112 protein-coding genes and 7 tRNA genes (1 of these 119 only partly in view) are annotated in these 115,343 nt (G+C 39.3%); 25 read left to right on the forward strand and 94 right to left on the reverse strand.

Annotation, left to right across the window (positions count from 1 at the left end; genetic code table 11):
- From prfA to TT13_RS00655, 4 genes are all read right to left on the reverse strand, one after another.
- Positions 1–660, reverse strand: partial view of a peptide chain release factor 1 gene (prfA, locus tag TT13_RS00640; protein WP_027698180.1) — the 5' portion only. It extends 426 nt beyond the left edge of the window; only the first 660 of its 1,086 coding nucleotides appear in the window; it begins with the start codon at positions 658–660; the stop codon falls past the left edge of the window.
- A 28-nt stretch (positions 661–688) separates the two neighbouring features.
- Complete coding sequence (locus TT13_RS00645) at positions 689–1,282, reverse strand: thymidine kinase (protein ID WP_027698181.1); 594 nt, start codon at positions 1,280–1,282, stop codon at positions 689–691.
- A 165-nt stretch (positions 1,283–1,447) separates the two neighbouring features.
- On the reverse strand, positions 1,448–2,155 hold the full coding sequence (locus TT13_RS00650; protein WP_027698182.1) for a type 1 glutamine amidotransferase: 708 nt from the start codon (positions 2,153–2,155) through the stop codon (positions 1,448–1,450).
- Between the two features lie 2 nt (positions 2,156–2,157).
- A complete protein-coding gene (locus TT13_RS00655; RefSeq protein ID WP_027698183.1) occupies positions 2,158–3,510 on the reverse strand; it encodes a Mur ligase family protein in 1,353 nt (450 codons plus the stop codon).
- A 177-nt stretch (positions 3,511–3,687) separates the two neighbouring features.
- Between TT13_RS00655 and TT13_RS00660 the strand changes: the two genes are divergently transcribed.
- Positions 3,688–4,104 carry a CopY/TcrY family copper transport repressor gene (locus tag TT13_RS00660; RefSeq protein ID WP_027698184.1) on the forward strand — a complete coding sequence of 139 codons (417 nt, stop codon included), beginning with the start codon at positions 3,688–3,690 and terminating at the stop codon, positions 4,102–4,104.
- A gap of 40 nt (positions 4,105–4,144) precedes the next feature.
- Here the strand turns inward: TT13_RS00660 and TT13_RS00665 are convergent, their stop codons facing one another.
- Positions 4,145–6,370 carry a BspA family leucine-rich repeat surface protein gene (locus TT13_RS00665; protein WP_027698185.1) on the reverse strand — a complete coding sequence of 742 codons (2,226 nt, stop codon included), beginning with the start codon at positions 6,368–6,370 and terminating at the stop codon, positions 4,145–4,147.
- Between the two features lie 258 nt (positions 6,371–6,628).
- Between TT13_RS00665 and TT13_RS00670 the strand changes: the two genes are divergently transcribed.
- Positions 6,629–7,228, forward strand: a complete 600-nt coding sequence (locus TT13_RS00670) for a TetR/AcrR family transcriptional regulator (RefSeq protein ID WP_145912318.1) — start codon at positions 6,629–6,631, stop codon at positions 7,226–7,228.
- Between the two features lie 116 nt (positions 7,229–7,344).
- Here the strand turns inward: TT13_RS00670 and TT13_RS00675 are convergent, their stop codons facing one another.
- From TT13_RS00675 to TT13_RS00715, 9 genes are all read right to left on the reverse strand, one after another.
- On the reverse strand, positions 7,345–9,402 hold the full coding sequence (locus TT13_RS00675) for a copper-translocating P-type ATPase (protein ID WP_027698187.1): 2,058 nt from the start codon (positions 9,400–9,402) through the stop codon (positions 7,345–7,347).
- A gap of 125 nt (positions 9,403–9,527) precedes the next feature.
- Positions 9,528–10,493: a mannose-6-phosphate isomerase, class I gene (manA, locus tag TT13_RS00680; RefSeq protein WP_027698188.1), complete on the reverse strand. Its 966-nt coding sequence runs from the start codon at positions 10,491–10,493 to the stop codon at positions 9,528–9,530.
- A gap of 153 nt (positions 10,494–10,646) precedes the next feature.
- Positions 10,647–11,366 (reverse strand): MucBP domain-containing protein, encoded by a 720-nt coding sequence (locus TT13_RS00685; protein WP_027698189.1) that lies wholly within the window; start codon positions 11,364–11,366, stop codon positions 10,647–10,649.
- 226 nt (positions 11,367–11,592) lie between these two features.
- Positions 11,593–13,377, reverse strand: a complete 1,785-nt coding sequence (locus TT13_RS00690; RefSeq protein WP_027698190.1) for an ABC transporter ATP-binding protein — start codon at positions 13,375–13,377, stop codon at positions 11,593–11,595.
- A 4-nt stretch (positions 13,378–13,381) separates the two neighbouring features.
- The gene (locus TT13_RS00695; protein WP_027698191.1) at positions 13,382–15,094 is read right to left on the reverse strand and encodes an ABC transporter ATP-binding protein; all 1,713 of its coding nucleotides are present in this window, start codon (positions 15,092–15,094) and stop codon (positions 13,382–13,384) included.
- A 67-nt stretch (positions 15,095–15,161) separates the two neighbouring features.
- A complete protein-coding gene (locus TT13_RS00700; protein WP_027698192.1) occupies positions 15,162–16,280 on the reverse strand; it encodes a DUF4097 family beta strand repeat-containing protein in 1,119 nt (372 codons plus the stop codon).
- A complete protein-coding gene (locus tag TT13_RS00705; RefSeq protein WP_027698193.1) occupies positions 16,277–16,621 on the reverse strand; it encodes a PadR family transcriptional regulator in 345 nt (114 codons plus the stop codon). The genes TT13_RS00700 and TT13_RS00705 overlap by 4 nt, the downstream gene beginning before the upstream one ends.
- 187 nt (positions 16,622–16,808) lie before the next feature.
- Entirely contained in the window at positions 16,809–18,092 is a 1,284-nt protein-coding gene (hflX, locus tag TT13_RS00710) for a GTPase HflX (protein WP_027698194.1), read from the reverse strand.
- A 9-nt stretch (positions 18,093–18,101) separates the two neighbouring features.
- The gene (locus tag TT13_RS00715) at positions 18,102–18,770 is read right to left on the reverse strand and encodes a histidine phosphatase family protein (protein ID WP_027698195.1); all 669 of its coding nucleotides are present in this window, start codon (positions 18,768–18,770) and stop codon (positions 18,102–18,104) included.
- Between the two features lie 201 nt (positions 18,771–18,971).
- Between TT13_RS00715 and TT13_RS00720 the strand changes: the two genes are divergently transcribed.
- The 3 genes from TT13_RS00720 (at position 18,972) to TT13_RS00730 (ending at position 20,095) form a co-directional block, all read left to right on the forward strand.
- Positions 18,972–19,043 (forward strand) — tRNA-Glu (locus tag TT13_RS00720).
- A gap of 27 nt (positions 19,044–19,070) precedes the next feature.
- A tRNA-Glu gene (locus TT13_RS00725) sits at positions 19,071–19,142 on the forward strand.
- A gap of 125 nt (positions 19,143–19,267) precedes the next feature.
- A complete protein-coding gene (locus TT13_RS00730; protein ID WP_027698196.1) occupies positions 19,268–20,095 on the forward strand; it encodes an exodeoxyribonuclease III in 828 nt (275 codons plus the stop codon).
- Between the two features lie 52 nt (positions 20,096–20,147).
- Here TT13_RS00730 and TT13_RS00735 read toward each other — a convergent pair whose 3' ends face one another.
- The 22 genes from TT13_RS00735 to TT13_RS00835 form a co-directional block, all read right to left on the reverse strand.
- Complete coding sequence (locus TT13_RS00735) at positions 20,148–20,906, reverse strand: DUF4811 domain-containing protein (RefSeq protein WP_082816151.1); 759 nt, start codon at positions 20,904–20,906, stop codon at positions 20,148–20,150.
- A gap of 165 nt (positions 20,907–21,071) precedes the next feature.
- The gene (locus TT13_RS00740; protein WP_027698198.1) at positions 21,072–23,531 is read right to left on the reverse strand and encodes a phosphoketolase family protein; all 2,460 of its coding nucleotides are present in this window, start codon (positions 23,529–23,531) and stop codon (positions 21,072–21,074) included.
- A gap of 140 nt (positions 23,532–23,671) precedes the next feature.
- The gene (locus TT13_RS00745) at positions 23,672–24,400 is read right to left on the reverse strand and encodes a GntR family transcriptional regulator (RefSeq protein ID WP_027698199.1); all 729 of its coding nucleotides are present in this window, start codon (positions 24,398–24,400) and stop codon (positions 23,672–23,674) included.
- A gap of 84 nt (positions 24,401–24,484) precedes the next feature.
- Positions 24,485–25,156, reverse strand: coding sequence for an HD domain-containing protein (locus tag TT13_RS00750; protein ID WP_027698200.1), 672 nt, complete (start codon positions 25,154–25,156; stop codon positions 24,485–24,487).
- Positions 25,157–25,167: 11 nt separating this feature from the next.
- Positions 25,168–25,887, reverse strand: coding sequence for a hypothetical protein (locus TT13_RS00755; RefSeq protein WP_027698201.1), 720 nt, complete (start codon positions 25,885–25,887; stop codon positions 25,168–25,170).
- Positions 25,874–26,395, reverse strand: a complete 522-nt coding sequence (locus tag TT13_RS00760) for an aminoacyl-tRNA deacylase (protein ID WP_027698202.1) — start codon at positions 26,393–26,395, stop codon at positions 25,874–25,876. Before TT13_RS00760 ends, TT13_RS00755 begins: the two co-directional genes overlap by 14 nt.
- Before the next feature lie 98 nt (positions 26,396–26,493).
- Positions 26,494–26,646 carry a hypothetical protein gene (locus TT13_RS11205; protein WP_190279595.1) on the reverse strand — a complete coding sequence of 51 codons (153 nt, stop codon included), beginning with the start codon at positions 26,644–26,646 and terminating at the stop codon, positions 26,494–26,496.
- Positions 26,647–26,965: 319 nt separating this feature from the next.
- Positions 26,966–27,988, reverse strand: a complete 1,023-nt coding sequence (locus TT13_RS00765; RefSeq protein ID WP_145912319.1) for an aldose epimerase family protein — start codon at positions 27,986–27,988, stop codon at positions 26,966–26,968.
- A gap of 161 nt (positions 27,989–28,149) precedes the next feature.
- Positions 28,150–29,493, reverse strand: coding sequence for an MATE family efflux transporter (locus tag TT13_RS00770; RefSeq protein ID WP_027698204.1), 1,344 nt, complete (start codon positions 29,491–29,493; stop codon positions 28,150–28,152).
- Between the two features lie 78 nt (positions 29,494–29,571).
- A complete protein-coding gene (locus TT13_RS00775; protein WP_027698205.1) occupies positions 29,572–31,203 on the reverse strand; it encodes an ABC-F family ATP-binding cassette domain-containing protein in 1,632 nt (543 codons plus the stop codon).
- Positions 31,204–31,307: 104 nt separating this feature from the next.
- Entirely contained in the window at positions 31,308–32,690 is a 1,383-nt protein-coding gene (locus tag TT13_RS00780) for an MFS transporter (RefSeq protein WP_027698206.1), read from the reverse strand.
- 279 nt (positions 32,691–32,969) lie between these two features.
- Positions 32,970–33,758: a metal ABC transporter permease gene (locus TT13_RS00785; protein ID WP_027698207.1), complete on the reverse strand. Its 789-nt coding sequence runs from the start codon at positions 33,756–33,758 to the stop codon at positions 32,970–32,972.
- Positions 33,751–34,449, reverse strand: coding sequence for a metal ABC transporter ATP-binding protein (locus TT13_RS00790; RefSeq protein WP_045476278.1), 699 nt, complete (start codon positions 34,447–34,449; stop codon positions 33,751–33,753). The genes TT13_RS00785 and TT13_RS00790 overlap by 8 nt, the downstream gene beginning before the upstream one ends.
- On the reverse strand, positions 34,446–35,351 hold the full coding sequence (locus TT13_RS00795) for a metal ABC transporter solute-binding protein, Zn/Mn family (RefSeq protein ID WP_027698209.1): 906 nt from the start codon (positions 35,349–35,351) through the stop codon (positions 34,446–34,448). Before TT13_RS00795 ends, TT13_RS00790 begins: the two co-directional genes overlap by 4 nt.
- A 2-nt stretch (positions 35,352–35,353) precedes the next feature.
- Positions 35,354–35,809, reverse strand: coding sequence for a MarR family transcriptional regulator (locus TT13_RS00800; RefSeq protein WP_027698210.1), 456 nt, complete (start codon positions 35,807–35,809; stop codon positions 35,354–35,356).
- 237 nt (positions 35,810–36,046) lie between these two features.
- On the reverse strand, positions 36,047–36,811 hold the full coding sequence (locus TT13_RS00805) for a DUF975 family protein (protein WP_027698211.1): 765 nt from the start codon (positions 36,809–36,811) through the stop codon (positions 36,047–36,049).
- Between the two features lie 174 nt (positions 36,812–36,985).
- Positions 36,986–37,057: transfer RNA gene (locus TT13_RS00810), tRNA-Gln, on the reverse strand.
- Positions 37,058–37,168: 111 nt separating this feature from the next.
- Positions 37,169–37,240 (reverse strand) — tRNA-Gln (locus TT13_RS00815).
- Between the two features lie 5 nt (positions 37,241–37,245).
- Positions 37,246–37,328, reverse strand: a tRNA-Tyr gene (locus TT13_RS00820).
- A 424-nt stretch (positions 37,329–37,752) separates the two neighbouring features.
- Positions 37,753–37,824, reverse strand: a tRNA-Gln gene (locus TT13_RS00825).
- Between the two features lie 5 nt (positions 37,825–37,829).
- Positions 37,830–37,912, reverse strand: a tRNA-Tyr gene (locus tag TT13_RS00830).
- Between the two features lie 65 nt (positions 37,913–37,977).
- Positions 37,978–38,799 carry a metallophosphoesterase gene (locus TT13_RS00835; RefSeq protein WP_027698212.1) on the reverse strand — a complete coding sequence of 274 codons (822 nt, stop codon included), beginning with the start codon at positions 38,797–38,799 and terminating at the stop codon, positions 37,978–37,980.
- A gap of 166 nt (positions 38,800–38,965) precedes the next feature.
- Here TT13_RS00835 and TT13_RS00840 point away from each other — a divergent pair, with 166 nt between their 5' ends.
- Positions 38,966–40,408: a peptide MFS transporter gene (locus TT13_RS00840; protein ID WP_027698213.1), complete on the forward strand. Its 1,443-nt coding sequence runs from the start codon at positions 38,966–38,968 to the stop codon at positions 40,406–40,408.
- 40 nt (positions 40,409–40,448) lie between these two features.
- On the opposite strand, the gene TT13_RS00845 is transcribed toward TT13_RS00840, so the two are convergent.
- From TT13_RS00845 to TT13_RS00930, 18 genes are all read right to left on the reverse strand, one after another.
- On the reverse strand, positions 40,449–40,949 hold the full coding sequence (locus TT13_RS00845) for a DUF1836 domain-containing protein (protein ID WP_027698214.1): 501 nt from the start codon (positions 40,947–40,949) through the stop codon (positions 40,449–40,451).
- A gap of 108 nt (positions 40,950–41,057) precedes the next feature.
- The gene (locus TT13_RS00850; RefSeq protein ID WP_027698215.1) at positions 41,058–41,495 is read right to left on the reverse strand and encodes an OsmC family protein; all 438 of its coding nucleotides are present in this window, start codon (positions 41,493–41,495) and stop codon (positions 41,058–41,060) included.
- A 202-nt stretch (positions 41,496–41,697) separates the two neighbouring features.
- On the reverse strand, positions 41,698–42,963 hold the full coding sequence (locus tag TT13_RS00855; protein ID WP_082816152.1) for an APC family permease: 1,266 nt from the start codon (positions 42,961–42,963) through the stop codon (positions 41,698–41,700).
- An 11-nt stretch (positions 42,964–42,974) separates the two neighbouring features.
- Positions 42,975–43,880 (reverse strand): acetamidase/formamidase family protein, encoded by a 906-nt coding sequence (locus tag TT13_RS00860; RefSeq protein WP_027698216.1) that lies wholly within the window; start codon positions 43,878–43,880, stop codon positions 42,975–42,977.
- Between the two features lie 180 nt (positions 43,881–44,060).
- Entirely contained in the window at positions 44,061–45,179 is a 1,119-nt protein-coding gene (locus TT13_RS00865) for a sensor histidine kinase (protein WP_027698217.1), read from the reverse strand.
- 22 nt (positions 45,180–45,201) lie between these two features.
- Positions 45,202–45,891: a response regulator transcription factor gene (locus tag TT13_RS00870; RefSeq protein ID WP_027698218.1), complete on the reverse strand. Its 690-nt coding sequence runs from the start codon at positions 45,889–45,891 to the stop codon at positions 45,202–45,204.
- Positions 45,892–45,908: 17 nt separating this feature from the next.
- Entirely contained in the window at positions 45,909–46,625 is a 717-nt protein-coding gene (locus tag TT13_RS00875) for a DUF1129 domain-containing protein (protein ID WP_027698219.1), read from the reverse strand.
- A 14-nt stretch (positions 46,626–46,639) separates the two neighbouring features.
- A complete protein-coding gene (gene ychF / locus TT13_RS00880) occupies positions 46,640–47,743 on the reverse strand; it encodes a redox-regulated ATPase YchF (protein WP_027698220.1) in 1,104 nt (367 codons plus the stop codon).
- Between the two features lie 24 nt (positions 47,744–47,767).
- Positions 47,768–47,953: a DUF951 domain-containing protein gene (locus TT13_RS00885; RefSeq protein ID WP_027698221.1), complete on the reverse strand. Its 186-nt coding sequence runs from the start codon at positions 47,951–47,953 to the stop codon at positions 47,768–47,770.
- A gap of 12 nt (positions 47,954–47,965) precedes the next feature.
- A complete protein-coding gene (locus tag TT13_RS00890; RefSeq protein WP_422821959.1) occupies positions 47,966–48,859 on the reverse strand; it encodes a ParB/RepB/Spo0J family partition protein in 894 nt (297 codons plus the stop codon).
- Positions 48,849–49,619: a ParA family protein gene (locus tag TT13_RS00895; protein WP_027698223.1), complete on the reverse strand. Its 771-nt coding sequence runs from the start codon at positions 49,617–49,619 to the stop codon at positions 48,849–48,851. The genes TT13_RS00890 and TT13_RS00895 overlap by 11 nt, the downstream gene beginning before the upstream one ends.
- Before the next feature lie 9 nt (positions 49,620–49,628).
- Complete coding sequence (gene rsmG, locus TT13_RS00900) at positions 49,629–50,348, reverse strand: 16S rRNA (guanine(527)-N(7))-methyltransferase RsmG (protein ID WP_027698224.1); 720 nt, start codon at positions 50,346–50,348, stop codon at positions 49,629–49,631.
- Positions 50,349–50,625: 277 nt separating this feature from the next.
- Positions 50,626–51,870, reverse strand: a complete 1,245-nt coding sequence (locus TT13_RS00905; RefSeq protein ID WP_242868502.1) for a sensor histidine kinase — start codon at positions 51,868–51,870, stop codon at positions 50,626–50,628.
- A 4-nt stretch (positions 51,871–51,874) separates the two neighbouring features.
- Positions 51,875–52,570 (reverse strand): response regulator transcription factor, encoded by a 696-nt coding sequence (locus tag TT13_RS00910; protein WP_027698226.1) that lies wholly within the window; start codon positions 52,568–52,570, stop codon positions 51,875–51,877.
- 403 nt (positions 52,571–52,973) lie between these two features.
- Positions 52,974–53,576, reverse strand: a complete 603-nt coding sequence (locus TT13_RS00915; RefSeq protein ID WP_027698227.1) for a hypothetical protein — start codon at positions 53,574–53,576, stop codon at positions 52,974–52,976.
- 124 nt (positions 53,577–53,700) lie between these two features.
- On the reverse strand, positions 53,701–54,033 hold the full coding sequence (locus tag TT13_RS00920; RefSeq protein ID WP_027698228.1) for a YdbC family protein: 333 nt from the start codon (positions 54,031–54,033) through the stop codon (positions 53,701–53,703).
- 57 nt (positions 54,034–54,090) lie between these two features.
- A complete protein-coding gene (locus TT13_RS00925; RefSeq protein WP_027698229.1) occupies positions 54,091–55,083 on the reverse strand; it encodes an asparaginase in 993 nt (330 codons plus the stop codon).
- Between the two features lie 169 nt (positions 55,084–55,252).
- Complete coding sequence (locus TT13_RS00930) at positions 55,253–56,680, reverse strand: APC family permease (protein ID WP_027698230.1); 1,428 nt, start codon at positions 56,678–56,680, stop codon at positions 55,253–55,255.
- A 637-nt stretch (positions 56,681–57,317) separates the two neighbouring features.
- Between TT13_RS00930 and TT13_RS00935 the strand changes: the two genes are divergently transcribed.
- Positions 57,318–58,652: an aspartate aminotransferase family protein gene (locus TT13_RS00935; protein ID WP_027698231.1), complete on the forward strand. Its 1,335-nt coding sequence runs from the start codon at positions 57,318–57,320 to the stop codon at positions 58,650–58,652.
- A gap of 23 nt (positions 58,653–58,675) precedes the next feature.
- Positions 58,676–60,082, forward strand: coding sequence for an APC family permease (locus tag TT13_RS00940; RefSeq protein WP_027698232.1), 1,407 nt, complete (start codon positions 58,676–58,678; stop codon positions 60,080–60,082).
- 336 nt (positions 60,083–60,418) lie between these two features.
- Here the strand turns inward: TT13_RS00940 and TT13_RS00945 are convergent, their stop codons facing one another.
- The 5 genes from TT13_RS00945 to TT13_RS00965 form a co-directional block, all read right to left on the reverse strand.
- Entirely contained in the window at positions 60,419–61,561 is a 1,143-nt protein-coding gene (locus TT13_RS00945; RefSeq protein WP_027698233.1) for a CHAP domain-containing protein, read from the reverse strand.
- 509 nt (positions 61,562–62,070) lie between these two features.
- Entirely contained in the window at positions 62,071–63,411 is a 1,341-nt protein-coding gene (locus tag TT13_RS00950; RefSeq protein ID WP_027698234.1) for an APC family permease, read from the reverse strand.
- Between the two features lie 384 nt (positions 63,412–63,795).
- A complete protein-coding gene (locus TT13_RS00955) occupies positions 63,796–64,710 on the reverse strand; it encodes an NADP-dependent oxidoreductase (protein ID WP_027698235.1) in 915 nt (304 codons plus the stop codon).
- Between the two features lie 77 nt (positions 64,711–64,787).
- Complete coding sequence (locus tag TT13_RS00960) at positions 64,788–65,561, reverse strand: MIP/aquaporin family protein (protein ID WP_340147917.1); 774 nt, start codon at positions 65,559–65,561, stop codon at positions 64,788–64,790.
- 48 nt (positions 65,562–65,609) lie between these two features.
- Positions 65,610–65,948, reverse strand: a complete 339-nt coding sequence (locus TT13_RS00965; RefSeq protein WP_027698237.1) for a hypothetical protein — start codon at positions 65,946–65,948, stop codon at positions 65,610–65,612.
- 167 nt (positions 65,949–66,115) lie between these two features.
- Here TT13_RS00965 and TT13_RS00970 point away from each other — a divergent pair, with 167 nt between their 5' ends.
- The 3 genes from TT13_RS00970 to TT13_RS00980 all read left to right on the forward strand — a co-directional run bounded on the left by TT13_RS00970 (position 66,116) and on the right by TT13_RS00980 (position 69,879).
- Positions 66,116–66,763 carry an NAD(P)H-hydrate epimerase gene (locus tag TT13_RS00970; protein WP_027698238.1) on the forward strand — a complete coding sequence of 216 codons (648 nt, stop codon included), beginning with the start codon at positions 66,116–66,118 and terminating at the stop codon, positions 66,761–66,763.
- A 3-nt stretch (positions 66,764–66,766) separates the two neighbouring features.
- Positions 66,767–68,617 (forward strand): FAD/NAD(P)-binding protein, encoded by a 1,851-nt coding sequence (locus tag TT13_RS00975; RefSeq protein ID WP_027698239.1) that lies wholly within the window; start codon positions 66,767–66,769, stop codon positions 68,615–68,617.
- 209 nt (positions 68,618–68,826) lie between these two features.
- A complete protein-coding gene (locus tag TT13_RS00980; RefSeq protein WP_027698240.1) occupies positions 68,827–69,879 on the forward strand; it encodes a tRNA dihydrouridine synthase in 1,053 nt (350 codons plus the stop codon).
- A gap of 69 nt (positions 69,880–69,948) precedes the next feature.
- Here the strand turns inward: TT13_RS00980 and TT13_RS00985 are convergent, their stop codons facing one another.
- The 4 genes from TT13_RS00985 to TT13_RS01000 all read right to left on the reverse strand — a co-directional run bounded on the left by TT13_RS00985 (position 69,949) and on the right by TT13_RS01000 (position 73,103).
- Positions 69,949–70,146 carry a hypothetical protein gene (locus TT13_RS00985; protein ID WP_045476282.1) on the reverse strand — a complete coding sequence of 66 codons (198 nt, stop codon included), beginning with the start codon at positions 70,144–70,146 and terminating at the stop codon, positions 69,949–69,951.
- 11 nt (positions 70,147–70,157) lie between these two features.
- Complete coding sequence (locus tag TT13_RS00990) at positions 70,158–71,063, reverse strand: alpha/beta hydrolase (RefSeq protein ID WP_027698242.1); 906 nt, start codon at positions 71,061–71,063, stop codon at positions 70,158–70,160.
- 70 nt (positions 71,064–71,133) lie between these two features.
- Positions 71,134–72,477 carry an amino acid permease gene (locus TT13_RS00995; protein ID WP_027698243.1) on the reverse strand — a complete coding sequence of 448 codons (1,344 nt, stop codon included), beginning with the start codon at positions 72,475–72,477 and terminating at the stop codon, positions 71,134–71,136.
- A 209-nt stretch (positions 72,478–72,686) separates the two neighbouring features.
- A complete protein-coding gene (locus tag TT13_RS01000) occupies positions 72,687–73,103 on the reverse strand; it encodes a DUF6508 domain-containing protein (protein ID WP_242868503.1) in 417 nt (138 codons plus the stop codon).
- Between the two features lie 145 nt (positions 73,104–73,248).
- Between TT13_RS01000 and TT13_RS01005 the strand changes: the two genes are divergently transcribed.
- Both TT13_RS01005 and mprF read left to right on the forward strand, forming a co-directional pair.
- A complete protein-coding gene (locus TT13_RS01005) occupies positions 73,249–73,971 on the forward strand; it encodes an alpha/beta fold hydrolase (RefSeq protein WP_027698245.1) in 723 nt (240 codons plus the stop codon).
- A complete protein-coding gene (gene mprF / locus TT13_RS01010) occupies positions 73,964–76,486 on the forward strand; it encodes a bifunctional lysylphosphatidylglycerol flippase/synthetase MprF (RefSeq protein ID WP_052348498.1) in 2,523 nt (840 codons plus the stop codon). The genes TT13_RS01005 and mprF overlap by 8 nt, the downstream gene beginning before the upstream one ends.
- 53 nt (positions 76,487–76,539) lie before the next feature.
- On the opposite strand, the gene TT13_RS01015 is transcribed toward mprF, so the two are convergent.
- The 3 genes from TT13_RS01015 to TT13_RS01025 all read right to left on the reverse strand — a co-directional run bounded on the left by TT13_RS01015 (position 76,540) and on the right by TT13_RS01025 (position 79,071).
- Positions 76,540–77,658: an AI-2E family transporter gene (locus TT13_RS01015; RefSeq protein ID WP_027698247.1), complete on the reverse strand. Its 1,119-nt coding sequence runs from the start codon at positions 77,656–77,658 to the stop codon at positions 76,540–76,542.
- A gap of 235 nt (positions 77,659–77,893) precedes the next feature.
- On the reverse strand, positions 77,894–78,175 hold the full coding sequence (locus tag TT13_RS01020; RefSeq protein WP_045476286.1) for an acylphosphatase: 282 nt from the start codon (positions 78,173–78,175) through the stop codon (positions 77,894–77,896).
- Between the two features lie 92 nt (positions 78,176–78,267).
- Positions 78,268–79,071: a transporter substrate-binding domain-containing protein gene (locus TT13_RS01025; protein WP_027698249.1), complete on the reverse strand. Its 804-nt coding sequence runs from the start codon at positions 79,069–79,071 to the stop codon at positions 78,268–78,270.
- Between the two features lie 436 nt (positions 79,072–79,507).
- Here TT13_RS01025 and TT13_RS01030 point away from each other — a divergent pair, with 436 nt between their 5' ends.
- Together TT13_RS01030 and TT13_RS01035 are read left to right on the forward strand one after the other, a co-directional pair.
- On the forward strand, positions 79,508–80,209 hold the full coding sequence (locus tag TT13_RS01030; protein ID WP_027698250.1) for an amino acid ABC transporter permease: 702 nt from the start codon (positions 79,508–79,510) through the stop codon (positions 80,207–80,209).
- 6 nt (positions 80,210–80,215) lie between these two features.
- Complete coding sequence (locus tag TT13_RS01035) at positions 80,216–80,956, forward strand: amino acid ABC transporter ATP-binding protein (protein ID WP_027698251.1); 741 nt, start codon at positions 80,216–80,218, stop codon at positions 80,954–80,956.
- A gap of 37 nt (positions 80,957–80,993) precedes the next feature.
- On the opposite strand, the gene TT13_RS01040 is transcribed toward TT13_RS01035, so the two are convergent.
- The 8 genes from TT13_RS01040 to TT13_RS01075 all read right to left on the reverse strand — a co-directional run bounded on the left by TT13_RS01040 (position 80,994) and on the right by TT13_RS01075 (position 87,821).
- On the reverse strand, positions 80,994–81,764 hold the full coding sequence (locus TT13_RS01040; RefSeq protein ID WP_027698252.1) for an ABC transporter permease: 771 nt from the start codon (positions 81,762–81,764) through the stop codon (positions 80,994–80,996).
- On the reverse strand, positions 81,754–82,404 hold the full coding sequence (locus tag TT13_RS01045; protein ID WP_027698253.1) for an ABC transporter ATP-binding protein: 651 nt from the start codon (positions 82,402–82,404) through the stop codon (positions 81,754–81,756). Before TT13_RS01045 ends, TT13_RS01040 begins: the two co-directional genes overlap by 11 nt.
- Positions 82,405–82,409: 5 nt before the next feature.
- The gene (locus TT13_RS01050; protein WP_027698254.1) at positions 82,410–82,988 is read right to left on the reverse strand and encodes a TetR/AcrR family transcriptional regulator; all 579 of its coding nucleotides are present in this window, start codon (positions 82,986–82,988) and stop codon (positions 82,410–82,412) included.
- A gap of 34 nt (positions 82,989–83,022) precedes the next feature.
- Positions 83,023–83,544 (reverse strand): GNAT family N-acetyltransferase, encoded by a 522-nt coding sequence (locus TT13_RS01055; protein ID WP_082816154.1) that lies wholly within the window; start codon positions 83,542–83,544, stop codon positions 83,023–83,025.
- Positions 83,545–83,823: 279 nt separating this feature from the next.
- Positions 83,824–85,008 (reverse strand): iron-containing alcohol dehydrogenase, encoded by a 1,185-nt coding sequence (locus TT13_RS01060; RefSeq protein ID WP_027698256.1) that lies wholly within the window; start codon positions 85,006–85,008, stop codon positions 83,824–83,826.
- Between the two features lie 234 nt (positions 85,009–85,242).
- Entirely contained in the window at positions 85,243–86,373 is a 1,131-nt protein-coding gene (locus tag TT13_RS01065) for an ABC transporter permease (RefSeq protein ID WP_027698257.1), read from the reverse strand.
- The gene (locus TT13_RS01070; RefSeq protein ID WP_027698258.1) at positions 86,373–87,095 is read right to left on the reverse strand and encodes an ABC transporter ATP-binding protein; all 723 of its coding nucleotides are present in this window, start codon (positions 87,093–87,095) and stop codon (positions 86,373–86,375) included. Before TT13_RS01070 ends, TT13_RS01065 begins: the two co-directional genes overlap by 1 nt.
- An 81-nt stretch (positions 87,096–87,176) precedes the next feature.
- The gene (locus TT13_RS01075) at positions 87,177–87,821 is read right to left on the reverse strand and encodes a TetR/AcrR family transcriptional regulator (protein ID WP_045476289.1); all 645 of its coding nucleotides are present in this window, start codon (positions 87,819–87,821) and stop codon (positions 87,177–87,179) included.
- A 172-nt stretch (positions 87,822–87,993) separates the two neighbouring features.
- Here TT13_RS01075 and rlmD point away from each other — a divergent pair, with 172 nt between their 5' ends.
- The gene (rlmD, locus tag TT13_RS01080; protein ID WP_045476292.1) at positions 87,994–89,442 is read left to right on the forward strand and encodes a 23S rRNA (uracil(1939)-C(5))-methyltransferase RlmD; all 1,449 of its coding nucleotides are present in this window, start codon (positions 87,994–87,996) and stop codon (positions 89,440–89,442) included.
- 55 nt (positions 89,443–89,497) lie between these two features.
- On the opposite strand, the gene TT13_RS01085 is transcribed toward rlmD, so the two are convergent.
- Positions 89,498–90,382, reverse strand: a complete 885-nt coding sequence (locus tag TT13_RS01085; protein WP_027698261.1) for a phosphate ABC transporter substrate-binding protein — start codon at positions 90,380–90,382, stop codon at positions 89,498–89,500.
- A 206-nt stretch (positions 90,383–90,588) separates the two neighbouring features.
- Positions 90,589–91,125: a GNAT family N-acetyltransferase gene (locus TT13_RS01090; RefSeq protein ID WP_027698262.1), complete on the reverse strand. Its 537-nt coding sequence runs from the start codon at positions 91,123–91,125 to the stop codon at positions 90,589–90,591.
- A gap of 164 nt (positions 91,126–91,289) precedes the next feature.
- On the opposite strand from TT13_RS01090, the gene guaA reads away from it, so the two are divergent.
- Positions 91,290–92,843: a glutamine-hydrolyzing GMP synthase gene (gene guaA / locus TT13_RS01095; protein ID WP_027698263.1), complete on the forward strand. Its 1,554-nt coding sequence runs from the start codon at positions 91,290–91,292 to the stop codon at positions 92,841–92,843.
- A 195-nt stretch (positions 92,844–93,038) separates the two neighbouring features.
- Here guaA and TT13_RS01100 read toward each other — a convergent pair whose 3' ends face one another.
- The 9 genes from TT13_RS01100 to TT13_RS01140 form a co-directional block, all read right to left on the reverse strand.
- Positions 93,039–93,668: a hypothetical protein gene (locus tag TT13_RS01100; RefSeq protein ID WP_027698264.1), complete on the reverse strand. Its 630-nt coding sequence runs from the start codon at positions 93,666–93,668 to the stop codon at positions 93,039–93,041.
- A 130-nt stretch (positions 93,669–93,798) separates the two neighbouring features.
- Positions 93,799–94,170 (reverse strand): DUF4176 domain-containing protein, encoded by a 372-nt coding sequence (locus TT13_RS01105; protein ID WP_045476295.1) that lies wholly within the window; start codon positions 94,168–94,170, stop codon positions 93,799–93,801.
- Entirely contained in the window at positions 94,160–94,843 is a 684-nt protein-coding gene (locus TT13_RS01110) for a hypothetical protein (RefSeq protein WP_027698265.1), read from the reverse strand. Before TT13_RS01110 ends, TT13_RS01105 begins: the two co-directional genes overlap by 11 nt.
- Positions 94,844–94,938: 95 nt before the next feature.
- The gene (locus tag TT13_RS01115) at positions 94,939–95,619 is read right to left on the reverse strand and encodes a hypothetical protein (RefSeq protein ID WP_027698266.1); all 681 of its coding nucleotides are present in this window, start codon (positions 95,617–95,619) and stop codon (positions 94,939–94,941) included.
- A gap of 1 nt (position 95,620) precedes the next feature.
- The gene (locus TT13_RS01120; RefSeq protein ID WP_082816155.1) at positions 95,621–96,904 is read right to left on the reverse strand and encodes a T7SS effector LXG polymorphic toxin; all 1,284 of its coding nucleotides are present in this window, start codon (positions 96,902–96,904) and stop codon (positions 95,621–95,623) included.
- Complete coding sequence (locus TT13_RS01125; RefSeq protein ID WP_027698268.1) at positions 96,895–97,260, reverse strand: hypothetical protein; 366 nt, start codon at positions 97,258–97,260, stop codon at positions 96,895–96,897. The genes TT13_RS01120 and TT13_RS01125 overlap by 10 nt, the downstream gene beginning before the upstream one ends.
- Before the next feature lie 6 nt (positions 97,261–97,266).
- Positions 97,267–97,530: a hypothetical protein gene (locus TT13_RS01130; RefSeq protein ID WP_027698269.1), complete on the reverse strand. Its 264-nt coding sequence runs from the start codon at positions 97,528–97,530 to the stop codon at positions 97,267–97,269.
- Positions 97,531–97,588: 58 nt separating this feature from the next.
- Positions 97,589–97,879, reverse strand: a complete 291-nt coding sequence (locus tag TT13_RS01135) for a WXG100 family type VII secretion target (protein ID WP_027698270.1) — start codon at positions 97,877–97,879, stop codon at positions 97,589–97,591.
- Between the two features lie 194 nt (positions 97,880–98,073).
- A complete protein-coding gene (locus TT13_RS01140) occupies positions 98,074–99,003 on the reverse strand; it encodes an NADP-dependent oxidoreductase (protein WP_027698271.1) in 930 nt (309 codons plus the stop codon).
- A gap of 245 nt (positions 99,004–99,248) precedes the next feature.
- Here TT13_RS01140 and TT13_RS01145 point away from each other — a divergent pair, with 245 nt between their 5' ends.
- From TT13_RS01145 to TT13_RS01165, 5 genes are all read left to right on the forward strand, one after another.
- A complete protein-coding gene (locus tag TT13_RS01145; RefSeq protein ID WP_190279596.1) occupies positions 99,249–100,349 on the forward strand; it encodes a M20/M25/M40 family metallo-hydrolase in 1,101 nt (366 codons plus the stop codon).
- Positions 100,350–100,505: 156 nt separating this feature from the next.
- Positions 100,506–101,258 carry an ABC transporter ATP-binding protein gene (locus tag TT13_RS01150; RefSeq protein ID WP_027698272.1) on the forward strand — a complete coding sequence of 251 codons (753 nt, stop codon included), beginning with the start codon at positions 100,506–100,508 and terminating at the stop codon, positions 101,256–101,258.
- A 1-nt stretch (position 101,259) separates the two neighbouring features.
- Entirely contained in the window at positions 101,260–103,254 is a 1,995-nt protein-coding gene (locus TT13_RS01155) for an ABC transporter permease (RefSeq protein WP_027698273.1), read from the forward strand.
- A 143-nt stretch (positions 103,255–103,397) separates the two neighbouring features.
- Positions 103,398–104,057: a response regulator transcription factor gene (locus tag TT13_RS01160; RefSeq protein WP_027698274.1), complete on the forward strand. Its 660-nt coding sequence runs from the start codon at positions 103,398–103,400 to the stop codon at positions 104,055–104,057.
- Complete coding sequence (locus tag TT13_RS01165) at positions 104,044–104,922, forward strand: sensor histidine kinase (RefSeq protein WP_027698275.1); 879 nt, start codon at positions 104,044–104,046, stop codon at positions 104,920–104,922. Before TT13_RS01160 ends, TT13_RS01165 begins: the two co-directional genes overlap by 14 nt.
- A 51-nt stretch (positions 104,923–104,973) precedes the next feature.
- On the opposite strand, the gene TT13_RS01170 is transcribed toward TT13_RS01165, so the two are convergent.
- A complete protein-coding gene (locus TT13_RS01170; RefSeq protein WP_045476298.1) occupies positions 104,974–105,156 on the reverse strand; it encodes a hypothetical protein in 183 nt (60 codons plus the stop codon).
- Between the two features lie 68 nt (positions 105,157–105,224).
- Entirely contained in the window at positions 105,225–105,833 is a 609-nt protein-coding gene (locus TT13_RS01175; RefSeq protein ID WP_027698276.1) for an isochorismatase family protein, read from the reverse strand.
- Positions 105,834–105,966: 133 nt separating this feature from the next.
- Here TT13_RS01175 and TT13_RS01180 point away from each other — a divergent pair, with 133 nt between their 5' ends.
- The gene (locus tag TT13_RS01180) at positions 105,967–106,533 is read left to right on the forward strand and encodes a TetR/AcrR family transcriptional regulator (RefSeq protein WP_027698277.1); all 567 of its coding nucleotides are present in this window, start codon (positions 105,967–105,969) and stop codon (positions 106,531–106,533) included.
- Positions 106,534–106,604: 71 nt separating this feature from the next.
- On the opposite strand, the gene phnE (TT13_RS01185) is transcribed toward TT13_RS01180, so the two are convergent.
- The 6 genes from phnE (TT13_RS01185) to TT13_RS01210 all read right to left on the reverse strand — a co-directional run bounded on the left by phnE (TT13_RS01185) (position 106,605) and on the right by TT13_RS01210 (position 112,421).
- On the reverse strand, positions 106,605–107,399 hold the full coding sequence (gene phnE / locus TT13_RS01185) for a phosphonate ABC transporter, permease protein PhnE (RefSeq protein WP_027698278.1): 795 nt from the start codon (positions 107,397–107,399) through the stop codon (positions 106,605–106,607).
- A complete protein-coding gene (gene phnE, locus TT13_RS01190) occupies positions 107,399–108,181 on the reverse strand; it encodes a phosphonate ABC transporter, permease protein PhnE (RefSeq protein ID WP_027698279.1) in 783 nt (260 codons plus the stop codon). The genes phnE (TT13_RS01185) and phnE (TT13_RS01190) overlap by 1 nt, the downstream gene beginning before the upstream one ends.
- Entirely contained in the window at positions 108,181–108,945 is a 765-nt protein-coding gene (gene phnC / locus TT13_RS01195) for a phosphonate ABC transporter ATP-binding protein (protein ID WP_027698280.1), read from the reverse strand. The genes phnE (TT13_RS01190) and phnC overlap by 1 nt, the downstream gene beginning before the upstream one ends.
- A gap of 89 nt (positions 108,946–109,034) precedes the next feature.
- Entirely contained in the window at positions 109,035–109,964 is a 930-nt protein-coding gene (locus tag TT13_RS01200) for a phosphate/phosphite/phosphonate ABC transporter substrate-binding protein (RefSeq protein WP_027698281.1), read from the reverse strand.
- A gap of 300 nt (positions 109,965–110,264) precedes the next feature.
- Positions 110,265–111,575 carry an NCS2 family permease gene (locus TT13_RS01205; protein WP_045476301.1) on the reverse strand — a complete coding sequence of 437 codons (1,311 nt, stop codon included), beginning with the start codon at positions 111,573–111,575 and terminating at the stop codon, positions 110,265–110,267.
- A 180-nt stretch (positions 111,576–111,755) separates the two neighbouring features.
- Positions 111,756–112,421, reverse strand: a complete 666-nt coding sequence (locus TT13_RS01210; protein WP_027698283.1) for a DedA family protein — start codon at positions 112,419–112,421, stop codon at positions 111,756–111,758.
- Positions 112,422–112,563: 142 nt separating this feature from the next.
- Here TT13_RS01210 and TT13_RS01215 point away from each other — a divergent pair, with 142 nt between their 5' ends.
- Together TT13_RS01215 and TT13_RS01220 are read left to right on the forward strand one after the other, a co-directional pair.
- Positions 112,564–113,241, forward strand: a complete 678-nt coding sequence (locus TT13_RS01215) for a DUF6198 family protein (RefSeq protein WP_027698284.1) — start codon at positions 112,564–112,566, stop codon at positions 113,239–113,241.
- A 131-nt stretch (positions 113,242–113,372) separates the two neighbouring features.
- Positions 113,373–114,068: a ribonuclease H family protein gene (locus TT13_RS01220; protein ID WP_027698285.1), complete on the forward strand. Its 696-nt coding sequence runs from the start codon at positions 113,373–113,375 to the stop codon at positions 114,066–114,068.
- Between the two features lie 166 nt (positions 114,069–114,234).
- On the opposite strand, the gene TT13_RS01225 is transcribed toward TT13_RS01220, so the two are convergent.
- On the reverse strand, positions 114,235–115,059 hold the full coding sequence (locus TT13_RS01225) for an HAD hydrolase family protein (RefSeq protein ID WP_027698286.1): 825 nt from the start codon (positions 115,057–115,059) through the stop codon (positions 114,235–114,237).
- Positions 115,060–115,343: the final 284 nt, after the last annotated feature.

Below are 115,343 nucleotides of genomic sequence, written 5' to 3' on the forward strand. Positions count from 1 at the left end.
TTCAAGCACAATATCAACATCTTCATACTCAGGCATAACCCCAACCGTTGCGGTTGAAGTGTGAACCCGGCCAGCCGACTCAGTCTCAGGTACTCGTTGTACACGATGAGCACCATTTTCAAACTTTAGCTTTGAATAAACTGACTCACCAGTAATCATAAGTACAATTTCTTTATACCCACCAATTTCAGTCCGGTTTTCGTCAATGATTTCAACATGCCAACCCTGCTTTTCTGCATAACGTTGATACATATCATATAGGTCAGCCGCAAAGAGCGCCCCTTCATCACCACCAGCAGCACCGTGAATTTCCATGATAATATTCTTATCATCGTTTGGGTCCTTTGGTAGCAACAAAATTTTCAATTGTTCTTCCAAAGTCTCTTTTTCAAGCTTTAATTCTTTTAATTCTTCCTTGGCTAGGTCCTCTAACTCATCGTCACCTAAACCTTCATTTAGCATTTCTTCATTATCCGCAATGCCATTCACTACATCACGGTAGTGTCTAAAAACTTCAACCGTTTCGCGTAAAGCACCTTCTTCTTTAGATAGAGCCATGAAACGCTGAGTATCTGAAATAATATCTGGATCAGAGATCATTTCAGAGATTTCATCATAACGGTCAACTACCGCTTGTACTTTTTCAAATATTTCATCCATCGGGACTTTTCCTCATTTTCTAGGTAAATTATTTATTGGTGCGTCGTGCTAGGGCCGCTAAATCTGGCTGGTTATAATGAATCCGGCAAACTGGCATATAAGATTCATCGCCACCAATTTGAATCTGCTCACCTTCATAAACTGGCACTCCATCAACTACACGTAAATTCATGATTGCTTTACGGTCACAAAATGAGCACAGGGTTTTCATCTCTTCAATTTTATCGGCATAAATCAACAAAGCCTCTGAACCAGGAAACAATTGATTAAAAGCATCGTTTTTCAAGCCAAACGCAAGGGTTGGTATTTGTAATTCATCAACGACTTGCGTTAATTGCAAGACTTGGGCTTTAGTTAAAAACTGAGCTTCGTCAATTAAAACTGCGGCAATTGCTGGTGAGTTCTTCACAAGTTCGAAAATGTTATCATCCGCTGCAACAGCCTGCGCAGGTCGCTGCATACCAATTCTAGATGCAACGACGCCCACACCAGAACGATTATCCAAAGCACTCGTCAATAACAATACTTTACGGCCTTGCGTTTCATAATTATGCGCTACTTTAATTATTTCAATACTTTTACCGCTGGCCATTGCACCATAACGAAAAAATAATTGTGCCATTACTTGCCTCCTTAAACCCCATCTTTTGCGACTGTCAGTTCTTATTTTACAATAAAACATAGGTGCATAACAGAGTAAAAACTAGTCTAGCAACCTAAGCGTTCCATCGAACTTAAGGTCATCAGACTAGCTTTCCATTAACTCATTTAAAATTGGGCTCGCTTTTTAAAAGCTCTCGGCTGGTACGCTTGCTAATTTAGCTTGCCAGTCAACCGTAGGGTATTTACGGTTAAGAATAATTGTAAGTACCTTTAAAGCTAAGTTACCATTCCGGGTAAAGATTGGGCCATGGAAGTAAGTTCCATAAACATTCTTATAAACCAAACCTTCACCACCATCTTCACCATTGTTGCCGTGGCCCTCTAAGGTCTTACCTAGTGGTCGTTCGCCAGCTCCTAGGAATGTTCGTCCTTGATGATTCTCAAAGCCACGATAAATTTCACCACTCACTTCATCTTGAATACGAATATTACCAGTAAAACGACTAGTTGGTTGGTTTAAAGTGTAGTGATCTAAAGCACCAATGCCCTCTACCCTGGTTCCATCCGCTAATAAGAAGTAATGTCCTAGTAATTGGAAGCCGCCACACACACCCAAAAAGGGACCACCATTTTCAATATAGCGTTTAATCGCATCGGCTTTCTTAGGTAAATCATATGATACTATCTGTTCCTCATAGTCCTGTCCGCCACCAAAAAGAGCAAAATCATACTGATTGTCTTTAAAATCTGTATCTAAAGAAACCAAATCAACATCAACCGTTACACCAACTTGTTTAGCATAATAACGTAAGGCAAGAATATTTCCATAATCACCATACGTATTCATTAAATCGCCATATAAATGAGCAATTTTAAAATTATAATCAGTCATGGTCATTCCCCCATTTGATTCTTGATATAACCTTCTTGTATTAATTGTGCCCGTAATTGTAACATTGCCGTATAGGTTGCTGCTATATAAACGCGCTTTGTAGGCATGGCTTTAATTGCAGAGGAAATCTTCTTTAAATCCTCATAGACTGGAATATCAGTAAAGTCAGCCATCTTTAAGCGAACATTGATGTCACGATAACGTTCGCCACCAACTGCAACTTTTTGCACACCAGTACCATGTAATGATTCAAAGTCAGCATCCCAAATCCATGAAGTATCAATTCCATCTGCATAGTTAGCATTAAGTAAGACTAAGAGAGAAAAAGGTTCTGAGTCAGTTTTCATCATGTCAATCACTTGATTAGTACCCACTGGGTTTTTAATTAAGACAATTGTAACTTCTTTATCTGCAACTTTAACAATTTCTTGGCGACCAAAAACCTGGGCATTTGATTCAAAAGCCTTTTTAATCTTAGCAATCTCTACACCCATAAAACGGCCTACAGCATATGCTGCTAGTGCATTATAAATGTTATACATACCGGCAATTTCAATTTGGAAAGTGTGACCATCAATATCGAAATTTGAAAACTTGGGTGTCATTTGATTTAGCTTAGTCACCGCATAATCAAGCTGTGGACGTTTAAACCCATCCGTTACTGAAAAATAATCGCCTTGATTGGCATAGGTCATAAAATGATAGTGCAAAATTGCATCATCAGTCGGTGATAAGATACCATCAGTGTTAATTGGTGCGCGTTGATCCTTATCAGCAGGTAAATGATTAAATCCATAGTAGATTTTCGGATTAGGTAAATTACCCCGCATGAAAATAGGTGAATCCGCATTTATAATCAATGTTGCATCTGGAACAAGTCGAATGCCTTTCAAAATCTTATCATAAGTAGTGTAAATTTCACCAAAGCGATCCATTTGATCACGAAAAATATTAGTTAAAACAAATGCTTTTGGCTTTAATTGACGAGCAATTTCTTCAACATTAGCCTCGTCAACTTCTAATACTGCAATTGGCCTCTCACCATGTTTAGCTGCTTTAGCAGTCAACATCGTACCGGTGATTCCTTGAATCATATTTGAACCTGAAGGATTAGTAATAATTGTTCCAAATTGCTCACGCAAAACACGGGCAATTAGAGTCGTTGTCAACGTTTTTCCATTAGTTCCAGTAATTACAATCACATCATACTTTTCAGCTAAATCAACCATTACATCAGGGTCAATCTTAACAGCCAATTTACCAGGCAAAGAAGTCCCCCCTCGATGCAAAACATCATGCAAAACAAAATAACTTGTCTTACCAACTAGCATTGCTAATGAACTTTTCAGACTCATGTCGAACTCCTTTTCAAAATACTAAGCTTTATTTTAGCATTCATTCATTAAATTAGCCTAGTCTATTTCTAGATTTGAAACTTTTAAATTACAGTTGTAAACTTTGTTCTGATGTTATACGCTACTTTGTATTCTGTCATTAATCTAGTCCTACACCAAGTCAGGAGCATTTATTTTATGAATGAAATTGAAATTACCGATGCTGAATGGGCTGTTATGCGAGTCATTTGGACCTTGGGTACCGCCACCAGCAAAGAGATTGCCTCAATATTAATGACACAAAAGGGTTGGCAGGTAACTACTGTTAAAACCTTTTTGGGTCGTTTAGTTAAAAAAGGGGCGCTTCAAGTTGAAAAAAAACAGCATGCCTTTGTATATGAAAGTACCATTACTGAACAAGATTCAATGGATAAAGCGCTCAACAATCTATTCGGTCAACTATGCACCATGAAAGTTGGTAACTCTTTAGCTAATGTCCTACCAGATTTATCGCTCAGCCAAGCTGATATAAAAAAGTTACAAGCTATCTTAACTCAAAAAGCTCAAACTGCCCCTAACACTTTGGCTTGCGATTGTATTGAATGTGCCAAATAGTAACCTTACTCGACCAAATTTAGTTCGTCTAGTCTACTACCTATCTGCTAGTTCTATTGGAACTAGCCTTTTTTGTATACTTAGCCAATGGCTTATAACCCAAAACAAATATAATTACGCTTCCTCCCACGTAAGTCCAAATATTATTTTTGCTTACCGCTAAGGCTGGTAAACTACTTTGTTGTTGGTTATGTGATTTTATGAAATAACCTTCGCCAAAACCATTCCCACTTATCTGTCGATTTAGAGCAATAGGGGTATTTTCTACATGCCTAGTTTTTGCACACTCTGGCTGAAACAACTCAGCTGCCAACTCAACTCGCCCAATTAATTGGGATGTCTCTGCCATTAAGGGTAATACGATTAACTTTATATCCCGGCTACTTTGTTTACCATTAGCCGCTATTAAAAGAATTGTTACTATGTATTCACCAGGCTTATCCACACTAGTTTGATTAAATTTCTCAGGTAACCTTACTACAACTCGGTTACTAGGTAGCGGTTTATGCCAGACAACTGATTTAGTCCAATCAAATTTGGCTCCCTGCGTTATATGTTGATCTTTTACTGCAACTAGGTTCAACTGAGCACTTTTTATAATTGGTTCACCAGTCCACTGGATTAATGTTGATTGTTTTCGGCTATATTTTTGACTCTGCCAATAGTGATGCTTAATTTGATAAAGCAATTGTTGTGTTTGACCAAATTTAGGATAGTTAGCCATTAACTGTATATCCACACCTGTCTTGGCAAGTTCCTCCCCGTTGGGTCCTACAACCCTAGATACTAAGCTCATAGGATTATAATTTTCAAAATCATCAATAAATTGCCAATCATCTTCAACCACTAAAGCTGATTTGTCTCTAACTAAATTGACGGTACCTATAAATGTATCAATTGGTTGTGCCATATCATTTGTGTAAATCTGCCAAATCACTTGATGTATACCCAAATCTACTGGCGCGTTATTTATCAACAAAGTTGGCTCAACCCGCCAGTTTGTTACCGCTGAAGCGTTTATCGTTGTTAGTTTAACTAATTCTGCTTGATTAAATTTTATCAAAGCATTAATTTTCTGCACAGGCATATTGGGACTGACATATAAAGTCTTAGGCTCTTTGGCTTTACCAAGCAGAGCCGGGGCCCAAACCCAAGTACCCGTAGAACCCTTTTTTCTACCTAAATTTTGCAACACTTGTTTTCCTAAAAGTCCAGGCCCGCGGTTTACCATTTGATTTTCTGTATTGAAATTATTTTGTATCCACTTGCCACCATAACGTGCATCAACTGGCACGTGCATTAACGATGACTCATGTGGTTCTAAATAATTAATCATATGTCCGTTTGCTGTTTTGGCTGATTGTCCAAATGTTCGATTCATAAAGGTAATTTCCCGTAAATTGTTACTACCCACAAACAATTCAGCTGTCCGATGCCGTTTTACTTTTGAAAAATCTAAATTGGATAAATCTAGCTTCTCTAGCTTGGGAATATTTGCAAACATCCGTCTTACATCGCTGACTTGAATTGTCTTGAATCCAGCTAAAGGAAGCTCGACTAAAGTTGGATTATCTGCAAACATTTCCCGCATATCGGTAACTGCTGCCAGTTCCAAATTAGATAATCCGGTAATTTTTTTCAGTGCCGGTATTTTTGAAAAAAGCGCACTGCTATTACTCGGTAATATTACCCTACCAATAATATCAATTTGTTTGATTTGTGGTATATATTCTTGTAATTTTGAATCTGCTAAAAAAGGGGCTGATAATTTGGCCGTTCTTTGTACAGATGGAGCAATACCATCACCAAAAGTTAAACAACCCGCCTGAAAATGCCATGGCACAGTCCCCCAAGTCCCAATTATTTGTTCATTAGCTTCAGCTGGAGCTTCAACCAATTCGTCTGGCTTTGTTTCAGATACCAAAGAATATGCATTATTAGATTTTTGAAATTCCGGCTCCCTGATACTAATTTGCGAATCAAATGGTACCAAAGAACTACCTACTAACTCTGCTTCATTTGTCTTTTCAGGCGTTTGCACCTGAGTATTACCTTCCCTATTTAGTTCAGTATCATTATCTACCTTATTAGTTTCGACTAATGTCGTCCCTATTTTGATACCTTCATCAGTGACTTGTGCGAACTCTTCTTGAGCATAACCCGGTCTAGTACTGATGAAAATAGCTAAGCTCACTACAAAAATAATAGTTAGTAACTTTTGTAAGCTTGATTTAAAGGGAAGCCGCTTTATAAATTTTTGGAACATATTCGATAACCCCATAACTTATTATAGAAATATCATAAATATGATATCTAGCAAATGACCACGAGGTCTATCATATTTGATAATCATTAATCAAGGGAAGCCTGATAATATTCACTCTGTAATGCTTTAAACCCATATAGAAGCTAACTTAGCTTAGAGGAATCAGCAATCAAGGATAATAATCTTTAAAAATAGCGAAAATAAGTGACAAGTTGTCATGTTTTTATATCTAGCTTTTCAAAAAAAAGTGTTTAAATATTGGAGAAGTCAATAAATTTAAAGGTAGGTAAGCTTATGCTGCTATTTAGTGAACGTCAGCTATTAATAATTGATGCTTATTTTGTCTGTATCCAAGAATGCGGCGTAAGCAAAACTATTACTATGCAAATGATTGCCGATAAAGTTGGTATCCGTCGACAAAACATCTATAAAAAACACTTTCCAAATCTTGCGGCCATCACACGTGCAAGCTACGAAATGGTCGATTTTTATATTAATCGCCAATTACAAGACTACCAGCCGAGAAAAGATGGTAGTTTAGTTGATTACTTTGCCCAGACTGTTTTACCTTTAATTTGGGCACAACGTTACTACTTAAAAATTTTATATACAAGTCCTAGCAACAATGATTGGATTAACTATCTAAGTAACCGCTATACCCCATTAATTCAAGCTCACTTAACTAACCAGAGTCAATCCCATGGTTTGTCTAGTCGGTTTTTAGCCGTGTTAATTGAAAAGCAAATTAATAGTGTTATTGCAACTTGGCTAACTGCCACCGAACCAGAGCCGGTTTCTCTGTTTGAAAAAAGGTTCCTTTTTTTAATGCACACACCAATTACTGCTCTAATTAAATAAGGTCAATGCTGAGTCACTTACCCTAATTGAAAAAGATACATGAAAAAATAAAATGTTTAATTGCTAATAAAAGAGGTGAAACTCATTTAGAATTTCACCTCTTTTATTAGCTTAACTTATTTATCATATCGTAAGGTCATTGCATTAATTGCAACAATCACTGTTGATATACTCATCAAAATTGCTGCAACGAGTGGAGCAATATATATATGGAATGTAGGATAAAGAACTCCTGCAGCCAAGGGAATTGCAATAATATTATATCCGGCTCCAAACCAGAGGTTCTCTTTCATCTTACGATTACTCTTATGTGCAATCAATAAGAGATCAAGTACATCACTAGGATTTGAATTAACCAAAACAACATCAGCTGAATTTATTGCCACCGAGGTACCTGCCCCAATTGCAATCCCTAAGTCAGCAGTCGCTAATGCAGGCGAATCATTAACTCCATCTCCGATAAATAGAACCGCACCTTGCTCTTGATACTTTTTTACAATTGTCGCTTTATCGGCTGGCTTTAATTCTGCTTGAAAGGCTTCAATCCCCAAACTAGCTGAAATTTTTGCTGCAGTTGCTTGATTGTCACCTGTCAGCATAACAGGCGTAATTCCTTGTGCAATCAAACCTTTCACAAAGGCAACTGCATCTGATCTAAGTGAATCACCCAAAATAACATAACCTAAAACTTGATTATCAAGTAGCAAAAAACTTACTGTTAAGCCCTGCTTAAGAGCAGCTGCTACTTTAGTTTGATCAAAAGCTAATTGATGGTCATATAAATACTTTGCATTGACAATTGAATATTTCTGTCCAGCAATCTGCCCAGTTAAACCAATACCTGGTATATTTTGCACTTCAGTTGCAGGTAAAATTTTACCATCAGCAGCCTTTAAAATGGCTTGTGCAATCGGATGGGTTGATTGTGTTTCTAACGCAGCCATCATTTGTAATACATCAACATCAGTTGCTGATAACTTTACGACATCTCTAACTACGAACTTTCCGTCTGTTAAGGTACCTGTTTTATCCATTAGTGCATACTTAATTGCATCGATTTTTTCAAGACTAGTTCGATTTTGAATTAATAAGCCATTTTTTGCCGAAATATTTGTTAGACGGGCCACAATTAATGGTACGGCCAATCCCAAAGCATGCGGACAAGCAATCACAAAGACAGACACTGCTAACAATAATGCGAAACTAAAGTTCGTCGTAACTGACCAAAAAATGAAAGCTAAAATTCCAACAATCAAAGCTGCATAAAACAAGTAACCGGCAACTCGATCAGCTAAATTTTCTGCGGCTGACTTTTGATTTTGCGCTTTAGCAACCAAGGCTGCTACCTGCGCCAAAAATGAATCTGCACCTACATTTTTTACTTTCATTGTAAATGGTGTATTTTGATTTAATGAGCCACCAAATACCTGGTCGCCAATTGCTTTTTTCACTGCTCGTGATTCACCAGTAATCATTGATTCATCGACTAGTGTAGCACTTAAAACACTTCCATCAGCTGGTATTCGTTCATTCTCTTTAACCACAACGACATCATCAATCTTTAACATGGCAATTGGTACATCTTGGCCATTCTCCAAGTGTGCCATTTTAGGTACCAAGGTTGCCAAATCACTAACTGCATCCCCAGCCCGCATAATTGCATTCATTTCAATGATATGACCAATTAACATGATTACAATCAATGTTGCCAGCTCAAACCAAAAACTCATTGCCTGACCACCAAAATAGACAATAAAAGTTGCGTAAACTGAATATACATAAGCAACTGTAATTCCCAATGTAATCAACATCATCATCGCAGGCTTACGACTCTTAAATTCACCACGAGCACCACTGAAAAATGGACTGCCTCCATAAAAAAATATTACTGTTCCAAGGGCTAAAGCCAGCCAACTACTACCTGTAAAATGTAGTAGTGTATAGCCACCAACTGGTGAAATCAACAATAATGGTATCATCAAGACAATACTAACCCATAATTTTTTCTTCATATCACCCATATTCATCATATGGCCACCATGGTTCATCATCTGCATATGGTTCATCTCACCATGTTGCATATCATTCATTCCCATATGGTTCATCTCACCATGTTGCATATCATTCATTCCCATATGGTTCATCTCACCATGTTGCATATCATTCTTAACCATAATCTCCCCTACTCGTCTACATTTGTAATCATTAACTAAAGTCTATGCCTAACTTTTTCATTGGTCAAGATACTCAATCAACCAAAATAACCGTCTCAAACCACTGGGACGGTTATTTAAATTAATTACTTTGCTGCAAAACCAGGGGTGGCAGCAATTAAAGTTGCCTGACCATTTAGTTGCCAGTCAGTCACATCTGCAGGTAATACAAAAGCAGTTCCACCAGTTAATTGATATTGCTTACCATCAATCACCAACTCTGCACTGCCATCTATTACCGTAACTAAAGTATATGGTGCTTCCTTTTGTAGGATTGCCTGGCCAGACAATTCCCATTTAAAAACATTAAAATATGGTGCAGTAACTAAAGTTGTAATCGTTATTCCGGTAATTTCTTTAATTGTTTGTTTTGGCTTTTCTGCTTGAAACGGAACCGTTGTCACAGCTTTGGCATCAGTTAAGTGCAATTCTCTTAACTGACCAGTTTTCACATCACGTCGGTCAAAGTCGTAAACTCGGTAGGTTACATCTGATGACTGCTGCGTTTCTAAGACAAAAGTTCCCGCCCCCAAGGCGTGCAATGTACCGGCTGGAACGTAGAAAAAATCACCGGCTTTAACTGGTACCTTTTGTAATAACTGCTCCCAATTACTGGTATCGACGAGCTGATCAAATTCAGCTTTAGTCTGTGCCTTATGTCCATAATAAATTTCAGCTCCCGGCGCAGCATCTACCACATACCAAGACTCTGTTTTTCCCAATTCATTCTGGTGCTCAGCTGCATATTCATCATCAGGATGAACCTGTACTGACAAATCTTGATGTGCGTCTAGCAACTTAACTAACAGCGGAAATGGACGATCAACATCCGCATTTTCAAACAATGCTGGTTCTTGTCGCCATAGTTGGGCTAAACTCATGCCAGCAAATCGCCCATTCTTAATTTTTTCAACCCCATTCTGATGTCCAGATACCATCCAAGCCTCACCGGTTTTTTCACTAGGTAAACTAAAATTATACCGGTCATGTAAAGTCGTACCACCCCATATTTTTTGATGAAAAACTGGCTCTAATATCAATGGTTCACTCATTTCTACCCTCCAAGTAAGCGTTTGCTTTAATTTTAACAAAATTTGTAAAACTTACAAAAGTTATTGACTATACCAAAATAGGTAGGCATTAAATCATCAATCAATGCCTACCTATTCTTTACATATTTAATTTTAAGCTAAACCAATTTAAAACTATTCTTCTTGGAATTTTAAATAAATTCCATTAATCCAACCAGCCGGCTTTAAGTGATACCAATTAACGCCTGACGGATCCTCCATTACCTCAGACACTTCAACTAAACGACCATTAGGCAACATTGCCATCTCACGCCCATAAGGTTGATAGTAAACTGAAACTGCACTATTTGCTACGTAATCGATATTTGCCATTGCCTTCAACGGTTTAGTTGGCCATTTGTTAAGAGCTACATCTCCTTGAGTACTCAACAATGCCTCATTTGGACTATCGACTAATTTAATATTATTTCGTGCATACATAATCCAACGTGAGTCTGCTAGCTGATACCAAAATTTACCATTTTTGGTTGCAACTCTAGTAGTTACCTTCCAAGTTGAGTTTTCCCGCATTACATCGACCGGTTCTTCACCAGTGATTGTTGCGTAGATGGGCGTATCCTTCATCACAATAATATATTTATTAGTCAAGACCTCAGTTTCAGCCCAATTAGCCTTACGATAATAGAAGGTAATTGTGTGCATCGTTTCATCGAAAATACCATTAACTTCGCCCTCAGTTCGTGTCAATTGATAGTTTTCAATCTGATCCGCCTTAATTGAAAAAATCGATCCTAATCCGCCTTCAACTATTTTTGGAGGTTGAATGGTTGCCTTTGTATCTGAATCCTTATAGTAGACCCAAATAGGTGTCCCCATAATATCATATTCAGCCATGTTTATACCGCCTTTATCTGAAACATCCTATTTATGATTTTACCATAGTAAATAAAATAAACCTGTATTAGAACCAGCCTTTACAAATTTGTTACTTAATTGTCTATTTTTACTCTACCGCACTTTTATGAATATTTTTATCCAAATCTATAAAAAAACTGAAAGTATTAGTCTAATCTAACACTTCCAGTCTTCTATATTATTAACAAGGTTTTATTTAGTTAGCTTATTCAAAAACCATTTGGTTATTGTATAGTTCTGCATAGAAACCATTTTCTGCTAACAATTCATGATGGCTACCTTGTTCGATAACCTTTCCGTCCCGTAACACAACAATCATGTCAGCATTCAAAATTGTCTTAAGTCGATGCGCAATCACAAAGCTTGTCCGACCTGCAATCACATTATCCATAGCCTTTTGAATTTTTGCCTCAGTGACTGTATCCACGTTTGAAGTTGCTTCATCCAAAATTAACAAATCTGGATTTGTTAGAATTGTCCGTGCAATTGAAATCAATTGTTTCTGCCCAGTTGAGAAGACTGAATTTTCATCAGACACCTTAGTATCATAACCATCTTCTAGACTCATAATAAAGTCATGAATATTGGCTTGCTTCGTTGCCGCAGTTACTTCTTCATCCGTTGCATCCGGCTTTCCATAAACTACATTATCTCGAATCGTTCCAGTAAAGAGCGTTGAGTCTTGCAAAACGATTCCAACATGGTCGCGTAGACTGGTCAACTTCATATCTCGAACATCAATTCCATCAAAAGTCACTGCGCCAGAATTTACATCATAGAAACGATTCAACAAATTCATCACAGTTGTTTTACCTGAACCAGTTGGCCCAACCAAAGCAACCATCTTGCCCTTATCAACCTCAATTGATACACCGTGTAAAATTTCACGACTATCATTGTAGCCGAAGTGAACGTCATCTAGCAAAATCTTATCTTTCAGTCCCGTAAACTCAACACCGTCAGCCGGACTAATTTCATCTGCCTGTTCATGAACTTCATTTAATCTCTTAGCACCTGTAATTGCTTGTTGTAGCATATTGTAGGTTGAAGTAATTTGGGTAATTGGTTGGTAGTACTGTTGTGAAAATGACACAAACATAACAATCAATCCCAAGGCCGTAGCACGTTGAGCTAGTGAACCGTCTAATGCTTGCGTTGCTCCATAGTAAATTACAATGGCAACATTTAACAATGACATTCCTTGCATAACGGGGAACAAAATTCCTGACCAAATTTGACCACGCGTGGTTGCTTGTCGAACCTTCTGATTATGATCTAAAAACTTATTAATTGATTGCTCTTGCAAACCATTAGTGATAATTACTTTCTGACCATTAATTTGCTCATTAATGTAACCATTTAAATGACCAACTTCAGCTTGTTGCAAGTCAACATACTTACGTGCTTGAACAATAAAGACAGCTGCCAAAATAACCGCAATTGGGGTCGAAGCCACCGTAACCCACGCCATTTTATAATCTTGATTGAACATTTGCCAAACAATTCCAATCATCAAAATTGCTTGGGTAAATAGTTGGAAAATTGCTTGATTCATTGCATTGAAAATATTATCCAAATCAGAAGTAAATCGAGCTAAAATTTCACCATCTTGATGGTTATCAAAATACTTGATTGTCATTCTTTGCATCTTAGCAAACAATCCTCTACGCATATCGTTGACCGCTTTAGGTGCAACAATTGACTGCAATAGTGACATTGCAAAGGTCGCAACTGTTGTCATCAATACAAATAAGAAGAACAACCATAGCGCTGAATGGAAGTGACTCAAACTTGCCTGACTACTTGTCATTGGATTGAGCTTAACCATTAAGTACTTAGAAAGCTCAGTAATTGACTTTCCCATATAGACTGGCGCTTTAACTTGTAGCCAAGTCGATGCAATTGTAAAAATCAAAATAAAGAGCAACGACATTTTATAACGTTTAAAATAGTGTGCGAAGAAGCGCACAGACTTACTTAAATCTTTCATCGTCTTATGCCTCCTGGGCCTTTTGTGTTTGGTAAATTTCCCGGTAAACATCAGATTGAGTGATTAGTTGTGCATGAGTTCCTTGCGCAACTAACTTACCTTCATCCATTACAAAAATTCGGTCAGCATTGACTACTGATGAGATTTTTTCAGCAATGACAAAAGTTGTTGTTCCCTTTAACTCGCGATCTAACGCTTCTTTGACCAACTTTTCGGAGCGAGCATCTAGCGCAGATGTTGAATCATCCAAAATCAAAATCTTAGGTTCACCAATAACACCACGGGCAATTGATAGCCGTTGCTTCTGACCACCTGAGAAGTTTGCTGAACGCTCTTCAACTACATGTTCATATTGATCATCATAGGCTTCAACGAACTCTGCTGCTTGCGCGATATTAGCAGCCCGCTGCATATCAGCCAAATCTGCATCTGCTTTTCCATGGCGCAAATTATCCGCGATTTTACCAGAAAAGAGCGTTGCTCGTTGCAAGACAAAGGCAACCGTTGACCTTAACGAACGTTGATTAACATCCTTTAAGTTAACTCCGCCTACTTTAACGGTTCCACTAGTTGGATCAAATAATCTTGGGATTAGTTGCGCCATCGTTGACTTACCTGACCCAGTTGCCCCAACAATTCCAATCATTTCACCTGAATTAACTGAAAAGCTAATGTCTTTTAGCGTTGCCTGATCATCACCTGGATAAGTGAATGATACATCATCAAATTCAACTGCTCCGTCCAAGTTTTGCTCAGGAACATCCTTATACAACAAATCTGCTTTCGTATCCAAAACTTCCTTGATTCGTCCCATAGAAACAAAGGCACGTGAGGCGAAGGTCATCATCATTCCACCGATAATAATTGCCTGCATAATAATCATCAAGTAATTAATAAAACCAGTAACTTCGGCCAACATTTTAGGGTGTGCCCCTACCATTTGACCAACAAAATAAATTGCGATAACCATCAAGCCTTGTCCAACGAACATAAAGGCTGGAATCAGCAAGGAAAAGAGATAGCCAATTTGGATATTAACATTTTGTGTTTCATCAGAAACCACATTAAATCGAGCCTGTTCATTTCCTTCTTGGTTAAATGACTTAACAACACGTACGCCCTGCAAGTTTTCCTTGGCCTTTAGATTAACTGAATCAATCAAGCCTTGAATCCGACCAAATTTCTTGCCCATTTGGCTAAAAATTCCAGCAGAAATAATAAAAACTAATAGGACCATGACAACAATTACCCACCATAGTTGGGGAATTGAGTGAACTGCCAACACAAAACCACCAATAAATAGGATTGGAGTCCTTAACAAAACAGATAGCATCATCATCAAGACATTTTGAATCTGTGTGACATCATTTGTCATTCGAACAACTAGATTACCGGCTGAAAATTTCTCAACATTTGAAAATGAAAATGCTTGAATTTTGCGGTAAGTACTCTCACGAATATCCGCAGCAATTCCTTGTGATGCTCGAGCTGAAAAAATTGTATTCACAACTCCAGCTAATAATCCTAATCCTGCCAACAACAATAATTGCATACCGATTGTATTAACTGTACTCATTTTATCGTCGGAAATTGCTTGTACAATCTTTGCTAACAATGTTGGTTGCCACAAAGCTGAAATCGCCATAATAATAACAGCAATTACCGCTAACGTGACATCAAGCTTGTAGCCCTTCCAATAGGGTTTAAGAAGCTTCATTTGTATTCTCCTCTTTCAATATTCTAATTTTATAAAAATAGTGAGCTAAAAAATCACTTATCCTTACTTAATCAACTTTTACAACTCCTGAGGTCACTCGCGCCACAATATTGTACTCAGCTGTGCCAAGCGTTTGGCCTTTAGCATAACCTTGTACTTGAACCTCATAATGCGCATCCCGCTTCAAACGAACAATTCCAGATTGCGACTGTAAGTTAAATTTAAATTGATCACTCAATGGGACACGAGCTTTAACTGTACCTGATTCTGCAGCAAAATTCAAATCACCAATTACCTGACGCCAATTTGTCCGAATATTACCGCTCGTTGCTTTGAAAATACCATGACCAATCGCTGCATCTAAAATTACATTTCCTGAACGAACTGCGACATCAAAATCACCTTCGACATCAACTAAGCGGATGTTTCCAGCCCTTGCTACAACTCGCCACTCATCAGCTTTAACTCGATTCGCCCGAATGTTACCAGCTTTGGTTCCCAAATCGAAACGATTAACAGTTACTTGTTCGATTCGTAAGCTACCTGCTGTTAAAATCACTGCAATATCTAAGTCAGCTGTCTTGAAATTATCTAAAACAACTCGACCTGCGCGTGCATCAAGGCGTAAAGTTCCCAAGATGTCTTCAGGGAGCCGTACTTCCAAAAATTGTCGTGGATGCCGAAAAGGAATCACATAATCCATGAAGCTAGGCCTTGGCAATATTATTCGAATATTACCATCATTTTCATCAATTTGTACTGCTTGGCCATTTATACCACGTTGATAATAATCTACCTCTAAATCATCAGTATGACTTGCTACAATTCGTACATCCGCATCTAAGGCATTAATTATTACATTCTGCACCCGGTCAACCGGTATCGCACGAAAAACCTGTTTTTGTCCTTTTTTAGCCCAATCAATTATTGCTTCATCGCTAATTGGTAATTGTTTGTCTGCCGAATTAGTTTCAGCAATCATCAAAGCAACTGCTCGTAAATCTCCCATACCATCTAAAGCGCGATTTACAGCTTCTGCTTTTGTCAAATTCGGTTCAGCTGCTCGGATATTTTGTGCTGATTCAGCTAAATCACTAGTTAGCTCCCGATAAAAGTCTGCAACTTCACTATTTTGTGATACGCCTTCAAAAATTGGTGCTAAAGCGGTTTGGATTATTTCATTCATGGCTCTACAACCTTTCCATTTACTAATTGATCAATAATTGGTTTAGCAACACGCCAAGCTTCTTGGGCACCTTTTAAACTTTCACGACCAAGCTTGGTAATCGTGTAATATTTCCGCCGCCCCCCTTGCGTTTCATTACCATAATAGGGTGTCACTAAGGCCTCTTTTTGTAATCTTCGAAACACAGTATACAGCGTGGCTTCATTTAACTCATACTGCCCAGCGGACATTGTACGAATATCTTGCACAATTCGATAACCATACGAATCACCTTGAGCCAAAATATTTAATATTATCGCGTCAGTGTGACCCCGAATTAAGTCCTTTGATATTTCTGCCATATTCTCTCCCATTAATCAATTACTGTACAACACATAGTAATATAAGTCATATTACTATGTGTGTCAAGGTATTATTTAGAGAATAATAATTATTAATTGAATTATAAAGAAAAGGCTGGAATAGGATGCCTATTACATCCTATTCCAGCTTACTAACAAGTAAGTCTATAAATTCACTTAAGTAAATTTATTTAATTATATAATTATCGTACCGACCGGCTTGTGCCGGTGTTAAAGTTACCACTAATTCTGTACCTGCTTCACTATAAGTAAGGTCATGTACTGTTGCATTCTCATTCAAGTCAGAAACTAATTGTCCCTCTGAAAATGGAATCAACAATTTAACCTGTACATGATCAGCAAAAATATGTTCACGAACAGTTTCAACTAACAAATCTAATGATGCTTCATCCACAGCTGATAAAGTTAAGATATCGCCAGTTCGCTCTGGAAAGACTGTATCTGCTCGCAAATCTGCTTTGTTGTAGACGGTAATCATTGGAATATCCCCAACCCCAATTTCATTTAAAGTACTTTGTGTAGTTGCCATCATCTCTTGATAATGTGGATCAGCATAATCGACTACCTGAACCAGTAAATCAGCTTGTGCTGCCTCAGCTAACGTTGCCCGAAAGGCAGCAACTAAGTTATGTGGTAATTGTGAAACGAAACCAACTGTATCAGATAATATAAAGTTTTGTTTATCTGGTAAATTAATCTTTCTAACCGATGTCTCTAGTGTGGCAAACAACATATCCGCTTGAAAAACTAATTTAGCTTGATTTTCTCCGTATCGACTTACCAAACCATTCATTATGGTTGACTTACCCGCATTTGTATAACCAATTAGTGCAACATTTTTGATATTCTGTTTTGAACGTTGCGCCCGACGAGTATCATCATCAGCCTGAATTTCCGCTAATTCCTTACGTAAGGCCGAAATTTGGTGCTCAATCAAACGTCGATTGGTTTCCAACTTAGTCTCACCAGCACCACGACTTGTAAAGGAGCTGCCGCCGCCACCAGTCTGTTGATCAAGCCGAATATTCATGCTGGTTCTTAAACGTGGTAATTGATATTGCAACTGAGCAATCTGAACTTGTAACTTTGCTAGCCGCGTTTTAGCTCGTGAAGCGAAAATATCTAGAATTAATGCCGTACGGTCCATTACCGTTGCATTTGTACCTTGTTCGATATTTCGAATCTGCGAAGGTGATAGCTCATCATTAGCCACAACCATTTTCACATCCAGCGTCTTTAATAGTTCATTTAATTCCTCAATTTTACCCTTACCAAAGTAAGTAGCTGAATTGGGGCGTTCTAGTTTTTGCGTCACTGTATCAACAACAGTCATATGATTAGCATTAGCTAAATTAGCTAATTCAATCATTTGATAGTCAAATTGTTCATTACCACGATCTAAGCCAACCAATACAACCGGCTGGAGTGGGGACTGTTCATTATCGTACATATATTATTACTACCAATTTCTTTCGTTATCGTTGTAAACCTTTAATTTAATATTATCATCATCAACTTCCCACAACGTAACTGAACCATTCGTTATCTTCTGACCAGCAAGGGCTGGATCAGCATAACGAGCTGCCATATTACGGATTAGGGAACCATGGGCAACTAACAAAACATTGTCACCATCACGATGCTCTCGTCTTAAAATTTCAAAACCATTCTCTAAACGGGCAAAAAACGTATCTGCATCCTCAGCATCAGCTGTTGGATCTGCAGCTTTAAAGCCGTCCAGTACTTCGTTGTAAGGAATTGTATTCATTAGCTCAGCATAAGACATTTCAGGCTGTTCTAAAACATTAGATACCATCTTGCCACTCTGATCAGATGGTAGCCCTTCAAAGAAGCCAAAAAAAACTTCTCGGAATTGGAACAATTGTGTTGGCTCAGTCAACCCAGCTGATTGGCGATTACGCTCGAGAATTTCTTCAGCTGTATGAATCGCTCTAGATAGGTCAGATGAGTAAGCACCACTAAAACGAATATTGTTTAATCGCGAACCTGCAGAGTAACCATCCGCCACACCTTGGTTAGTTAGCGGTGTATCACCCCACCCTTGCATGCGTTCGTATTTGTTAAAAAATGTTTGCCCATGGCGAACCATGTAAAGATTAAATGACATTTTACCCTCTACCCCTTTTTAATTGTTTGATACTATTATACCTTAGTTTTCCTTTAAACTCTGAGGTTAATTCCTTAATTGCGGTTAGTAGCAATACTCAAGGTACAAAGAAAAATAGATTATCCTTGCGCAAACAGTTGACATAGCAGTTATTGTCCTGTATTATTCTATATTGTTGTTAACTTAACAGAAGATGTTTTTGGCCCATTGGTCAAGTGGTTAAGACGTCGCGTTCTCAGCGCGGAATCCAGAGTTCGATTCTCTGATGGGCTATTGCTCGAATTACCAATTATATCTTCTGGCCCATTGGTCAAGTGGTTAAGACGTCGCGTTCTCAGCGCGGAATCCAGAGTTCGATTCTCTGATGGGCTATATTAATTTCAAGTAAACGCATAAGAAATTCTTATGCGTTTTTATTTTATCACTATACAAGGACTAGTTAATTATCATTTTCCAATATGCTACAATGATGGTATCGAAGAGAATGAGGTGGAAATATGGAATTTATTTCTTGGAATATTGATAGCCTAAATGCTGCAATCGAACATAAGTCACCCCGTGGTGAACTAACCTGGCAGGTACTTAAGCAAATTGCTGAGCAAAAACCAGATATTTTAGCCATTCAGGAAACCAAACTAAAGCCCAATGGCCTAACAACTAAGCAAGCCAATGCACTAGATATGCTCTTTCCTAATTATCATCGCTATCTAAACTATAGTACCGGTCGCGCCGGTTATTCTGGCACGATGATTCTTAGTCGGCATACCCCTCTATCTGTAGAGTACCCTAGTATTTCGGCTCCCGGTGACATGGACCTTGAAGGACGAATAATCACACTTGAATTTGAAAACACCTTTGTTTCAACGGTCTACACGCCAAACTCAGGTAGCGAATTAGCACGGTTAGACGATCGACAAGCATGGGATGACGCTTATCGGACCTATGTCCAAAACCTTGATCAGACTAAACCCGTCATTTTCTCTGGCGATTTAAATGTTGCCCATAATGAAATTGATTTGAAACACCCAAACTCTAATCATCATAGCGCTGGTTTCACTGATGAAGAACGGCAACACTTTTCAAAATTACTTGCCGCGGGCTTTACTGATGCTTTTCGCTATCTAAACCCCACTACTGAAGGTGTTTACACCTGGTGGGCTCAGCGTTCAAAAACCGCCAAAATTAATAATTCTGGTTGGCGAATCGACTATTATCTACTATCAGAACGACTAAATAGTTACATTTCCGCTTTTGAAGTTCTCAATACCGGTGCTCGTCAGGACCACGCTCCCATTAAGTTAGTGCTTAAAGATTATAACCTTTAAATCATTATTCTCAATAAAAAACCCACACTTCAAAAAAGTGTGGGTTTTTTAATTATTTAAGTTCAGTTTGTTGATTTAAACGCTTAGCTAAAGCTTGCTTAGTCTCATCATTTACCTGATTGGTAACATCTGAAATTGCCTTATCTTGCAAATCTTTTTGCTTGCCTTTATCAGTTAAGACACTATCATCATCTTTGGCTGCATCTTGGATTGCCTTTGTTGTTTCGCTAGCAACTTTATTTGGAATCTGTTTACTTTGTTCAGTAACAAATTTTTGATCGGAAATTAAATCATTTTGATTTATCACATACCAGTCTTGTGGAATCTCAATTTTAGTATAAGATTCGCCTTTAATCATCGTTGGCATACCTACCAAAAGAATTTGTTGCCAAGGACTTGTAACTTGGTAAGTATTCATTGTTGTATTTAAGACACCTTGCTTACCGACAATTTTCTTCACACTTGGACGCTTATCTGAGTCAGTTGTCTGATAAGTTTTACCATCACGCCGATAAGTGTAAACTTCTGCTGTGCTATGTGAATTATTTGTAGCAATAATTTTATAGCCCATCAAACTAGTCGCTGGATCAATTTTTTGTGTCTTTTCAACTGGAATCTTACTCATACCAAAATGTTGACTCTGAGTTAAATGGATACCAATGCCACTGAAAACAACTAAAATTATTCCAGTAACTATTGTTACCCAATGAAATCTTCCTCTTTGCCAATAACGCACCCCGCTGATTATCAGTAACACTAATCCCAATACTAACAGTACAATCACAGTCGAATTCCTCCAAAATCGTTCCATTCCAATTGTTTCATTGTAGCAGAGAAAACCATTAACTTACAATCAATTTACTTAACAAATTATTTACAAACAAAAAAGGCTCTGAACATTTCTGTTCAGAGCCTTTTTAGTAAGCGTTACAAGTAACCTTACTAAACTTTTTTTGAAAAATCTAACGGCAGTAGATTATTTCTTCAAAGCAGTCCACTTCCAGTCAGTAAACTCTGGAATATCGTGTCCCTCATTACGAGTAACTTCGAAGTGCTTTGCCAAGATTGCGTCCATCTTGTTCAAGAACTCTTGACCATCAGCTTCAGCAATAACTCCGTTTGCCATCAAAACAGAAACGGCATCCTTAGCTTGGTTGAAACGATCTAGTTCTGAATATACACGCATATCGTAAGTAGTGGTGATATCACCATCTTCACGGTAACCGTGGACATGCAATCCCAAGTGAGCACGCTCGTAGAAGAATGACTCGATTAGGTCTTCATAACCGTGGAATCCGAAGACAACAGGTGTTCCAGACTCACCGAAGAACTTTGAGAACTCTTCATCAGACAAAGCACGCTCGTGGTTCATCTTACCGTGCTTGTTTTGCAAACGGTGCAATTCAACAACGTTTACATAACGCATCTTTACAGATGGGAAGGCAGCGTTAACCAAGTTCAAAGCAGCCAAAGTTTCGATTGTTGGCTCAACACCGGCTGAAGCAAAGACGATATCAGCATCCTCACCAGCAGCAACAGTTGAAGCCCAGTCGATAACCTTAAGTCCTTCAGTAGCTAACTCTTCAGCTTCAGCAGTTGTAAACCATTGTTGACGTGGTTGCTTTGAAGCAACAACGTGGTTTACCTTGTGACGCTCTGAGAAGGCACGTGAGAAGACAGCCAACAAAGTGTTTCCATCAGCTGGCAAGTATTGGCGAACGAAGTCAGACTTCTTTTCAGCCAAGTGTGTCAACATACCAGGATCTTGGTGAGTGTAACCGTTGTGATCTTGTTGGAAGACAGTTGAAGTTGAAATAACATTCAATGATGGGTAATCGTTACGCCATGATTGCTCTGAGGCGTGACGCAACCACTTGAAGTGTTGAGTCAACATTGAATCTACGACACGCAAGAATGATTCGTATGATGCGAATACACCAACACGGCCACTCAAAGTGTAAGCTTCCAACCAACCTTCAGCTTGGTGCTCTGAAAGTTGTGCATCTAAGATACGACCTTCTGGAGCTTCATGCTGATCAAATGGCTCTTTGACCTCTTCCATCCATTGACGGTTAGTGATCTCAAACATTTTCCACAAACGGTTTGACATTGTCTCATCAGGTCCGAAGATACGGAATGATGTTGGGTTCATCTTTGAAACTTCAGCGAAGAACTCTGACAATACGTTCATATCCATGTTACGGTTACCATCTGGCAACTCAGTTCCACGGTTATCTTCGTTAATGTCGTTAGTGAATTGCTTCCAATCTGGCAAAGCCAAATCAGTAGCAGCCTCACCAGCTGCACGTCCACCGTTAGCAACAGGGTTAACAGCCATACGCTTGTCACCCTTTGGTGCCATTTCGGCAACTTCAGCCTTCAATGAACCATCAACGTTGAACAATTCAGTTGGCTTGTATGAGTTCAACCACTCTTCGAACTCAGGCAAAGTGTCCAACTTTTGTTGTGCCAAAGGAAGTGGCACTTGGTGGGCACGGAATGAACCTTCAATAGGTGCACCTGATTGGTCGTGTGTAGGTCCACCCCAACCCTTAGGCAAACGGGCGATAATTACAGGCCAAGCAGCAACTTCACCATCCTCATAACGACCGTTCTCACGGGCGTCTTTTTGGATTGCTTGGATGTCTTCAATAGCTTGGTCCAAAACCTTAGCAGCCATCTCATGGTATGCCATGTAGTCATGGATTTCATCGTTTTCGATGAAACGTGGTGAGTAGCCCAAACCTTCGAAGAACTTTGTGATGTGCTCATCGCTCATACGTGAGAAAATCGTTGGGTTTGAAATCTTAAATCCGTTAAGATCCAAGATAGGCAAAACTGCACCATCATTCTTAGGGTTGATGAACTTGATTGAGTGCCAAGCAGTCATAGCTGGACCAGTCTCAACTTCACCATCTCCAACTACAGCAAAGGCGATTTGGTCAGGATTGTCCAAAATTGCACCAGCTGCGTGAGATAGTGAGTAACCAAGTTCTCCACCTTCATGCAATGAACCTGGAGTTTGCGCAGTCATGTGTGACCCAATTCCACCAGGGAATGAGAAACGCTTGAACAAACGTGACATACCTTCAACATCTTGAGTAATCTCAGGATATGCATCAGTATATGATCCGTCCAAGTATGAGTTAGTAACCATAACTTGTCCACCGTGACCAGGGCCACCAATGTAGAACATGTTTAGGTTGTACTTGTTGATCAAACGGTTTGCGTGCGCGTAAAGGAATGTCTGTCCTGAGATAGTTCCCCAGTGACCGATTGGCTTTACCTTAACGTCATCAGCTTGAATAGGTGTGTTTGTAACTGAGAACAATGGATTGCTCTTCAAGAAAATCATACCTGCTGAAAGATAGTTGGTTGCACGCCACCAGGCGTCAACCTTACCAAGGTATTCCTTGGAATCAAAATCTACTGCCATTTTGATTAATCTCCTTAAATATTTTGAGAAAGGTTCAATCGCAGAAGTTATCTTCTGGATTACGTTACCTATGATAACAAATTTTAATTATGCCTACAAGGATTATTTGAAAATTGGTGCGGTCCAATTTTTAAGAATTCCTACTCACCGTCCAGAGAAATGAAACTATTGTAGCGCATGTACTTGTAATGTATCCGCATAGACCCCACTTCAAAGGGAGTTCCGTCATCAAGAAAGAAGATTCCTCCCATAATACCAACTGGCTCATTCCGCATTAGTTCCATCAACTCCTGATCTTGCTTAGTTGATGGTTCAACCGTCACCGTCATAAAGGACTTGGTAACAGCTTTTTTAGTTTCTTCCTCAGCGTAGTGAAACATTGAATGTTCCATGTCTGCTTCAGTCAAACCAGGCAAAACTTTTTCGGGAATTAAGGCATTCTCAATCATAAAGGGCTGACCTTGAATCTTACGCAATCGCTTTATTCGATAAACCTTTTCTCCATCTTCTAAAAATAATGCTTGGCGCGTTTCTTGATCAGCTAATTCTTTTGAAAACTCCAACAGCTCAATGGCTGGTGCTTCACCATCAAAACGATATGAATCAGAAACACCCAAATTATTACCTATCGAGTGGAACATCGATTGATTTTTTAAATAAATTGGATTTACAAAGGTGCCTGAGCCTCGCTTTTTAAAGATGATTCCTTGCGTTGCTAACAGGGCCAAGGCCCGTTTAATCGAGCTGCGTGACACATTATATTCACTCGCTAACGAACGTTCATCAGGCAATTTTTGATTAGTAAATTCTGAATTTAAAATACGTTCCTTCAAATTAGAGAACACTTTCATATATAGAACTTCAGTCACAATCTTATCTCCCTAATCATTCATTGCCCCTACTATACCATAAAAGTGGTCCAACCAATAATTGGTTGAACCACTTTTATTAGTTTATAAAAAATCCACACCGGCCCATTCGGCTTCAAAGGCATCCACAAAGTTGTGCATCAAAGTATCACGTTGAAGCGCAATCCGCTTGCCTTCGGCTGTATTCATATAATCTTTTAGTAAAAATAATTTTTCATAGAAATGGTTAATTACCGTTTCACCCTTGTCAGAACGATAAGCAGCTTTATCTTGTAAATCACGGGGTGCCATCATTGGATCATAGAGCGGGTGGCCTTTTTTTACACCATACTGAATAACGCGTGCGATGCTAATCGCACCGATTGCCTCTAAGCGATCAGCATCCTGCACAATTTGCCCATTGATATCTAACGTTTCCGCTTGGCCAAAACGTTGTTTACTCCATGACATATTATCGATGATTTTAAAGATTGCGATTTGCTTAGCAGGTTCTATTTCAATCTCCGTCATAAATTCAGCTGTTTTTGCTTTAGCTACGCTCGGATCTGTAAAAAGTTTATCATCATAGTTATCATGTAGTGTTGCAGCCGCTAAAGTTATAAAAGAATCTGCAGTGGGTTCCGTTGTCAAAATATGTTCTGCCAGATTGACCACTCGCTTAACATGATCATCACCGTGTCCAGACTTATCTTGTCCTAACTGATGTTCCATAAATTCTGTTAATTGTACTAACTGCTTTGTTTCAATTGCTATCATTACAATCTTCCTTAACTTCTCTCCAAAAGAGTTGCGATTAGATACAGTATTGCTGCAATAACTAGCAAACTACCATAAAAAACCAAGAGTGGCATTAATAATTGTGTATATAAAACTGGTAAAACTGCACTAAAGCAGCCTAAAACCAAACCAATTACAGTCAAAACAATTGCGTACAGCAACATCCCCGACCGCGTATTTTGCCAATCAGCATCGCTCATATTCAAAGCGAGACTCAAATTAAGCATTATATATAACCAAAGGGCCACCCGCCAGGGAGCGACAGCTGTAAAAATCGTCCAACCCATGGTCGAAACGGCAAATAAGTCCGGCCATAATAATACTGTCATCCCCCACATTACAAAAGCACCACCAAAAATTGGGGCCATACCAATGAAAAAATTACCAACTGTTTGATAACGCGAACTTGGATTCCACGCATGTGAGACGTACCCTAAGCGACCATCATGATCTTTTGTGAACGGATTTTGGACTAACTTTACTTGGTCTAAATGATGTAAAAAAATCAAGGCCAAAAGTGCATGTGAAAGCTCATGGATAATCACACCAAACCAGCCCAAAGCTAAAGGTGCTTTAGTACCAAATCGGCTCAATAATTTTGTATTCGCTCGGGTCGTTAAGGCCGAGATTAATCCCGCAGCTAGTAGGGGAATTACTAATAATGTAGCCAAAACTAAAGCAATCGTACTTAAAATATTATTTCCACTCATAGGCAGGCGACTCCAAACCAGCCGTTTTTAAGTCAGCAAAACTAGCCTGCACAAAATCGGCTAGAGTTTGCGCATCAATCCGAATAGACCGACCAATTTCACCAGCTGAAACCGTTATCTCGCCTTGTTCCAAAGCTGTCTTATCAATGTATATCGGGAATTTCTTCGTTTGCCATATACCAACCGGATTATTTGCACCATGAACATAACCAGTGGTCTTTTGTAAATCACGCGTTGGAATCATATTAACTTTTTTATTACCAGAAACCACTGCAAATTTTTTCTCATCAAGGTGCTCATCAATTGGCAAGATACCAATTACCGGTCCAGTTACATTCCCTGTTAAAGCTAAGGTCTTATAAATATAATGTCGTTCTAGCCCATACTTTTCCATTCGTTCTGGATCTGGCTCCATCCCCTTAGGAAAATAAATTGTTTCATATGGAACACCAGCTTTATCCAAAATTTGTTCAACCAAGATCTTTTTAATTCGTTCTTTTTTTGCCATAATAACGCCATCCCACTCATCTAGTTAATAAAACCACCTATATAGGCGACACAAAGGTCAAACCATATGGGTGGCTGCATATCTATTTTTTAATTGATTTAATACACAGAAAACCAAACTATTACACCGAGCAAAGCAACCAGCCCACCAATCCACATTAAATATGGGCGACGGATATCCCTACCAACGACAAAGAGGGTCACAGCTATAAAAAGCAGTGCAATTTCTATAATACTTTTTGCTAAGCTCATACTTTATTTACTCACCTTGGTAAAATATTCAAGTTGATTTGCCACCTATAAAATTATAAAAATTCTACTTTCCAACTAATCATCCTGTTTGAAAAATGATACCACTTATTTCCCTTATATAAAATATATCGTTTCTATTCAACTGATTAATATATAACCTAGTCTAACTAAAAACCGCTCTTTTCATCACCGGTAATAAATTTTTAGCCAAGCTAAACAGTTACCACTACTAAAAACAGGCGTAATAAAACCCAAAAATGAATTTTATTACGCCTGCTAAGTAATTAAGCTGATTAATTAAAAATTAAACATCATCACCTTATTTCAAGCCTTTAAAACTATATGATGTTTTGTAAGTTTGTTTATGATTAGCCGGCAAGATGATATTACCCAACGCTGGATAATGAATTGCATCTGACAATGTTTGTGCTTCAAGCGCAACTGCATTGAAAGGATGTTGTTCCACCCATTTTGCACTATCTGTGTCTTCACGGACTGGGTTAGTAATAAAGAAGACCAAACCGTTGCGATCAGTTCTCACCTCAATTGCACGACCAGACTTAGGGTCAGACAAAATTGCATTCGCCGTTCCTTCAGTCGTGATTGTCTCAAAGACATCATCAAAGTGGTCAATCCCTTTATCAAGGTTTGTTGCAATCTTAGTTGCCTTAGTGAAATCGTATGGCGTATCAATTACGTCTAACTTCTCACCCGTTGGAATCAATTCTCCATCCATTGCTAGGCGCTTAGTAGCTGCAAGCTCCAAGTATAACTCACGAGCATCTGTTCCCTTACCTGCGGGATTCATATAAACGTGTGAGGTTGGATTGTAAAGCGTATCAGCATCTGAAAGTCCAGTGAACTCAATTTCAACTACATTATCATCGGTCAAAGTGTACTTAACCGTCGTCGTCAAGTTACCAGGGAAATGGTCTTCACTTGATGCAATCGCGGTTGAAAATACAACTGCATTCTCCGCCTCTAACACTTGTGTATGCCAATTGCGATCAGCAAAGCCGTGGCTACCACCATGCAGCGTATTATTATTTTCGTTGGCCTCAATTTCAACATGTTCACCATTTAGATCAAAACTTGCTGAACCAATCCGTCCACCAACTCGACCAATTGCATTACCTAAATAGTAAGGATGCTCAATATAATCTGCCAAATTATCAAAACCAATTACTAAATCACGGTACTGCGTTCCTTCATGCTCACGGAAAAATTGCCAACTTGCTCCATAAGAGATTAAACCTAGTTCATGACCTGCTGCATTTGTAATGATAACCTGCTGTACAGGTTCACCCGCTGGAGTTACTCCAAATTGCTTTACCGTAATCATAATATTTATCGTCCTTTCAAAATACCTTAGCCCTAATTATAGGCAAAGAAAGCGCTTTATTCAATTAGCAATATCAATAAAACAACTGTTTTTTAGCTCGTCAAGCTAAAACTCATGAACGCTTATTAACAAGTTAGGTTTTTAAATAAATTATCCAATCATTAATCCTCAATTTTGGCAGCAATTTTTAAATTTCGCCAATTACGTAAAGTTGCTGGTAGTAAAAATGCCAATGAAGCAAACCAGGCAATTGGATTAGCAAGTGAGGCTCCAAAGAAGCCAAAAATACCGACCAAGGTAAACGAAGCCCCTGTTCGAGCAACTAATTCACCAACCCCAGCTAAGGTTGGTGTTTTAACATCACCCAAGCCCTGCAAAGAATACCTCAGTACAAAAAGTGCCGCTAAAAAGGCATACAATGGGCCATTTGCCCAGAAATAAAGCTGTGCAAGTTCTACTACATTATCGGCATTCCCACTAATAAATAGTCGCACCAGATCACGCCCAAAAACAATTTCGATAATCCCCAATAAGGTACCGATTACCATTGCCATCAGCAAAGCTGCCTTAATCCCGGTAATAATCCGATCGAATTTTTTAGCACCATAGTTTTGCGCCACAAAAGTTGCCATCGTTATTCCAAAAGACATAATCACCCAGATAACGACTTGGTCTGGTTTAGATGCTGCGGTATTGGCCGCAACAGCATCGGTACCCAATGTATTAACAGCAGCAGCTAAAGTAATCGAACCAATTGCTATGATTGATTGTTGGAAACCTAATGGCACACCAGCTAATAAATGCGCCCGTAATTCACGCCAATTAAAGCGTAAGTCGGATAAATTTAAAGCAAGTTGCGGTAATCGATAATTAATGTAAATTAATGTTCCCAAGCTAGTTAAGGCTTGGGCTAAAACAGTTGCCCAGGCAGCCCCAGCAACTCCCCAATGCAATTTCAAGATTAAAAATAGTTCAACTGTAACGTTGATTAATAATCCTGCAATCAAAATATATAAGGGTGTCTTAGCATCACCTAAGGCCCGTAAAACATTAGCAACTATGTTATAGCCCATTGTTGCAAAGGTTCCTAGCAAAATGATGCCAATAAATATTTGTGCCTGATTGAAAATCTCTGCTGGCGTCTGCATCAAGGTCAAGAGTGGTCGAATCATTGCAAAACTTATTAAGGTCAAGACAATTGTCATCAAAAAGCCACCCCAAAGATTTGTAGCATAGGATTTTTTGACTCCGTCTAAATCGCCCGCTCCAAAGCGCTGCGCTGTCAAAATTGACATCCCTGACGAAAAGCCACCGACAAAGCCAAGTACCAAAAACATAATACTACCAGTTGAACCGACTGCCGCCAGCGCATCAACACCCAAGGTGCGACCAACAATCAAAGTATCCGAAATATTATAAAGTTGCTGCAACAGATTACCAATCAACAAAGGAATTGTAAAACGGACAATTTGTTTCCAAGGCGTCCCCGTTGTCATATCATTCATCATCGCTGTCTCCAGTACATAAATATTTATAAAAAAAGTGGCACTAGTTTTTGACTAGCACCACCCCCGCTGTATTTATTAAAGTTTAATGTTTTTAGCGGCCAACTGCCTTTGGACTTCTTCATGTCCCATAAAGTCATCATAACTCGTCTCGGCACGATCAACTACACCTTGATCACTAACCACTACGATATGATCCGCAATTGTCTGTGCAAATGTATGATCATGTGACGTAAAGATTAGTGAACCCTTATAATCAACCAGACCATCATTCAAAGAAGTAATTGATTCCAAGTCCAAGTGGTTAGTTGGATCATCCAAGATTAGCACATTAGTCTTGGTTAGCATCAACTTTGATAACATAACCCGAACCTTTTCACCACCGGAAAGCACATCCAACGTCTTCTCAGCATCCTCACCCTTAAAGAGCATCCGACCTAGTAGACCACGTAGGAATGTATTGTCATTCTCTTCCTTTGAGGCAAAATCACGCAAGAAATCAAGAATTGGCATCTCAGGCTTAGCAAAGTTTTCACTCATATCCTTAGCAAGGTAGTCACGTGAAGTTGTGACACCCCAAGTTACTTCGCCACTATCGGCTTCTGCACGACCAGCCAAGATATCCAATAAGAGTGTTGCCGCAACGTCATTTTCAGCCATTACAAGGGTCTTTTCACCGGGACGCAAAGTGAATGAAATATCATCCAATAGCTTAACCCCGTCAACCGTCTTAGAAAGATTTTCGACCCGTAACAAATCATTACCAATCTCACGTGCAACCTCAAACTTAATGTATGGGTATTTACGCGTTGAAGGTTGAATATCATCAAGCGTAATCTTATCTAATTGCTTCTTACGTGAAGTTGCTTGCTTAGACTTAGAAGCATTGGCTGAGAAACGTGCGATAAAGTCTTGTAACTGTTTGATTTGCTCTTCTTTTTTCGCATTCGCATTTTGTTGCAAACGCAAAGCAAGTTCAGATGACTCTTTCCAGAAATCATAATTTCCAACAAAGAGCTTAATCTTACCAAAATCAACATCCAAAATCATCGTTGATACTGCATTCAAAAAATGTCGATCATGGGATACCACAATCACTGTATTTTGATAGTCAGCCAAAAAATCCTCTAGCCAAGCAATTGTCTTAGTGTCCAAACCATTAGTTGGCTCATCCAAAATCAAAATATCAGGATTACCAAAAAGTGCTTGAGCCAACAAAACCTTAACCTTCAAAGCTTCAGGCATATCACCCATTAACGTGTAGTGTTGCGCTTCATCAATGCCAAGATTTTGCAACAATTGTGCAGCTTCTGGTTCAGCACTCCAACCATTTAATTCATCAAAGCGGGCGGATAAATCCCCCACCTTGATACCATCTTCATCAGTAAAAGGATCATGGGTATAAATTTCATCCATTGCACTCTTTACTTCATAAAGTTCCTTGTGTCCTTGTAAGACAGTATCCAAGACTGTGTAATCGTCAAAAGCAAAGTGATCTTGAACCAATGAAGACATTCGTTCATTTGCTTCCATGCTTACACGTCCAGTTGTTGGTGCCAACTTACCTTCCAATACCTTTAAAAAGGTTGATTTTCCAGCCCCATTTGCACCGATTACACCGTAGGTATTCCCTGGTGTGAATTTTAAATTAACATCGTCATATAACTTTTTACCTGAAAAAGCTACTGACACATCTGAAACTGTTAGCATATCTTTTTCCTTTGTTTCTCTAGCGTTAGTCAGTATACATAATAACAGAAAGCCCAACCGGTTGCGAATAAATCATAATTTTATTTGCAATACCTGCTCACACTTTATTTTTTATTCTGGACAACACGATACAAAACCAACCATTGCAAAAACGCCAAAATTGCAAACATTAGCAAAACCAATTGTGACCCGATTGCTGTTGCATGCCCTTGACTACTAGTAGCGTGAGCTTGACTTAAAGCCACAATTGCTGCTGGAATCGCCGTTCCTAAAGCACCAGCAAATTGTTGAACTGTCGTCAACAGCGCATTACCATCAGCCCGCTCTCTTGGTTCAATTTGGCTCAAACCACTAGTCATCACATTTCCAAGACTAAGTCCAAAACCGGCCATAAAGATTAGGTCAACTAGTAAAATTGTTAGCAACTGTAAATGTTGTCCAAAAATCGCAAATATTGCTAAGGATAGTAATACTAAAGCGCCACCAATCAAGATTGGCCGCCGTGAACCAAAACGATCTAGAATTCGACCACCCAAAGGCGCAAATATTGCCCCTACAATTGAGCCTGGCAAAACAATTAAACCAGCGGTTGTTGCACTCGACCCATTTACCAATTGAATATAATTAGGTAATACGAAGGATAAGCCTAAAACCATCGATTGTAAGATTGCAAAGCTAAAGGTATGACCTAAAAAGGCACGATTCTTCAACAAACGAACATCAACTACCGGTTGAGCACCCTGATTAACGCGGAAGAAACCAAGGACACCAAAAATCCCAATAATTAATGGTAGATAGAACTGTACCGGTTGCTCAACGATTAGACTCAACTTGCTAGCTGCAAAAATTAAACCAACAAACATTAAAACAACATAAAATAAGTTCCAACCATTAAATTTACTTGGCGCAAGCGCACTCTTTTGGTCAATGGTTCGTAAACCAATTATTAAAGCGATTACCAGGAATGGTATCAAACTAATAAAAATATAGCGCCATCCTAGACTAGTGACCATGATACCGCCAAAAGTTGGTCCAATTGCTGGTGCAATCGAGGTAATTAACGTACCAACCCCCATCATCAAACCCAATTTGGCTTTAGGTACTTGTTCCAAAATGATATTAAACATTAATGGTAGCGCAACACCAACCCCTAAGCCTTGAATTAAGCGACCCAATAAGAGAATTGGGAAGCTTAATGCTAGCGCATCAATAATTACACCAGAAATAAATAGCAAAATTGCAAGTAAAAATAAATTGCGCATCTTAATATTACGTTTTAACCAAGATGACAAAGGTACAACAATCGCCACCATTAATAGATAGATTGTGGTCATCCATTGTACCAAGTCGATTGAAACACTAAATTCCCGCATCAAGGCCGGGAAGGTCACATTCATGGCCGTTTCAACCAAAACCCCACTAAATGACATAATTCCCGTTGCAACAATAGCGCCGACAACGCGACGCGAAATCTTCTCTGTTTCCATTTGTCCCCCAAATAAAATTTTATTCTGCCCGACTAAGAACCTTTTCTTAGCCCAAAAAGCTACGTCAAATTTATAGTTAATCCCACCCGTCAATTAACTATTTTGCTAAAGCTGTACCTTTCCAAGCAAATAACATGCATTTAGCAAACCCATTAGTACTTTTAATATTTAAGAATTAAGCCCACATAAAAGAGGGAGCGTGACCGTCTAAATTAGCCCTCTCCCTCAATTTAACAAATATTATTATTAGCATACTTACCCAGTAAATTTCAAGTAAGCTTAGCGGCGTTGAGTCCAAGCCAAACTCAAAAAATAAATTCCAGCCTCAATGATTGCAATATAGAAACTGACAGGCACATTAGTCCAGTAAGAGAATACCAGAGCTAACCAGACACCCAAAATTGCAAAGAAAATTGATAAACCAATCATTTGCCAGACTGTACGTCCTAGACGCATCGCGGCTGAGGCAGGTAAGGTCATCAAAATAAAAATCAATAATGATCCAACTACCTGGGCTGATACCGCAACCGTTGTTGCCATAATTACTAGAAAGGCCACCTGAATAAATGTAATATTTTTCAAAGAAAAGACGGCCGTTGAATAATCAAAAGCAAAGTGTCTTAATTGACGGAATAAGAGCATTACTAAAACTAAAACTAACATTGCTAAAATAATCACTTCAAAGATATTACTAGTTGAGATACTAAAAATCGAACCAAATAAAATTCCAGTTGCCGCTGAAGCATTTTTTTGCGATAGAGACAAAAAAGCAATTCCTAAACCGATTGCAACTCCAGAAACCGAAGAAATCAATGACTCCGACCGATCTTCCTTAATACCAAGTTGACCAATGGTTGTTGAGGCAAAGATGCTAAAAATTAACATTCCAATCAATGGGTTCCAGCCCATAAAGAGACCGAAAGAAGCACCAGCAAAGCCGATTTCACTTAAGGTATGAGCTAAAAAAGACATCGAGCGCGCAACAATAAAGACACCAACAATCCCAGCAACAATTGCAATTAGCGTTCCTACCAAGTAGGCGTTTTGCATAAAGGGGTAACTAAACATTGGCATTATACCTCGCTTTCAACTTAGTTAAATCAGCATCGGCACTATGTCCAAATTCACTGCCACTCGGTGTTAATAATAAATAATCATCTGCGTAGTCGCTCACAATATCAAAATCATGACTAACCATAATGATTGATAAGTCATGATGATCACGATAATGCCGTACAACATTCATTAGTTCATACTTAGCCCCATTATCAAGATTAGCTGTTGCTTCATCTAACACCAAAACCTGCGGATTACGTACTAAAGCTTGCGCCAAGTAAGCACGCTGGCGTTCCCCACCAGAAGCTGTATCAATCGGCCGATCAGCTAGTTCAACCAAATTAGTATCTTTTAAAATATGTGTCAACTGTTGTTTTTCTTTTGCAGATAACCAAGGACGAAGCCCATTGTCGAAGCTTAAAGCAACAAAGTCTCTAATATACAACGGAAAGGCCTGCATGTCAGGCCGATATTGGGGAACATAACGAATCGTTGGCTTAACACCATCAATTGTCTGCCAAGTTAGACTTCCTTCAGTTAATTCTCGTTGACCTAAGATTGCATTTAACAAGGTTGTTTTACCTACCCCATTATCACCAACCAAAGCTAACATTTTTTGTTGTCGTAAATCAAAATTCACCCCCTGATATAGCCAGCGACCTTCAACTTTAATTCCAATATCACGTCCCGTTAATAAATTCATCGTGATAAAGCCTCCTCAACTGCTAATAATTGTCTTTTTTGCCAAGTTAAAAAAGTTTGACCGTCTGGTTTTGTTTCAGTTACACCAACAACTGGCACATGCTTTGTTTTAGCATAAGCAACCGCTTGATTAACTAACTTGCTACTTGTTTGGGTATTCTTAATTACTAACGCCACTTTGCCTTGATCAATCGCATCATGCCAAGCTTTAATATCCGCCGATGATGGATCATTTCCATCCTCAACCGCCTGCGCAAATTCAGGCACGATTATCTTGGCACCTAGTGGTTCTAAAGTATTATCCATAACTGGTTCAGTTGTTAAAACACTCTTCCCAACTAATTTTTCACCTAAATCTTTACGTAACTTTGTCAAAGGAGCCAAACTTGCTAAATAATGCTGCCCATTTGTCTTAAATTGTGTGGCTTTGGTCGGTTCCAAACTTGAAAACGTTGTTATCAGTTCATCAACCAGCAACTTTGGTGTTGCTGGCTTGTACCAAAAATGTTCATTGTCACCCTGTTGATAACCGACCAAAGTTCCAACATTAATACTTTTTGCCTGCTGATTAGCTCTAGCAAAAGCCGTACTCCATGGATCATAGCCGCCGCCATTGCTGATAATTACCTGGGCATTTTGATAATCTTTTGCTAACTGAGCCGTTGGTTCAAATTCATGCGGATCAATACTTGCCTTATTGATTGCACTTGTTACTTCAACCGCATTACCCCCAACGGCCTGAGCCATTTCACCATAAAAATTTAATGAGGTCACAACTTTAATTTTGTTACTGGTAATCTGCTTTCCCTGATTCTGACGAATACCAGTAACAATAACTAAAACAATTAAAAATAAAACAAAAATAATCGGTATCGCTAGTAATAGTTTTCTCGCTTTAAACATCCTTAGCCCCTAACACACCGTGCTTCTAATTCTGTCAAAAAGCGACTAATTACAGCAACTTCATTTTCAGGAAAATCATTCAACATCTCTACATAAGCCATCCGCGTATTTTGATGGTCCTTTTCATGCAACTGAGCCAAACTAACACCAGTATGGGTCAATGACCATCGTTTAATTCGTGCGTCTTCAGGGTCTGAGATTGCACTCACAACTGGATCAGCTCGGTGATTTAAACTCTTCATTGCTTTAGTCATAGCTGCTGGTGAGATGGCTAGTGTTCGTGCCAATTCTGCATTGGTTTGTGGGCCATTTTGCGCAAGTAACATCAAAATATGTCCCTGCGTATTTGTTAGCTCAATTTCTTCCGGTGCAACTAATACTTCACGTTTATTTTCCGCAGCTAGGTGAATCTCATTCAAACACCGATCTAATTGCTTAGCGACTTCTTCATTCTGCATAATTTCACCTCAAACTCATATAATTAACCAGTAAAGTATACCGGTTAATTATTTATTCTGCAAGCCCTAATTAAAAGTAAGCTAAAACTAATATATTTCCTTACTCTTGTTGTTTTCTTTAAAAGACATTGGCCTTCTATCAACAACCTATTCAGTCCTGACTTATTCAAGCAAAAAGACTGGGACAAAACGCTTAGATACGTTTTATCCCAGTCCTTTATTTAATCCAATCGTTTTTTAAAGTTCGTCGTCTTTATTAGTCTTAGGTTGCAAAACCTGGACATCAACGACTTGTTCAGCTGAATTAGTATTTTTCTGTAAATTAATAAAAAATTCTGCTCGTGCTGCTGTGTAGTATGGCAAGACGTAAATTGATAACAGACCAAAGGTAAGACCAACTAAAATCCACCAGCCAATAAAGGTCAAATCCAAGATGAATAACTCAAGTTTATGTCCTTGCATCATTTCACGGGATTCAGTTAAGTATTCAGTTGCGCTAGCAATTTGGCGACCATTTTTCACATCTTGAGCATAAATCAAAGCTGCCTGGGAATATGAGTAATTCTTGATAATTCCTGGGACAATCAACAATAAAGTCCACAAGAAGGTCAAAATAAAGCGGACACCAAGGACAACCACTGTATCGCGAATGGTATCACCGTGCCAAAAACGCACACTTTGTGCGTACGGCTGACTTGGTGCTTCCTTAGTCCTTTGCCATTCGATGAACCCCCAAGTTGTTCCTAGTGTAAAAATACCAACTACTACGGCACTAAGTAGTGATGATGTTACTGTACCACCTGAATAACTAACCAAACCAGCAAAGTAGTGCTCTCGGCTCAAATCAAAAAGCAATGCGGGATTAGTATTTTGGTCACCATAATTCAAACCAACTTGTAAAATATAGCAGATGATAATAAATGCTGATAATTTCAAAGCCGTCTTAAAATCAAGCTTCATTAAAGCACGTGCGCGCTTACGAATTGTATAACTGCTACTCATATTGTTTCTCCTAAAATTCCAAAGTAATCAATATCCACCCAATTTTATCATATTGATCAATCGCAAATGTGGGCAATAAAAAACTGGAACAAACTGTCCCAGCATTCTTTAGCCAATCGTGCACTAGGCATATGCTGCCAACCCTCGTCATTCAATCAGGCTCCTACCTAACAATTGGGGTAGCTGGGATCGAACCAGCGCATGTTGGTACCAAAAACCAATGCCTTACCACTTGGCGATACCCCAAATAAGTCAACAAAAATATGTTAGCAAAACTTTTAGACCTATGTCAAATTTTACTAAAAACCCACGATAATATAAAAAGCCGGCAAGCGCACGCACTCACCGACTCTTCTATTGGGGTAGCTGGGATCGAACCAGCGCATGTTGGTACCAAAAACCAATGCCTTACCACTTGGCGATACCCCAATCAATGGGGGCTATAGGATTCGAACCTATGAACCCGAAGGAATGGATTTACAGTCCATCGCGTTTAACCAGACTTCGCTAAACCCCCGCAACAACAAATAACATATTACCAACATCAAAGCTGAAAAGCAATACTTTTTTCAAAAAAAAGTCAAACTTTCTCAATCCAATTGTTAAGCGCTTTAAAAATAGCTTCTTCCTCACTACATAAGGCAATATGGCGGGCTTAATTTACTAATTATTTTGCCAACAATGTTCCATTATCATGCTTACTTGTCCTCTTGATAATCAAAATGAACATCTTACATTAAGTCCTTGTAAAACAAGCAGTTTTTAACAGTGGCAACTCATGAATTACTAGTGTTCCATTAATGCCTAAGTAATATCACATTCAAGTATATGGCCAGCTTAGTTTCTATATGAAACTAAGCTATGTTAAAAATTGCTAACTAATCGCTTAATTGCTAAATTTTTAAACAAAAAAAGCAACGACCTAAAGTCGTTGCTCAATATTGGGGTAGCTGGGATCGAACCAGCGCATGTTGGTACCAAAAACCAATGCCTTACCACTTGGCGATACCCCAATCAATGGGGGCTATAGGATTCGAACCTATGAACCCGAAGGAATGGATTTACAGTCCATCGCGTTTAACCAGACTTCGCTAAACCCCCATCATTAACTGCGAACAGTTAGTTAAACATTACGTTCAACAGATATTTATAATACAGGAAGTCTATCACTTCGTCAACACTTTTATCGCAAGTTTGTCCTGCCAAGTTGCCAGGAAAGTTTCTTTGGTCCATTCGCGTAATCGACGATGGTTATAGCCAACACTTGGATTGTAATAACTAACGCCTTGATGCTGTCGTGGCAGCTTAGATATATGAATATGCCCATAATAAACATTATGCACATTTTCATACCTTTCAATTAATTCACCTAACCGTGGTGAACCAAGAACGCCATTAACTAAAAGCCACCGTGGATTATTAACTGGATAGAGAATGTCATCATCAATTGGCGCAAAATGAGTAAATAACAGCACTTTTTTCTGTGCTTGATTAGATTTATCTAATAATGTCTTTGTTTGACTTAATACAAGATCCATCCGTTCATAATCTGTCATCGGTTGTTTGATTTGGCGATCATAGTAGAGTCCGCGACGGAAAGTTGCCACCGCAGCAGGGTCGACCCCCTTTGCAAATAAGTAATCATACCAACCATTATTACCAATAATCCGCCAATCAGTGCCAGGTACATCTAAGCTCTTATTATGTAGATATAAGGGATCTATTGAGGATTCCAATTCTTCAAAGTCAATTCCACGTCCCATGTCATGATTACCAGCAATAAAGCGTACCTGCATTGCTAATCCAACCAGTGTTTGTAGCTCTCTAACGTAGGCTAGACTTTTATTAAAATCATTGAACAAATCACCGGCAATTAAGTAAATATCAATTTTTTGAGTAAGTAGATACTGTGCCTGTTGTTCGAGAACCTCGGTAATGTCTACCTTATTGATGTCAAGGTGATTATCAGAACTAATAGCGATTCGCATTGTTTTATCTCCTAAGCTATATAGAATATTAATTCTAACAAATTCTTTATAAAAAGGTCTAAAAATGAGCAAATATTCAGATTATCGTTTACAAATAGACTAAAAATAAGTTAGAGTATTAAAGATAACTTATAAATCGATTATATAATTAAGGGGTTTAACTTTTATGGAAGAAAAGAAATTCTTGGGACAGCCGCGAGCGCTCTCAACATTATTTATGACTGAAATGTGGGAGCGTTTCTCTTACTACGGTATGCGGGCAATCCTCCTTTTCTATATGTGGCACTTAATCTCAATTGGCGATCTCCACATTTCAAGGACAACCGCTGCTTCTGTTATGGCTATCTATGCTTCAATGGTTTACCTATCAGGTGCCGTTGGTGGTTACATTGCTGATCGAATCCTTGGTGCCCGTCGAACAGTCTTTTGGGGTGGTGTTTTGATTATGCTGGGACACATCGCTTTGGCACTACCTTTTGGTGCTAGCGCTTTGTTCTCATCAATTGGTCTAATTATCATTGGTACTGGTCTTTTGAAGCCAAATGTTTCATCACTTGTTGGTACGCTCTACAAACCAAATGATAGTAGTCGTGATGCTGGTTTTTCAATCTTCGTTTTCGGAATTAATCTAGGTGCCTTTATTGCGCCACTTTTGGTTGGTGCAACTCAGCGTGCCGCTGGTTATCACCTTGCCTTTGGACTCGCTGCAATTGGAATGTTCTTTGGCCTTCTACAATACCACTTTGGTGGTAAGCGTTTAGGTGAGGATACTAATTATCCTGGTGACCCAATTCAAGCCGAAGAAATTAAGCCTCTAATACTTAAAATTGTTGCTAGCTTGGTTTTGTTTGGCCTAGTTGTTGCCTTGATGTTTGCAATGGGCTGGAATGATGTTGCGTCATTCATTCGACTACTAACCATAATCGCAGTAATTATCCCGGTTTCATATTTTGTAACGATGATTACCTCACGTAAAATCACTAAAGCTGAACGCTCACACGTTTGGGCCTATCTTCCCCTATTTTTGGCAGCTGTCCTCTTTTGGGCCATTGAAGAACAAGGTTCAATCGTCTTAGCCACTTTTGCGGCTGAACGAGTTGATACTTCTTGGTTCCCTGCAGCTTGGTTCCAATCACTTAATCCCCTATTCATCATGCTTTACACGCCATTTTTCGCTTGGTTATGGACTAAATGGCGTAAAAACCAACCTTCATCACCAACTAAATTTGCGGTTGGTTTGATGTTTGCTGGAGCTTCTTTCCTACTAATGGCACTACCTGGAACTCTATTCGGAACTGCTACCCGTGTCTCACCACTTTGGCTAGTTGGTTCTTGGGCTTTAGTTATCATTGGTGAAATGTTAATCTCGCCCGTCGGTCTTTCGGTTACTACCAAATTAGCGCCAAAGGCTTTCATGTCACAAATGATGTCAATGTGGTTCTTATCAGCAGCGGCTGGTTCAGCTTTGAACGCCGAATTGGTTACTTTGTACAATCCAGCAAATGAAGTTCAATACTTCTTCTGGTTTGGTACAGCCTCAGTTGCCTTGGGAATCGTCTTGGTCTTCTTATCACGTTACATTCAAAAGCTTATGTTAGGTATTAAGTAAACTAATATAAAAGCAGCGACTAAGTCGCTGCTTTTTTGTTTTATTGTTTAGCCTGCATTAAAGCTAATAACTTTTCAGATTCCATCTTTTGATAAACGATACTAGCTGCATCTTGCATTAAGCGATTTGCTAAATCGTCTGCCGCTGGTGCTAGCTCCTCTTTTTCTGTTGGGCCTTGCAATCGGGTCAAAAGACTATCTACAAAACGATTATAAGCAGCTTTAGGATAATCATTAGCCGTTATTACATCAATGGCTGCCCGAACTTCCTCTAAAGAAAAGACCGGTTTCATAAGTGAAATTACCAATAAATCCGCAATGTGAATGGTTTGATATTTCTTTTTAATCGGTGCTGGTAAAACTTTCTTTTTAACATAATTGTTTACCATCGTTGACGTTACCTCAGGTAACTCCAAGGGTTTAATCACACTATTTACATACTCTACTAGCTGATCCATATATAAATCAATTAAAGGCAAATCATCCCAGCCCGGAAAACTAATTAATTTTAAATGTTCCCGCCACTCTGTGTACTCTTCCATAAACAATGTCCTCCCCTTATGTTATTATATCCATATTCTACCACATCTAGACCATAAAACCAGATAATCAAAGAAAAAAGACTGGTTACCCAGTCTTTCATTAGAATTCTAATTCATGCTAGCATCTAAAGTAATTGCTACACCTGTTAAAGCCTTTGATACAGGACAAGTTGTTTTGACTTGCTCAGCTAAACGCTGAAAATCAGCTTCAGCTAAGCCAGCTAGATTTACATGGCTTGTTAAGTGAATACTAGTGATTGCTGGCCCGGCTGATGTGACGCTAAAAGTCACATCAGCCGTTGTATCTATACTATCAGCTTTTAGACCCTGCTGAGCTAAAACCATTGAAAATGCCATACTAAAGCAGGCTGCGTGCGCTGCCCCCAATAATTCTTCTGGCGTTGTAATACTAACGCTATGCTCAGCTCGTGCCTTAAAGTTATAGGGACTTTCTGTCAATACTTGCGATGATTCCAAACTGATTGTACCAAAACCATGCTCTAAATCACCCTGCCATTGTGCCGAAGCTGTTGATACATTTGCCATCTCATTTTCTCCTTTAACTTCACTCAGTGCAACTAAGATACACTAAGATTTTAGGTCAAACCCCTTCCAATGTAAACGCATTCATTAGCGTTTTTTCTGCAAAGCTTAGCCCCACCAAACCTTGCACTTATATGTCATCACTCAGATGAACCTCACCCTTTATAAAGCGCATGGCTAGATAATAAATAACCCCAATCACAAGCTAAGTCCCACCAACAATATAAGCCAAACTTTGGAAACTAAGCCAAACATAGAAAATAATTACAAAACCAACCAGGGGTAACACTAAATGTTTGAAATAAGCCTTTGACTTCTTACGGAAAATAAAATGGTTTATAACCGACAAATGTAGCACTAAGAAAGCGGTCATTGCCCCAAAATTAACCATCGTCGAAAGATTTGCAATATCATTTTGAAAACCTAATCCAACCAGCAAAGAAATTATTGCAATTACAAAAGTACTTACATATGGTGTTTTACGTACTGGATGCACTTTGGCCAAAGCTTTAGGTAAGAAGCCATCACGCGACATACTATAAAGAATTCGGGCTACGGCCGCTTGTGCTGCTAGAGCATTGGCAATTCCCCATGAAATTACTGTCGAAATCATTGCAACTTTACTCAAGAAAACTCCGCCAACTGCTTGCGCAATTTGATAAAAAGCATTATTAGGATCAAGACTTTGAAAATGTGGCCAAACTGAAGCAGCGATATAGGTTTGCAACATGAAAAGCGTTCCAATTACAAATAAAGCCCACAAACAAGCTTTACCGACTGACTTGGGACCGTCTTTAGCTTCTTCTGCCAAAGTTGAAATTCCATCAAAACCTAGAAAAGATAGGACCGCCAAGGAGACTGACCCCATCACTAACTTCATTGAAAAATAGTGTGGATCATAGAAAGGCTTTAAGGTAAACCCGCCACCAAGTCCATTCACAATCGCAATAATACCTAAAGAAATAAAAATAATTAAAACGACTAATTCAAAGGCCAAAATAACAAAATTAGCCTTGGCTGTAAACTCAATTCCCATGATATTTACAACAGTATTAAAAAGCACAAAAATGATAATCCAAACCCAAGCCGGAACTACTGGTACAATCCCCGTCAAGGCCACCGCGGCCACCACATAAAGCAAGGATGGAACTAACACATAGTCCAACAACATCGCCCAACCGGCAAAGAAACCAATTATCGGATGAATGCCGCGTTGAGCATATGAATAGACCGAACCAGCTACCGGAAATTCTTCAGATAATTGCTTATAACTGAGCGCTGTAAAGACCATTGCAATCATACCAATCAAATAGGCTAGGGGCACCATCCCCTTGGCCTGACTGGCAACTTGACCATAAATTCCAAATGGCGCAATTGGCACCATAAAAATCATGCCATAAATTACCATATCACGTACCGACAAAGTTCTTTTTAATTCTTGTTTATACCCAAAGTTTGTACTTTCTGCCATACACTACTCCTTTAAAATTCCGTGGGAACATTTAACTGCTGCAAAACATCCTTTGGAATTTCCATTCTGACCGTCTTTAACGGATCAACCATCTGACAATTTGCTAATTCACCAACTAAAGACAACAACATTGTTGCATGTGCCAAAGATAAATCACTATAATCCACTAAAAATTGACTTGCCCGCAAAGTTGCTTCTGTGGCGGCAGCATCTAAGTCTTCACCAACAGCAATTGGCATCAATGCATCAGCGGTCACAAGGAGCGGCGTTGGCAGCGTTAGATTTTTAATGACCGAAAGCCTGGTAGTTACTTGTCCAGCAATTTCTGCTCCCGATACACCAACTTCACCATCGGCCATTAGGGCATGTAAGTCACCCATCGCTAACAAGGCACCGAGAACATTAACCGTAAAGTACAACGTTGTCGCTGCACCAATTTTTTTTACGTCCATGTTGCCACCATGTACGCCAGGTGTACCTGTATTCACCGGCTCACCAGCTGGTGCCACTCCAATAACCCCAATCATGGTCCGTTTTTGCAAGCGGACTTGGTCAGAAAAATGGACCGTCGTTTCATCTACAGGTAGCGCTTTGATTATATTACCAAATAGATGGCCGCCATTAACACCCAGATTTTCACCAGTCAACATAATTGCCTGCTGATCCACATTAACCGCTTGAATTTCAACCTTTAAAATATCACCAGGTAATGCGTCTTCGATATAAACTGGCCCGGTTGCAGGATTAATATGCTCCCAGTCCAAACCCGTAAATTCAAAATTTTCATCCTTAATCTGATTACCAAAACAATCCTGTGTATTAAAAACAACCGTTGCACCGCTTTGTACAGTTAAGACTGGTTGGTTACTGGCAGAAAATTCATAAATTACATCTGTACTCTCAACAACATGGCCCATAGCAATACCTCCAAGATTAAATTTAAATGTGTTTTTTCACATTATATTCTCATAATAAGATTAAAGCAATCTAATTTCGGCTTAATTGCGCGATTTCCTTGATTAAAAAATATAAATATATTGTTTTAATCAAAAAAAGCACCTAAAACTTATGCGTTAAGTTTTAGGTGCTTTTAATTTTTAAACGATTTCATTCTGATCTTGCAAGGGCAAACGAATAATGAAACTAGTTAGCTCACTATCTGATTCTACGCGAACTGAACCACCATGGGCTTCAATCACACTGCTGACAATTGCCAAGCCTAGGCCGGTACCGCCAGTCTTTGTATTCCGCGAACGCTCAACTCGATAAAAACGGTCAAAGAGGCGTTCAACTGACTCAGTTGGAATTGCTTCACCATTGTTGGTAACCCGAACTTCCACAACCTTGCCTTCGTCGACAATCCGGGCAGCCAAGCGAATAAACGTGGCCCCTTCGCCATACTTTAAAGCATTGCTAATCAGGTTCATAAAGACCCGAGCTAAGCGATCAGGATCACCTACCATCTCAATGGTCGCCGGCTTGGTAATCGCTGAAATTACCAAACCTCGATTCTTAGCTTCTAATTCATAATTTACTGCTAATTGTTGCAGCATAGCGGCTAAATCTAACGGCGCCCAATGCAATTGAAAATCGACCTGTCGCACTTGTGTGTAATCAAACAAATCTTCAACTAAAGACTTCATTTGACCAGCCTTATTGTACGCAATGTCTGCATACTTAGCCATTTCGCTCTTTGAAAGTTTATCATCAACATCATTTTCAATTAAGCCTAAATAACCTAAAATCGACGTCAATGGGGTTCGTAAATCATGTGAGACATTCGTAATCATTTCATCTTTTGAACGTTCAATCGCCCGCTCCTCAATCATGGCAGTTTGAGCTGAATCAAAAACGCCATTGATTGCGCTCGTCAAAGGGCGAAGTCGCCAACCATATTTACCTAAATCTAACCCTGTACTCTTTGTTTCACGGGCCTGGACTTCTAAGTTTTGTACTTCTTCGGCCAATTTTACCAGTAACACCTGGCTATAAAATTCGCGTACCGTCAACAACCACATTGCACATACTGCAATAGCCACAGCCAAGAAAACCATGGGGTCATGTTGCCAACTAATTCGTAATTGATTCAAAACCAGTTCTGACATCCATTGACGTTCCAAAACTAATAAAACACCGACACCCGCAAAAACAAAGAGTAGGGCCGAAACAAAGGTCTTGACCCAAAAACCGAGCCAAACTAATCTACCTTGTTGCATCCCTACTCACCTGCATTCTATTTTATAAAACTTCAATCTTATAACCAACGCCCCAAACCGTTTGCACAACTTGATTGCCACCAGTTGCAGCTTCTAGTTTGTCACGTAAGTGTGAGACGTGAACCATCACCGTCTTAGCTGAAACAACTGATTCTTGTTGCCAAACCCGTTCGAAAATATCGTCGGCCGAGAAAACGCGGTTCGGATGTGAGGCGAGCAAATACAAAATACCAAATTCAAGCGCCGTCAAACTAACATCAGATCCGTCAGCAGTCTTGACTTCATGGCTATCTTTGTTGATTGTCAACGCACCAATATCCAAAACTTCCGGTGTGATTTGTTGCATCGCATTCGTTGAACGTCGCAAAAGCGCGCGTACACGGGCCATTACCTCTAAGGGGTTAAACGGCTTCGTAACGTAATCATCCGCACCAGTAATCAAACCTTGAATCTTATCCATGGCCCCTGATTTAGCTGACAACAACAAGATTGGTACTGGATTATCCTTACGGACTTCCTTAACCACCTCTGTCCCGTTCATTTCTGGCATCATAATATCCAAAATCACTAAGCCAATGTCTGGGGTTGTCCGGAGGTGCATCATTGCTTCTTTACCGTCACTAGCAATTACTGGTTCATATCCTTCATTTTTTACGTAAATTTCGAGGAGTTCAGCAATTTCGTGATCATCATCTACAATCAAAATTTTCATTGTTGCTTCCTTTCACTTTAACGCTTTACTGGCCGACGTGCTCCACCCATAAAGCCACCAACTAACTTTGTTCGTACACGCCAGTAGCGGAATCCGAAGAAAGTAATCACTGCCAAAACCAAGTAGACCCAGCCCGGTAGAATTGGATTAATAATGGCCGGTAGCGCAGCTAGACCAAGATAAATACCGAACCAGAGCAAGAATAGTAAGATTGCGCCCCCAAACTTAACTAGTTTTGAGCCTTCTTTGGCTGCCATGATCTTCGTTACAATTGAGAAGAACAAGCCACCAAAAACTGCAGTCCCAATTAGGGAAACCAAGCCAGCCGCACCAGCTGACTCACGTGAAACATTGCTAAACATCAACATAAAGCCAAACATTACCATGAATAACATACCAAAGGCCAAAGCATTATCAACAATTAGTTGCCAAAGTGGATGGGCTGCATAGATTTGGTTTGGAGTTAGTTCAGAATTGTCCTCGCTTGCTACTTTCTTAACCAAGCCCAAAGCTTGAGCTGGACTACCAAAAATTTGCTTGGCAGTTTGCCCAGTCTTCTGGCCGGCCAACAGTTGCGTTTGCACTTCCGCAACCAAGGCCGCTTGACTTGTTTCAGTAACTAGCTCAACAACTTGGTGCATGAACTCCTGATTACGCTTTGTCAGCCCTGAAGCGGCCAATTCAGCGCGACTTGGTAGCGTTGGTACTGTTTTTTCTTCCGTTGCTTCCGTCATTTTCTAATACTCCCTTAAACATTAAATCGGAATTCTATAATGTCACCGTCTTGTACAGCGTATTCTTTACCTTCTGAACGCCACCGACCAGCTTCTTTAACCGCTTTCATTGTCTCATATTTATCCAAATCCGCAAAAGCCACCGTCTCAGCCCGAATAAAGCCACGTTCAAAATCAGAATGGATTACACCAGCGGCTTGTGGCGCCTTAAAGCCTGCGCGGAAAGTCCAAGCTCGGGTTTCCTTACCACCAGCCGTAAAGAATGTTCGCAAATCAAGTAGATGGTAAGCACTGCGAATCAAACGATTCAAACCAGGCTCTTCAATCCCTTGTAGTTCCATAAATTCAGCCTTATCGGCGTCATCCATTTCAGCAATTTCTTCTTCAGCTCGTGCAGAAATTCCGATAACCTCAGCTCCATCGGCTAAGGCAAATTTTTCAATCTGTTGATAATACTTCGACTGACTAGGATTAGCCATATCATCTTCGGCAACGTTGGCTACATATAGCGTTGGCTTCGATGTCAGTAAGAATAGACCCCGTACAATTTTTTGCTCGTCATCATTCCATTCGATTGAACGGGCTGGTTTACCAGCTTCAAGCACTGGCTTTAGTTGCTCCAAGACTTTAAATTCGGCAATTGCGTCCTTATCCTTAGCACTCTTAGCCATCTTTTCAACCCGAGCATACCGCTTTTCAACTGCCTCTAAATCAGCCAAAACCAACTCTGTATTAATCGTATCAATGTCATCTAAGGGATTAATCACCCCATTAACATGGGTAATGTCATCATCATCAAAGGCACGAACTACGTGTACAATCGCATTGACTTGCCGGATATTTTCTAAAAACTTGTTTCCAAGTCCCTCACCCTTTGAAGCACCCTTAACAATTCCTGCAATATCTGTAAATTCAAAGGTTGTTGGTACAACCTTATCAGCGGGAATCAACTCTTGGATTCGCGCCAAACGAGCATCAGGGACTTCAACCATCCCAACATTGGGTTCAATTGTCGCAAAAGGATAGTTTGCCATCTCGGCGCCAGCCTTTGTAATTGCGTTAAATAGCGTTGATTTTCCAACATTGGGTAAACCAACGATTCCTGCTGTAAGTGCCACTTCATTCACCTTTTTCTATAAAATCTAATCTGCTTTGCGTAAAACTTTCTTTAAACGCTTGTTAAAATCATTTCTAAGCATCATCACTTGATGACCACAGCCCTGACATTCAAGACGAATTTCCATCCCAAGCCGCTTGATTTCCCATTCATTTGTGCCACAAGCATGTGGCTTTTTCATCATCACAATATCGTGTAAATCATAATCCATAAGCTACCTCAGTTAATTTTCATCAAAAGAAATATCTAGAATCTGGAAAATGCGATCCAAATCATCGTTTGATAGATAGTTAATCTCAATCTTTCCCGCTCCTTTACGGTTACGGGTGACGTTAACCTTCGTACCAAATTTATCTTCTAAAGCATTAGTTGTTGCTTTGATGAAACTAGCATTTTCCGGCTTCTTTTGATTTCTTTTAGCATCGGCTTGTTCATTTAATTGATTAACTAATTGCTCAACTTGCCTAACCGTCATACCTTCAGCAACGGCTCGCTTAGCAACCGGTAGAATCCGCCGCTTATTGTGTAGACCGAGCAAAGTTCTTGCCTGTCCCATTGATAAATCGCCAGCATCTAAAAGTGCTTTAACTTCTTCTGGTAGATTTAACAACCGTAAAAAGTTAGCTACTACAGAGCGCGCTTTACCTAACCTTTTAGCAACCTGTTCTTGTGTTAAGTGCAAGGTATCAATCATCGAACGGTAAGCTTGGGCTTCTTCCAATGGTGATAGGTTTTCTCTTTGCAAGTTTTCTAAGATTGCCGCTTGCATCATAATATCATCATCATACTTACGTACAATGGTTGGGATTTCAGTCAGATGCGCAATTTGCGCTGCACGCCAACGACGTTCACCTGCTAAAATCTGGTAGCGCGCATTATCCTTTGGGTCATGGCGCACAATAATCGGTTGTAAAACACCATTACTTTCAATTGAATTAGCTAATTCACGTAAAGCATCGGTATCAAAGACATGTCTTGGTTGAAAAGGGTTGGCTGATATTTTACTCAGCGCAATATGCCTAACCGTATCATTGCTTGCAGCCGTCGTATCTACACCTTGTTCAGCAAATAGGGCACCAAGACCTCCACCCAGTGCTGATTTCTTTTTACTTGTCACCATGGGCCAACAAAACCTCCTCTGCTAGATCCATATAAACTTCGGATCCTTTTGATTTTGGATCATAATCAATGATTGCCATCCCGTGTGAAGGCGCTTCTGATAGTCTTACATTTCGTGGAATGTAGGTTTTATAAACTTGGTTGCCAAAGTACTCACGGACATTTTCAACCACTTCATTTGAAAGGTTTGTTCGTCCATCAACCATCGTCAATAAGACCCCTTCAATTTCTAGGTCTGGATTATAGAAGCTTTGTACTTGTTTGACGGTATTTAATAACTGTCCCAATCCTTCTAAGGCATAGTATTCAGCCTGTACGGGAATTAAGATACTGTCAGCCGCTGTAAACGAATTAATCGTAATCACTCCAATGGCTGGTGGATTATCAATCAAAACATAATCATATTGATTGCGAATGTCCTTTAGCGCATTCTTTAGCCGCATTTCGCGTGCCATGGCTGGTGCTAATTCAAGTTCTGCTCCAGCAAGTCGAATCGTTGCCGGGACAATATCCATGCCGGCATGTGAAGTTGGTAAAATCACATTGTCAATTGGCTCATCATGCACTAAAACATCATAGATATCTTTTTCAATTGTGGACTTCTGAACACCAGATCCGCTTGTTGCATTTCCTTGTGCATCAGTATCAACAATCAAAACCTTCTTACCTTTAGTCGCTAATGAAGCTGCTAAATTGACAGTTGTAGTTGTCTTACCAACCCCACCTTTTTGATTGGCCAAAGCGATTACAATTCCCATGTTTACCTCCTATAATGGTTTCCGCACGGGATCTCCCGGCTTACGTGGATATTTCATTGGTGTTTTTTTAAGTTTGTTTATAATAATAACTGACCGTGGATCACCATTTGGCAAGTTAAGGTCAACTTGCTCGCCAATTTTGCCCCCTAGGGTTGTGATTGCCTGTTTGGCTTGAGCTAACTCATCACCTGCTTGACTCCCCTTCATAGCTAACAAAACCCCACCAACCTTAACAAAAGGTAAAGTTAGCTCGCCCAAAACATTTAGGCGGGCTAGGGCACGGGCCGTCGCCAAGTCATACTGCTCTCTTGCTGGTGCAGTTTTAGCGCCAAATTCTTCAGCCCGGGCATGCTCAATTGTCACGTTTGATAAGCCAAGTTTTGTAACCAAATCCTTCAAAAAATTAACTCGCTTGTTTAAAGCATCGATAATCGTGATTTCCAACTGTGGAAAAGCAATTTTTAATGGTAACGATGGAAAGCCTGCCCCTGCACCTACATCAATCATCTTTAAAGGCTCAGTTTGCAAGGCTGGATAGGCCCAAGCCAAGGTCAATGAATCATAGAAATGCTTCAAATAAACCTCATCTTTAGCGGTAATTGCCGTTAAATTCATATGCTCATTTACAGTCACTAATTCTTGATAGTACTGTTCATATTGGGCCATTTGCTTGGCACTTAGTTCTACTTGATGTGTGCGTAATGCCGCCGCAAATTCTTCTGGGGTCATCTTATTTCTCCACATTAATCTACAATTAGATTAAGCATACCGCAAAAGCAATGGCAATTCAATGTTTCACAAACATTGTTCCACAATCTATTAAGCTAGTGCCAGCTAGCTTCACAAAACTTCTTAATCAACTAGTTTATTCTTTCAAGACCTTTGAAACGACAAAAAAACCGTTGAATTATAGATAACCTTAAAGCCAATTATGATTAGCTTTAAAGTTGCCTTATCCAGACGGTTTTTATAAATCATCAGATTGATTTCCCATTAGGAAACGTACCTACTTTTGGGGATTAACTTTCTTTTGACTACGTGGTAATACAATTTCAAAGGTTGTGCCATGTGGTTTGGTATCTTTAACATTGATTACCCCACGATGTCCCTGCACTACCCATTTAGCAATTGAGAGGCCCAATCCATGACCACCAGTTGACCGTGAACGCGCCTTATCGACACGATAAAAGCGATCAAAGAGATGCTTTTTATCAAAATCTGAAACACCTTTTCCGGTATCACTAATAAGAATTCTTACATTATTACCAGCCAACTCGGCTTGTAGTTTCACCTGTGAATCTTCACCAGCATATTTTAAAGCATTGTCAATTAGGATTACCAAAAGCTGCCGAATCCGTTGCTCATCGCCAACCATTTTTAACTGCTCTGGTACCGACAAACTGATTGACTGGTTGCGCTCTTCTGCACTAAAGCGAAAAATCCCACACACCTCAGTCATCATCTTAGCTAAATCAAAGTCTGCAAAGGCGAATAGTGGAATATCAGCATCGGCCTGTGCTAGAGTCAACAAGTCACCAACTAACTGATTTAAATGGCGAACTTCTGTTAATGTATTGGCAACACTTTCAACTTGGTCCATAACCGTATCGTTAGGGCGTTCCAACATCCGTTCCATATTGTTTTGGATTACTGTCATGGGCGTTTTAAATTCATGAGCTGCATCAGCCACAAAGGTCCGTTGTTGACGCCAGGACCGCATAATAGGGCGCATATTAGCTCGTGACAAGGTCAATGATATGACGAGCAAGGCCACCGCTGCCAATGAAAAAATCCAAATTAAGCGGGTCTGGTAAACTTCAACGGTCTGGTGTTCAACTGTAATATCTACGAAAGACACAACGTCTTTTTGACGATAGAACATAAACCAGCGCCCTTCAATTTTTTGCATATAAATGGTGTTTTCATGCGGTAAGTCAATTTTAGATTTCATGGTCGCCGTATAATCTAACGTATTATTATAAGTACCTTGTCCAGAAACATCTGTCTGAAAGGGTGCCAATACTTGATTACGAGCGCGTCCATATAGAACTTCTTGAAACTGACTTAAAACAAAAATTCCCACTAAGCCAAAAACGAAAGCAAAACCTAAAATTGTTAAGATTGTCATCTTAACTTGTTGTGGTAAAGCGTTACGAATTTTTTGAAGTCGCTTGGGTAACTTCATTTTAGGAATTAAGTCTCCACTTGATTCATCACCCACTTTTTGCGACTGCTTTTTTTTGCGGTTCATAAGTTTAATCTTCCGTGACTTCATTTAAAGTATAGCCAACATTACGCAAAGTCTTAATATTGATCTTTGCATCAGCATTACGGAGATTTTTTCTTAAATTACTCATGTAAACCTCGACCACAGTCAAACTTGTATCTGAATCAAAGCCCCACAAACGATCAAAAATTTGGTCTTTGGTTACAATTTGCCCAACGTGTTGCATCAAATAGACAAGTAGACCAAATTCACGACCTTGCAGATTAATTTCCTCTTCGTTGACCAATACCTTGTGTTGGTCAACATAGACTGCTACATTACCAACCTCTAGTGCACCGTCTTGACCCAAAACGCCAGTATGGCGCAAGAGGGTCTTCAAACGTGCCAACAGCTCTTCTTTATAGAAAGGTTTTGTAATATATTCATCAGCACCTAGATTAAAACCAGCCATTTTATCTGCTAGTTCACCTTTAGCTGTCAACATTAAAATTGGTAGATTAGGATATTGTTCCTTGGCACTTTTCAAAATTGATAGACCATCACGGCCAGGTAACATCACATCTAAAATTATTGCATCATAAATACCTGATTCAATTTCAAACATTCCTTCATCGCCATCATGAACTTGCGTTACCTCACCTAAATCAAGGATGGTTTCCTTAATCGTATCGTTCAAGGCATAATCGTCCTCGACTACTAATAACTTAATTGTATTTCCAGACATAAGCTAGGCCCTTCTTTATTTGACTTATTATAACTACCCATATTCTACTATAAAAGTAATCAGACAAGGTTGATTAAACCTTAAAACTGATCCAACCAGGCTAAATCTTAAGCAAAATAAGCAAAAAGGACTTGGTAAAAACCAAGTCCTTTTCACGATTTTTACCTGAAATCAGAATAAAAATCTCTGTTTGGTGGTTGGCCACCAAGCTATACAAGATGTATCGCCCTTGTTTCCTTACAAGGGCGATACACTTTGTTGATTACTTAAATCTACCAAAATGTATCACCCCCTTTCCTAGATTACTTACTATTATACAGTCCCGTACTAAGAATGCCAAGTCGACTTTTAAAATCACTAAACGTAACGGGATTTGCATTATACATTTTGTACGATAAATCTATCAGTACATTAATCTGACGTCTGACTTGTCATAGTTATAAATTCGAACATCTAAGTTATATTTTGCCAGTAGTTGGTAATTTGTTAGTCCGCTAATTTGGGTCACTTTGGTAATTTCTTTTAAAGAACAAGCATGCCAGCCCATGTTAGAAAAGAAAGGTTTACTCTTCATAGGGACAAATAATAACGTTAAATTAAGCTGACTATGCAGATAGTCCAGAACAACTTGACCATCATGTGCAATCGACAAACGGCGTGCCCCAATTTCAGCAAAAGCCAAACTTAAGCTTGGCAGTTGAAGCACTCGCAAGTAACGACCGACCCTTTCAAAATTATCTTGTCCTACAAACTCCCGCTCCCATTGTCGGTCTAAGTGCTGCTTACTCAGTAATTGAATGATTAAATCCGAACCGTAATTAATCAAGCCAATTTGTGAATAATCTAGTTGTTCATAAACTTGTGAGAATATCTGTAATCCTTCTAAAGTAAAATCAATACATCTGATGAAAACAATTATGACATCAAATTCATAGCTACGCACCTGCTCGATTAAGTCAAAATCAGCGACATGCTTCAAATTGAAATTTAGTAGTAAAACCTGCATCTTGGCTGCCCTCCCACCCCATAAATCACCTTGAGCATACCAAAGAAAAAGCCAACTACCCAACCTTTTATGCAAAGAAGCATAAAAGCAGCGATAAAACTATCGCTGCTTCTCTGGATATTATTTACAACCGGCGCAACACGCCAAATTCGTTATCGTCATCAACCTCAGGACTTTGAGAAGTTTCAACTGGTGGATTAGTTCCTGAATTAACCTGTCCTTGACCGCCTTGTTCAAAAGCCAGTATCTGTTCAGTCAACTTATTCAAATTAACTAAATCATCATGCGTCAATGTCAGCCCCTTACCCATTTTACTGTGATCAGCCGACCAACTACGCAAATCAAATTTAGGTTTCGCCTCTCCCCACTGGACAAAGTTTAACTCCAAATTCCACCCTGATTTACTAGTTGATAAAACGCCAAATTTTTCTAGAATTTCATACTTTAAATCTGCCATTAGCTAGCCTCCTATCTGATACAACTGTAACGCGTAATTTCAGTCACATGATTTGCATTATACAAAATCCAAATCATGTGCAATTGTCGTTTGCATAAATTGTAAGATTGTCTCACGGTCGTTAGTTACAGCCAGTACCCACATCAATTTAGCAATAATAGCCTCTGTATTCATGTCACCCGCCGTAATTCCACCAGCTTCAACAACACGCTGACCAACTTCATAGCGGTAAATATCCTGGCCCTCTTCTAAAATCTGCGTGGTAATAATCACTGGGATACCCGCTTTGGTCAACTTTTCAATGCTTGGAATTAGATTACGCCGTTCAAATGGTAAGCCACCATTACCAAAACTTTCAATAATGACACCTTCAAACTGACGTTCGATTAGATAATCAAAAATATGCGTATCCAGGCCTGGATATGCCTTTAAAACGAAGACATTTGGATTCAATGATACATGCTTAGTAATGCCCTTATTTTCAACCTGCGGCTCATATAGGGGCACCATCATGCCATCTGAAATACTAGCAATGTAAGGAAAGTTAATGCTCTCAAAAGCATTATAACTGCGAGTCTTGGTCTTAACTGCCCGCGTCCCCATCATTGCCAAACCATTAAAGACCACAAAAACGCCTCGTAAGGTCGTCTGGCTTGCAAAAGTTAGTGCATCATGCAAATTTCTAACGGCATCTGTTTCAGATACACCCAAGGGTACCTGTGAGCCAGTTAAAACAACTGGCTTATCAATACCATACAAGAGGTAAGATAAGGCTGCTGCCGTATAGGCCATCGTATCGGTCCCGTGTGTCACAATAAAAGCATCATAACGCTCACGATTCCGCATAACGTGTTTTGCAATTTCAACCCAGTCTTCAGGCTGCATATTAGTGGAATCTTTACTCATCACCGATTCGATTGAAAGATTAACACCCGGACGGCGCTCAAAATAAGAAATCAATACTTCGTCCGCCATACTAGGCGCCAAGCCACGCTCAGTCTGGATTGAAGCAATTGTCCCTCCAGTTGTCAAAACAAGCACTTCCATCATCTTGCTCCTCTGTTCTTAAAAATTTGCTACTGCTAACTTAGCTTAGCCCAAAAAAGTACTTGAAACAAGTTGTTTTGGTGGCAAATTTGGTGTTTAACTACAACACTACAAAAGATTAAAATAACGGTTACCGTCTAAACTTTCGACGGTAACCGTTATTTTACTTTTCTTATTTCTTATGATAATTAATTGAATGGCGCCGACTATAGAATAGATAGAAGGCAGCTCCCAAAATTAACCAGCCAATCATTAAGATTTGTGCATCTGCATTTAGTGAGATTAACAAAGCTAATGATGATAAGGCGGCCAAAATTGGCAACACTGGGTAAAATGGCAACTTATAACCAGAATGGTCAATATCCTTACGCTGCCGTAAGAAAATCACCCCAACTGAAGCAACTACGAAAGCAATCAAAGTTCCAGCTGAAACCAGATTAGCTAAGACTGCTACTGGGAAGATTGCCCCCAATACTACTCCAACAATGGTCAATAGCCAAACAGCATTCGTTGGTAACTTATTTTTATCTAACTTACCAAAGGTCTTTGGCAACATGCTATCACGCCCAAATGAATAAACTAAACGTGAACCACCGACCATCAAACCAATTAAGCCAGCAAACATACCCACCAAGGCCACTAGCGACAACAAGTTGGCCGTAAAGACATGACCAGCCTGACGCAAAGCCCAAGCAGCTGGTTCAGCATTACCAGCATATTTAGAATAATGGAACATTCCAGTCAAAACACTGGCAACAGCGATAAAGAGTAAGGTTGCAATTACCAACGTTCCAATAATAGCCTTTGGCATCGTCTTTTGAGCATCTTTAACTTCGGCCGAATTAGCAGCCAACATATCAAAACCAAGGTAGGCAAAGAATACCTGTGAAGCACCCATCATAATTCCGTGCCAACCACCAAAATTAGTACCTGGCCGATGTGCTGGAATAAATGGTTGCCAGTTTTGGACGTGTACAGCTGTCAAACCAACCGCCACGAAAATCAAGATAACGGCAACTTTACCAATTACCAACCAATTTTCAATAATTGCTACACCCTTCATACCACGGGCAACCAAATATCCTACCCCAATTAAGGCCAAAGCACCAAATAAATCAAACCAACTTCCCGTTGAAAGATTAAAAGAGGCGCCGATGATTGTTGGTACTTTAAAGCCTAAACTACCAACAAAGCCTTGGAAGTAGGCTGACCATGACGAAGACACTAAGGCTAAGGCCACGACATATTCAGCCAAAATTGCCCAACCAACCATCCAACCAGTAAATTCACCAAAAATTACGTTCGCCCAAGTATAAACCGAACCGGCAAAAGGCATCGCCGACGCAAATTCTGAGTAAGCCAAGGCTGATAGACCAGCTATCAAGGCTGCGACTACAAAGGATAGGACCACCGCTGGCCCAGCATATTCTGCGGCCACAATTCCCGGCATGGTAAAGATTCCAGCACCAACAACCGTTCCAATCCCCATGGCAATCATCTCTTTAGTACCCAAAACTGGCTTTAACTTACCATCTTTATCAGCATAAGTCTGTGGATTTTCCTTGACCCAAAACTGTGCAAAAAAACTCTGTTTTCCCATAATCTCTCCATTCGATCTGCGTTACTGTTAGAAGCAAACTTTACTAAGCTCCAAATTCTTGCGAAAACTCCATCAATAATTATTATAAGAAGTTAAATGAAATTGCATATCTTGTATTTTATCATAAAATCCATTTTAATCTAAGCTAAATCTAATTGATTGAAGCTTTATTCGAGCATTTTACCTGTTTTTTTGTAAAAATATCTAAGCGTCAATTCAAACGACAGCCTTTTATAAAAGGCTTTATTAGCCAATTAACAATACATCAAAACGAAAATCTTTGTAAATCAGCCTTATCAAGCTTAAATTAGAAAAAGATTAGAAAAAAGCTTGTATTATTAAAAAATGAGCGTAATATGTTAAACATCAAAGCAAAGGAGGACGTATTTATGTTTACAACAGCAAGTGTTAATTATACTAAGACTCAAGTTATGGACGTCGTCCTCCCAATTATTATTATTGTCATTACTGTACTTCAATAATAATGATTGGCTTTTAGACGTGGCTAATCATAAACTATTTTGTTTTTGTTAGCCAAGTTTAAACCACTTTTTTAATTAACGTGTTTATTCTTGAAAGCTAACATCAACCATGGTGTTAGCTTTTTTTATCCCCATTATCACGAAAGGAGCTTATTATGCAGAGTAATAACCAAGTCCTTGCAGCCGAAGCAGACTGCCTACCCACAAGTTCACGGATTAAGTATTTTGATATGGTCCTCGACCATGGTCAAGGTGCAATCCTGGTAGATGTAGAGGGTCATGAATATATTGACTTGCTAGCTAGTGCATCTTCAGCAAATACTGGGCATGCCCACCCCAAAGTTGTTCAGGCCATCCAGCAGCAAGCCGCCAAGTTAATCCATTTCACCCCTGCTTACTATGCTAATGAAGTTACGGCTAGCCTGCTCAATCGTTTAGCCGCGTTAGCACCTGGTGACTTCCCTAAGAAAGTTGCCTTTGGTACTTCCGGTTCTGATGCTAACGACGCCATGATTAAATATTCACGGGCCTATACGGGGCGCCATTATATTATTTCTTTCACTGGTGCGTATCACGGCTCAACTTACGGTGCAATCAGCCTATCGGGCGTCAGCTTAAATATGGCGCGTAAAATTGGTCCACTCCTACCAGACATCATCAAGATGCCCTTCCCCGACCCACATCTTAAATTAGCCGGTGAAAGTGAAGCGGCCTTTGTTGACCGTATGTGGCAAATGTTCATGCTCCCCTTTGAAAACTGGCTCCCGGTTGAAGAAGTTGCTGGGATTCTTATCGAACCAATTCAAGGTGATGGTGGCTTGGTCGCTACCCCACACGCTTATATGGATAAACTTTATCAATTTACACGTGCACACAACATCGTTTTCGCCGTTGATGAAATTAATCAAGGTTTTGGTCGCTCTGGTAAGATGTGGTCAATTGATCATTATCAGATTGCTCCTGATTTAATGAGTATTGGTAAATCCCTCGCTTCAGGTATGCCAATTTCAGCTTTGATCGGCCGCAAAGAAATCCTTGATAGCCTTGATGCACCAGCGCATCTATTTACAACCTCCGGCAATCCCGTTTGTGCTGCTGCAGCACATGCGACATTGGACGTAATTGAAGCAGAACACTTAGTGGAACGTTCCGCCAAGCTTGGTCAAATGGCCAGTACATTTTTTACCCGGATGCAACAAAAGTTCTCCTTTGTGGGTGCCGTCCGGATGTTTGGCCTTAATGGTGGAATCGATATTGTGGATCAAGATGGTCAAGCCGATGTCGACGCAACAACCGAAATTATTTATCATCTTTTCAAAGCCGGCGTCATCATGATTTCGCTCCGGGGTAATATCCTGCGTTTTCAACCACCACTAGTTATTTCAGAAACTCAACTTGAAACCGCCTTTCAACGAATTGAAGCCGTTTTTGAGGCCAAAGCTAAGAATCAACTCACCCTACCAAACGATGCTGACGCAATTGGTTGGTAACTCTCAAACCAAAGGAGCACAATATGCAATTTACTCGTAATGTTAATTTTAATGATTATAGTCGTAAAGATGAAAAACTAGCCAAAGTCTTGAAAACCCGCGACTTCCTAGCCTTAGGGGTTGGAACAATCATCTCAACCTCCATTTTTACCCTTCCTGGTGTGGTTGCTGCTAGCTACGCTGGACCCGCCGTCGTATTTTCTTTTTTGATTGCCGCCGTCATTGCCGGTATGGTTGCCTTCGCTTACGCTGAAATGTCAACAGTGATGCCCGTTGCTGGTTCGGCTTATTCTTGGATTTCAGTCCTCTTCGGTGAAGGTTTCGGCTGGATTGCTGGTTGGGCACTCCTAGCCGAATACTTCATTGCCGTTGCCTTTGTTGGTTCTGGTTTTTCAGCTACCTTCCAACAATTGATGGGAACTTTAGGCCTTAAACTTCCCGCCGCACTGGCCAGCCCCTTTGGTACTAATGGCGGTGTGGTTGATTTGACCTCATTTCTTGTTATCATCATCTCAGCCTTAATCGTCTGGCGTGGCGCTTCTGATGCCGGTCGCGTTAGCCAGGTATTGGTTGTCCTAAAAGTATTAGCAATCGTCGCTTTCGTTATCGTTGGTGCCCTTGTTATCAAGCCACATAACTATGTACCCTTTGTGCCGGCTCACAATCCTAAGACTGGCTTCGGTGGACTTGCTGGTATCTTAAGTGGTGTTTCCACAATCTTCTTGGCCTATATCGGCTTTGATTCAATCGCTGCCAATGCGGCTGAAGCTGCGGATGCTCGTAAAACGATGCCGCGTGGTATCTTAGGTTCACTATTAATTGCGGTTGTCCTATTTTCTGCTGTTACCTTGGTCCTTGTTGGTATGCACCCTTATAGTGACTATGCCAACAATGCTGCTCCTGTTTCATGGGCCTTGAGCAAGGCCGGCTTTGTCCTTTTGTCACAAGTTGTATCTGTGGTCGCCGATGCCGGTATGTTTGTCGCCTTACTAGGTATGGAACTAGCTGGTTCACGTTTACTCTACTCGTTTGGTCGTGATGGTATGTTGCCAAAGGCGCTAGGTAAGCTTGATAATAAGCATTTACCAAGCAATGGACTCCTTGTCCTTACAATCGTTGCCGTTGTTATCGGCGCTTTCTTCCCCTTTGTCTTCTTGGCAAAATTAATCTCAGCTGGTACTTTGGTTGCCTTCGCCTTCGTTTCTTTGGGAATGTTTGCGCTAAGACGCCGTGAAGGTAAAGATTTACCAGAAGCAAGTTATAAGATGCCTTTCTATCCGGTCCTACCTGCGCTTGGCTTCCTAGGCTCACTTTGGGTCTTTTACTTACTAGATACTCCTGCTAAGTTGTACACCGCCGTCTGGTTCGTACTTGGTCTGGTTATCTACTTTGTTTATGGTAGTCGTCATAGTAAATTGCACCATGATTAAAAAATAAAGAGCCAGCCCAAGGGCTGGCTCTTTTTAATATGTCGTCTAATAAATTTTAAGCATAGCTTCTACTGTTGGTCTTTTCTTTACTACAAGCTGATTTCGCATATAAAAAGGCCCAAACTCAATAAAACACCGAGAAGAGGCCGAACATTTTTTAAATAAATGTACTCTATTACGTAGCGCCAGAAAATCAATATAATCATAAAGAAATAAATCAATTTATTTAATGATAAAAGGCAATCAAAATGTGTAAATGCTCCTTGAGCTTTAAAGTAAAGAGCATTAATAACAAATTGGTAGGGACATCTAGCTTATCATTCAATTCATACTACTTTAATGAATATATTCGTAATCATTGGCATTATCTACCCAGCGGTAATCTGTTTTACCGAAGCCCGCTGTTCCATCCATTTCTTGTATTAATATCCTATTACCTTCAATTTTTCGAACAATGGCAACGCAACCAAATGTTGGATCTGCTCCAGCTTGACCTCCAGCAAACACAACAACAATATTCTCTGCTGGAATATTGTTTACAGTATACCCATGTCTACGCGCTGTATCAGCCCACTGGTTTGCATTACCCCAACCATTACCTATATAGGGAGCTTGTTGTTTAGCATAGTAAGTGCAATATCCATAGAAGTAAGTATTTGCATCCGTTGCATCTGGATGGTTATATTTAACGGCGTATGACATATCTTGTTCAGCAACATGCTCATTGTGTTCTCCATCAAGGTATTTAACGTCGTATTCCCAAGCAGAATTAGCATGAGCCTTTGGGGATGCTGAAACAATGGTACCAACCCAATTACGGTGATTTACTAACAAATAACCATTCGTTTCACTTTCAGCATTACTATTTATTTGAACGACATCGCCAATTTTATATTTGGCCGGAATAGTAACTATATCCTGCTCTGCAACATACTCATTGTGTTCGCCATCAGGGTATTCAATATCATATTCCCAAGCAGAGCTTGCGTGAGCCTTTGGGGATGCTGAGACAACAGTACCAACCCAATTGCGATGATTTACTAATGAATAGCCATTCGTTTCACTTTCAGCATTACTATTTATTTGAACGACATCGCCAATTTTACATTTAGCTGGGATAGTAGCTATATCCTGCTCTGCAACATGTACATTGTGTTCGCCATCGGGATATTCAATATCATATTCCCAAGCAGAACTACTAGCTTGATTCTCAGGTGACACTGAAACAATAGTACCAATCCAATTACGATGATTTACTAATGAATAGCCATTCGTTTCACTTTCAGCATTACTGCTTATTTGAACGACGTCACCAATTTTGTATTTTGCAGCTATGTTATTATATGCAGCTTGATTATTAACAAGCGAATCTGCATTAATACCAGCAAAATTTGCATTAAGTGATGTAAGTATAAATGCGCCTATCATCATTAGTGCGAAGACTGTTGTTTTTTTGAAAAAACGTATCAATACGTTCATTTTATAAATCCCCCAATATACTACTTGTATTACCAATAGCATTGTATCACTTTATGTGAAAATAAACACAATAATTGAGAGAAAATTCACAATAAATGTTAAACCACTTAAGTTCTATATAAAAATAGGAAATAATCTTAAGTTGACCAAGAGAACCACTAAGTTATTCAAAATATATTACCCAGAATATTTGGTTTAGGTGATACAGCTAAAAATTTTGATAAACAAAATCCTCAAAAACATTCACCATACCAAACAACAATTGAAGCTTTAAATAACTAGGAGACTTATTACAATAATCAACAAATTCAAATTATATTAGTAAAATAAATAATCATTGGATATTTACCTCAGAGCACATGGAAGTCGTCAAAGTTGTACCCATCTAACAACTCTTAGTGGCTGATAAAAACAAGTAGAACAAAAAAACCGCTTGAAATAAATTTCAAACGGCTAAAGTATATTAGTTTAAATTTTTAATTATATCTAGAAAAGCAGTACTAAATTATTTATTGCCGATTAGCTTGCTTTTTCATGTAGTAGAAATAAATTGGTACACCAATTAAAACAAAGACAAATGAAGTAAGTACCATCGTAAATTCTGATAAGAGCGTGTTAATTTCAATGAAGAGAGCCCCAAAAATTGCGACCAAAGGTACGATTGGATACAAAGGTACTTGGAAAATTTCCGGGTCATTGAGCAAACCAGCTTGTTTTGCTTGCTTGCGTAGTTTAAAGACCCCGAAGAAGACTGCTAAGTAGAATACCCAGATTATAAAGACCACCATATCTGAAAGCCAGTTAGCAGCCGCCGTAAAGCCGAGGGCTGCGCCCAATACCGCTGTAATCCATAAAGCCATGTAGGGCTCTTGGTAACGATTAAGCTTCTTAAATGATTTTGGCATAACACCATCTTCGGCCATGGCAAAAATCATTCTTGGGAAGGCCAACATTTTACCATTAAGGGTTCCTAACATTGAAACCATGATACCAATTGAAAGTAAGCGACCACCTAGATTTCCAAAAGCGGTCATGGCTACCTTATAAGGCACATTATCGCCAAGACGCACAATTTCATTCGCCGGTAATGAGCGATATACACCGTAAGACACACCAACGTAGGCTAACATGACGACCAAGACACCAATGATAATTGAACGTGGAATAGTCCGGCGTGGATTTTTAAGTTCACCACCAAGATTTGTCAAAGTAGCCCAACCATCGTAAGCAAAAAGGGTTGCCAAAACTGCCATACCAATATTGCCTGATGTTGAACCGCCCGCAGCGGTTGTTATGACGTGGTTAAGAACATGTTCCTTACCAAAAAACAAACCGAAAATAATTAAACCAGCGATTGGAATTAATTTAATACTAGTCGTTAAAATCTGAAAAGCTGAAGGAATCCGATTTTCTAATGAATTCATGCCAGTAACTAAGAAGATTGTAATTAAGGCAATCCAGGGTACATAGGTTGTTGAAATGCCAAAAAAGTTAGCAAACAATAATGCAAAATATGTTGCCAAAGCTGCAACGATGCCAGGGGCGTAGATTGCAACCTGTGTCCACCCTGTTAAAAAGCCCCAAAACTTACCATATAATCGTGTAACATAAACATACAAACCACCAGTTTCAGGAATCCTGGCACCAACTTCAGCAATTGTTAAACCAGCTGCTAATGTAATTAGCCCACCAATAATCCAAGCAAGTAAGCCAGCAGTTGTACCACCAGCGGTTGTTAGAACTTCCGCTTGCTTAAAAAAGATTCCTGAACCAATCACTGTACCAATCACAATCGAAACACCAGTCATTACACCCATCGATCGTCGTAAATGTTGTCCTTGCTGCTCCATTTCAACCAACTCCTTTTCTGTAAAACAAAATAAAAAGCCACCCAACCCGTCAATAATTGCCCTAATGGTAATTATTATGGTTGAGTGGCTTATCTTAGCCTTATTTCCATTCAAAAATTCTCAACCAATTTAAACTGAGGTTGAGCGGGAGGTAATGTTGTTTAGTCCATGTCGATAATCCATAATGATAAACTCCCTTTTCTTTAATAATTAGAACTTTATCATTAAAATTCAACTAAAGCAAGCTTTTTCTTATCTTTTTCTAATAAAAGTGCATTCATAGCTAGCACATTCAACTTCACTAGCCATAACCATTGCCTACCTAAGCACTTTTAGTTAAAGCATTTGAATGTATCGGTTAATCTAGTTTATCGTTAAAATACTTCAGGCAAAAGTTAGTACAATTTTGCCGGGCGCCTGATGGTCTCGCATGGCTTGATGCGCCCAGCGCAAATTACCAAGTGTGAACGGCCGTACTGTGCCAATGCGAATTTTAACGGTTTGTTGCGCAAGTAATGCCAATAATTCTGCTAGTTCCTTTCCCTTGCCCTTAAGAAAAATGCTAGTTGCGTCAAGCTCATAAGTAGCTAAAAGGTTCGCTTCAAAATTTTGTAAAGTACGTAGCTTACCACCTGGGCGCAAAACTTTAGCGGCCTTAACCAAAAAAGCTCCACCAACTGTATCTAAAACACCGTCAAAATCACTTAGATTCTGCTCATAATCACTCTGATAATCAATTGGCGTTACTGGCCCCAACGATTTTAGATAAGCAAAGTCTTTTGGTGATGCCGTTGCAAAAACGGTTGCCCCAGCCAAAAGAGCCATTTGAACTGCAACTGAACCAACCGCACCAGCACCACCTTGAATCAAGATTTTTTCTCCGGCTTGAACCGCTAAATCATACTTAATCGCCTGATACCCCATTGCCCCACCCAAACTCGCTGCGGCAGCAATTTCATCACTAAGCTCATTTGGCACCAGTGCCAAAGCTGATTGGCCGACTGCAACTTCTTGAGCATAAGTTTGATGGTGTCGGGTTGCGGCGACGCGATCACCAACCTTAAAAGCACTAACCGCACTACCAACCGCTAAAATTTTACCAACTACCGTCGAACCAGGCACCAAGGGTAGCTTATCAGCTTCACCCATCTGACCGGCAACAAATTTAACATCATAAGGGTCAATTGCCACCGCCTGATTAGCGATTAAAACTTGCTTTGAATTTAGAATAGGTTGCACTTTTTCTACTGATTCTAAAACATCGACACTACCAAATTTCTTTAGTTCAACTGCTTGCATCTCACTTCCCCCTTTTCCATGTAAAAACGGTTAATAAAAAGGCAGCATTATTAGCAATGCTGCCTTTTATTAATCGATTATTCTTCTGAGCCAAGACCGTACTTAGCAACCACGGCTGCCAAAGCACCACCAAGCAAAGGTCCAACTAGGTATGCTGCGTAGTTAGCCAAAGCTGTGCTTGAACCAACCAAAGCCATTCCCAAAGCTGGTCCAAATGAACGAGCTGGGTTCAATGAACCACCAGTTGATGACAAACCAATCATCACCAAACCACCAAGAACCAAACCAATCGCAACTGGCGCTACGTTAGCCAAAGCGGCATTTTGCTTAGCAGTTGTCATCAAAGCAACCAAGACCAAGAAGAAGGTCAAAACTAACTCGATACCAGCCGCTGAGAAGAAGTTCAAAGATGCTGTATATGAAGTTTGTCCGAAACCAACTTGAGCAATCGTAGCAGCCTTAGCTCCAAAGGCTTTCATGAAGCCAAATAGAATTCCAGTTGCCACAATACCACCAAGGAATTGTGATACTAGATAACCAGCGAATTCAACCCAGGTAATGCGTCCAACAATGGCCGCTCCCAAAGAGATAGCTGGATTAAAGTGAGCACCTGAGATTTTACCAAGAGCTGCTGCTCCAGCAATAACTGAGATGGCAAAGGCCATTGCGATTGGCAATGGACCGTAACTAGTACCCGCAAAAACAACTGCACCGGTACCCATAAGGACAAGTAATAGTGTTCCAATGAACTCTGCAATATACTTCCGCATAAAATAATTTCTCCTTAAATCTAAATAAAAATGTTTCCACTTAAAATAGTAACATAAATCAATAGTGTTTATATTACATATTAGGAATTAAAATCAACTTAAATAGGTTGTACCATAAAATATTTTAATTTACCGTCCAATAAAGTTACCGGCGGCTTTGTCAAAATAAAACCAAACTTGATCAGCATTCTCTTTGAACTGGTCGATAAAGTTATCTTGTTCGCTAATTGGTTGTACTTGACCAACCAATTCATCAACAAGGTCTAATACATCCAACCCCCAAAACTTCTCATCCCAACGAACATAATAGTAATTACCTTCCATTCGCTCATCAACAATCGCCTGTAAACCAGCCTTCAAAGTTTCTTTGATCACATCATCCGTTGAAACGGGAAAACCGCGATCTGTCATCATTTGTACCCGGGCTGCTACGGCCGTCATATCCTCTGGAATCTGACTTTCATCCATAATTAACATGCTCCCTTTCACTTTTTTACCCTAACAATAGGATAGCATAAATAATTGCACTTATGTTTTATTAGCATTTTCATAAGCTAAATTCATCGCTAAATGATCCTAATGTTATAATAGGATTGTCGTAAAAAAATAATGTATATATAGAAAAGGAGCTATGCATGGTACATGCTGTAACTGCTCAAGAGATGCAACAATATGACCGTTACACCATTGAAGAAATTGGTGTCCCTGGGCTTGTATTAATGGAACGTGCGGCGCTGGCCGTCACCGATGTCCTTGGAGCTGGTAATTTTGATCTATCAAACGTTTTAGTTATTGCCGGTCTAGGTAATAACGGTGGTGACGGTGTGGCAGTTGCCCGTTTGTTGTCACAAAAAGGTATCTTAGTTGACTTGCTTGTTGTTGGTGATGAAAAACGTGCTTCGCAAAGCACAACAACCCAATTAAAAATTGCACGTAACTATGGTTTAGAGCCACAAAGCCGGGTTCGCGACTTCCGCCAATACTCTGTAGTGGTTGACGCACTTTTTGGTATTGGTTTATCTAAGCCTGTGCCAGTTAAATTAGCTGAAATGATTAAAAGAGTCAACGCCGCCAATATCCCGGTTGTTTCTGTTGACGTACCTTCAGGTCTAAATGCAACAACTGGTGAAATTATGGGTTCAGCCATTCGTGCAGCAGCAACTGTCACTTTCGGCTACCCCAAGCAAGGTTTAATCAAAAACGAAGGCATTAAACGCTCTGGTGCTATTTACGTTAAAGATATTGGTATCTACTCAATAGAAGACTTACAGGGGGATATTTAGTCTATGGAAATTGCTTTAGTTGGGGCTGGGCCACGCAATCTTGTTCTCTTAGAAAGCCTAATCGCAAATGCTAAGACGACGACCCAACCAATTAATGTTAAAATTTATGATTCTGCCCCAATTGGTGGTCGTGTTTGGCAACCTAATCAAAACCCTATTTTTTTGATGAATACAGTTACACAACAATTAACCCTTTTTACTGATGATTCAGTAAAGCATACAACTAAAAATTGGCTTAGTGGGCCAAACTTTTATGAATGGTTAATTAAGTATGGACGTAGCTATATTCTTGCAAAAAATTATCAAAATACCACGGCTTTTTTGGATGAAATAACCCAAGTTAGCCCCAATCGATTTGTTTCACGTGCACTTTTCGGGGTCTATGCCGAATGGTTCTTTGAAAAAATTGTGCAGACCGCACCCAAAAATCTGACAATCGAGCATATTAAAACTAACGTAATTGATATTATCGAAACTAAGGCTGGTTTTGAACTCACCTTAGCTAATCAAACTAAGGTGCCAGCTAGTCAAGTAATCATGGCTTTGGGACTAGTTGAACAAGACCTAAATCCTGAGGAAATTAATTTCTCACAAGCTGCAAAAAGCAATGATGATTTACTTTATTTGCCACCAACCTTTCCCGCAGAAGCTAGTTTGGATCAAATTCCAGCTAAGGCTGATGTCATCTTACGTGGGCTAGGCCTTAGTTTCTTTGATTATATGGCTAAACTTAGTATTGGTCGAAAAGGGCGTTTCGTCCGAGCTGATAATGGTAAATTAGTCTACATTCCCTCTGGTTTTGAGCCGCACATCATTGCTGGGTCTCGTTCTGGTATGCCTATGCACGCTCGTGGAATTAACCAAAAAAATGATTCTAACAGTTACCAACCAGCTTTCTTTACACAAGAAAACTTAGATGAACTTGCTCATACTAATGCTGACCATATTTCTTTTAACCAGTTTTTTGCCTTATTACAAAAGGAAATTGAATTTAAACACTATCAAAATGTCATTGCTGATTTAGCAGTCACTTGGCCATTTAATGTCACTAGCTTCATTGAAGCATTGACAACAAGCAATGATTTAAATCAAACAGCGCGTGCTTTTGATTTACCAGAAGAATATATTTTAGATTGGCCTAACTTATTAAATCCCGTAGCCAGCTTAACAAAAGAGATTGACTACAACGCCGCAATGTTACGCTACCTGATTTGGACTCTTCGTGATGCTAGTAAAGGTAATGTTGACGCTCCTTATGCCGGTGCTTTTGATATTCTACGTGATGTTCGTAGCACGATTCGTCATGTCATTGAAGCCAACTATTTTACCGGTGATGACTACCAACAATTCCTCAAGGTCTTCAATCCTTGGAATTCAATTATCTCCGTTGGCCCACCACTACTAAGGACTGAACAAATGATTGCCTTAATTGAGGCCAAAGTCCTAACAGTTACCGGACCGGGTCTGGCAGTCGAAGTTAAAGACAATGCTTTTATCGCTCATGATAATCGTGGTAGTTACTGGACTGCAAAAAGTCTAGTTGAAGCCCGCTTATTTAGTAATGGTTTAGCTAAGGCTAGTAATCCACTAGTCGCTAGTTTACGTGACCGTGGTATCCTAAGCCCCGCTAGCTTTGCTAATCCAAATGGTCAACCCTTTGTTCTTAATACTGCTTTAATGGACCGGTCAAGTAAGCAAGTTATCAACCAAGATGGTGAAATTATTGCTGGCCTGTATATTTGGGGTGTACCAACAGAAGGATGGGACTGGTTTACAACCTCTGCCCCTCGTCCCAACATCAACGATCAGAACTTTCAAGATGCTGAAGCAATTGCTTACAATATTTTTAAGTAGGCATTCTTAACTTTTAAAACCAGTTCATCAGTGCAAATTATTCTTAAGCACTGGAACTGGTTTTTATTTTCCAATATACTTTCGGCTTGCTTATCAAAGCTATTAGCTTTATATTAGTAGCTGAACTTTTTATTAATAAGTGTTTTCACTACACCACTCAACTAATTATTTAAAATATAAGCAAATTTTATTTTGCGAAAGGAACTTCCATGATTAAAGCAAAATCTGCCTTCTGGCAAAAAGTTGTTGATGATGCGCAAGTCCATCCAGTTGACGGATTGACACAAACGCCTTTCTTCACACTCGCCCCAATGGAAGCTGTTACCGATACAGTTTTTCGTCGGGTAGTCGCTAAAGCAGCTGAGCCGGATGCTTACTATACAGAATTCACGAACGCTCGTAGTATTTCTCACCCCAAGGCCAAGTTCACGGTACAAGGTCGCCTTGCTTATGTTGCTGATGAAAAGAAACCCATCGTTCAACTATGGGGTAATCGCGAGATTGATTTCTCAAAGGCTGCCTTGGATTTACGTGAGCGCGGGTTTGAAGCAATCGATATCAATATGGGGTGTCCAGATAGCACGGTTGTTAAAAATGGTGGTGGTTCTGACTTGATTCGCCACTTTGATTCAGCCAAAGAAGTTATTCAGGGTGCTAAGGCGGCCGGTTTACCAGTTTCTGTTAAAACCCGCCTTGGCTTTAACGATTTAGAAACATTTCGAACGTGGCTTCCCTTCTTGCTCGAACAAGATGTGCAAGTCTTGACGGTCCACCTTCGAACAAGAAAAGAAATGTCAAAAGTTGCGCCTCACTATGAGTTTATTGATGAAATCATCAAAATGCGTGATGAAATCGCACCTAATACCTTGATTCAATTTAATGGTGATATTAAAGATCGTGCTGCTGGTCTTGAATTGGCGCGCCTTCACCCTGGAATCGACGGATTTATGATTGGCCGTGGTATCTTTGAAAATCCGTTTGCCTTTGAAGTTGAGCCTACTGTCCATACCCTTGATGAAACATTAGCGCTATTACGCCTTCAATTAGATTTGTATGACCAATTTACTGAAAAATTCGGGCCAATGCACTTCCAAAAGTTAAAGCGCTTTTTCAAAATATACGTTCGTAGTTTCTCCTATGCTTCAGACTTACGCTTAGCCTTGATGGAAACTAAAACAACCGCTGAGGTTCGCGAAATTCTTAAGGAATTTGACCGGCAATGGGCTGCTAAAGCAGCTGAAAAGCTAAAACCTAATGCATAAAAATAGCATGATTCATATAGCAATTAAATTGCTATGCGAATCATGCTATTTTGTTTCACGTGAAACTTTTTATCGTTTTGCTTTTATATAATTCCAAAATGAACCCACCGCAGAAATCAAATCCATCCCTGGTAAAAAAGCAATAAAAATCAAAACAGCCCATGAACCTTGTGGTTGAAAAACATACCACCATAACCAGTCAATTAGCATTTGAAAAAATAAAGTTTGCGGTTTCGCTCTAAAAAAGGAAAATTTAAATAATGCCATCTTTGCCCCCTCTATAACCATCGCTGCAAAAACTCTGCTTTTATCTCCGTATCTTCAGGTGTCATATAATCATGTGGACCGTGTACACCATTTGCATGTGTTATTATTTTAGCACGCTTTGGGTCCAAAAATTGCTGTGCACTTTTCATCATATTAACCGTCTGTTGATAAGGTACAACTGGATCAGCCTTACCCACAAAAGCCAAAATTGGTGGCATCTTATGACTAAAATAGCTAACTGGATTATAGGCCGCAACTAATTCAGGCCGACTAGCAGGGGCCTTTCCTCCAAAAAGCTGTCCTTCAAAAGAGGTAGCTTGCCCAGTTTCTTGATATTTTGGCGTAACGCCACTAGATTTAAATTGTGCTTGAAACTTATCAAATTCATACGGACCATAAAGTACAATTACCGCTTGAACCTTTTCGGATAGCTGGGGATTTAAACCAAATTCGCGATTACTAAAGTTATCGCTGTCAGCTGTTACAGCCGTTAATAAGGCTAAGTGTGCTCCTGATGACTCTCCCATCAATGCCAAACGATTCTCTGCTAATTGATACTCATGAGCATGTGCCTTAACCCAACGGATGACTGCTTTTAACTCTAAGATCTGTTGCGGAAACGACGCTTGCCATATCAGAGAATAATTAGGACTTACAACTGCATAGCCCTTAGCTAATAGCTTTAAAGCTGGTTCAAGTTTATGAGAACTTTTATTACCAAAATAAAGACCCCCACCAAAAACATCAATAATCGTTGGAAAAGGTCCCACCCCTTCATTGGGTAGATAGATGTCTAAGGTATGACGTTGCGGATACTTGGCGTCAGCAGCCATATAAGGGACATCTAACCATTGTTTTTTTATCCAAGCTGTTTGCGCAGGTATAAAATCAAGCGTGCGCTCAATGAATTTTTCCATTATTATTTACTTCCTTTACAAAGAATAAAGGTGGTCGAGTCATAAACCCTACCACCTTTATTTTACATTATTATCTTAACTTCTTAACCCGGAAACTAACTGCAATCATGACGATAAACCAAATGATTGCTAAGATTGTCGTTAAACGTGTTTCCTGACGTGAAAGTAAAATCACAAAAATCCCACTTAAAAAGGCAATTGTCAGGTAATCCGTTACCGGAGCACCTGGCATCTTAAATAGCTGCTCAGACTTAAGAAAATCCTGTGAATGCCGATATCTCAAATGAGCCAACATTAGCATCGCATAAATTACGATAAAGGCTGCTGAAGCAACTGATGTAATCAGTTCAAAAGCATTTGTTGGGAAAATATAATTGACCAAAACTGCCAAGGCAATCAAAATTACCGAAACATTAGTTGCATGCATTGGTACATTTCGCCGGTTTAACTTACCAAAATATCCCTTAGCTCCTGATAATGCAAAAAGCATTCGTCCAGTCGCAAATAATGATGAATTCAAAGACGAAGCTGCTGCAGTCAAAACAACAAAGTTAATTAATCCGGCAGCTGCTGTGATACCAATACCGGCAAAGACTTGCACGAATGGTGATTGATTAGCACTATAATCCATCCAAGGTTGAATTGACATAATTGCAATCAGTGCGCCAACGTAGAAAATCAAAATTCGATAAATAATATTATTGATTGAATTTGGAATTGTTTTAAGTGGGTCCTTAGCTTCCGCCGCAGTCATACCCACAAATTCAATCCCTAAGAAAGCAAAAAATACCATTTGAAAGGCTGCTAACATATTATGCCCATGATTAGCTACAAAACCAAAACGCCAAAGATTTGAAATTTCGGTTACCCCAGCTTCCGTCTTAAAATGGCCAATCACCATCACAATCCCGGTAACAATCATTGCAACAATGGCGACAATTTTAATCATTGCAAACCAAAATTCCATCTCACCAAAGAGTCCAACTGCAATTATGTTGACACTATAGAGCGCCGCTAAGAAAACTACTTCCCAAATCCAAACTGGCACCGATGGAAACCAGTAGCGCATGTAAATTCCTGCCGCTGTTAGTTCCGCCATGGCAATGGTAATCCAACCAATCCAATAGGTCCAGCCAATCACAAAGCCCGTCCTTTTCCCTAAATATTTCTCAATAAAGGCAACGAAAGTCGTTTGGCTCGTATCTGTCAACAGTAACTCACCTAAGGCTCGCATCATCCAAAACATGAATAGCCCTGTAACCATATAAACAATTAGGATTGCTGGACCAGCCATCTTGATTGAACTTCCTGCCCCCAAAAACAAACCAGTCCCAATTGTCCCACCCAAGGCAATCATTTCCACATGGCGTGGCGATAATCCTCGCTCAAGGGTCGGCCTTTTTGCTTCAGCCATACTCTTTATTACTCCCTTCAATCTCGTACATTAAAACTTCAGTATTCCTTAGTTTAAGACTTTTCTCATATCGCTTCAAGGTAAACTACACTTTTTATGAGATAATTTTAATGATAATTCTAGTAAATAGTCACAAATAACCGAACTTTTTAAATTAAAAAGGCTTACTTTCTGGCAGAAAGTAAGCCTTAAAATAAAATCCCATAAATTTAATACTGCTCAGGAAAATCCCCAGGCGTTAATTTTTCTAAACGAACTAACAAGCGCAGTAAGATGCCTTTTTCTAGCATTGCCGCCCACATCCCCTCTAGACGACTTTCACCGTGAATAATCACTGAAACAACCGCCCGTAAATCACGAAAATTATCGCTAGTTCGTGCTAATTCTTCCAATTGATCTTCAGAAAGCTCACGATGGTCATGCTGTCTTAAAGTCCGATCATAATTTCGATCATAGTAATCTGACCATTCAAAGGCCTTGGCGAGCTCATACATTTGTGGGTCATATTGTGGGTGCTCCATGGAACTATCGTCTACACTTTTCCAAACTACCCGATGTCCTGCAACTCCTGTTAAGTATTGGTTCCATTTTTCAAAATCAAAAGGATGTTCTTTGCGCATCGTCATGCCTCCCACCTAATAACTAATTTAGCTTTTTCTATTTTAACACATCACTTACTTTTAGTCAGGCTGTTCTTAATTTCAGCTCTTTTAGATAGAAAGACAGCACCATGCTATACTAAAAGTAACAACATTTCCCTCGAGGCTCATTATGGAATTTGAAACAACTGATAAGAGTCGGATTGCCTATAGTACATATGGTGACCCCACCAATCCGCCTTTAGTAATTATCCACGGTAACAGTGGATCTCAAAAAAATTTTCGACGACATGTAAAAGATTATGTTTCTGACTACTGGGTCATCACCTATGACGACCGTGGTCATGGCAAATCAAGCAATACACAAGCAAATATTACCTATAAAGAATTAACATCCGATTTAGTTGAATTATGTGACCACTTATCAATTAACGCTTGGAATATCGTTGGCTATAGTGATGGTGCCAATGTTGCTTTAAAGTTTGCCTACCTTTTTCCAAATAAAACCATCAGTTTAGTTCTAGCAGCGCCTAATCTAAACTTTTTAGGTATTATTTTTCCAATCCGCATACTAGCCCTACTACTAATTTGGCTATTGAATTTAGTCCGCTGGTTACCAGGACTAAAGCGCCGCATTAATCAAGTAAATATTATCTTTGAGACCCCACAGCTCACTTGGCAAGACCTCGAAAAAATCAAGCAACCCGCTTTAATTATCGTTGGTCAGTATGATTTTATCAGCTCTAGTCATACACAAACCATTGCTAATCATCTAATTAACAGTAAATTACTAGTCCTACCAAATCGCAGTCATCTAGTCATTTTTACAGCCCCCCACTATTTCACAAAATTGACCAAACAATTTCTGAATAAGGAGAATGGTATTCATGATTAATTTTATAAAACAAAAATCTATCTTCTTTAGACGAATTTTTATCATTTCAATGACTTTTATTGGCATCTATGAATTTGGCTCACTCTTCACCCGCCTACCTAAGAATGCCTTTCTTGAAACATTCAACACAATTCCAACTTATAGCTTAATTCTAGTCATATTTTTCGGCTTAATCTTAGCAAGCGTACCACTGGGCTATGATCTTTTACTTCGTCGGCGTTTTAACCGCGCCGAGGGCCTTTCAGAACAATCTTTTTGGGCAGCCACTTGGACGGCGGCTAATATAAATCGAAACATGGGAATTACCGGTTATCTAAGTGCCGTCTTACGTAACAATTTATATGCCAGTAATCAGCGTAGTGAGATTAATCGACTTGGTCGTCATATGTACTGGTGGCGGCTAACTGGCCTCAGTTTCTTTTCCATCATTAGTCTGCTCTTAATCTTTTTTAATTATGATTTAGGCAGTGTCTTTCCCTATATTCATTGGCTCGTCCTTGGAGTCTTTTTACCCTTCGTTGGCTGGCTAATCACCCCAATTTTTGGTGGCCTAAAAATCAATGATGCCTTCACTAAAATTGAACGTGTGAAAATTACCGCACTATCAATTCTTGAAAGTGCCTTACAAATTTTTATTTTTATCTCAATTGGCTGGTTTGGCGGAATTACTGACGGATCCTTAATTCCAATTGCTATTTTATTCGTGCTCGCACGGGCTTATGGAACGATTACTCTAGTCCCAGGTGCTTGGGGTGTTTTTGATGTCATGATTGTCTTTGGCCTATCCAGCATTGGACTTGCAAGTTCAAGCGCCTTTGTCTGGGTTCTAATTTATCGACTAGCGGTTTACATCATCCCGCTTGTCATTGCTTTGGCAATGGGATTGTTTAACATTGATGCTCGACCTGATACTCTGCCCGAAACTCTCTTGATGTCATTAGGTCACTCACTAACCACTTTCATGCTCTATGTAACTGGCCTAGGCCTAATTATTGCCAGTACCTTACCTGGTCTGGTCTATAATTTTGATTTTACAGCAGACCTAATGCCGTGGTCACAGAACTTGATTAGTCATTTTCCAATTATCGTTTTAGGTTTTTTGCTACTATTCTCCGGACGTGGAATTGCTAGTAAGGTCAGCCGCGCTGTTATCCCCGCACTAATTGTTGTACTTTTGACAATTCTATATGTTAGCTTGGATGGCTTTGCTTGGCAGGTATTACTAGTCTTTTATATCCTGTTAGTCCTTCTAGTAGTTACTTATAAAACGAACTATCGAACTCAATTTATTTATAGCTGGGAAGCATTGACCTTTGACAGTATCATCATGGGGGCTAGCTTGATTGCCTACATTGTCACTGGGATTCTCCAGCAGCCCGAAATTTCCGCCCATCTTCATTTAAAAAGAAATCATATCTTCTTAGTTCCCTCCTTTGAGTGGTGGCTAACCGGCTTCATTACAATTATGCTATTAGGGATTATTTTGGTTATTATGCTGCGAATTCTTAAGGGTTCTATCACTCAATTAGGTGAACCCCTTGATGATTATCAACTCAATGCCGTTTTAGCCTTAGGTGATAACCATTATAGTAGTTTGGCTTATCTAGGTGACAAACGCTTTTATTACTACCGGCCAAGTGAGGGGGCTGCTAATACGGTAGCAATCCAATTCCGCTTAGCTAACGACAAAGCTGTTGTTATGAGCAATCCCTTTGGTAAGTCTGAAGACTTTCAGGCTGCTTTGAATGCCTTCATTGATGAAGCCGATCGACTTAACTATCGACCAGTATTTTATGAAATATCTCAAGACATTGCCATGGTAGTTCATGAATTTGGCTATAATTTCTTTAAACTTGGCGAGGAAGCTTGGGTTGATACTACAACCTTTAAGCTAGCTGGAAAGAAATTCGCCAACATTCGCAGTGTCAACAATAAGGTTGATAAATCTGGATATCTATATGAGGTTGTTCAGCCGCCATTTAGCAAAAAACTTATCGCCGACTTAAAGGCCGTTTCTGATGAATGGTTAAATGGTCGTGAAGAAAAAGGCTTCTCCCTTGGTTATTTCAAAGAGTCCTATCTGCAGCGTGATGGTATCGCACTCTTAAAGAGCCCTGAAGGTAACATTGTGGCCTTTGCGAGTCTTGTGACATCTAAAAGTGAAAACCAAATGGCGGTCGACTTGATGCGTTTCACTAAGAATTCGCCTAATGGTACTATGGATGTGTTATTTGTTAAAACTTTTGATTATGCTAAAAGCCAAGGATTTGCTACTTTTAATCTAGGAATGGCTCCGCTTACCAATGTCGGGATTTATCGACAGAGCTTCATGCGTGAACGGATTGCTAATATTGTCTATCGTTATGGGTCAAGTATCTACTCATTTGAAGGCCTTAGACGCTATAAGAACAAGTTTGCAACAACCTGGCATCCTTACTACATTGCCTATTCAAATCGTTCAAACATTATTTACGTAATGTTAGCGCTATTGAGTATTGATAATACTGGTGAGTAACTCCATCAAAAAACACCTAGCATCTAAGATGCTAGGTGTTTTTTTCTTGCATTTTAACTTTGTTTAACATCCTGATCAGATAAATGCCATAATTCCCAAGCATAAACCGCCAGTGTCCGCACGATAGCATACATTGGAATTGCTAAAATCATTCCACCAATTCCGGCAATATTTCCAGCCGCCAACAAAATAATAATAATGGTTAATGGATGAATCTTTAACGAAGCGCCCATTATTCGTGGGTACAACAAATTCCCATCAACTTGTTGCACAATGATTACAACTACAATTGTCCAAACTACCTGCCAAGGGCCTTGGAAAGCTGCCACAAAAATTGCTGGCACAATCCCAATATAAGGACCAACATAGGGAATCAAATTAGTAATTCCAGCGATTACCCCTAACAAGAGTGCATATTTTTGACCAATCATTAAATAACCAATAGTCGTAAAGAAACCAACGAAGGCCATTTCAATTACTTGCCCTGTAATATATTGTGAAATCGTCTTGTTTAAACGACCAAAAATATCGGCCACATTGTCCCGCCGCTGCGCTGGGAAAAAACGTTGAATTGAAGGCACTAGCTTATTACCATCATTAAGCATATAAAAAGTCATAACTGGTACTGTTACAGCGGTAATCGTAATCGTTGTCATTGTACCAATCAAAGTTGCCAATGAATTGGCGGCACCTTGGACCATATCCCCAGTAAAACTTGAAAACTGCTTTTGCAAATCATTAATATGATCTTTTAATCCAAAATCACGAACCCAAGGCCAACGGCTAGCATCCTCAATTAATTTTTGAAGATGCTGCATCAAATAAGGGATTGTCTCCAGTAACCGAGAAACCTGCGTAATTAAATTAGGAATCAAAACAATAAATGCCATAACTAAAATTACTAAAAAGATTACCAAAACAATCAAGACGGCCAATAAATGCGGTATACGCAACCGCTTACCAAGCTTTATTTTCTTTAGTAATCGAACAAAGGGTAACAACAAATAGGTTAAAAAGCCCGATATTATTACTGGAATAAAAATTGATGAAAAGAATTTTCCAATTGGTTCTAATATAAAATTCATCTGGCTAACCACGATAACCAGGACCGCTAGCGCTAACAGCTCCAAGGTCCAGAACAGGATTTTTGAATCCTGGACTTTTTTTAGCATAATTTCACTCCACTTCTCGCAAATAATCTAAATTCATTATAACAGACCTGATTAAACGTTGATATATAAGCAAATGAATTTATTCACAAGTGTATTAGGTTTTACCTTACCGGTAACGGTTGTAACACGAACAATATTTCCTTAAAAAAACTACCTTAGTTTGCCTAAAGTAGTTTCTTACAGAACTTATCCACAACACTGTGGATAAGTCTAAAAAGTTTGTGAAATTAGCCGATCAATGCGTTTCAAACCTAGTTAATTGCGGATTAACTGCCACAATCTTTTGTTGCACTGCGTCTACTCTGCCATAGGGTGCTGGTTGTCGGTGGGTTAAAAAGTCGATGAAATCAGCCAAAACCGTTTCTTCACCTTGGGCTAAAGCCAAGACCGAACCATCTGCTTGATTCGTTGCACTACCTACTAGCCCTAACCGTTTGGCTTCTAGCTTAACGAAATATCTGAACCCAACGCCCTGCACACGCCCGGTAACTTGTACTTGAATTGCTTGAATTGTCATTGCTACAACACCACCTTTGTTGGATTTTGACCTAAGTATAACAAAAAACACCATAGCCTATTAATTAATGGCTACGGTGTTAAAACGTTAATTTACTTTTCTTTTGATAAATCACTACCGAAGTACTTAATTGATAACTTCTTAAGTGTACCGTCCTTTTGCAAGGCCTTTTGCGCTTTCGTAATCTTCTTAGCTAGCGCTGAATTATCTTTACGCAACATTGGCGCTGCACCAGATTTTGGTAGCACCTTTGAAGCATCAATCGCAACTAAATCAGTCTTAGGATTAGCCTTCTTGTAAACACCCCATGAATCAGCAGAATTAAAGGTACCGGCTGCTTTACCAGATTCTACTAAGTCCAATGATTCTGTAAAGCCAGGTGAAGCAATAATATCTGCACCTAACTTTTGTGCGGTCACTCCGTAATTTGATGAAGTTGACTGTGCTAACTTTTCTCCCTTAACTTTAGCTGGATCCTTTAAGGTTGAGCCCTTCTTAACAATCAATACACCCTTCGTGTATAGATATTGACTACCAAAGCTATAATTTTTTTGACGTTGTGGGTTAATCCCCATGTCATTATAAATTACATCAAATTTATTGGCATCCAAACCTGCTGGCAAAGAGTCAAACTTAGTCTCTACAAATTTCACTTTTAAATGTAATTTCTTAGCTACTTGGGTTGCAACATCAACGTCATAACCAGTTAGTTTACCATTCTTTCCAACATAGGAAAAAGGACTATAAGTTCCTTCAAGTCCAACGGTCAAAGTACCTTTTGTCTTTAATTCGCTTGATTGTTGCTTATCAGCAAAGACAGTCTTGCTAACCAAAAGGCCTGAACCAACTAATCCTAGTGCAACTGCGGCAATTGTAATTTTCTTAAAAGTATTCATCTTCTCTGCTCCATTTTATATCTTAGTACAAATTATAAGTCTAAATTCATGAATACTAAGTCAACATCGCTTGTAAATTTTAGGATTAGTAATTACACACCATAACCATTTGAACATCCTCCGTCTATTTCTGAGCGTAGTTTACATGAAACTTACCTACTTGTCAAAAATACTAATTTTTAAAAAGTTTATCCCTAAATCGCTTGCATGTTCCGTGCAAAAACACTACAATCACATTAAGTTAATTCTTTAGGAGCAAACAAATGGTACACAATAATTATAATCTAGGATATTGTGTTAGCCTAACGCGTTTTTGGCGTTAGGTCGTTTTGGTGCTGATTAATCACTATTCGATACTTTCTACAATCACGCGTTAGGCTTGTTTTCAAACCTTAACGCGTTTTCTTTTGGTCTTTTTACAGGAGCTAGTAAATATATGTTTTCTTTTATCGCAGAGTATGCCCCGCAATTAATCGTTGCTGGAATTAAATACACCATTCCCCTTGCCCTTATTTCATTTGTCTTTGCGGTTCTTATCGCAACCATTGTTGCCGTATTGCGGTCTTATCGTCCACATAGCCAAGGCTTCCAACTACTTATCTGGAAAGCAATCAAGTTTTTAGCATGGTTTTACGTCTGGCTTTTTCGTTCAACGCCCATGCTAGTCCAACTCTTTGTCGTCTTTTACGGCCTACCAAAACTTGGTATTAGTTGGTTATCACCATCTGCTTGGGCTTCAGCAATTTGGGTCTTATCATTGAATACCGGTGCTTATGCTTCTGAAGCAATTCGAGCAGCCATCTCATCAATTCCCGATACCCAGCGAGAAGCAGCGGCAGCTTTAGGTATGACCGATTTGCAAATTTTCATGCGTATTATTTTGCCACAAGCTGCCCGCATCTCAATTCCAACCCTAGCAAATTCATTTATTTCTTTAGTCAAAGATACATCTTTGGCTTCAGTTGTTACCTTGGTAGAGATGTTCTATCTATCACAACAACTAGCAGCAGTTAGCTACGACACCTTACCAATGTATAGTCTAGTCGCCGCTTTATACGCACTTTTTGTCACAATTTTGTCAATTCCTCAACGCTATATCCAACGTTGGGCCGATCGTTTTATAAAGGCGGAGGGGTAATTTATTATGCTCAAACTTGAAAATATTAACAAACAATACGTTGAACATCGTGCACTTGAAAACATCAATGTAACCTTCCAATCAGATCAAACAACCGTTATCGTCGGCCCATCTGGCTCAGGTAAGTCAACATTACTACGGTCGTTAAATCTCCTCGAGCAACCTGATAGTGGAATCTATACTCTCGACAACCAAGTTATCGATTTTAGCCAACCAATCACAACGCAAACGTTGTTATGGACTCGGCGCCAAACTGGGATGGTTTTCCAACAACCACGCATGTTTGATCATCTAAGCGTGCTTAAAAACATCACAGAGGCACCGATTCAAGTGTTAAAGGAACCCAAGGCCACCGCACAAGCGGAAGCCTTAAAACTCTTAGCTGCGGTTGGTCTAGCTGATACTGCCAATCGTTATCCCTACCAACTTTCAGGTGGTCAAACACAGCGGGTTGCAATTGCCCGCGCCCTAGCAATGAAACCTAAGTATCTTTTGTTAGATGAACCAACCAGTGCTCTTGACCCTGAACTCGAAGCACAAATTTTGCATATACTCAATCAAATTGCTAAGACTGACCAAACGATGATAATCGTCACCCATAATATGGACTTTGCCCGTGCCGCAGCTGATCGAATCTTATTTTTAGAAGACGGCCAAATTCAATTCGATGGTACACCCACTGATTTCTTTGACCACCCAACAGCCCGTATTGAGCATTTCTTAAATGCCTATAAATTTACCGATTAAAAAAGGCACCGCATTCTTTGCGGTGTCTTTTCTTACTTTATGATTCCTTTGGTAACTGCAATTGCCAGTGCTGGTTGAAAAATTTCTTATACGCCATGTATGACGCCCAGACAGAAGCAATCCCCGTCGCTGCTAATAACATAAACACAACCATAATTTGATACTTAATCGCCTTAATTGGGTCGACACCTGCCATAATTAATCCTGACATCATTCCCGGTAAGGACACAAGTCCATATGTACGAACTGAATCAATCGTTGGCTGCATGCCAATGCGGATAGCTTCACGGAAAATATCGCCCGCTGCTAATTTGGGGTTGGCGCCTAAAGCTAACCGTTCAAAAACCTGATCAGCTTGATCCTTAAATTGTTGCTTCAAACTGCGGAACACTAGGCCAATCGCCGCCATTGAATTTCCAGCAATCATTCCAGTTACTGGAATCATTTGGTAAGGTACCATCTTTAAAACGCCAGTTAGCAATAAAATTCCCATTGTCAAAAAGGTTGATAACATTAAGCCACCTAAGGCAATCCAAAAAGCACCATCGATTCCTTGGCCTCTTTTCTTACCATTGTAGGCAGCATTCACAACAATAAATAATTGCATCAAAAGCGTTACGATAAAGTTATCTACCTTGAAAATTATCATTAAAAGATAACCGACAGCTATTAATTGAATAACTGCTCTAATAACAGAAACAATTGTATCTTTTTCCAACTTTAGTTTTTGCTTATAACTGATTGCCAGTGAAATCAACACTAGTACAAAAGCCAAAGCTAATGAAGAGTTGCTCACATTAACATTCATTGCTCATTACCCCCCGACCATCTTCAATTCGCAGACAATGTTTTGCTTGGGCAATCTCTTCCGTATCATGCGTTACCGATAAAATAATGCTTTGCTCGCGCTCATGTAATTGGCGTAACACATGCCAAATCGCCGTTTTAGTTTCCTCGTCTAATCCTGTAGAAATTTCATCAAGCAATAAAACTTTTGGTGGAAATAACAAATTTCGTAACAACCCAACCCGTTGCCTTTGTCCGCCTGAAAGTTCACTAATTTCACGATTCAACATCGCCTTTGGTAAATCCATCTCAAGTAAACCGGCTTCTTGCTTGGCAACATCTGGCTGTAGATTACGAATCAAAAATGGTAAATCCAAATTATCTCGTACCGTTTGCCCAAACAAGCGGGCTGACTGAGTTACGTATGATACATTTTGTCGATAATCACTGATGGCATAGCTATCTTGTGGCTTACCATCTAACAGTATCGCTCCTTCACTCAAGTCAATCAGCCCAGCTATGGCTTTTAACATAATTGTCTTACCATTACCAGATTTACCAACTACGGTTAGCCAATCTGGCGATTTCAACGTAAAAGACAAATCCCTAAATAACCAATTTTCAAACCGCATCCCCAATTTATCTACTACTAATTCTGTCACAATTCCTACTCCCCATCTAAAGTCAAATCTTGTTTAACAATCGGTAACAACTCCAACCAAGTTGACTCAAACAACGTCTGTAAAAGGCTGTCATCCCATTTATCAGCAAAAAAAGGATGATAGAAATAAGTCAAAGTTTGCATAATCGTCAGACCCCGTTGCCGCCGAAAAGTATTCCAAGCCATAATAGTTTCAACTGCTTTAGCAAAATCCATAAGCCGTGCTGGAATAAGCTGTCCCTCTTGTGCTAAACGATTCTCATAGTAGTTCATAAGTTCATGATTGTCTTGATAGGCCTTACGACGGCGCAAAACTAATTCCCACAACCAATCATGGAGTGCTTGTATCCGTTCAACTTCCGGATAACGTACCGCATTTTTGAGCAATGGCTGATCAACTGTATCGAGCCAGCTCTGATTAACAGATTTAAAAAGATCATCTTTATCTGAAAAATGCTTATAAAGCGCTGCCGAAGTAATCGAAAGTTCGCGCGCAACATCAGCGAGACGTGCTTTCTCAAATCCCTTCTCAGCTAATACACGGCGCGCCGCTAAAAATATATCTTGTTCACTTACTTTAACCATTTTCCCTCACTCTCTTATATATCGTCTCTCCCACTTAATTAATCACTGACATTTCTTCTATAGCGCGGTTAAAACGAAGCTTTCCATGAACATTCTTTAAAGCTCCCGTAATTAACTCTTTAATCATTAGCAAATCATTTTGCATTGTTTTCTGCGTAGCAATTCCATAATTTTCCGCTGGTGCGTAACCAAAATTGAGATAAGAATCTGCTTGACTCAAAACACCAATATAAGTATAACCTGCTGCGCATGCACGCATCTCTAAGGCTTTAATTAAACGCTGGCCAACTTTTTCCTCAGCTACGTTGTCACTAACCGTAATTGAAGCAAGCACAGTTCCATCATCTTGATTTCCCTCTACCTGTGCAGTACACAGCATAGCATGACCAATTATTCGCTCATCCTCAACAGCAATAATTTCTAATTGACAATTATAGTCACCTTGTTGGCGCAATTTTTCGACCAATAACTCACCAGAGTCATTAGTTTTATATGTACCCACAATTAAATCATGAATTGATTGATAATCATCCCGCTTCACTATTCTTATTAACATTATTTAACCTCAGCTAAATCCCCAAAATGTCAAAATCGTTTGCTAAACCATTTCAAAACAATAATTACTTATCCAATTCTCAAAAAAATAAGTCTCTGAAAATTATAACGCTAAATAAATCTCAACTTATTTGTTATCATTTTAACAGATATTTACCAATCACTGAACCAACATAGCTATAACTATCCTATTTATTATCATAACTGTCTTTGTTTCACGTGAAACAAAAAAAGCTAAACCTCAGCCATGAACTTTGCCGAGGTATAGCTATTTTATATTTTATTCAAAACCTTCAGTTGTCATTGAAGCCTCAAAGAGTTCCACAACGTCAGCTGGTGTGAGTTTCTTATATGCAACTTTATCCAAATTACCAACTGCAACAGCTGATTCTGCCATTGCTTGGAAATTACTGTTATCAGGAATATTAACATCTTGCAAAACAGTTGGCACATCTAAGCTCTTAACCCAATCATAGGTTGCTTGGATTGCTTGCTTGGCTGCAAGCATGTCATCATCTTCGTGAATATCCCAAACATTACGGGCAAGTTTTGCAAATTTTGCCTGTGAGGTTTCATCCAAGACCTGCTTCATCCAACGTGGAGTCAAAATACCTAGACCAACACCGTGTGTAATATCATAGTAAGCAGACAATTCGTGCTCAATTGGGTGCACAGTCCAACCATTCTCATTACCAGAACTTACAAGTCCGTTCAAAGCAGTTGTAGATGTGAACATCAAGGCACCACGCGCATTATAATCATCTGGATGTGCAAGGGCAATTGGTGCATTCGCAATTACTGTCCGCATCAATCCTTCAATCATGTTATCCGTTACTGGCGTATAAGCACGATCAAAGTATTGCTCAGTCAAATGTGAGAAGATATCGATTGAACCGGCAGCTGTTTGCCACTTAGAAACAGTCAAAGTATTGGCAGGGTCAAGGAAAGAAACGGCGGGAGTATTTGGTCCCATCGTTCCTAACTTCTTATTCTCCGCCATGTTTGAGATAACAGAACCTTTGTTCATCTCTGTACCAGTTGCAGATAGAGTTAAAATATCAACCAACGGTACTTGACCAATTGTTTGGCGCTTAGCTGAATCTTCAACTAAATCCCAAGGATCGCCATCATAGAACTTGGCTGAACCAATCACCTTGGCAGCGTCAATAACTGAACCACCACCAATGGCAAGGATAACGTCGATATCATGTTGCTTGGCTAATTCTTGACCGGCACGCACGCTTTCAATCTTAGGGTTAGGCTCAACACCTGCTAATTCGATAACGTCCATTCCTGCCAAAAGGCGCATAACTTGGTCATACAAACCAGAGCGCTTAATTGAACCACCACCATAGACAAACAAAACCTTATTACCAAAACCGGTAATTACGTCACGTAATTGATCCTCAATTAAATTGCGACCAAAACGCAAATCTGTTGTATTTTGAAATGTAAAATCATTCATTTCTTGCATTTTAATTCGTCCTCTTTTCAGTTTACATACTTATATTATATAACTTATCTAAAGTTAGCACAATTAATAATCATTATATTAAAATTTTCATCTACATTTGTCTTGAACGTAATACTAACTGAATGGCCTGCTAAATAAAAATCGCAAACAATTGTTAAATTGCTTGCGATAATCGACTATCGAATTTATTATTGTTTTTTTAACTGAACCTAGCTGACGCTAAGTTTACACTTTACGATAACGGCGTAAACCAACAATATTAATCAAAGTTAGTATGATTAAGAACAATATTAATACTAGAAGGTCAGGCAAAATTTGTCCAAAATTAACTCCCCGCATCACAATATTGGTTAAAGCATCCCCGGCGTATTTCATCGGTAGGATTGCCGCCACCCATTGAACCCAGCTAGCCATTGTATCCAATGGAATCATACCGGAAAAGAAAACTTGCGGCACAATAATCAAAGGAATAAATTGCATCATCTGGAATTCCGAGCGGGCAAAGGTCGACATTAGAATACCAAACGCCAACGCAACCAAAGCTAGGACAATATTAACTAGTAATACTAAGCCTAATGAGCCTAAGACTTCAACCTTTAAAATCCAGACGGTATAGATAACTATTAATAGGGTTTGTAAAATTGCCAAGATTCCATAGGCAATCATATAGCCCAAAACAATATCGGCGCGCCTAACTGGCGTTGCTAGCAGACGGTCTAGAGTGCCAGAGGTCCGCTCGCGTAATAGGGCCATGCCAGAAATCAAGAAAACAAAGAAGAAAACGAAGAAGCCCATCAAAATTGGTATTATCTTTGCAAAGAAAGTTGTATTAGCATCCCCATAGACATATTTTGTATAAATTTTGCTTGCCTGTGCCTGTGTTGCTGGCGCTAGATTGGCTTTTGCGCCCGGCATTTGGGCCGTTAACGTTGCTAACTTTGCTGATAAATCAGTAATGTGTTCTTTGAGTGTATCAACCCCGTTCTTACTGATTGCCCCTTGCAGGGCCGCCTTAGCTAAATTAGTCTTACCAGCATCAACATTAGCATTTGTTACATATAAGTCACCATTTTTTTCATGGATAATTGTATCAACTTTATCATCATGTAAAGCCTTATCGGCCGCTTTTGTCGAGGCAAATTTTTCAACGTCAATGTGCTTGGTTGTCTGCAAACTTTTCTTAAGCGGTTGACTAACATTTACCGTTGCCACCCGTGCAGTTGTTGAATCATTAACTGAGAACACATAATTCATCAAGGTTAAAACCAGTAGTGGTGCAATAAACATTAAGGCCAATGTTCGTTTGTCACGAACAAGCTCTAAAGTCACCCGCCGAGCAATCGCAAATATTCGCATTAGATTTCACCCTCTGCTTTCAAAAAGACATCCTCAATTGAATCAACCTCATATTCGGCCTTCAAAGCACTTGGGCGATCATTGGCAATTAATTTCCCACCCAATAATAATGCGACCCGGTCGGTCAATTCAGCTTCATCCATCACATGAGTTGTTACCAAAATCGCCCGGCCAGCGTCCTTCAAACGGGCTAATTCAGCCCAAATTTGTCGCCGTAAAGCCGGATCAATGCCAACCGTTGGTTCATCCAAAACCAATAATTCGGGATTGCCTAAAAGCGCAATTGCTAAGGATAATCGACGCTTCATCCCACCAGAAAAGCTCTCCACTTTAGTATTCAAATCAGCTGTTAAACTAACAACCGCCGCTACGCGCTGAATTTCATCAACTAGTTGGCTTGGCTTGCTCCCCTTCATTTGACCGAAGAATTTCAAGTTTTCGGCAGCCGTTAATTGTTCATATAAGGCATCTGACTGTGCCATATACCCGATTTTACCAAGTAACAACCTTTGAGGCATTTGTTGATTAAACACATTTGCCTTACCCGCATCGCTAACTTCCATTCCCAACATAATTTTAATAATTGTTGACTTTCCTGAACCAGATGGGCCAATCAAACCGACAATTTCGCCGAAGTGTACCTGAAAGGATACATCCGTCAAAACCTGTTTTTTACTAAAGCTCTTTACAATATGTGTTAAATCAATAACTGCTTCTGTCATTTGGTAAATCCTTCCTTTTCAGAAAGTGAGCACTCACTCACTTGATATGAATATCATAAAGCTAGCTAAATTACTTGTCAATTATTTCTTTAAGGCACGAATTAATAGCGTATTTACCAACTCGATTTCTTCATCAATTGACCGCAAATTAATACCAGCGATTAACTTACCAAAATAACCAATTGCCATACCAAATAAAAGTTGGAAAATAATATCAATTGGTAAATCCACCATAATCCCAGCTGTCTGCATTCTTTTAATTTCAACAATGGCACTTTTATTCAATTGGTTTTTTAGAAATTCGATTAGCTCACTTTTAAACGCTTCATTGGCTAAAACCTGACCAAATAATAATTTTAGTTCTTGAAAATTATTACTAATGAAATATAAACGGTCAGTAACAATGGCTTTGATAAATTGCTCAACTGAAAGGTATTCATCGTTAAAATTTTCATCAATAAATTCATCAGCAACCGTCATTAACGTCCCTTGAAATAAAGGCGATAAAACCGCCATTAAGAGCCCTTGTTTATTATTAAAATGTTTGTAGACCGAACCAGATGCAACCCCTGCTTCGGCAGCAATTTGAGCGGTCGTCGTAGCTTCAAAGCCTTGCGCAGCAAATAATTTTAAGGCAGCACGTAAGACTGCTTTTTGACGGTCTGTCAAATCAGTCATTTTTGCCAAAGTCTGTTCATAGATTGTTTTTATATCTTGCTCTGCCATAGTTAGCCTCCTAATTAGCAATTTAGTGAGTATGCACTCATTGTATCATCAATTCGCCCAGTCTTAGCGCTAGATAGTTTATTAACTAGCTTTCTATTTAGAACTAGTATAAAGTAACCTAGTAGATTAATTAAAAAGGAGCTGAGACTCAGTCTCAATTGTAGAACGCACTATGTATGATAATCAGAAATCAAATCGTCCTAAAAAGAATTACGTTCCACGTGGAACAAATAAAAGTCGGCCACAAACTACCCATGCAGGTGTCCAAGTCGCCCTTGGTGATAAGTTACTTATCACCATCAAGCGCCTTGGTATTAATGGGGAAGGTATTGGCTATTATAAACACAAGATTACTTTTATTCCCGGTGCCTTACCTGATGAAGTTGTAGATGTTACCGTCACAAACGTTACTGAAAAGTATATTGAAGCTGAGGTCAACAAGATTAAGAAAACCTCACCTAACCGGATTACGCCAGTTGATAATCAAACAGTTGGTGGAGTTGAACTAGCCCATCTAGCCTATCCTGAACAATTAAAATTCAAAACTGATTTAATTCGCCAGGCGCTTGAAAAGTATCAACCACGTGGCTTCCAAGATTACGAACTTCGACCTACGATTGGCATGACCAATCCCTCTGGTTATCGAAACAAAGCGCAGTTCCCAGTACGGGTCGTCAATGGTAAGTTGCGTGTTGGTATGTACCGACGCCAATCACACGAATTAATTGATCTTCCTGCTATTTCGACGCAAAACCCAGTGACCTTGAAGGTCGTTCGGACTGTCCGCGATATTTTAGCTGAATTTGGCACATCAATCTATGATGAAAAGCGCAACCGCGGCTTAGTTAAAACGCTAATTGCGCGGGTTAGTGCCTCAACTGGGGCCGTCCAACTAACACTGGTTACCAGCCAAGTTGACTTCCCGGAAATTGATGACCTGATTCAGGCAATCATGGCCGCCTTGCCAGAAGTTAGTTCGATTAGTCAAAACATCAATCCTGATAGTTCATCACTGATTTGGGGTGACGATACTAAGGTGCTCTGGGGTGATGAGTATATTACTGAAGACATCAACGGTAAGACCTTCAAGCTTTCACCACGAGCTTTCCTACAGCTTAACCCAGAGCAAACGGAACGCCTCTATCAAGAAGCAATTACTGCCTTAGACCTAACTCACGCAGATAAGTTAATCGATGCTTATTCTGGGGTTGGTACAATTGGTATTTCGCTTGCTGAACATGCTGGTGCCGTGCGTGGTATGGATACCATCGCAGAATCAATTGATGATGCCAATGAAAATGCCATTGATAATGGTGTTACCAATGCTGAATACTTTGTTGGCGCAGCTGAGAATCTAATTCCGCGTTGGTCACGTGAAGGTTGGATTGCGGACGCCTTGGTTGTTGATCCACCAAGAACTGGCCTGGACAAAACTTTACGTGAAACCATTTTGGCTACCAAACCGGAAAAGTTTGTTTATATCTCATGTAATCCGTCAACTTTGGCTCGCGATTTAGTTGATTTAAGTAAGCTTTATCGTGTTGACTATATTCAATCAATTGATATGTTCCCACAGACCGCCCGTTGGGAAGGCGTTGTTAAGTTAACTAAAATTAAATAATTAGTCATAAAAAATGCCCGCCAGGTTTTCCTTGGCGGGCGTTTTATTATGCGATTTACTTAAGCTTAGTTACTTTACCGCTTGAATCTTTTTCAACGTGCATTTGGCTAATTTGAATGTAACCTAACTTGCCTAGCAATTTCTTTTGAACTGCTGGAGATTTCATATACTTAATAAATGCTGCTGTGTTCTTATCGGGCTGGCTAGTTGTATACATGTGCTCGTACGCCCAAATTTTCCACTTATTAGTGGTTACATTAGCCGTATTTGGCTTCACTTTATCAATTGATAATGACTTTAACCCAGCAGCGGCACTCCCCTTAGTGTAAGAAAAGGCCAAGTAAGAAATTGCTCCAGGGGTCTGCGCAACAATCTTTTGCACTGCTCCATTTTGATCTTGCGACTGAGCCTGTGCTTCATTCTTGCCTTGCATAACTGCTTGGTCAAAAGTAACCCGTGTCCCTGAGCCATCAGCTCGTGTAATTAGCACAATTTTTTGATTTTGACCACCAACCTGCTTCCAGTTTGTGATTTTACCAGTGAAAATTGCTTGTAATTGACTCGCCTTCAAATTATTAACTTTAACATCACGATTAACGACTGGAGCAATTCCAACAACTGCAACTTTGTTGTCCTTTAATTTACTACTATCAACTCCGGCCTTTTGCTCGGCAAAAATATCTGAATTACCAATGGTCACGCCACCTGAGCCAACCTGACTCAAACCGGCACCTGAACCCCCACCTTGTACATTTACTGTTACGCCAGTTTTAGTTGCTTGAAAGCTAGTACCCGCCTGTTCAGCCAAAGGTTGTAGGGCAGTTGAACCAACTGCCAGCACCTCAGTTGATGCATTAACAGCTGGTGCTACTAAGGTAAAGGTTGTCCCGATGATTGTCGTCATTAAAATTCCACTTGCCAATGCCTGCTTGCCCAACATAATTTAACACTCCTAAGTAATAAGTCATAGTTGTGTAATTAGTTTGCCGGTTTATATAGTAGTAGTTGATTAATAGGATTATGTCCTTACCGCCGCCCTAATTACATTCTTTATCTTAAAACTCGAATGTAAAGCCTTAATGGGCCTTTGGTAAATATCCGGTAAACCATTGTAAAGTTTTATTTTACTCTGTAAATGTTCGTCAGTTATTCGGCCAACAATTGTTGATAAGCATAACGCTCGCCGTCAGCAAAATTAAAATGAATCATCCCTTGATAGGTAAAACCTGCCCGCTTAATTACTTTTTGCATAATCAAATTCCGTGGATAAGTATCAATTCGCACATCATGATAGCCTAAATTCTTTGCCTCAGTTAACAAATCTGCCATGAAGTTTTGGGCCAAACCTTGGCCCCGAACTTCATTACTAATTGCTACGCGATGAATGGCCAAAAAGTTTTGTTGGGTCACTTCTGCTGGCAGTTTTAACCATGTCCCTTCAGAAATAGCTGTGTAAACTTCATCTGGGCCAGGGATTAGGCTCGCGTAACCAACGACCTTATCATCAAAGCTTAAAACATAACCATACCCAGCTTGAATATCAGCTAGTAATTGTTCATAGCTTGGATTTTGCCCATTTTGCCATTGCGGTGACCCTTGCTCTGCTAAAAAGGCAACCGCGCGATCGATAATTTCTAAAACCACTTTTAAGTCATTTAATTCTGCAATTCTTGTTTTTAGCATGCTATACACTTCCAATCCTGGCTTTAAATTTACAGTAAAAATATAGATAGTATATCTATTGTAAGGTCATAATCCGAATATTTCAAAACAATCTTAGTAATTCTATTGAAAATATCCCCCTTTTCCCGTACAATAATAGACAATCATTTCCCAGGAGGGGCCTAATGGCAAACACAAACGAACACGAAAGTATTTTGGTTCTCGATTACGGTAGCCAATACAATCAGCTTATTACCCGGCGTATTCGCGAACTTGGTGTGTACTCTGAGCTTAAGCCAAACACACTAACTGCCCAAGAGATTAAAGCCCTTAATCCTAGTGGCTTAATTTTATCTGGTGGACCTAATTCAGTCTATGCTGATGGTGCACCTAGCATTGACCCTGCTATCTTCGAACTAAACATCCCAATTCTAGGTGTTTGTTATGGTATGCAGTTAATGGCCAATGTCCTTGAAGGTGGTGTCGTAGAGCCTGCAAATAACTCAGCTGAATATGGCCAGACTGAAATGAAGTTGGTCAAGTCAGACTCAGCTCTCTTCGCTGGTACACCCCTTGAACAAACTGTTTTGATGAGCCACGGTGATTATGTTGCCGAAGTTCCAAATGGTTTTAACGTTGTCGGTACCTCAGATGGAACTCCTGTTGCCGCAATGGAAGACGCACAACGTGGCTTCTATGGTATTCAATTCCATGCAGAAGTTCAACATACTGAATTTGGTAAGGAAATCCTCACTAATTTCGTTGATAAGATTGTCCATGCAAAGCGCGACTGGTCAATGGATGACTTCATTGATGAGCAAATCGCTGAAATTCGCGCTAAGGTTGGTAACAAGCGTGTACTCCTTGGTCTATCAGGTGGTGTTGATTCATCTGTTGTTGGGGTTTTGTTGCAACGTGCCATTGGTGATCAACTAACTTCAATCTTTGTGGACCACGGTCTATTACGTAAGAATGAAGCTGATGAAGTCATGGCTGCGCTTGGGGGCAAGTTTGGACTTAACATTATTAAGGTTGACGCCCAAGAGCGCTTCTTAAGCAAGTTAGCTGGGGTCAGTGACCCTGAGCAAAAGCGTAAAATCATCGGTAATGAATTTATTCAAGTTTTCGATGAAGAAGCATCAAAGCTCAATGGAATTGACTTCCTAGCACAAGGAACCCTTTATACCGATGTGATTGAGTCTGGTACTGATACTGCCCAAACAATCAAGTCACACCATAATGTTGGTGGCCTACCAGAGGACATGCAATTCCAACTAATTGAGCCTTTAAACACTTTGTTTAAGGATGAAGTTCGCCTACTTGGTGAGAAGTTAGGAATGCCACATGAACTTGTTTGGCGCCAACCATTCCCTGGACCAGGACTTGGTATTCGTGTCTTAGGTGACATTACCGAAGCTAAGTTAGCGATTGTCCGCGATTCTGATGCAATCTTGCGTGAAGAAATTGCTAAGCATGGTCTTGATGGTGAAGTTTGGCAATACTTTACGGTGCTAACTGGTGTCCGTTCAGTTGGGGTTATGGGTGATGGTCGTACTTACGACTATACTTTGGCTATTCGTGCTATCACTTCAGTTGATGGTATGACTGCTGATTTCGCTAAACTACCATGGGATATTTTGGAAGAGATTTCACGACGAATTGTTAATGAAGTCGACAAGATTAACCGCGTAGTCTACGATATTACAGCTAAGCCACCTGCAACAATTGAGTGGGAATAAATAATAGTTAAATGAACCCCCTAAGTTGGAGTAAATCCAACTTAGGGGGTTTTAGTGTGTTCTTATATGGAAATGTATTTGTTGATTTTGAAAAATGTTTTTATTCTGACAGTAAAGAGTCTGCATATAATTATAAATAAAGTTAAAGATGCCCCTACGGTCAATACTTTAAATCCATTACTCAACTTCCTTTACTTAACTATTAATTCTAATTTTATTCCCGGTTTCAGCCAATTTTTTTATATCAGGATAAAAATCAAATAATGCAGGTATTAAATAAAAACCAAAAAATGGAATCATAAAAATTTGAAAATTTGGTGTGGATATTAAAGTTAACGAAAAAAATATGAGTGCGATGCCACGCCCAATTAAATTACTACTCTGCAATGAGATCTTGATGTTTGGAATATAATCTTTGATCAATTCATTCTTTTCAGTCGCCTTTTTCCTACACACCATTTGAAACATCAGATACAATACAATACCTAGTAGTAGTAATAATATTTTGATCCCATGAATTTTCATAATAATTACTAAATTCAAAGCATTCGATGTTAAAATCGTTGCCAATATCATTGCAAGGCTCACCCTTAAACCGCTGCTACTTTTATTTGGCTCTCTTTTGCATAAATACAACGATGCTTGCTCTTCACTAATTTTTTGTGCCGGTCTATTCAATTGTATAAACGGTAGTATATTCAAGAATCCGTACCATGGATCAAATACCTTATATAGCAGATACTCCCCCCTTTCAGTGTAAGCTATTTGGAATAGTTTATAACCATTTTTAACTTCAAATATTTCAACCTGTTTGCTTGTTACCATCAGTAGTTGCTTCTTTTATTAGTAATTTGTACGTTCTATTAAGTTAAGTGAACCCCTAGAGTCAGGAAATACTTTCCACCTCTAGGGGTTTCACTTTATAAATTTTTTTCAATCAATAATATTGTTACTGTTAAAATCCATAAGGATTGTTATTTGGTTTAATATTTTTGTTATCAGCCTCATTCGGGGATTCAACACTTAATTTTGGCAATTCTTGATTTGCCATTAAATCATCATAATTATCGGCAAATATTTGTTCATCCGCGTTAATGAAGCCAAAATATTGAACGGACTCAACATTCTCACGGTTGAAAAACATAAATTCATTTATATCAGTAACACCATTAGGATAATTAACAGCTGCATAGTCAAAATATCCAGTAACACCCTCAACCTCTGAAATTGCAGCTCGGCTGACAATCATAAGTAAACTACCGTCACCATCTTTAACGGTTACAACACTCCCTAATGGCAATAACATTTCTAATTCTTCATTTTCCATTTCTTTTCTCCTGTTCTAATTCTTTAGTCCATTTCTTTTCAAATTTAACCATAATAATCGTTCTAATTATCCCCTCGAAAAGCATGAAAAAAACTGTAAACCACAGTACTCCTAGTATAATAAGCATCCCAATTATGTTAGCAATTGTATTAATATCTGAAGTCAATAAATAATATACTAAAGGAATTATTAACAATAAAGAACCAATAGCACTACCTGTAACCAAATACGGCGGAAAACTATCTCCTGTAAGATTTTTCCTAAATGAAACATCAATCATTTCAGTGATATATTTGATTCGCACATCTAAACTTGGCTGTTCAATGTCATGTCCTAGTTTACTAAATAATTTTGATAAATATATATGAAATATTATTTCTAATATCATACCAATCACTATTGGCAATAATATGGTGTTTCTGTATCCAAATACATCTAAGATATTAAATTTATTGGTGTGATTCATTAATGAAAGCATTGGAATCATAAATAAGGGGCTGCTTAACGGTAATAAGCCCAATATTATATACACTAATCTTTCTGCTGCTTCCTTCGTTTCTATTCGGTCTTTCCAAATTAATTTTCGGTTACTAAGTGAATACTTGGCAACTAATTGCGTTCCACTCATACCATCAAGCATGCCATTATCAACTGGAAACACTAAATTAAACATGTTATTTATCTCCAGGCTTAAATTTTTTATCGATTACTGTAATGTTTCTTTATTTAGCTATAAAACCATCAACTACTTTTCCTCGTTCTAGTTCTTTAGCTATTATTTTTCTCCTGTTCTAATTCTTTTTGCCATTGTTTTTCAAATTTTAACATTACTATAAGCCTGGCGATCCCTTCAAAAAGCATGTAAGCTACCACAAACCACATTATAGATAGGGAAGCGAAAAACACTCCCGCATATAAAATACTAATCGCATCAGATAATATGAAATAATAAATTAATAGGATAGTTAATAACATAATACTAATAGCAAAACTCACTGCCACATAAGGTGGGAAATCATCTCCAGTCAGACTTTTCCTTGTTGAAGCATTAATTATTTCTGTAATATATTTTTTTCGAACAGCCAATATTGGCGGATCAATAGACGTCCCATGTTTATTAAACGATCTTACTAGATAGATATGAAAGAGGATTTCTAGAAAAATTCCAATTATAATAGGAATCAATATTGTGTTTCGATAACCTAATAAACTAACAACGTTTAATTCTTTAGTATGAAGCATTGCTGACGCAATTGGCACCATAAATAGTGGACCGGTCAACGGTAATAATCCCAGTACCAAAAAAGTAAGTTTTTCCGTCGCCTCTTTTGTATCTGTTCGATCTTTCCATATTAACTTCCGTTCAGTAACAGAATACTCGGCAACCAGCTGCGTCCCACTCATACCAGGACCCATTCCATTATCAACGGGAAATACCAAATTAAACATTCTACTTATCTCCAGGTTTTACATTTTTATCAATCACGTTAGTGTTTACTCGGTTCGCTAAGTAGCCGCCAACTAGGGATCCAAGCAATCCACCTACTACTGCCCCAATAGCAAAACCAGCTCCAGGAAATAGAATTCCTCCCACTATTGCCCCAACGTTTGTACCAATAGTTTTACCTGCTGCCGCTGCGGTAACGTTCACTGCTGTGTGGGCTGCCGTAAGCTCCGCCGTCTGTGTATTGGAGTATCCTTTTGCTTTTAGGTCGACAACATCACTACCGACATTGGCGACTGTTCCAACCCATCCAGCAATTTTAAACGGTTTACTCTTAACAAGATTGCCCCATTGTTTACCATATTTGGCAATTTTCAAATCATTATTAATTTGGCTATGCGTATACGATGGGAGCTTGCTCACCATTGTTTGTAGCCTCTTACTTTTTGCTAAACCAGAATATTTTAAAAGTCTAACATCTTTTGCTCGAGCTTTTGATAAGCCACTCCGGCCTTTATAAGCACCTCGCTTCCATTTACGTGCAATTTCAACACCACTAACGCCGACAGCACCATACTTAACACCCTTTTTATAAAGTTCCCCAGCCTCGTTAGTCTGTTTTACACCTTTTGCAGCCATTGTGTTCTCAAATCGCTTATATTTACCCGTTTTATTGTCCACTACTGAGCTGTTTAAAATATTCACACTTTTCATTGCAGCTCTCAATTCCCGCAAACTATTCTCAAATAGGCTCTGCGTTCCTTCTGAAAACTGATGTAGCTTTTTAAGCTTTTCCTCAATCTTCTTAATTTCAGCTTGATAACTATGTGCGACATTCTCCATTTGTTTAGCATGACTCTTAAACATATCAGTCCCCATATTCAGGACTGGCACATGTTCCACACTCTTAGCGGTTGCCTTATATACATTCGCCTGTGTCTTCGCTGCTTCCATTAGAGTCCGCTTAATTTGTCGCTCCATTAGCAGCGCATCTTCATCAAGTAAGGCTTCACCACCAACAATATGTTCTTGGGCCTCATATTTCTGTAAATCACGTTCCACATTATCCAATGCTTTTGCAACATTTTTGATAGCTGGAATTATTAAATCACTAAACAAACCTTTACCAGCCGTATATGCAGCCCCAGATAACTCATGCCCACCTACTGCATTGGTTAACTGCTGGCTACCTGAATTCAACTCCTGCACGACTTGTTTTCCTTGTCGCAAGCTCTTCCTTAAGTTACGCTTCATCCCATTAGAGTCCGAACTTATATACCTCAATCCCATGGTAAGGCCTGCCTCGCTTTCTCCAATTGGTCAATTTCATTTAAAGTTTGCTTCTTTGCTTGTTTAAAATATTGGCTGATTTGCTCATTCTGCTCGCGCACTAACCTAGCCACTTCGCTCGCTTTTCTTGCGTCCGCTTCAACTTGCTTATCTGCGTTAACGCCCCAACGCCGCTCACTATCATGTATTTCCCGCAAACTACCATAGGCACTGTTCAGTGTCGCATTAAAGCCATTCGTTGATTGTTCAAATGATTTCTGTTGCTGCTGAAAACTTTCAATATCAATCTCTTTACGCTTAATCTTTGCCTGATACTCTGCCCGTGCTTCCTGGCTCTTATCTTTTTTAACAACCATCCCCAATTACCTACCGAACTTAGCTGCTTCACTACTATCACGCGCTTCAATAATTCGCGCAATCTGGGGGAATTTATCTGCCTGCTTCTTTACACTACTTGTTAGTTTATTAATATCACCCATTAATTGATTACCAACTTTAGTCCCCGCCTGCATTCCCTTTAGGTTGCTCCCAGATAAACCAAAGCCCCCCAGGCTACCTTCTGCAATCCGTTGTAATCCACTAATTGATGAACTAGCGGCCCCCACATTTGATGCAATCTTCCCCATTTTCAAAACTCCTAACACAAAAAAGGAGACCCAAATAAGCCTCCAAAATTATTACTCTTTAGAACCCAAAACTCTTAGCATCTTGTTGATCACGCTCTTGAACCGTTTGCGCGTATTGATTCAACTGTTGATTAATATTCGATAACAATTCTTCAAACTGGTTAACTTGCTTTTCCAATTGTGCATATTGTTGCAAATATGACTGAAAAGCTTGTCCTTGCCATTCTGAAGCAATTTGGTCATTCATTGATTTAACTTGTTGCTTAGCCGCTTCAATTTGGTCGCGCGCTTGTGTATAGACCTTTGCTTGTTGAATCAATGTCTCTGGTGTTACTGAAATTTGTGCCATTATTTCCCCTCTTGTTTAAAAACCCATTCTCTACCGCTTGTTAAAAACATAACTAATTCACTTTAGTTATAATATCATGCAGTTTTATTTTATTCAATTGAAATACATAGAAAATGAATCAAACATTGAAAAACGAACTAATTATATTTTAAATAAAAAAGGACTGGTAAATTACCAGTCCTTTTTCACATAATTTAAACTAAACGAAGTACAACCTTACCGTGAACGTGGCGCCCTCTTTGTAAAGCAATTGCTGCTTGATAATCAGTAATATCAAATCGCGCTGCGATTGGTACTTGAAACTTCCCAGCAGCGATTGCAGTCAAAATCTCATTCATATCTGCCTTTGTTCCCTCAATACCACCAGTTAAGATAACATCATCAGGTACGGCCGGATAAGGCACGATTGTCGAAATTTGTCCCTGACCTAACCCCAAACTCTGAGCTAGCTCAACTACTTCTCGACCAAATAAATCAATCGCCTTATTAATGCCATTTGGTGCAACCTCCTGCAAACGTTCAGCTACGCCAGGCCCATACTCAAGTGGCTGAGCACCCAACATTTCAAGATAATCAAAAGTACTCTTTGCTGCGGTACCAATTACCTCAGCGCCTCTTAATCTAGCTAGTTGTACTGCAAAGGTACCAACACCGCCAGAAGCCCCTCCAACTAACAAACGATCACCAGCCTCCAGATTCACCGCATGCAAGGCTGCTGCCGCACTCATTCCAGCGACTGCAAGGGTAGAAGCTAATTCATCTGATATTTCATCCGGTGTATGGAACATTTCACGACTATTAATCCCGTTAATTATCATTTGCTCACGGGCAGAGCCCTTAACATTACCACCAAAAACCCGGTCACCTAACTTAAAATCGGTAACATTGGCACCAACTTCAGAGATTTCACCAGCAAAGTCATAGCCAAATGTTCCTGGCAAGCTAAGACCAAAATCCGTACGAGCTACGGTTTCATTTTCTGGAAGCAACCAATCCATTGGATTTAAACTAACTGCTTTAACATTTACACGAACTTCATCAGCTGCTAATGGTAAATCAACCGTTTCCCGCCATTCAAGCTGATCCGTTCCATTAAAAGCATCATACTGCAACGCCTTAGACATGTGTACCTCCTGAATATAGCCAAACTCGCCACTCTTATCTTCAAATGCTTAATGCTAAAAATTTAGCATTTCAACTACTATAGTGCTTTTTTAAAGATTGTCAACACTTTGCCTTGTGTTGTGTAAAAATATAAATTGCTGCGCTATTATTAAGCTTTAAGATGAACTTAAATCCTGTCTGCATTTCGTATAAATTCCAAGCTAAGCCAAGTAAGCTATATCAAATAATTCAAAGGACCCATGCCATGATGAAAAAAATCATCTCAGATGAGCAACAACTTAAAATATTAGCCGATATTGTTGCTATTAACACTGTTAATGCAAATGAAGCCAGCTTAGCAGCCTATTTCAGCAAATTTTTCCAACAATATAATATTAAAACCAAAGAAATTAAGACCAGCATCCCCGGTCGCAGTAACTTAGTTGCCGAAATTGGTAATGCTGGTCCGATTATTGGTTTTGCCGGTCGTATCCGTTTTATGCTGACTGTTAATGAAGAACAAGCACAGGCAGGGGCAAAGCAACTTAGCAAACTGGGTTACGCCGATGATTTATCCGCACTAGTCATTGCTGAACCAACTGGTGTTCGTATCGAGCACCTAGAGGCCTACCTCACTTCAGGTGGCGTAAACTTGACCAAGAGTTCAGTTACAGAGGTATTAGCTAATATTAGCGCGCAACAAAAGGAGCAACACTTTGCCCTCCATGCTCATAAGGGCTTCTTAGCCTACGATGTTTTGGCAAAAGGAAAAGCTGCACACTCGTCGACACCAGCAGCAGGTGTAGATGCAATTGCACAAATTGTAAACTATTATCAAGCTGAATCTGACTTATATGATAGCTTCACCCAAAGTAATCTCTTACTGGGTAAAACCATTCGAGGAGCAAATATTCTAAGAGGTGGTATTCAAGCTAATTCAATTGCTGGTGAGGCCAAACTATCCGAGCTTACACGGATTATTCCAGAGCTTCCAGCGCAAACCTTAGCTAATAAGCTAAATCAATTAGTTACCAATTTAAATCAACAAAATCCTAGTGCAGCATATCTAGAGCTATTGATTAAAGATATGGGTGCAGCAATGATTAGCCCTGCAGAAGCTAAAATTGTCTTAGCAGGACAAGATACAGCCAAAATCGCTTTCCCAAATGAAAGTACACTGCCTACTCTAAGTGCATCTATGGGTACTGACGCAAGCCGTTTTGCAGCAGCTAATCCAAATTTGACCGTATTAATCTTAGGACCTGGTAATGACACTGCTCACCAAGAAAATGAATATGTCGAAAAAGCTAGCTTTTTAAGTATGGCCGATTACTATTACACCCTTGCCTATAATTTTTTAACTTAAAACCCTCAAAAGCAGACCATTTGTGATAAATGATCTGTTTTTTATTATTCGCCTTACAAAGCTGTAAGTTTGCATTGCACTTTTTTCAGTTAATATAATTAAAGGAGTATCTACCATGTTTTTACAATCATCACTATCGGTTAGAGGGAAAATAAAATGCTATTAAAAGTAAACCATGTTAAAAAAATTTTCAAAACGAGTTTTTCAAAGGAAGAAACGATTGCTTTAGTCGATATTGATTTTTCAGTTGAGACCGGTGAATATGTCGCTATCATGGGAGAATCTGGATCTGGAAAGACAACGCTCTTGAACATCTTATCGACTTTAGAACAACCCACTCGGGGGCAAGTTACCCTTGCAGACCAAGAAATTACTCGATTAACAGATAAAGCCATGGCTGACTTCCGCAAAGACCATTTAGGCTTTGTTTTTCAAGACTTTAACCTTCTTGATACACTGTCAGTTCGTGACAATATCTACCTTCCCTTAGTCTTAAACAAAGTACCCTTATCTGTCATGCAAACACGTTTGGCAGAGCTTGCCCCACAATTAGGTCTCACTGATTTTCTAGATAAACAACCCTTTGAACTTTCTGGTGGTCAAAAACAAAAAGTTGCGATTGCACGTGCACTAATTAGCCAACCAGATTTAATCTTAGCTGATGAACCAACTGCTGCGCTGGATTTTAGAAATTCCGAAAATTTATTGCAGCTATTTGAACAAATCAATACAAATGGCCAGACAATTTTAATGGTTACACACTCAAGCCTAGTTGCTAGTCACGCCAAACGAGTTTTATTTATTAAGGATGGCATCTTATATCATCAGCTGTATCGTGGTAATAAAAATCCTCGCGAATTTGCCAAAGAAATTACGCTCTCACTAAACTCTTTCTTGGGGGGAATGTAAGATGCTTAGCATGAAATTGGCTTGGAATAATATAAAAAAATCACTAAACAACTTTGCCCCTTTCTTAATGACGACCACTGTGATGTATACAATTCTTTTTATCGTAGTGGCTCTTAGTGACTCACCTTCGCTTGACAAACTAGCCTCACCTGGCAACTCAATTGCTGCTTTTATGACCTTTGCTTTGGCAATCTTAACAATTTTCACTGCAATTATCTTAATTTATAGCTATCGCTTTTTACAACTTCAACGGTCTCGCGAATTTGGCCTATATGACATCTTAGGCTTTGGCAAATTTAAAATTATTATGGTTGCTGGTTGTGAATTAATCTACTCTTACTTTTTAACTGTTTTTTTGGGCACATTGGTAGGTAGTATCCTTGCTAAATTTCTTTTTCTAATTTTTGTAAACTTGATTGGTGGAAACTACTTTAATTTAATCATTTCATTTAATGTCATTAGTAAAACTGCCTTAATTTTCTTTAGCTTTTTTTTGTTCCTTTTTATAATTGGTGCATTCATCATTAATCGTCAAGCTGGCTTAACTTTAATTAATGCCAATAAAAAAGGTGAAACGGAACCACAAGCTAATCGTTTACTAGCTTTAATCGCAATTATTTTACTCGGTGTTGGCTATGGTCTAGCCTTATCAGTTCTTAACCCGATTGAGGCTCTCTTACGTTTTGCAATTGCAATTGTCTTGGTAATCTTGGGTACTTATTTTTTCTATATTAGCTTTATTACTTGGTACTTAAAATGGCGTAAAAGCCTAAAATCATACTATACAAATAAAAACTTCATTCCAATTAGCTCAATGCTATACCGAATGAAACAAAATGCTCTTGGATTGGCTAGTATTACAATTCTACTTTCCATGGCTCTAGTTACTATTGTCGTGACCGCAAGCATCTTTTTTGGTACCAATAATTTTGTCAGCCAACAATTTCCACAATCTGCGCGTGCAACACTACAGGTACCATTAAAAACACCAACTAGTGCAGTAACTCAAAAAATCAACCAAGCGGCCTCGCACGCCCACGTTGACATCAAACAAGTCAAAACCGTTGAAATTGTATATGGCTTAACCTTTGATAATCAAAATAGTACTAATAAAATTATCAATGCTGACCATACCGCGAAAACTCTCGAAACATACAAAACATTAACTGTTAATTTAATTACACAAACAGATTTCAAAAAACTTGGCAATCATCTACCAAATCTCGTAGAAAATCAAGTCGGCGTTTATGACCTTCAGGGTAATAAAGGGGAGCAACTTAAAACCATAAATTGGTTTGGTCAACCTTTTAAAGTTAAGTACCATATTACTCATTTAACCGATTATCCTGAATCGATTAACTACACAAACACTATTTTAATCGTATTGCCTAACAATCAACTTTTAAGCCAAGCACATCTAGCTTATAATAAAATCGCTTACGCTCATAATAAGTCAGATAACACAAAGACACTTATTTCTCTCTTCAATATTCCAGCGGCTAAGACCGATGCCTATTATCAAGCCTTTAACCATTTAATAGATCATACAGACTCCTTTAGTGGCTTTGTGTCATTTAAACATGTCTTAGCAAAACAAATGAAAGCAATCATCGGTGGCTTCTTATTCATTGGCTTCGTCTTAAGTATTAGTTTTATTTTGGGAGCAGCTTTAATTATTTATTACAAACAACTAACTGAAGGGCTTCAAGATAAACGAAGTTATGAAATTCTACAAGAACTTGGTTTATCAAAAATTGAAATTTCTAAAAGTATTGCAGTTCAACTTCGCTTTATCTTCCTTCTACCAATCATAATAATGATTGTCCATTTTTGCTTTGCTTATAAAATGATTCAAAGTTCACTAACTCTTTTTAGTATCAATGATTCAAGCTTAATTATGACTATTTCAATTTTAACAATTGCAATAATCTTCCTGCTCTACTGGTTAATTTATAAATTAACCTCAAAAGTTTATTACAAAATTATTGAACGTTAATTTAACTATCCTAGAGCAAAAAAGTCCCAGCAAAATTTACTTGCTGGGACTTTTTGTGACTTTTAATTTTTATGTTATAATCGCCGAATATACGATATATAAAAATTACAAAGGTTAATATTATATAGTAACAAGGAGTTCAGATGTTAAAAATCTTTATTGTTGAAGATGATCAAACAATTGTACGGATGTTAAAGATGGCTTTACAGAATGAATTTATTGTCCAAAGTGTACATAATTTCAATGCTGTTAAACAGGAAATCATTGAAGCTAAAGCCGACCTTGTTTTAATGGATATTCAACTTCCCTTTTTTAGTGGCTTCCATTGGACAACCGCTTTACGAGAAATTAGCAAGCTACCAATTATTTTTATTTCTAGTACTTCGGATGAAATGGATCAAATTACCGCAATGAACCAAGGGGCGGATGATTTTGTAACTAAACCTTTTTCAATTGACCTTTTAAAAGCTAAAATCACCGCATTGCTTCGCCGTACTTATAACTATGCCGGTAGCGAAAAACTCACCTTTGCTGGCTATGAATTAAGCGCTAACGTTCTTTCAAAAGGAACCAAGCAAATCGAACTAACTATTTCAGAAAACAAATTATTAACCCTCCTCTTCCGCGCAAATGGGGCCAATGTCACCAAAGAAAAACTACTTGAAACCCTTTGGGATAACGATGAATTTTTGGATATTAACACCCTTAATGTCAAAATTACCCGCCTACGCAAAAAACTTAGTCCAATTGGTTTCGACCAGCACATTATCACTAAACGGGGGATTGGTTATGCCCTTATTTAAATATCTCAAAGCCCAGTACGCACTAATTATTACCTTTTGCCTAGTTGCGCTTTTTTTACCGCTCAGCCTCTTACTATGGCATGTTCCACTTTTTGCTGCAATTAATAGTGGTACTACTGTTGGCTTGTTGGCTTTAATCTATTTAAGTTGGCACTTTTTAACTTGGCGTAAACAAGAACGCTTTACAGATAAATTATTAGAAGAAAATCACCAACTATCCACACAGCTTAGCGAGCAGATTAAAAACGAACAGGCCTTCAATGATATTATTCGCGTTTGGAGTCACCAGATGAAAGTTCCTATGACTGCAATTGATATGATGACGCAAACAAAGCTCGATGGCCAAGAATTACAAAATCAACTTTTTTATCTAAATTATTATTTAAATCTGCTCTTAGAGTATCAACGAATTATTAACCTATCTAGCGATTTTCGTTTTGAGGAAGTTTCTGTAAAAAGCAGTGCTGTTAAAATCATTAAAAAATATCGGACCTTTTTTATTCAAAAAGGCCTAACAATTACCATTCATGCTGACCCGGATTGGCAATTAATTACTGACCGTCGCTGGTTTGAACTAGCTTTAGAGCAAGTTATTAACAATGCCATTAAATATACTAAAACTGGTGGTATTACCATCGATATTCAGACCGGACAAATCAAAATTAGTGACACCGGGATTGGAATTCTCCCCGAAGATTTACCTCGCCTTTTTGAACACGGCTTTACTGGTTTTAACGGCCGTATTCAAGATAAATCATCCGGTTTAGGGCTCTACCTAAGTCATTTAATTCTCGAAAAACTGACGTTGCAAATTAGTATTAGTTCAACCATCGATGTTGGAAGCCAAGTTACAATTAAGAAATAAAAAACATCTTGAACCTGTAATCATAATAATGATACAAGCTCAAGATGTTTTTTATCGACGTCGATATTCAATCCGCCGTGCTTTGGCATTAGCCAACCGTACCGTTCGGTAAGCTTTAGCTGCCATCATACCAGTTAAACCGCTAGCGATAATAATCACTGGTACCATTGAAATTGCTAAACTTGCTGTCGACATTTCAAACTTTTCATGTCGATCACGATATGCAACACTCATAAAGTACCTCCATAATTTCCATAAAAACAATCAACTATGACCTTAATTATAACAGGAATGGGGCTCAATTAATGTAATTCAGCTGCTTTTGCTAAGTCAATCGCTGCTTCTATCGCTGCAAGTGTCCTAATCTTCCCTAGACGGGGGAAAATATGCTTAACGGTCAAATCATGTGCTTCTTCACTCATATCAGTCATTGCTTCAGGTACAAGAATCAAATCATAACCTGCTTGCGCAGCTTCTCGAGCCGTCGTATCTACCCCAATTGAAGTGGCAATTCCAGTTAAAATCACCGTCTTAATTCCTCGCCGCCGTAATTGTACATCTAAATCAGTACCATAAAAGGCACCCCAATTATGTTTATTTACCTTAATAACATTATCAGCCATAACATCATTAGCAATTGCTGTTGAATACGCTGTGAAGTCCTGGCTGGGCTGGTTGCTACCAAGCGATACTTGATCCGTTGCTGGTGTGAAACGTTCACCACCATTATTTTTGACTCGAATTAGGGCAATTAGAGCTGGCGTATTTTTCAATTGTGCTAATAGTTCGTTATTACGTTTAACAATTGTCTGCCCATCCTCTGGTGCTAGACCAGTACGCTCAGCAATCCCTTTTTGTAAATCGATAACCACAAGCGCGGTTGTCTTCAAATCCAATGTTAAGTTGTCCATCTTGCTTACTCCGCTTATATAAAATTATCTTATTATTAACCCTTTTGCTGATTTTGTAAATTAATCTCAAGCGTTAATTTTATTAATGCTATGTTAAAATATAGATATTGTAAATTGTCGAAAGGAGACTACCATGGGGAAACGTGACCTTTCAAAAAATAAAATTATCGATGCCACAATTGAATTAGCTAAACAAATTGGCATTGATAAAGTTAGTTTTCCGCGACTAGCAGAATATTTTAATATCAAAGCACCTTCACTATATAATCATTTTAGCAATATGACTCAAGTTCGTATTGAAACCGCCATCTATTTAGAGAACATTTTATTTGATCGTCTAATGAATAACCTTCCTGGGTTACGACCAACTGATGCTCTACGCAAATATGCGGAAATATATGAAATTTTCGCTAACGAATACAGTGCCGTTTATGAGTTATTAAACATTGTACCTCGTGTTGATAATAAAGAACTATCAGCTGTTAATCACGATATTTTTAATTTCATCAACCAAATTATTAGTAATTTTAAACTGGATGATGATGAAGTCGTCCATTCCAGCCGGATGTTCCGTTCCATGTTGCATGGCTATATCACAATGCGTCAACTTGGCTACTTTACTACACGTGAGCAGTTACCAAATGATTCATTCAACTGGATGGTTGAAAAGTTCATTTTGTCTTTACAAGCCCACGAGTAACTTATACTTAAAAAAGGACTGACAATGTGTTACAACACTTGTCAGTCCTTTTATGTTTCACGTGAAACATATTAGATTAAACGCTTACGAATATTTCCTGAAATCGTATCAATCAAAGTTACCATTACGATAATTCCAATCAAAATCATCCCCACTTGTGACCAATTACGTGTTTCAAGTGCAAAGATTAATGGTGCTCCCACACCACCAGCGCCAACCAAACCTAGAATTGAGGCTGAACGGACTGAAATCTCAAACCGGTATAAAGTGTAGTTCATAAACTCTGGCAAAACAGTTGGTAAGGTTGCTAAAGTCAGCCCATCTAAGGCCGAACCACCAGCGGCAATAATTGCTTCATTTGGTCCACGGTCAATGTTTTCAACTGCTTCTGCAAACAACTTACCCAGCATGCCGACTGAGTGAATCCCTAAGGCTAAAACACCTGCATAGGGTCCTGGTCCAACGGCCTTAATAAACATAATCGCTAAAACAATTTCTGGGAAAACACGGATAGCGGTCAGGATAAACTTACCGCTTGTTGAGCGGGGCGTCCACCAGCCCCGTACCGTCTTCGCTGCCCAAAAGGCAAAGGGTACAGCAATGATTGCCGAGATAAATGTTCCTAGAAAGGCAATTGCTAGGGTCTGAATTAAAGCTGAAAAAAGATCTTCGCCATCACCAGTGTAAAAATATGACCACTGTGGATGAAACAAACCATTCACGATTGAAGAAAAAATTTGCGCAGCAGTTGGTTTTACACCAGCTAATGGAATACCTGCAAAAGCCCAAATTAAGATAACCAGCGCTATCAAGCTGATTAACCAGGTACGACTACGTTGCCAAATTGTACGTTCGACTTTACTCATTATCCCAATGCCTCCCGTAAACGATTAGAAATTGTATCAACCAGCACAACAACAATCAAAATTGCAATAATTACGACCGCTGTTCGATCATAACGGAACATCGACAAGGTTACTTGTAGGTATAGCCCGACACCACCAGCACCTAGGTATCCCAACACCGTTGAAGCACGAACGTTGATTTCTAAGGTGTACAAAAAGTATGATGTAAAACTATTCAGAACTTGTGGCATAATCGCAAAGACAATTACTTGCCACGAATTAGCGCCAGCCGCCGTTAAGGCTTCAATTGGCCCCTCATCAATGGTTTCGATTGCTTCATAGAACAGCTTTGACATCATTCCAAATGAAAAGATTGTTAAAGCGCCCACACCAGCCATTGGGCCAATTCCTACAACCGCAACAAACAAGGCTGCGAGTAGTAAATCAGGCAAGGCCCGTACTAAATTCAAGAAGAAACGAACAACTTGTCGAATAACTCGACTCTTTATAATATTGCTGGCTGCTAATAAAGCAAAAGGCACAGAGATGATTGCTCCCAATACGGTACCAACAATTGCCATCTGAATTGTTTGTAAAATTGGCCCTATAATTGCTGAAAAATAGGTCCAATCTGGTTGAGCCATTTTCACCCATAAAGCACCAAACTGATCCCAAGAAAATTCAGCACCAGCCTGTGTATTGATTGCTGAGCCAATTAATAGCGCTAATATAATCAAGACGATAAAGAGGCTCTTAAGATGCCAACGAGCAAATGGTTGCTGCTTTGGTAGACTACTATCCATTATTTATCTCCTAGTTCAGCATAGATACCAGTGAAATCTGCTTCAGTAACCTCACTGATTGGCTTATCATAAACTAACTTTCCAGCGCGCAATCCAATGATGCGGTCCGCATATTGCATTGCAAGGGGAACTGAATGTAGATTAACAATTACCGTTAGTCCTAGCTCCTGATTTAAGCGCTTGAGGTCATCCATAACCATCTCAGTCGTCTTCGGGTCAAGTGAAGCAATTGGTTCATCAGCCAAGACTACTTTCGGTGCTTGCATCATCGCCCGAGCAATTGCCACCCGCTGCTGCTGACCACCTGATAACTCATCAGCTCGTGTATAGTATTTTTCAATCATATTAACCCGTTTTAAATTTTGGGCCGCCATTTCACGATCACCCTTAGAAAACAGACCAAATGTTGAACGGAAGGTTGAATAATAACCCACTCGGCCTGCTAGAACGTTGCGGGCGACACTCGCGCGTTTCACCAAATTAAAATTTTGAAAAATCATCGCAATGTTGCGACGTAGTAGACGCAACCCCTTACCACGCGCCTTGGTTATGTCTTCGCCATCAATTTCAATTGAACCTGTTGTAACATCATGAAGCCGATTAATTGCGCGTAAAAGCGTACTTTTACCCGCCCCTGAAAGTCCAACAATTACTAAAAATTCTCCTGAAGGAATTTCGAGATTAATACCATCTAGCCCAATTGTGCCGTTTGTATAAACTTTTGAGACATGCGCAATTTTGATGTTTCCTACCGTCTTAGTCATATTTCCATCCCATTATGTACAAAACGCCACCTGGTCATTAAATACCCAGTGGCGTTAATTACCAATTTAATTAAATCAAGCTCAAGGGCTTACTTAACATTTTGTAATTCAGATTGATACTTACGGACAATATCAAAGTTTGAATCCTTTGACTTTGCTACACCAGCCCATGAATAAACATTATTCATGATGTCCTTACCGTCCTTGGTCTTAGAAATTTTGACCATGGCGTTTTGAATTGTCTTAGTATCCTTGCTTGAGATTCCCTTACGCAAAGCGATTGTATCATTAGGAATCTTAGCAGTGTAAGCCAAGACACGTGTGTCCTTAAAGACGTCTGGATTGTCTTTCTTAACCAAGTTACGGGCATCGTCAAAGACGAAAGCAGCATCCGTATCACCATCAAGAACTGAAATAACACCTTGGTCATGACCCTTAACGGTTACTAAGTCAGAATTCTTTACGACATTCATCCCTTTTTTATTTAGGTCAACAACGGGGAACATGTACCCTGCATCGGAAGTTGGATCTTGAACCGCAATCTTCTTACCCTTCAAGTCTTTAACTGACTTGATTGGTGAATCCTTCTTGACCAAAATTTCTGCCCGGTAATAGTTGACCAACTTGGTTGTACTATCACCAGTGTTGTTATCTGTTAAACCATAACGTTCTGACTGCAAAATAACTTTTGCACCATATTGTTGGTGTGCTTGAACATAGGGATCAGGTGGCAAGAAGCCCATGTCAACTTTCTTTGAACCCATCGCCTCAACGACAGTATTGTAATCAGTAGAGACTGTCACATGTACCGGAATACCGAGTTGCTTTGAAAGTAAGCCTTCTAGGGGCTTAGCCTTAGCTTCAATGGTATCTGCTTGTGATGAAGGAACAAACTGCACGTTTAATTCCTTTAGAGAAACTTTCTTAGTTGCAGCAGATGCGGTTGCGGGGGCAACAACTGACAGTGCTGATGCAACTGTCAAAGCTACTACGCCGACGGAAACTACCTTTTTTATCATTTTCCCAACTCCATAAAACGAATGATTTTTATTACGACTTGTATATTATACGTTTTTTACCCAACGTTCAAGTTTCATTTAAGCTGTTTCAAGTCATTTTTGCGTTTTAAGGTGAACATTTATGCAAATTCGCATAAATGTTTGATGTTTTGACCAATGCCATTTTATCAGAATTAAAACGTTTTTCTATTGGCCAATGTTATCGCTTTCAAAGTAAAAATAATCTTCTTTCCCTTGAGCTTTAAATTACAATAAAAAACCGATTAAACTGGTTACCCAGTTCAATCGGTTGATAACTGTTTATTTAGTTCCAATTTGTAAAATTACCATAAAGAGAATAAAGACTGTCGCTAAGACATACATAATCGGGTGCACTTTCTTAGCCTTACCAGTAACAATCATCATAATTGGATAGATAATGAAACCTAATGAAATTCCATCTGAAATCGAATATGTTAGTGGCATCGCTAAAATCGTGATGAAAGCTGCAGATGCAATTGGGAAATTTTGCCAATTAATGTCTGCAAGGTTACTAGCCATCAAAATTCCAACAACTACCAAGGCTGGTGCAGTAACTTGTGAGGTTACAACCGTCAACAATGGTGAAAAGAATAACGATAGAATGAAGAATAGTCCGGTAAAGACTGAAGTTAATCCTGTCCGGCCACCCATAGCGATTCCAGTTGATGATTCAATGAAAGCCGTTGTTGGTGAAGTTCCTAAAATTGCACCACCCAACATTCCAATTGAATCAGCCATCAAAGTCCGACCAGCGCGTGGCAACTCATTATTAACCAAGAAACCAGCTTGCTTGGCAATTCCAATCAATGACCCAGCGGTATCAAAGAAAGCCACCAAGAGGAAAGTCAGAATAACTGGCACCATTTGCGGCGTCCAGACGTCCTTTAGACCAATGAAGGCTTGACCAAAAGTTGGCTTTAAGCTTGGTACAGTTGAAATTAATTGATGTGGCAAAGGAATAAAGCCAGTTGCAATTCCCGTCAAAGCAGTAACCAATAATCCAATAAAGATTGCACCTGGTAAATTACGGGCAAACAAAGACAAGGTCACTAAAATTCCAAAAATTGTTAGCAAAGCTGCTGGCGAAGCAAGATTCCCCAAACCGATAATCGTTGACTTATTGGCAGTAATCACACCACCATCAACCAAACCAATCATGGCAATAAAGAGCCCAATTCCACCCGCAATTGCGGATTTTAAATCAGCCGGGATTGCATTGATAATCTTTTCGCGGATTTTTGTAACGGTCAAAATGTAAAAAATAACCCCAGCCACAAAAACACCTGATAATGCTGTTTGCCAGCGAATTCCCATGCCAATTACAACTGAATAAGCAAAGAATGCGTTGATGCCTAATCCTGGTGCGATTGCAAACGGATATTTCGCATAAACACCCATAAAAATCGTCGCAATTGCAGCTATTAAACCAGTTGCGACAAAGACGGCCCCTTTCTCCATACCGGCAGCGCCTAGGACACTTGGATTGACAAACAAGATATATGCCATCGAAACAAAGGTTGTTAGACCTGCCACAAACTCTGTCCGTACTGACGTCTTGTTCCCCCTCAAGTCAAAGTAACGTTCTATCATTAACAGAACTCCTTAAATAATTTATTCAAATTTTTCACAACTAAGAAATTATGCCACCATCACTTGGTTAATTCAATCATTTATCCATAAAAAACTAAAAAATTCGAATAAAACCGCTTTCAAAAACAGTAAAATCCGAACATTTATTTTTATATTCAATTTTAGGCAATTATCCAGCTATTATTTATCATCTTTATGTAGAAATAGTCGAATAATCCATTCACGTACCCTGGCTTGCCGTAGTAGGATCAGCATAATCAGTAAGATTGTGCCTAGTACCCACCAAATTCCGCCCCCTGGTAAATTTAGATGACCAAAGAAATAACCAATTCCTACTATTGAGAAGGACCATAAGAAACTAGCAAAGGCTGCATAACGAATATAGTTTACAAAGGCCAAGCCTAATTCGTGTGCCAATAAAGGTACTAAAGTTCGAATAAATGGCACGAAGCGACCAACAACAATAAACAATAGCCAACGGCGATGATGAAAACCATCACGTAGCCGCCCCATCGTTGCCCCATTAATGTGTTTATCAATCCATTTAATCCGACTAAACTGCCGTAAGAGGAAAGCACCAAAGTAATAATTAACCGCATCACCAGCCAAAGAAGCCGCGCCCAGGATAAAAGCACCCAGTAAGTAATGACCAAAGTTATGGCTTTCACCTGCGAATGACCCCAATGCCAACAAAATTGTGTCACCAGGAATAAAACCAACAAAAATACCGGCCGTCTCAATGAAAATCAATAAAAACAGAATTAATAAGACTGAAAACGAAAACATACTACCTGAAGCCGTTATATTATTCAGCCATACTGGCATACTTTCTGCGAGTATTAACATCTCTTCACCTCCCCCAATTAATTGAACCTTATAGTACCATAGTCATTTAAAGTAAACATGAATTTTTTTAAGGAATGCTGTCATTGCCCAAATATTTTGCTAGACTTAAGCCATTACTGCTTTTAAGGGAGCAACCAGTCTAATGTATGAAACGAACCAAGGAAAAAGACCACTAACAACCTTTGAAACGCTCTTCTATTTTGCTGCCGGGTTACTTTTTAACGCTCTTGGCAATGGTTTTACTGTTGCAACGAATATGGGCTCTGCCCCATGGACGGCCTCCGCTGCTAACTTAGCTTTAGCGCTCCATATCTCAATCGCCGATATTCTTTTGGCTTATGGTTTACTAGCTGCCATTGCAACACTTATTATTTTACGCCAATTCGACTGGCGCCGTTTAATTGGTAATATGATTTTCGTGGTGCTGTTTAGCGAAATCATTGGTCAAATTGCCCAAATCTTCACTAATTTCGGCCTAATGACTGCCCCACTTTGGATCAGAATTACGCTTGATTTTATCGCAATTATCTCCGTCGGCATTGGCGTTTCAATTACCCAACGTTTACAGTTCGTCCTGCATCCTTTAGATGATTTAGTTGTTGTTACCCGTTTTAAATATTTTCATGGTGACGCAAAAATTGCGCAACTCGTTAATTTCGCTTTCCCAATGTTAATTTCTTTAAGTATCTGGCTGATTACCCGCCAACTAGTTGCCTTAAATATCGGAACGCTCTTCTCCTTCCTCTGCCAGGGTTACATTATTCAGAATGCCGACCGATTGGTATTTCCACATCTTGTACATAAACATAAAAATTTTTAATACTAACTCTAACTGTAACAGCACTTGCACTTATCAAAATCGCAAGCTGCTTAATATCAATCGCTAAAAATCATTTACCCGTCGCAAAATTATTTTAATGAGTTATCCTAAGAAAAAATGGAGTAAATAAAATGAAAACATACGCTATAATTGGCAACCAATATGAAGGACTTTATACTCAACCGTGGTCTAAAGTTCAACCATTAACTAAAACACGACCAGCCCCCAAATTTAAGGGTTTTGATTCAAAGGCCAGTGCCCAAATTTGGTTTGATCAAGAAAAGGCAAGCCAAAATTTGAGGCACCGACAATACACAACTGTTTATGATGGTGCTTTTACGGCTGAACCACAGCGCTACTATATTTTTACCGACGGTGGTAATCGTAATACGGGTAATCATGCTGGTGGTCACGTTAAACCAACTGACAAGGCTGCATGGGCGATTGCTATTTACCAAGGTCCAAACCTCACACAGCCGCTTTATACTGATAGCCAGGCTTACTTAGGTCGAACTAATAATGATATGGAAGTCCAAGCCCTTCTACACGCTCTAGAAGCCGCTGAGAAGTTCACAGAACCATTCACCATCGTTAGTGATTCGAAATATGTCCTTGATACAGTAACTAACTGGATGTACAACTGGCAGCGGGCCGGTTGGAAAAAAGCTTCTGGCCCAATCGCCAATTTAGCAAGTTGGCAAAAAATCTTTACCCTTGTAACAGCCCAAGCTGACCGCTTAGCCTTCATTTGGGTTAAAGGACATGCCAGTAGCGCTGGTAACATCATGGTCGACCAGTTGCTAAATACCGCTATGGACCAACTATAAACAAAAGAACCCATACCTAGTATGGGTTCTTTATTTTTCTGTTGAAATACTAAAACTAGTCTTACTTGTTCCATTTGTAACGCGAACAAAGTTTGTGAAATTTTTCAGGCGATATTAGCATTGCCCCGAGAGATTTTGTATAAATATACAAAACATTATGTAAAGCCTAGTACCAAAGGGTTTCTATTGTTTTAAAAACACCCTCATGCTCATTATCAGTCAATGCTTGCTCAAATTTTCCATCTAATAAATACGCATCACCGTTTGGCATTGCCCGAGGAAACCCTGCGGCACTTAGCATCTCGTAATCATTTAAACCATCGCCAAAGGCGGCTAAATCCTCCTCCAATGTTAAGCCATAGTATTTAGCCAAAACAGCCAATCCACTAGCTTTATTAACGCCTGGACCAACAATATCAACCGATCCATAGCCGGACGTAGTAACGTGTCCTTGATTTTTAATCACACTTCGGGTCTGCTCGATAAATTGTTTTGTATCTTCTGGTCGAAAAGCAATCGTAAATTTTAAAATTTCGTCCGGCAATTCATCGATTGACTTGATTATTTCTAGTTCAAAACCTGCTAAGCGTAATTGCAACGTATGTGGCCAGTTTATACGCGCCTGATCTTGTAACATATACAGTTTATGCCGACTTGCGAAAGCCGCCCCAATCTTTGGCCGAAACGGCATTTGTTCAACTACATCCATTGCATGTTTTAATTCACTTTTCGATAAAAAAGCCTCTTTTAGAGTGTCACCCGCCGCATTTTGCACTAAGGCACCGTTATCAACTACTAAATCTACCTGACCAATAAAATCTTTAAATAATTTATTTACATTAATCATGTCTCGGCCAGTCGCAATTATGAAATGAGCGTCTACCTCCCGCATCTTATTTAGAATTCGTTGAAAACGTTGATGATTGTAACTTTTATTGACTGTTAAAAAAGTCCCATCTAAATCGCTTGCTATTAATCTTGGGTTTGTCATTCTGTCACTTCCCTTTCTAGCTAATCTAATCTCACTTAAATTTTACCTGGATTTACTAATTAAAGCAGAGAAACCGCCTACTCTTTTGATGAAATTAACAAGATTAGGTTATTATCAATCAGCTGACCTTTTACTTTTCCTTAAAAAGTACATTTTGCCACTTATCCACCTACTTATGTGGATAATTACCCCATATCAACGATATCCTTGTGGATAACTTGTGGATAAAAGCACGACTTTTTCACCAAAAGCCTTTATTAACGGGATAACTCTTCCTGTTGATA

The sequence above is a fragment of the Weissella oryzae SG25 genome, assembly GCF_000691805.2.
GTDB classification, from domain to species: Bacteria; Bacillota; Bacilli; order Lactobacillales; family Lactobacillaceae; genus Weissella; species Weissella oryzae.

Coding starts and splice junctions, on each gene's coding strand:
- TT13_RS00645 (WP_027698181.1), bottom strand. CDS start 1,282: ATGGCACAATTATTTTTTCGTTATGGTGCAATGGCCAGCGGTAAAAGT.
- TT13_RS00650 (WP_027698182.1), bottom strand. CDS start 2,155: ATGACTGATTATAATTTTAAAATTGCTCATTTATATGGCGATTTAATG.
- TT13_RS00655 (WP_027698183.1), bottom strand. CDS start 3,510: ATGAGTCTGAAAAGTTCATTAGCAATGCTAGTTGGTAAGACAAGTTAT.
- TT13_RS00660 (WP_027698184.1), top strand. CDS start 3,688: ATGAATGAAATTGAAATTACCGATGCTGAATGGGCTGTTATGCGAGTC.
- TT13_RS00665 (WP_027698185.1), bottom strand. CDS start 6,370: ATGTTCCAAAAATTTATAAAGCGGCTTCCCTTTAAATCAAGCTTACAA.
- TT13_RS00675 (WP_027698187.1), bottom strand. CDS start 9,402: ATGGTTAAGAATGATATGCAACATGGTGAGATGAACCATATGGGAATG.
- manA (WP_027698188.1), bottom strand. CDS start 10,493: ATGAGTGAACCATTGATATTAGAGCCAGTTTTTCATCAAAAAATATGG.
- TT13_RS00685 (WP_027698189.1), bottom strand. CDS start 11,366: ATGGCTGAATATGATATTATGGGGACACCTATTTGGGTCTACTATAAG.
- TT13_RS00690 (WP_027698190.1), bottom strand. CDS start 13,377: ATGAAAGATTTAAGTAAGTCTGTGCGCTTCTTCGCACACTATTTTAAA.
- TT13_RS00695 (WP_027698191.1), bottom strand. CDS start 15,094: ATGAAGCTTCTTAAACCCTATTGGAAGGGCTACAAGCTTGATGTCACG.
- TT13_RS00700 (WP_027698192.1), bottom strand. CDS start 16,280: ATGAATGAAATAATCCAAACCGCTTTAGCACCAATTTTTGAAGGCGTA.
- TT13_RS00705 (WP_027698193.1), bottom strand. CDS start 16,621: ATGGCAGAAATATCAAAGGACTTAATTCGGGGTCACACTGACGCGATA.
- hflX (WP_027698194.1), bottom strand. CDS start 18,092: ATGTACGATAATGAACAGTCCCCACTCCAGCCGGTTGTATTGGTTGGC.
- TT13_RS00715 (WP_027698195.1), bottom strand. CDS start 18,770: ATGTCATTTAATCTTTACATGGTTCGCCATGGGCAAACATTTTTTAAC.
- TT13_RS00730 (WP_027698196.1), top strand. CDS start 19,268: ATGGAATTTATTTCTTGGAATATTGATAGCCTAAATGCTGCAATCGAA.
- TT13_RS00735 (WP_082816151.1), bottom strand. CDS start 20,906: ATGGAACGATTTTGGAGGAATTCGACTGTGATTGTACTGTTAGTATTG.
- TT13_RS00740 (WP_027698198.1), bottom strand. CDS start 23,531: ATGGCAGTAGATTTTGATTCCAAGGAATACCTTGGTAAGGTTGACGCC.
- TT13_RS00750 (WP_027698200.1), bottom strand. CDS start 25,156: ATGATAGCAATTGAAACAAAGCAGTTAGTACAATTAACAGAATTTATG.
- TT13_RS00755 (WP_027698201.1), bottom strand. CDS start 25,887: ATGAGTGGAAATAATATTTTAAGTACGATTGCTTTAGTTTTGGCTACA.
- TT13_RS00760 (WP_027698202.1), bottom strand. CDS start 26,395: ATGGCAAAAAAAGAACGAATTAAAAAGATCTTGGTTGAACAAATTTTG.
- TT13_RS11205 (WP_190279595.1), bottom strand. CDS start 26,646: ATGAGCTTAGCAAAAAGTATTATAGAAATTGCACTGCTTTTTATAGCT.
- TT13_RS00765 (WP_145912319.1), bottom strand. CDS start 27,988: ATGATTACGGTAAAGCAATTTGGAGTAACTCCAGCGGGTGAACCTGTA.
- TT13_RS00770 (WP_027698204.1), bottom strand. CDS start 29,493: ATGAATGATATGACAACGGGGACGCCTTGGAAACAAATTGTCCGTTTT.
- TT13_RS00775 (WP_027698205.1), bottom strand. CDS start 31,203: ATGCTAACAGTTTCAGATGTGTCAGTAGCTTTTTCAGGTAAAAAGTTA.
- TT13_RS00780 (WP_027698206.1), bottom strand. CDS start 32,690: ATGGAAACAGAGAAGATTTCGCGTCGCGTTGTCGGCGCTATTGTTGCA.
- TT13_RS00785 (WP_027698207.1), bottom strand. CDS start 33,758: ATGTTTAGTTACCCCTTTATGCAAAACGCCTACTTGGTAGGAACGCTA.
- TT13_RS00790 (WP_045476278.1), bottom strand. CDS start 34,449: ATGAATTTATTAACGGGACGTGATATTGGAATTAAAGTTGAAGGTCGC.
- TT13_RS00795 (WP_027698209.1), bottom strand. CDS start 35,351: ATGTTTAAAGCGAGAAAACTATTACTAGCGATACCGATTATTTTTGTT.
- TT13_RS00800 (WP_027698210.1), bottom strand. CDS start 35,809: ATGCAGAATGAAGAAGTCGCTAAGCAATTAGATCGGTGTTTGAATGAG.
- TT13_RS00805 (WP_027698211.1), bottom strand. CDS start 36,811: ATGAGTAGCAGTTATACAATTCGTAAGCGCGCACGTGCTTTAATGAAG.
- TT13_RS00835 (WP_027698212.1), bottom strand. CDS start 38,799: ATGCGAATCGCTATTAGTTCTGATAATCACCTTGACATCAATAAGGTA.
- TT13_RS00840 (WP_027698213.1), top strand. CDS start 38,966: ATGGAAGAAAAGAAATTCTTGGGACAGCCGCGAGCGCTCTCAACATTA.
- TT13_RS00845 (WP_027698214.1), bottom strand. CDS start 40,949: ATGGAAGAGTACACAGAGTGGCGGGAACATTTAAAATTAATTAGTTTT.
- TT13_RS00850 (WP_027698215.1), bottom strand. CDS start 41,495: ATGGCAAATGTATCAACAGCTTCGGCACAATGGCAGGGTGATTTAGAG.
- TT13_RS00855 (WP_082816152.1), bottom strand. CDS start 42,963: ATGGCAGAAAGTACAAACTTTGGGTATAAACAAGAATTAAAAAGAACT.
- TT13_RS00860 (WP_027698216.1), bottom strand. CDS start 43,880: ATGGGCCATGTTGTTGAGAGTACAGATGTAATTTATGAATTTTCTGCC.
- TT13_RS00865 (WP_027698217.1), bottom strand. CDS start 45,179: ATGCAACAAGGTAGATTAGTTTGGCTCGGTTTTTGGGTCAAGACCTTT.
- TT13_RS00870 (WP_027698218.1), bottom strand. CDS start 45,891: ATGAAAATTTTGATTGTAGATGATGATCACGAAATTGCTGAACTCCTC.
- TT13_RS00875 (WP_027698219.1), bottom strand. CDS start 46,625: ATGACGGAAGCAACGGAAGAAAAAACAGTACCAACGCTACCAAGTCGC.
- TT13_RS00885 (WP_027698221.1), bottom strand. CDS start 47,953: ATGGATTATGATTTACACGATATTGTGATGATGAAAAAGCCACATGCT.
- TT13_RS00895 (WP_027698223.1), bottom strand. CDS start 49,619: ATGGGAATTGTAATCGCTTTGGCCAATCAAAAAGGTGGGGTTGGTAAG.
- rsmG (WP_027698224.1), bottom strand. CDS start 50,348: ATGACCCCAGAAGAATTTGCGGCGGCATTACGCACACATCAAGTAGAA.
- TT13_RS00905 (WP_242868502.1), bottom strand. CDS start 51,870: ATGAACCGCAAAAAAAAGCAGTCGCAAAAAGTGGGTGATGAATCAAGT.
- TT13_RS00910 (WP_027698226.1), bottom strand. CDS start 52,570: ATGTCTGGAAATACAATTAAGTTATTAGTAGTCGAGGACGATTATGCC.
- TT13_RS00915 (WP_027698227.1), bottom strand. CDS start 53,576: ATGCAGGTTTTACTACTAAATTTCAATTTGAAGCATGTCGCTGATTTT.
- TT13_RS00920 (WP_027698228.1), bottom strand. CDS start 54,033: ATGGCAGATTTAAAGTATGAAATTCTAGAAAAATTTGGCGTTTTATCA.
- TT13_RS00925 (WP_027698229.1), bottom strand. CDS start 55,083: ATGATGGAAGTGCTTGTTTTGACAACTGGAGGGACAATTGCTTCAATC.
- TT13_RS00930 (WP_027698230.1), bottom strand. CDS start 56,680: ATGGGAAAACAGAGTTTTTTTGCACAGTTTTGGGTCAAGGAAAATCCA.
- TT13_RS00935 (WP_027698231.1), top strand. CDS start 57,318: ATGCAGAGTAATAACCAAGTCCTTGCAGCCGAAGCAGACTGCCTACCC.
- TT13_RS00940 (WP_027698232.1), top strand. CDS start 58,676: ATGCAATTTACTCGTAATGTTAATTTTAATGATTATAGTCGTAAAGAT.
- TT13_RS00945 (WP_027698233.1), bottom strand. CDS start 61,561: ATGAACGTATTGATACGTTTTTTCAAAAAAACAACAGTCTTCGCACTA.
- TT13_RS00950 (WP_027698234.1), bottom strand. CDS start 63,411: ATGGAGCAGCAAGGACAACATTTACGACGATCGATGGGTGTAATGACT.
- TT13_RS00955 (WP_027698235.1), bottom strand. CDS start 64,710: ATGCAAGCAGTTGAACTAAAGAAATTTGGTAGTGTCGATGTTTTAGAA.
- TT13_RS00965 (WP_027698237.1), bottom strand. CDS start 65,948: ATGGATGAAAGTCAGATTCCAGAGGATATGACGGCCGTAGCAGCCCGG.
- TT13_RS00970 (WP_027698238.1), top strand. CDS start 66,116: ATGGTACATGCTGTAACTGCTCAAGAGATGCAACAATATGACCGTTAC.
- TT13_RS00975 (WP_027698239.1), top strand. CDS start 66,767: ATGGAAATTGCTTTAGTTGGGGCTGGGCCACGCAATCTTGTTCTCTTA.
- TT13_RS00980 (WP_027698240.1), top strand. CDS start 68,827: ATGATTAAAGCAAAATCTGCCTTCTGGCAAAAAGTTGTTGATGATGCG.
- TT13_RS00985 (WP_045476282.1), bottom strand. CDS start 70,146: ATGGCATTATTTAAATTTTCCTTTTTTAGAGCGAAACCGCAAACTTTA.
- TT13_RS00990 (WP_027698242.1), bottom strand. CDS start 71,063: ATGGAAAAATTCATTGAGCGCACGCTTGATTTTATACCTGCGCAAACA.
- TT13_RS00995 (WP_027698243.1), bottom strand. CDS start 72,477: ATGGCTGAAGCAAAAAGGCCGACCCTTGAGCGAGGATTATCGCCACGC.
- TT13_RS01000 (WP_242868503.1), bottom strand. CDS start 73,103: ATGACGATGCGCAAAGAACATCCTTTTGATTTTGAAAAATGGAACCAA.
- TT13_RS01005 (WP_027698245.1), top strand. CDS start 73,249: ATGGAATTTGAAACAACTGATAAGAGTCGGATTGCCTATAGTACATAT.
- mprF (WP_052348498.1), top strand. CDS start 73,964: ATGATTAATTTTATAAAACAAAAATCTATCTTCTTTAGACGAATTTTT.
- TT13_RS01015 (WP_027698247.1), bottom strand. CDS start 77,658: ATGCTAAAAAAAGTCCAGGATTCAAAAATCCTGTTCTGGACCTTGGAG.
- TT13_RS01020 (WP_045476286.1), bottom strand. CDS start 78,175: ATGACAATTCAAGCAATTCAAGTACAAGTTACCGGGCGTGTGCAGGGC.
- TT13_RS01025 (WP_027698249.1), bottom strand. CDS start 79,071: ATGAATACTTTTAAGAAAATTACAATTGCCGCAGTTGCACTAGGATTA.
- TT13_RS01030 (WP_027698250.1), top strand. CDS start 79,508: ATGTTTTCTTTTATCGCAGAGTATGCCCCGCAATTAATCGTTGCTGGA.
- TT13_RS01035 (WP_027698251.1), top strand. CDS start 80,216: ATGCTCAAACTTGAAAATATTAACAAACAATACGTTGAACATCGTGCA.
- TT13_RS01040 (WP_027698252.1), bottom strand. CDS start 81,764: ATGAATGTTAATGTGAGCAACTCTTCATTAGCTTTGGCTTTTGTACTA.
- TT13_RS01050 (WP_027698254.1), bottom strand. CDS start 82,988: ATGGTTAAAGTAAGTGAACAAGATATATTTTTAGCGGCGCGCCGTGTA.
- TT13_RS01055 (WP_082816154.1), bottom strand. CDS start 83,544: ATGTTAATAAGAATAGTGAAGCGGGATGATTATCAATCAATTCATGAT.
- TT13_RS01060 (WP_027698256.1), bottom strand. CDS start 85,008: ATGAATGATTTTACATTTCAAAATACAACAGATTTGCGTTTTGGTCGC.
- TT13_RS01065 (WP_027698257.1), bottom strand. CDS start 86,373: ATGCGAATATTTGCGATTGCTCGGCGGGTGACTTTAGAGCTTGTTCGT.
- TT13_RS01070 (WP_027698258.1), bottom strand. CDS start 87,095: ATGACAGAAGCAGTTATTGATTTAACACATATTGTAAAGAGCTTTAGT.
- TT13_RS01075 (WP_045476289.1), bottom strand. CDS start 87,821: ATGGCAGAGCAAGATATAAAAACAATCTATGAACAGACTTTGGCAAAA.
- rlmD (WP_045476292.1), top strand. CDS start 87,994: ATGTATGATAATCAGAAATCAAATCGTCCTAAAAAGAATTACGTTCCA.
- TT13_RS01085 (WP_027698261.1), bottom strand. CDS start 90,382: ATGTTGGGCAAGCAGGCATTGGCAAGTGGAATTTTAATGACGACAATC.
- TT13_RS01090 (WP_027698262.1), bottom strand. CDS start 91,125: ATGCTAAAAACAAGAATTGCAGAATTAAATGACTTAAAAGTGGTTTTA.
- guaA (WP_027698263.1), top strand. CDS start 91,290: ATGGCAAACACAAACGAACACGAAAGTATTTTGGTTCTCGATTACGGT.
- TT13_RS01100 (WP_027698264.1), bottom strand. CDS start 93,668: ATGGTAACAAGCAAACAGGTTGAAATATTTGAAGTTAAAAATGGTTAT.
- TT13_RS01105 (WP_045476295.1), bottom strand. CDS start 94,170: ATGGAAAATGAAGAATTAGAAATGTTATTGCCATTAGGGAGTGTTGTA.
- TT13_RS01110 (WP_027698265.1), bottom strand. CDS start 94,843: ATGTTTAATTTAGTGTTTCCAGTTGATAATGGCATGCTTGATGGTATG.
- TT13_RS01115 (WP_027698266.1), bottom strand. CDS start 95,619: ATGTTTAATTTGGTATTTCCCGTTGATAATGGAATGGGTCCTGGTATG.
- TT13_RS01120 (WP_082816155.1), bottom strand. CDS start 96,904: ATGGGATTGAGGTATATAAGTTCGGACTCTAATGGGATGAAGCGTAAC.
- TT13_RS01125 (WP_027698268.1), bottom strand. CDS start 97,260: ATGGTTGTTAAAAAAGATAAGAGCCAGGAAGCACGGGCAGAGTATCAG.
- TT13_RS01130 (WP_027698269.1), bottom strand. CDS start 97,530: ATGGGGAAGATTGCATCAAATGTGGGGGCCGCTAGTTCATCAATTAGT.
- TT13_RS01135 (WP_027698270.1), bottom strand. CDS start 97,879: ATGGCACAAATTTCAGTAACACCAGAGACATTGATTCAACAAGCAAAG.
- TT13_RS01140 (WP_027698271.1), bottom strand. CDS start 99,003: ATGTCTAAGGCGTTGCAGTATGATGCTTTTAATGGAACGGATCAGCTT.
- TT13_RS01145 (WP_190279596.1), top strand. CDS start 99,249: ATGATGAAAAAAATCATCTCAGATGAGCAACAACTTAAAATATTAGCC.
- TT13_RS01150 (WP_027698272.1), top strand. CDS start 100,506: ATGCTATTAAAAGTAAACCATGTTAAAAAAATTTTCAAAACGAGTTTT.
- TT13_RS01155 (WP_027698273.1), top strand. CDS start 101,260: ATGCTTAGCATGAAATTGGCTTGGAATAATATAAAAAAATCACTAAAC.
- TT13_RS01160 (WP_027698274.1), top strand. CDS start 103,398: ATGTTAAAAATCTTTATTGTTGAAGATGATCAAACAATTGTACGGATG.
- TT13_RS01165 (WP_027698275.1), top strand. CDS start 104,044: ATGCCCTTATTTAAATATCTCAAAGCCCAGTACGCACTAATTATTACC.
- TT13_RS01170 (WP_045476298.1), bottom strand. CDS start 105,156: ATGAGTGTTGCATATCGTGATCGACATGAAAAGTTTGAAATGTCGACA.
- TT13_RS01175 (WP_027698276.1), bottom strand. CDS start 105,833: ATGGACAACTTAACATTGGATTTGAAGACAACCGCGCTTGTGGTTATC.
- TT13_RS01180 (WP_027698277.1), top strand. CDS start 105,967: ATGGGGAAACGTGACCTTTCAAAAAATAAAATTATCGATGCCACAATT.
- phnE (WP_027698278.1), bottom strand. CDS start 107,399: ATGAGTAAAGTCGAACGTACAATTTGGCAACGTAGTCGTACCTGGTTA.
- phnE (WP_027698279.1), bottom strand. CDS start 108,181: ATGGATAGTAGTCTACCAAAGCAGCAACCATTTGCTCGTTGGCATCTT.
- phnC (WP_027698280.1), bottom strand. CDS start 108,945: ATGACTAAGACGGTAGGAAACATCAAAATTGCGCATGTCTCAAAAGTT.
- TT13_RS01200 (WP_027698281.1), bottom strand. CDS start 109,964: ATGATAAAAAAGGTAGTTTCCGTCGGCGTAGTAGCTTTGACAGTTGCA.
- TT13_RS01205 (WP_045476301.1), bottom strand. CDS start 111,575: ATGATAGAACGTTACTTTGACTTGAGGGGGAACAAGACGTCAGTACGG.
- TT13_RS01210 (WP_027698283.1), bottom strand. CDS start 112,421: ATGTTAATACTCGCAGAAAGTATGCCAGTATGGCTGAATAATATAACG.
- TT13_RS01215 (WP_027698284.1), top strand. CDS start 112,564: ATGTATGAAACGAACCAAGGAAAAAGACCACTAACAACCTTTGAAACG.
- TT13_RS01220 (WP_027698285.1), top strand. CDS start 113,373: ATGAAAACATACGCTATAATTGGCAACCAATATGAAGGACTTTATACT.
- TT13_RS01225 (WP_027698286.1), bottom strand. CDS start 115,059: ATGACAAACCCAAGATTAATAGCAAGCGATTTAGATGGGACTTTTTTA.